The sequence below is a fragment of the Pandoraea cepalis genome, from assembly GCF_902459625.1.
Classification (GTDB): domain Bacteria; phylum Pseudomonadota; class Gammaproteobacteria; order Burkholderiales; family Burkholderiaceae; genus Pandoraea; species Pandoraea cepalis.
This window is the reverse complement of record NZ_CABPRY010000002.1, coordinates 172,595-285,274: the sequence shown is the minus strand read 5'-3', so window position 1 is coordinate 285,274 and position 112,680 is coordinate 172,595. Positions and strand designations below refer to the sequence as shown.

Sequence of the window (112,680 nt, the reverse complement as noted above, 5' to 3'; positions counted from 1 at the left end):
GGGGGGGTGCATTGCCTGAAGTACGGCCTGACGGTGCATAACGTCCTGCGTGTGCGCGCCGTGACGATGGACGGCGAAATCGTGGAATTCGGCTCTTACGCCCTCGACGCCCCGGGACTCGACCTGCTGTCCGTGTTCATCGGAAGCGAAGGGATGTTCTGCGTGGTCACGGAAATTACCGTGAAGCTCGTGCCGAAGCCGCAGGTGCAGCAAGTCATCATGGCCAGCTTCGATGATGTCGAGGCGGGCGGTAACGCCGTCGCCGCCATCATCGCGGCGGGCATCATCCCGGCGGGCCTGGAGATGATGGACAAGCCGGCCACCCAGGCCGTGGAGGCGTTCGTTCACGCAGGCTACGATCTGGACGCCGCCGCCATTCTGCTGTGCGAGTCGGACGGCACGCCGGAAGAAGTCGCGGAGGAAATCGCAAGGGTCTCGGCGGTGCTGCGGGCGTCGGGCGCTACGCGCATCCAGGTGTCCACATCGGAAGCCGAACGTCTGCGCTTCTGGTCCGGACGCAAGAACGCCTTCCCCGCCGCCGGACGCCTCTCGCCGGACTATTACTGCATGGACGGCACGATCCCGCGCCGGACCATCGGCACGCTGCTCAAGCGCATCGAAGCGATGGAAGCGCAATACGGCCTGCGCTGCATCAACGTCTTTCACGCCGGCGACGGCAACATGCACCCGCTGATTCTGTTCAACGGCAACGATCTCGACGAGTGGCACCGCGCCGAAGCATTCGGCAGCGACATTCTCGAAGCCTGTGTGGCGCTGGGGGGCACGGTGACCGGTGAGCATGGCGTCGGGATCGAGAAGATCAACGCGATGTGCGTGCAATTTTCGCCGGAAGAGCGCGATGCCTTCTTTGGCGTGAAGCGTGCCTTCGACCCCGCCGGTCTGCTCAACGCCGACAAGGGCATTCCCACGCGTGCGCGCTGCGCCGAGTACGGCAAGATGCACGTGCGCGGCGGCCTGTTGCCCCATCCCGAATTGCCGAGGTTCTGATGTCGTCAGCCCCTTCCATCGCGTTGCCCGACTTGGATACGCATGCAGCGGCACAAGTGCTCGCCGCGGTACGCGAGCGCGTGCTCGCGGCCACCGCCAGCGGCACACCGCTTGACATCCAGGGTGGCAGCACCAAGCACTGGTACGGCCAGACGCCCACGGGCGAGCCGCTCGACATGCGGACATATCGCGGCATCGTTTCGTACGATCCGGCCGAACTCGTGATCACCGCCCGAGCGGGCACGCCACTGACCGAGATCGAATCGGCGCTGGCCGCGCGCGGGCAGATCCTGCCGTTCGAGCCGCCGCATTTCGGGCCAGGGGCAACGCTCGGTGGCTGCATTGCGGCCGGCCTTGCCGGCCCTCGCCGGCCGCACGTCGGCGCACCGCGCGACTTTGTCCTCGGCGCCGTCGTCATGAACGGTCAGGGTCAAGTGCTGCATTTCGGCGGGCAGGTCATGAAGAACGTCGCGGGTTACGACATCTCCCGGGTGCTCGCCGGCGCGCTCGGCACGCTTGGCGTCTTGCTCGAACTCTCGATTAAAGTATTGCCCTGCCCGGTGGCCGAGGCCACGCTGCAGTTCGAACTGCCGCAGGCACAAGCCATCGAGCAACTCAACCGCTGGGCCGCTCAGCCGCTGCCCCTGATGGGTTCGGCGTGGCACGACGGCGTGCTGCGCGTGCGCCTTGGCGGTGCCGCAGCCGCCATCGCCGCAGCGCGCGCCGCGATGGGCGGCGAACCTGTCGAGGCCCTCGAAGCACATGCGTTCTGGCAGACTCTGCGCGAGCAGACGCACCGGTTCTTCGCGAGCGCGCCGGTCACGGGAGACGGCCAACCGCTTTGGCGCCTGTCGGTGCCCTCGACCACGCCGCCCCTCGCTCACGGCGACGAGCACCTGATCGAATGGGGGGGCGCGCAACGCTGGTGGATCACACCGCGCGCCGCCGCCGATGTGCGCGCGATTGCCGCAGCGGTGGGCGGGCATGCTACGCTGTTTCGCCACGGCGACAAGTCGGCTGGCGTATTTACCCCGCCATCGGCCGCGCTGCACGCTATCGGCAAGCGTTTGCAGCACACGTTCGACCCGAGCCGCATCTTCAACCGCCATCGGCTGTACCGCTAAAGACGACGATGCAAACGAACCTCGCAGACTTTCTCCGTCAAACGCCAGACGGCGACGAAGCCGAAGCCATTCTCCGCAAATGCGTGCATTGCGGCTTTTGCACCGCCACGTGCCCGACCTACCAATTACTGGGGGACGAACTCGACGGCCCGCGCGGGCGCATTTATCTTATCAAGCAGATGGTCGAGGGCCAGCCCGTGACGCGTGAAACGCAGCGCCATCTGGATCGGTGCCTGACTTGCCGCAGCTGTGAGTCGACGTGCCCGTCGGGGGTGCAATACGGCCGACTCGTGGACATCGGCCGCCGTCATGTCGACGCCAAGGTCTGTCGCCCCGCCAGCGAGCGCGCGCTGCGCTGGACGCTCGCCCGCGTGCTGCCCAATCGAACGCTCTTCTCACCCGCCCTTCGCCTGGGTCAGCAGTTCCGGTCGCTGCTGCCGCGCTCGCTGCGCGAGAAGGTGCCGCATCGTCAGCGTTCGGGCAGTTGGCCGCAGGGCACGCACACCCGTCGCATGCTGATGCTCGAAGGCTGCGTGCAGCCCGCCATGCTGCCGAACGTCAACAAGGCCACCGCCCGCGTGCTCGACGCACTCGAGATCGAAACGGTGCGTCCGGCGGCGGCCGGTTGCTGCGGCGCGATCCGCCTGCATCTGAACTATCAGGACGACGGCCTGGACGATGCGCGACGCAACATCGACGCCTGGTGGCCCGAGATCGAAGCGGGCGTGCAAGCCATCGTGATCAACGCGTCGGGCTGTGGCGCGACGGTCAAGGAGTACGGCCATCTGCTGCGTCACGATCCGCAGTACGCAGGCAAGGCGCAACGGGTCTCGGAGCTCGCGCGAGATTTGTCGGAAGTACTGCTCGATAACCTGGAAGCCCTGCAGCAACGGGTGCCGAGCCGCAAAACCGGCAAGATTGCCTACCATCCACCCTGCACGCTGCAACACGGCCAGCAACTCAAGGGCGTGGTGGAGAAGGTGCTCGCCGGGGTTGGCGTGAGCGTCATGCTGCCGCAGGACAGCCATATCTGCTGCGGCTCCGCGGGCACCTATTCGGTCACGCAGCCAACGTTGTCGCATCAACTGCGCGACGCGAAGTGGAAGGCTCTCGACGCCCTCGAGCCCGAACTGGTCGTCTCCGCGAACGTCGGCTGCATCTGTCATTTGCAAGCGACCGCCAAGGGCGAGCACGCGCGCGATCACGCGCCGGTTCAACACTGGATCGAACTGCTCGACCGGATGATTGCGTCGGCCTGAGCGCCGGCGCGACCATCCCGATTCACCTCCGCGGCAACGATTGATTGTCCCCATGCAAGGGACAATCAATCCCCAATATGCCCGTTTATTTAAACGATGGCGCTCCCTAAAATCGAAGCCAAGTCAGTCATCGCATTGATGGCTGAGCCGCCCCTTACTTCGATTCCTTTGCCGGAGCCTGTCATGATCGACAACAAAACCGCCCCCTACGCCGCACTGTTGCTGCGCGTATCGCTGGGTATCCTCTTCCTCGCCCATCTGTCGCTCAAGGTGTTCGTGTTTACCGTGCCCGGATTCGTCGGCTTCATGGGCTCGCTGGGCCTGCCGCCGTTCGTCGCTTATGTCACGATGGCGCTGGAACTGATCGGCGGCCTGATGCTGATCACGGGCTTTTATGCGCGCTGGGCAGCGCTGCCGCTGGCGGCGTTGATGCTCGGCACCATCGTATCGGTGCACGGCCACAACGGCTGGATGTTCACCAACAAGGGCGGCGGCTGGGAATTCCCCGCGTTCTGGCTGGTGGCGCTGCTGGTCCTGGCCCTGCTCGGCGATGGCGCCTGCTCCGTACGCCGCACGCGCACTGCGTGATTGCCTTGTCGGGTTCTCGTTAGCGTTCTTTTGCCGGAGTCATTGCCATGTCTGCCCTTCCTACCCTCTTCGTCTCCCACGGCTCGCCGTTGCTCGCGGTCGATCCGGGCCGCACCGGCCCCCTGTTGACGGCGTTGGGGCGTGCGGTGCCGCGTCCGCGGGAGATCCTCGTGATTTCGCCGCATTGGTCGACGCCGGCTCCGCGCGTGGGCAGTCTGGCGCGGCAACGCACGATCCACGATTTCGGCGGCTTCCCGCGCGAGCTGTACACGCTGGAGTACCCCGCCTCAGGCGCACCAGCGCTCGCCGAACGCACGGTGCAAATTCTGCGCGACGCGGGTCTGCCCGCGACCACCGACGACCAGTGGGGCCTCGATCACGGCGCCTGGGTGCCGCTGCGCTACCTCTACCCGGACGCGGATGTCCCGGTCACCCAGTTGTCGCTGCAACGGCATGAAGGTCCCGAGTGGCAATATCGGCTCGGGCAGCATCTGGCACCGCTCGCACGGGACGGCACGCTCATTCTCGCGTCGGGCAGCTTCACACACAACCTGCATGAAGTGTTCCGCGCCCCGTCGGAGGACCGTGCCGAAGCGCCCTACCTGGCCGAATTCGTCGCCTGGTTCACCGAGCATCTCGCGACGATGGACCTCGATGCCCTGTTCGACTATCGCGCCCGCGCACCGTACGCCGAGCGCGCTCATCCGACCGACGAGCATCTGCTGCCGCTCTACATTGCCCTGGGCGCAGCCGACAATGCCGCCCGTCAGACGCACTTCGACACCGGCGCCACCTACGGCGCGCTGCGCATGGACGCGTTCGCGTTCGGCAACGCCGCCCCATCGCTCGCCCAAGTGAGCGCACTGGCACAATAACGACATCGGCACCGGGAGTGTCGCGACAGGCCTGGCCGTCGCGGCATCGTCGGCGCCGTCGCCTGTCCGGCCACCGGCCTGATCGCGCATCGCGGTGCGCATTCCTGAGGAGCCCCATCCCGGCATGAACAAACTTCGCGAGATCGAGAGCTTCATTGCCGTGGTCGAGTCGGGCAGCTTCGTGAAGGCCGCCGCAACGTTGGGCATCTCCAAGACGGCCATCTCGCGTTACGTGGCCGATCTCGAGGCGCGTCTGGGCACGCGTTTGCTCCAACGCACCACGCGACGCCTGTCGCTCACCGAGCCAGGCCAGCGTTACGTCGAGCGCTGCCGTCAGATCCTCACCGAACTCGACGAGGCCGATGCCATGGCGGGCGAGCAGGACGGTCTGCCGGCCGGGCCGCTGCGCATCAACGCCCCGCACACCTTCGGTGTGCTGCATCTCGCGCCGCTCTGGCCCACGTTTCTCTCGCGACATTCGCAAGTCTCACTCGACATCACGCTGAGCGATCGTCTCGTCGATATCGTTGACGAAGGCTACGATCTGGCCATTCGGATCACGCGCCTGCCCGATTCGTCGCTGGTGCATCGGCGGCTCGCCGGCACCCGGCTGGTGCTGTGCGCCTCGCCCGGCTACCTCGCGCAGCATGGCACGCCATCGCATCCCAGCGAACTTGCCCATCATGAAACAGTCGGCTACAGCTACTTCTCGCATCGGCGCGAATGGCGCTTCGACGGCCCAGACGGCCCGGTTTCCGTGCGTACGCGCGCGCGGCTGATTGCCGACAACGGCGATACCTGCCTGGCCGCCGCGGTTGCCGGGGCGGGCATCATTCTGCAACCGGCGTTTCTCGTGCAAGACGCCTTGCGCGACGGCCGGCTCGTCGAATTCCTGCCCGAATACACGCAGGGCGAGATGGGTGTCTACGTCGTCTATCCTTCGCGCAAGTACCTGAGCGCCAAGGTCCGCGCCCTCATCGACTTTCTCGTCGACGCCTTTGCCATGCCCGGCTGGCGGGCTATCGACCGCCGTTGAGTCGCGCAGTGTTGCCGACATCCACCGCGAAAGCCCCCTGAATCCCACGCAATTGACAGACAACACACCGGAACGTCACGGCAATTGATTTCCGCAGGCGAATGTCACTTATACTGACGGGCCTGATGTCCCATTTCATATATTTTGGAAAACTTTTTACTGATCGTCGCCGCGATCCTGCTGGTGTTGCTCAACGGCTTCTTCGTGGCGGCGGAATTTGGCCTCGTCAAACTGCGCCAGACGCGCGTTCATGTCATCGCCCGCCAACGCGGTTGGCGCGGCCGTATCCTGGCCAAGGTTCACAGCCAGCTCGACACCTACCTTTCCGCGTGCCAGCTCGGCATCACCCTCGCCTCGCTCGGTCTGGGCTGGATCGGTGAGCCCGCGTTTGCGCGCATTCTCACGCCGCTATTCGCCGCGTTGGGAGTCAACTCGGCGGAGCTGATTCATGCGCTCGCCTTCTTCATCGCATTCTTCACGATTTCGTACCTGCACATTGTCGTGGGCGAACTCGCGCCGAAGTCGATGGCCCTGCGCATGCCGGAAATCGTCTCCGTCTGGACAGCCGCCCCGCTCTACGGCTTTTACTGGCTGATGTATCCGGCGATCTGGATTCTCAACCACAGCGCCAACCGCCTGCTGCGTTGGACAGGTCTCGATCCGTCGCACGGCACCGATGCCCATTACTCGGCCGACGAAATCAAGCTGATCATGCGCCGGGGGGCTTCGAGCGAGAAACTGTCGCGCGACGACTGGAATGTGGTCGCCTACGCCATCGACTTCAGCGATCTGACCGTCTCAGATCTCATGCATCCGATGAGCGAAGTGGCCAGCTTCCGGCGCAATGCAACGTTCGCGCAGAACATGGATACGGCCTATCGTCACCGCTACAGCCGCTACCCGTTCTTCGACAACGATGGCGAAACCGTGCTCGGCGTGGTGCACCTGAAAGATCTGTTCCTCGCAGAGCATCATGGTGAGTCGATCGAGGATCTGGGCAGTATGGCGCGGCCCGTGGAGCGCGTGAAACCCGACATGCCGGCGCGTGAGCTGTTCCGCCGATTTCGCCGGGGCGCACCTCACTTCGCGATCGTGGGATGGCCGGACCAAAAGCCCATCGGCTTCCTGACGCTCGACAACCTGCTCTCGGCACTTGTCGGCAAGATCCGCGACGAATTCCGCCAGACGGAAGACGACTGGACCCACATGGAGGATGGCACGCTCATCGGCCGCGGCAGCTTACCCATCCTGACGCTGGAACGCTCGCTGGGCATCGAGATCCCGAGCGAGCACGCAGAATCGGTGGGAGGCCTGATCATGGACGTGCTGGGCTACCTGCCGCACGAGGGGCAGAAGGTCGACTTCGAAGGCTTTTCCGTTGTCGTGAAGAAGATGCAGGGACCGCGTATCGTGCTGGTACGCATCTATCCCGACGGTGTACGAGAAGCCCGCGGCGAACCGCCCCACGCGGTCAGCCGGCAACGCGACGATTGATGCGTAAGCGCGTCGGGAAGCGCGCCCGCATCGGCGCTCGGCGAGCGGGTCCGGCGCCGCGGGTGCAAGCGCCGGGTGGATCGCATTGCACCTAACGCTTAGCCGCGCGCGAATGCCTTGCGATTGAGTTCGAGCTGCGTGATGAGCTTTTGCAGACGCGACTCGGCGGTACGCGAGAGAGCGATAAAGCGGCAGCCGATGTGATACTCGACGTCCTTCGCCAACGGCACCGTGCGAATGGCACAGACTTCCAGGTCTACCTGGACGGTGCCGTAGTCGCGCAATTCGATCTCGACGTGCATGAGCATCGAGCCCTTCGGAATTTCGGCCGCCGCGTCGGCCTTCGTGCGCAAGCCAACGCCACCGAGCGACAGGTCGAACACCGACAGGCGCATCGGCGTGTCGTCGGGGAATTTGACCGTGCACGGGTATGGATCAAGGATCGGCGTTTTCACGCGAAAGTAATCGCGGCGCTGCAAACGCACGAGCGTTTCCGGATACGAGGCGTAGAAGGCGGGATACCCTTCGAACTCGCGCTCCTCGACATCGCCAATGGGGAAATGCACCTGAATGCCTTCGGGCACGCCCACGAACAGCGCGCGCTTGTTGGCAAGCAGCGCCCGGTTCTCCGTCTCCACACCGCCCCAGTCGAAATAAAAGCCACGCACTTGCGGCTCGACCTTGAGCAGGCGCGTGACGAGCTGCCGCTGCCCGTTCGCGAAGTACACCGTCATGAAATCGCCACGGGTCGCCAGATGGCGCAGCACGCCGCCAATTTCCAGCGGATTGCTGATGCGATACGAATCATGCAGTTGCGTTTCGTTGTCCGTGGGCGCCGGTGTCACCTGCGGTTCTGTCATTTCCATACCTGATCTTCTAATTGTCCCCGTGACGGACCACGCCGGGCGGCGCAAGCCGTACGTAATAAAGTCTCGGCAACACGTGACGCCTCACGACGTCACTGTGCGAATGCGTGTCTGTCGGCGCTGATGCACCGTCTCATGAATCTGGTCAAAAACGTTAACGGTCACTGGCCCGGAATATTGAGGGCTCCGGCCCACAAACTTGCGGCGCCCCGTGTCGCGCGCCACACCCCGGACGCGCCCTCGGACCTTTGCCGCACGCGACCGTCGGATCAGCGATGTACCGCGGCCATCAACGCGCCGAAACCCATGAACACGCCGCCGCTGATGCGATTGAATGCCTTGAGCACACGCGCTTCGCGCAAGTACGGCGCGATGCGTAGCCCGCCGGTGGCGTAGACCAGGTACCAGCTCACCTCGATCACCGCGAACGTGCCGAGCAGGATCGAGAACTGCGGGAGTTTGGCGGCGGTCGGGTCGATGAACTGCGGCAGGAACGCCGCGGCGAAGAGAATGGCCTTCGGGTTGCTGCCCGCGACCAGGAAGCCCGACTTGAAGAGTTTGCCGAAGCTCGAATCCACGGCCGTGGCGGGCACGTCGGACGGCGCCGCCGCGTTCGCATCCACGGGCGAGCGCCAGCTCTTGTAGCCGAGATAGACGAGATACGCCGCACCGATATAGCGCAGCGTGTCAAACAACATCGGCCACGCGCGGAGCACCGCGCCCAGTCCGGCGGCGGAAATCGACATCATGGCGATGAGTGCCGTCATGCAGCCGGCCATCGTGCCGAGCGACGGACGCAGCCCGTGACGCGCACCATGCGTCATGACGAGCAACATGTTCGGTCCCGGCGTCGCCGAGACGAAAAAAACGGTGACGACATACAGCCACCATGTTTGCAAGCTCATGATTGCCTCGGAAAAGGGCTCACGCGCGGGCTCACGCGAATTCGATCAGGCATTGTAGCGTCGAACCGCGACAGTCGCATCGTCCGCGTGCACGTCCCATGCGAATCATAAAAGAAGCCAAAAAACAAACAGGCCCGATGACTTTCGTCATCGGGCCTGCTTATCTCGGGACGCCGCCTCGCCTAAGGCTGGCGCGGCATCACGGGAATGCGTTCAAGCCAATTAGATGGGCTTGATGTTCGCAGCTTGCTTGCCCTTCGGGCCAGTCTTGACTTCGAACGACACGCGTTGGTTTTCTTGCAGCGACTTGAAGCCGTCAACCTTCACTTCCGAGAAGTGAGCGAACAGGTCTTCACCGCCGGCGTCCGGGGTAATGAAGCCGAAGCCCTTTGCGTCGTTGAACCACTTAACAATACCGGTTTCCATATTTTTTCCTAATAAAACAATAGCTTGAGGTCGAAATGACCCCGTGAGCGCTGACAATCAAGGGAAAATGAAGGACTAGAAACCAGCGAGAAGCAGGAAAACTACGTCTGACAACAACTTCGCGGCTTGACAATCTGCAGTTGGTTTTATACGTGTAGACGCGTCGTTTGTCAACAGGGTAAGGCCTGCAAATCTCGTAACAATTTCTCGCCCTCGCGGGAGATTTGGGCGGGCTTCGGGTGTTCTTGCCGGGGTTGCTGCCCGTACAATGGGCGTTTTTTCCCGCGCCCGCGCCACTCAACCCCCATAACCACCTACGGATGGAGCCTACTCGCCTCATGCGCCCCTCGCCGTCGCCGTCTGACGCTCGTACGCCAAGCCAACCGGCTTGGGTGTCCCGTTGCCGCACGCACGCGCTCAGTCTGGCCGTTTGCCTGACGCTCGCCGCCTGCGCCGGGTCACCGATCTATGGCCCGGTGCCCGCCGGAAGCTATCGCGTACAGTCCGGCGACACGCTTTATGGCATCGCGCGCGCCAACAATACCAGTGCCGCCGATCTGGTGCGCTGGAACGGCCTGACCGATCCCGACAAGATCGAAGTCGGTCAGGTCCTGCGTGTCGTGCCGCCCGCCGGTGCCGCGGCCGCCGCGTCCGGCGCCGCCAGACCCGCACCGCAAGCCCGCCCGACCCCGAAGCCGGCTCCCGCGCCCGCCGCCCCACGCACGGCGACCAACCGGATTCCGATGGTCTGGCCCGCCAATGGCCCGGTGCTGGCAAACTTCAATGGCAGCAGCAACAAGGGCGTCGATATCGGCGGCAAAGCGGGCGACCCGATCTATGCGGCAGCCGCCGGCAAGGTGGTTTATGCAGGCAGCGGGTTGCGCGGATACGGCAACCTGGTGATGGTGCAGCACGAAAACGGGTACCTCACCGCCTACGCGCACAACCGCGCCATTCTGGTCAAGGAAGGGGCGTCGGTCAGCAAGGGCCAGAAGATCGCCGAGATGGGCGACACCGACTCGCATGGCACGGTCAAGTTGCACTTCGAGGTGCGCCAGAAGGGCACGCCGTTCAACCCCCGCGACTTCCTGCCCTCGCGATAATTCAGTGCTGCGGCCCGCTTCTTCCTGCGGGCGAATACCGCAAACGAAAAAAACGGCAAGGCGCGATGTCTTGCCGTTTTTTCCTTGCCTCCAGCCTCTGCCTATCTGCCGGTCAGGCCGACGCTAGAAAGCCCTGCGACATCCCATCGGTGCGCGCGTCGCGCCAATCGCGATGCGCACGCGGGTCCGTCCACACGAGCAAATGAAGCGCTGCGAGCGCGCGCGGGTCGTTGAGCAACTCCCACTTCTGCGTGTTCGTCAGCTTCGCCGGTCCCTTGAGCAACGCGGTCTCGACACGGCCGGCACGCCGGGCGTCGCGCTTCGCGTCGTCAAGGGTCGGCACCACGCTCGCGGCCACGAGGGCGTTGGCCATCGGGTCGACGACGGCGTCGACAAAGGTGACATGCTGGCGCGCGTCCGCCGTGTATTTTTCCGTCATGCGCAGCTCCTTGGGCGGCCATGACTCTTCCGGAATCAGGAACAGTCGCGCACGCTTGAGCGCGCGCCCCAGCGACACCCGGCTGGAGAACACCGACACGGGAATCGAGATCGCCATTGATCCGACAATGGGCATCAGCCACCAAATGAAGTCCGGATTGAGCCAGTAGACGACGCCCCCCCACCCCAGCCCGATCAGGGTATGCAGGCCGTGGCGGCGAATCGCCTCGCCCCAGTGCGTCTCGGCGTCTTCACGCGGCGGCGACTTCCATTGAATCGCAATGCCGGTGAGCGCCGCCAGCACGAACTGCGTATGGAACAGCATGCGCACCGGCGCGAGCACGGCCGAGAACACGAGTTCGATGAGCATGCTCACCGTCACCGCGAATGCCCCGCCGAAACGTTTCGCGCCCTTCGCCCAGATCAGCACGACGGCCAGGATCTTCGGCAGGAAGAGCAGCGTGGCCGTGGCCGAGAACAATGCGAGCGCGCGCTCGGGATGCCACTCCGGCCAGACCGGGAACAGTTGCCGCGGCGCAGTGAAATATTCGGGCACGACCAGCGTGTGCTTGGCGAGCAGACAGGTCGAGAGGATCAGGAAGATGAACCACAAGGGCGCCGACACGTAGGCCATCGCGCCGGTGACGAACACCGCGCGGTGCACCGGGTGCATGCCCTCGGCGAGGAACAGCCGGAAATTCATCAGGTTGCCCTGGCACCAGCGGCGGTCGCGCTTGAGTTCGTCGAGCAGGTTCGGCGGCATTTCCTCGTAGCTGCCGGGCAGATCGTAGGCAATCCAAACGCCCCAGCCGGCGCGTCGCATCAGGGCCGCCTCGACGAAGTCGTGCGAGAGAATCGCGCCCGACATGGCACCTTTGCCCGGCAGCGGGGCAAGCGCGCAATGCGCCATGAACGGCGCCATGCGAATGATCGCGTTGTGGCCCCAGTAGTGCGATTCGCCCAATTGCCAATAGTGCAGGCCGGCCGTGAACAGCGGGCCGTACACGCGACCGGCGAACTGCTGCAGGCGCGCGTAAAACGTTTCGCGTCCGGCGGCGAGCGGCGCGGTCTGAATCAGGCCGGCGCTCGGGTGCGCTTCCATCATGCGCACCAGCTTCGTCAGACATTCACCGCTCATCACGCTGTCGGCGTCGAGCACGAGCATGTAGCGATAGTCGCTGCCCCAGCGGCGGCAAAAGTCGTCGAGGTTGCCGCTCTTGCGCTTCACGCGACGCTGACGTCGACGATAGAAGATACGGCCGAAGCCGTCGACCTGGCGGCATAGCGCCTGCCACGCGTCGACTTCGGCCGTGCAATTGTCGGCCTCGTTCGAATCGGACAGGATGAAGAAATCGAAGCGTTCGAGCGAATCGGTCTTGGCCAGCGATTCGTAGGTCGCACGCAACCCGGCGAACACGCGGCCGACATCTTCGTTGCATATCGGCATCACGAGCGCGGTGCGCGCCTCCGGCGCGATCGGAGCGTCGCCGGCGGCCATCTTCGAGATCATGTGGCGTTCGCCGCCGAACAGCAGCACGAAGAAGCCGAAGATCGCCGTCCAGAACCCGGCCGAGACCCAGCCGAAGAGCAGCACGAACAGCACCAGCACGGAGAATTCGAGCGGATCGGCCCCGTGATACGGCAGCACCGACGCCATGAAATGTGTGGCCAGCGCCGTCTGCGCAATCATCAGCACGAGCAGCATCCAGCGGCGGCGCCGGCCCGCTTGCGACCATCGGCCTTTGGGATCCGGGGCGTCGCGCACGAGCGGATCGGGATCTTCGCGACCGGTCAGTTTGCGCCACAGTCGCGCGAGCGGATTGAGTGACCAGGCGCGCGGAATGAGTGACGTGCGGCGCACCGGCGGTGCGGTGCGCAAGGTTTGTACGCCACGCACTTCGTTCAATCCGGCAGCGGCGGCGAGCGATCCGCCGTCGGTGAGCGCGAGACGCACCGATTGCGAGGCAAGCACCGCGTCGCTGCCGGATTCGATCTCCTCGATATTGTGCGCATGCCACACGGCCGTCGCCACGCCGGCCGTGGCAACGGGTGCGTCGGCCTGCGCGGCGGTCTGCCCCGCGGCCACGGCGAGCGCCGCGCTGGCGGCATCGGCCGTGGCATCGTCGGCATCAGGCGGCACATCGCCCGCGCCGTTCACAGCGCGCGCGGCGAGAAAACGCTGCAAGCGTGTGAGGACGTCGAGCGAATCGCCGCCGTCACGCCTGGCTTGAGCCAACAGGGCGCGGCGCTTCTCGGCGGGCAGTGGCAGCCGGTCGACGTACAACTCGTCGACCGGAATGTCGGAACGGTCGCTCATTCGGGGGGTAACAGGTAGCTCCACGTTTCGGATAGGGTGTTACTGCCGTTGCGCAGGTAAGCGCGCATTTCGACGGGTTTCTCGGAATCGAGGCGGCGCATGCGGAGCATGACGCGATAGCCTCCCGTGACGTCATTGCGCTGCGTCTGCACTTCGAGGATCTTGCCATTGCCATCGATGGATACGTTCCCTTCGACCTTGGCATCTTCTGGCAGTTTCTTGAGCGCCGGACCTTCGAAATCGAGCGCGAACAGCTGACTGTCGTCTGGTTTTCCCCGGTAGCCGTGTCCCCGCCGGCTTTGCGACACCCACGCCATCGGCGGGCGCTTGTCGTTGTCCTTCTGCCACGACAGCCGGTATTCGATCGAATACGGTTGCCTGGGCTTGGGCGGCGCATCCGGCACCCAATACGCCACGATATTATCGTTGGTCTCGTCAGGGGTCGGGATCTGCACCAACTCCACCCGGCCCGGCCCCCACTTGCCCTTGGGCTCGACCCAGGCGCTCGGGCGCGATTCGTAGCGATCCTCCAGATCCTGGTAATCGCCGAAGTCGCGGTCGCGCTGCTGCAGCCCAAATCCGGCCGGGTTCGTCAACGCGAAGGATGAGACGAGCAGACGCTTCGGATTGACCAACGGACGCCAGATCCACTCGCCGGTGCCCGACTCGATGGACAGACCATCCGAGTCATGCACTTCGGGACGATAGTCGGGCACCGCCGCCGGCTGGTTCTCACCGAAGAAGAACATGCTCGTGAGCGGCGCAACGCCCAGCTTGGTGACGTTCTCACGCAGGAACAGTTCGGCCTTCACGTCCACCGTCGTATCGACACCCGGACGCAGCGTAAAGCGATACGCGCCTGTCGCACGCGGAGAATCGAGCAACGCGTAGATCGTCAACTCCTTGGCGCCGGGGGCCGGACGCTGGATCCAGAACTCGGTGAAGCGCGGAAACTCCTCGCCGGAATTGAGCGCCGTGTCGAGTGCCAGCCCGCGCGCGGACAAGCCGTAGGTCTGGTTCTTGCCCAGCGCGCGGAAATAGCTCGCACCGAGGAACACCATCACTTCGTCCTTGTATTTCGGGGTGTTCACGGGAAAGTGAATGCGGAACCCCGCGAAGCCGAGCCCGCGCAACTGCTTGGGATCGACCTTCAGCGCGCCGAAATCGAACATGTCGGGGCTGTAGCGCAGTTCGCGCACACTGTTGCCGGCCAATTCGTTGATCTTCACCGGACGGTCGTAGTACGAGCCCTCATGGAAGAACATCAGCTCGAACGGCAGCTTCTGCGCACGCCACAGCGCCTTTTCGGGCTTGAAGCGGATATTGCGATAGCGATCGTACGAGAGGTTCTGCAGCGCCTTCGGCAGATTCGGATCCTTCGGCTTGTAGCGACTGTTCGCAAGCGTGCGCGCCTGTTTGGCAACGTCGTCGAACGAGAAGGCATGCGCGGCGCCGCAGACCAGAGCGCACCCACTGAGTACGCCGGCGAGCGCCAGGCGCAAGGCACGGCGGGAAATCATGCGGGAAACGAAATTGAGCAGGAATTCCATCGGCATTGGAGATAGCGTGACACGCGCGTGCCGACCGTAGCCAGCTTGCGCCGAACGCGCAATTTTACCCGCTCATTTACCGATTGACGAAAGATGCATCCGCAAAAGCTTCGAAGCGGGCACTCACATTATCTCAATCGTCCGCTGGGACGCCGCTCCAGGCGCATCACAAATTTGTGACGATTTGTGACCGATAGGAAAAACGGAAGGCTTTCACCGCCTTTCCCGCCCATTCCCCGCCATTCCCCCTGCCCACACGGCCGATGCCGCACCGGTTCTTCGATTGACGGCCTCCGGTGGCGCCGCACCCCCGGCCGGGCCATGGCCCGCTTTACTTCGCCTCGAATTTCACACCGGTCGCCGGCGTGGGGACGGCACACCGCTGCGTGCGCACGTTGTCGAGAAACCGCTGGATCAGCGGCAGCACCTTGGCCTCGATGTCACCGTGACCATAGCCGAAACCGGCGAAATTGAAATGCGTGGCGCTGTCGACGACCGCGAGCCAGTGACAACCGGCAGGCAGATCCGCGTAGGGCTCGGTGCGCGTCTGCCACTTGCCATCGAGCGGTGCGTCACGTGTGCCGGTCACCAACAGGACGGGCTTGCGGATGTCATGCCAAGCGCCCGACGGAAAGATCGGGCCGGGCCCCTGCGGGGAGAGCGCGATGTAGCCATCGAAACGGTCGCGGCTGTCGAGCCCGAGCTTATTCTTCGCACCGGCCTCGATCATCACGGTGGCCGCCCCCATGGAGTGCCCCGCGAAGACGGCCGGTCCCGCGCTGCACTGCGTTCGCGCCCAGTGCAGCGCCGCCCCGGCGTCTTCGAAACGGTCGTCGTAAGCTTCGGGATCCGTAGTGAGTGCCAGCAAACCGTCGCGCAATCCACCGCTGCGGACCCGATCGCGCAAAGAGTCGCGCCCGCTTTCCTTGTGGGCCATGGTCACGGTTAACCACCCGTATTGCGAGAGTGCGCGGCCCAACCAGGAAAGCGCGTCGCGGTCATCGCCCGCTCCGGGACTCAGCACCGCCACGCCACGACAGGCCAAGGATGGCCGGAAGACATGAAGATTGGCATACGCCCCATCGCTGCGCGGCACGCGCTGGTCGATGCCGGTCGGCGGCGAGGAAGCATTCGGCGTGGGAACAGGGGCCGCGGTCGGTGCGGCGTCGAGGGTCGGATGCCGCGGCACGATCGTGTCGGCCGCCGCGGCCAGAGAGGGAAACGACGCGAGCAAGGCCACGCCGACACTGCAGGCACCGAGCGCGACGAGCATCGTCCCGAAAGATCGACCCACGGCCCCGCGCGACATTCCGAGCATCCGTTCTCCCTTGGTATCCAGCGGTGCACGCGCCCGGCCGAATCCCGCCGATCGGCCAGGCATCACGGTCTCGCGCCAACGTCCCGCTGCGACATCACACGACAAACCATCTTAGCGCGGATTGCGTAGGGACTCCGCAGGAATTTTGCCTAAGGGATACGTGTCTCGCGTGCGCAACGCGCGAGAGGTGCGGCGCGTACGCCGGGCGCGCGCTTCGAGTGTGCGTCGAGCGCGCATTCAGCGCGCCTCATGCGCGCTGAGGGCGACCGCCGGGCGTGTCGCGCGACAAGCGAAGCGCCGACGCATAGCCCGCAGGATCGAAGCGCCACGTCAGCGCGATCAACGCCACGTTGAGCATGATGAGTCCGATCCACGACGGCGTGAAGCTGCCCGTGCGATCGAGCACCGCGCCAGCGGCGAACGGCGCCAGCGCCGCGATGCAAAAACCCACGCCCTGCATGAACGCCGCGAGCGCCGCCGCATGTGGCGGGTGCGCGTGATGATCGAGCGCAAGCACGAGTCCAAGCGAGAAGGTGCCACCCAACCCGAAGCCGATGGCGCCGATCCACGCGCACGCGGCGGCGACCGGTGCGAGCGCCAGTCCAATGAGTCCGCCGAGTGTGGCCGCAAGCGCGAGCGTGAGCCAGCGACGGCGATCGGCGTGACGGCGCGCCAGCCAAGGCAGCGTCAGTGCGGCGACGACCTGACAGGCCGTCAGCCCAGCCAGCAACGCCCCGCTGCGTGTCGCACTCATGCCGTGTTGCTGATAGAACGGGGGCAGCCAAGCGACCATGGTCGTATAGGTGCAGTTGATGAGACCGAAGTACACGGCCAGTGTCCAGGCGCGACGCTTGCGTAGCAACGCAAACATCGATGGCGCACCGCCGGTTGCCGAGGCAACACGCTCGCCCGCCGCCCGACACGCCGCGCGCAAATCCGCCGCCGACGTCACGGCCCCCGGTGGTGCCGCCACTGCCTGAATCAGCGGCGCGCGCCACCAGGCCAACGCGGCCGTGCAGACAACCGCAAGCCACATCCCCAGCCCGACGCGCCAGTCGCCCGCCTCGGACGCCGCCCACGGACTGATCGCCGCGCCAAGTCCACCACCGCCCATGAGCGCCGCCGAGTACAAGCCCATCATCGCGGTCATGCGCGCGGCGCTGTAGTTCGCCTTCACCACGCCGGGCAGCAGCGCCTGAATGACGGCGATGCCGATGCCCGACGCGAGTGACGTGGCGATCATCGTGGCAGTATCGTCGGCCACGAAACGCATGCCGCAGGCGAGCGCAAGCGCCACCAGTCCGAGCAGCACCCCACGCCGCTCACCGCAGCGGCGCGTCAGCCCGCTCGCCGCAAAGGCGCCCGCGCCCATCGCGAGCACCGGCAGCGACGTGAGCAACGCCGCCACGGGATAGGTCATCCCCGTAGCCTCGCGGATTTGCGGCAGCAGCGGACTGATGGACGTGAGCGTCGGCCGCAGCGTCAGCCCGACCGCGACGATGGCGAGCCACAGTGTCATACCGCCACACCGTCGCTCACCACCACATGACCGTTCGCCACCACCCAGCGGCGCGGCGCACGCGTGACGATGGCCTGCGCAGCATTCACGGCATCGACGAGCACCAGGTCGGCGCGCGCGCCCACGCGCAGCCCGTAGGCATCGAACCCACATGCCCTCGCCCCCTGATCGGTGACGCAATCGAGCGCTATTTCCAGTTCATCGTCGCGACGCAGGTTGTAGCGCAGCCCGATCATCATGGCGCGCTCGAGCATGTCGGGCGAGCCATAGGGCGTCCACGTGTCGCGAATGCCGTCGTTGCCGCCCGCCAGCGGCACACCGGCACGCCGGCAGGCCATGAGCGGCGGCACGATACGCGAGGGCGGCGCGGTGGTGATCAGCGCCACGCCGGCATCGGCCAGGCGCGCGAGCATCGTCTCGGCGCGCGCGGCGTCCAACTCGCCCAGGCAAAACGCATGCGACACCACGACCTTGCCTTGCATGCCAAGCGCAGCGATGCGCTCAAGCATCAGTTCGAGCGAGAACACGCCCATCTCGCCCGGCTCGTGCAGATGGATGTCGACGGGGCAACCGTGTTTGTCGGCCAGCGCAAACATGGCGTCGAGCGAGGCCTTCGGGTCGCGATCGATGGCGCACGGATCGAGCCAGCCGAGCACATCCGCGCCCCGTGCGAGCGCGTCGTCGAGCAAGGCAACGGTGCCCTCGCGATCCAATACGCCCGACTGCGGAAACGCCACGATCTGCATGTCGAGGGTGTCCGCCAGCGCTTCACGCGTGGCGAGTACGCCGTCGAGATGACGCAGGCCCGCGTCGGTATCGATGTCGACGTGAGTGCGCAGCCGCGTGGTGCCCGCCGCGAGGAACGCTCGCGCGAGGGCGAGCGACGCGGCCCCCGCGTCATGCCCACTCTGCGCACGCCACTGACGTTCGTTGTCGATGCGCTCGATCAGCCGCGAGCCGCACGCGTTCTCGTACCACGGCATGCCCCAGACGGTCTTGTCCAGATGCGTGTGTGCCTCCACGAGACCGGGCAGCAGCAGCGCACCGCCCGCATCGATCAGACGGATGCCGCTACCCGGCGCGCTGGGCAGCGACGGCGCAAGTGCCGCAATCCGTCCGTTTTCGACGCGTACGTCGAGCGGCGCGCCATCGAGGCCGCGCGCGTTGCGAATGTCCAGTGTTGTCATGCCTTCCTCAATGCTTCCTGTCAGGTGCCCTGCGGGACGCCTGCCACCACGTTGCGCGAGCGCGTGAGCAGGCTCACGACCACGAACGTCAGCGCATTCACCGCCAGCGCCACCAGCCCCATGTTGATCGATCCGACGGTATCCGATGCGCCCGGCATCAACGTGCGCAGGGTGACGTCGAACCCGACCGCCGCCGCCAGCACGACAGCGCCGGCGCCGATCCCCGCGAAGGCACCGTACTTGTTGCCGAATGGACGCGGCAACAAGCTCGACACGAACGACGGGAACAGTTGTGTGAGCAGGCTCGACGCGAAGAGCGCGAGCGCCACGAACGTCGCCCCGCCACGCAACACGAAGCCCACCGCCACCAGCCCGAAGACCGGCAGCACACGCTTGGCGAGCTTGCCCACGAAGGCATCGCTCGCATGCGGCGCAAAGCCGTCGCGGTAGATGTTCTTCGCAATCAGCGTCGACGCATTGAGCAGGATCATCGAACCGGGCACGAGCGCGGTCAATACCCCGACGCCGCCGATCACGCCCACGAACCACGGTGAAAACGTCTGCTTGACGATGCGCAGCAGCGCCAGATCCGAATCCGCGCCGGTCAGGCCCGGCACTTGCAGAATGGCGGCGAAGCCCACGAAGAACATGAACGCGATCACCATCTGATACAGCGGCATCAAAATCGTGTTCTTGCGCACGGCGCTCTCGGTCTTGGCCGCGTACACCGACGTGAACACGTACGGATACAGGTAGTAACCCAGCGACGTGAGCAGAATCGTGGAGTTGTACCAGGACAGCGTCAGGCCGCTTGTGGGCATCTGCAAAAAGCCTGGCCGCGCCGCTTCGATGCGGTCGAACATCTCGCCGAATCCGCCGAAGTAATGCAGCGGCAGATAGACGCCGAGGAACACGGCAATGACGAGAATCAGAATGTCCTTGTAGATCGCAATGCTCGCGGAACCGTGAATGCCCGACACCGTGATGTACGCCACCATCGCGATCGCGCCGCACCAGATTGCGACCACCGGCGGAACCGTGCCGTACGATGCCTCCGACACGATGATGCCCAGGCCGCGCAACTGAATGATCAGCAGCGCGCTCATGCCGAGCACGGCGACTACCGAGACGACGACACCCAGCGCGCGCGAGCGGTAGGCCGTCGCGAAGAAGTCGGAGAACGACACACAGCCATGTCGCGTTGCGTGACGCCACGCCGCCGGCAGCATCCAGTAGCCGAGCAGATAGGCGAGCGCGCCGTAAGCGAGGATGTAGAAGGCGGGAGGCCCCTTGCTGTACGCCCATCCGCTCGCGCCGAGGAACGTGAAGGTCGAGAACGCCTCGCCTGCCATCAGCAGGAAGACAAGCAGCGTGCCGAAGCCGCGGCCACCCACGGCCCACTGCTCCAGACTCATCGTGCGACCGCGCCGCGCGCGCAGTCCGATGAAGAGCGCAAAAGCGAGGAACGCCGCAATGACGGTCAGGGCGGCGTTCATGATGTCGCTCCGTCGTGTTCGCGCGCATCCTGCGCAGACTCGCGCGAACCGTCAAAGCGGAACATCACGACCATGACCGCCGACGTGAGCAGCAGCCAGACGATATTCCACGCCATCAGGAAAGGCAGCCCCGCCAAACGGGTGCCTACGTGTTCGGCCAGCCAACCGCCGCTGTAAAACGCCGCGATGGGAAGCGCGGCCAGGCAATGCACAGGTTTCATGACGTCTCCAGACCCTAGAGGATTCAATGGTCGGCCGCACACACGTCGCCGTGGGCAGCCCGCTGGCTTGGCCAATTCGGTGGTGTCCGGTGTCATGGCGCACTACATCGATTCGCCATATTATCAACCATACACAAACAAATGGTTAACCATTTTTGTTGACCATTATCGGCAACGATTTGCCGAAATGCAAGGTTGCAATCGCGGCACAGCCGAAACCGAGGGTTTTCCGGGAGGCAGCGCCGACAGGCGAAGGGGGCCGGGTACAATGCGCCCCACACCCACGCGAACCGCGTCTATCCAGGAGATGAGGCTTGAGCCGCACCGCAGCACCGGCGTCGCCGCGCGACGCGTCACGCCCCAAAGCCGCCACCGAGACCGCCGCGGGCCTGGCGGCCGGCGACGATGGCACGTCGGGCAGCGCGGGACAGCAGATCGAGGCGCGCGTCTACATGGCCATCTCGCAGGCGCTGCTCTCCGGAAAGCTGCGGCCGGGCATGCCGCTGCGCGAGCGCAATCTGGCGCAAGCGCTCGACTGCACCCGGGGCGCCGTGCGCAAGGTGCTCGCCCGGCTCGGCTTCGAAGGCAAGCTGGTGCTCGAACCCAACCGGGGCGCGTTCGTCCCGCAACCGTCGCTCGACGACATCCGGCAGACCTACCGCGCCCGCCGCGTGCTGGAGAGCGGTGTGATTGCGAGCATTTGCGGGCAATTGAGTGCGTCGCAGCTTGCGGCGCTCGACGCGCACGTCGCGTTGGAAGCGCTTTCGCATGCGCAGGGCACGCACGAGCGATCGATTCGCCTGGCGGGCGAGTTTCATCTGATCTTGATCGGCATGGCGCAGAGTGTCGAACTCGATACGTTCGCGCGTCAGCTCGTGGCCAAGACGGAGCTTTACAAGGCGCTGTACGATCCGGCGGAATTCATGCATTGCGCGCCCACGGAGCACGCCCAACTCGTCGGCCAGTTGCGTGACGGCAAGACGCAGGCGGCGATTGCGCTCGCCACGGCGCACCTCGACGAACTCGAAGCACGCGTGCTCACCCGCGCCGCCGCCGCGGAGACGCCTGACTTCCGCGCCATTTTTGCCGAGGCGTTCGCGGGCACGGGGTCATAGGCTTTCTCCGGCCCCGCCATCCCCCCCGCGACACGTTGCGCCGTCGCCCGTCAAGCGGCGCGGCAATCCCACCACGGGCGTGGGGGTCGCGTGGCACACGACCCTGAATCGGGGGTATATTGCGCCTGTTCGCGACGGGCCTGCGCCCGCCTGCCACTTTCGCCCCCGCCTGACACGCTCAAGCAAGAAGCCCGAAGGAAGCCCATGTCCCATCTGGTAGTCCACGGCGGCCAGCCACTGCGTGGCCGCATCACCCCCTCCGCCAACAAGAATGCCGTTCTCCCGGTGCTGTGCGCCACGCTGCTCACCGATCAGCCGGTGCGCCTCATCGGCGTGCCCGAGATCACCGACGTTCGCAAGATCCTCGACATCTTCCGTCAGCTCGGCAGCGAGGTGAACGTCGATTTCGACGCCGGCACGCTCGACATCCACCATCGCGATACCCACTTCGATCCGCGCACGGACCATCTGCCGGAAGAGATGCGCTCGTCGATCATGCTCGTGCCGCCGCTGCTCGCGCGCTTTGGCGTCGCCCGCATCGAAGACAACGTCAAGGGCTGTACGCTCGGCGTGCGCGAGATCGATCCGCACATCGAAGTGCTGCGGCATTTTGGCGGACGTGTCGAGCGCACCGAAGGCTCGCTGCTCATCCATGCGGACGAGGCGCACCCCGCGATCCATCACTGGCTCGATTACGCGTCGGTGACCACCACGGAAAACTTCGTGCTGTGCGCGGCAACGGCCAGGGGCCGCTCGCAATTGAATAACGCGGCGTCGGAGCCGCACGTGCAGGAGTTCTGCCGCTTCATGCAGATGCTGGGCGTGCCCATTGAAGGTGTCGGCACGTCGCAGCTCGCGATCGAAGGCGTGGAGCGCTTCGGCGGCGGCGAATTCCGCTTCGCCGAAGACTTCCATGAAATCACCACGTTCCTCGCGCTCGGTGCCATCACCGGCGGGGAAATCACGGTCAAGAACACGGCGCCGGACCAGTTCCCGCTCATCGACCGCACGTTCGCGAAGTTCGGGGTGAAAGTCGAGCATCGCGACGGCTGGTCGACCGCCACCGCGCAGGGCAAGCTCAAGGTGCAAGCGCCGTTCACGCAGAACATCCTCACGAAAGTCGAAGCCGCGCCTTGGCCGTATTTCCCGGTCGACCTGCTGCCGATCTTTATCGCGCTGGGGGTGAAGGCCGAAGGCAGCGCCATGTTCTGGAACAAGGTCTACGACGGGGCGATGGGCTGGTCGACCGAGTTGTCGAAGTTCGGCGCGCATGTGTTCCAGTCCGATCCGCACCGCCTGATCACGTTCGGTGGCGTGCCGCTCTCGCCCGCCGTCGTGGAGAGTCCGTACATCATCCGCGTGGCGATTGCCTTGCTGATGGTGGCGGCCAGCATCGACGGGCAATCGACGATCAAGAACGCCGATCCGATCCGGCGCGCGCATCCGCGCTTCGTCGAGAACCTGTGCTCGGTGGGCGCGAACGTCGTCTGGACACCGCAGGAGTAAGCCCGCGCTTTCGTGTGCGCACATGTCGTTTGCCGCCCCCCCCCAGGGGGGCCGGGCTCGCCCTACGGGACACGCCGGCGGTAGACGCCCCCCCGATCGCCCCACACCGGTCTTCGCCCCGACGAACCCGACGAATGACCTTACCTGAGCCGCTCGCGCCCGCGATCATCGCAGCTTTGCCCGACGGCACATGACGTTTGCATGCTTAATCCGGGTTACAGCCGCTCGGCGTTCTGGCTCACGGGCAGCGTCGAGAATCGCGGCACGGCATCGCTCACGCGTTGGTTGAGCGTCGGCATCGTGCGGCTCGAAGACGCCGACCGTGGACGCATCATCCGCCGCAGCGCGCATCACATGCTCGCCATGAGCAACGACCTGATCGAGTATGCGAGCGGGGGCGCGGCCGACCCGCTGCATGTCGCGCCGGTCTACACCCATGCGTTCGTCGACGGCGTGGCGCACGAGGGCATGAGTCTCGCCGGCAAGCACGGTAACGCCTTCCTGCTCGACGTGCGTGCGCCGCTGCCGCCCCTGCTCGCGTTCGACGCCAAGCGCGTGCGTCAGGTGCTCGGGAATCTGTTGGACAACGCAGCGAAGTACACCGCCAACGGAACGATCACCCTCTCGCTTTCAGCAACGCCGGACGCGACACGCGCCGATCTCATGCAGGTCTGTTTCGGCGTCGAGGATTCCGGCTGCGGCATCGCCAAGGACGACCTGCCGCGCGGCAGGTTCACCATCTCGCGCAGCGTGGCGATCTGGCCGGACTGACCGCGCTGTGCCAGGCCCCTGCGGCATCGACGTTCCACTAGGCGCCCATCAAACGAAAACGGCACGCCCGAGGGCATGCCGCGGTACTGCTTCGGGAAGCCGGTCCCCTCAGTCTTTGAGCGGCAGGTGGGCCGTCTCGCGCGCGGCCAGGAGCGCGATGGCCGTGGCGGCGAGCGCCACCGTGACATACAGCGACACCGAGACCGTCGTGCCGTATGTCTTGTACAGCGTCACGATGATGAGCGGTGCGAAGCCGCCCCCGAGAATGCCCGCGAGCGTATAGGCCAGCGACGAACCGGCGTAGCGCACCCGCGTCGGGAATTGCTCGGTGACGAAGGCCGCCTGCGGCCCGTACATGATCGCGTGAATCACCAATCCGATAACGACGGCCAGCACGATCAGTGCCGGGTGGGACGTATCGAGCAGTACGAAGAAGCCGTATGCCCAGATCACCGCGCACAGCACACCGAAGCCATACACCGGGCGGCGACCCAGCTTATCGGACAGTGCGCCGAACAGGGGCACCGTCAGCGCATTACATGCCGTGCCGGCCAGCACGGCCGTGAGTGCAAGCGGACGCGACAGGTGCAGCGTCCCCGTCACATACGTCAGCGTGAAGACGACCATCAGCGCGTAGAGCACGTCCGAGCCGATGCGCGAGCCGCCGGCCACCAGCAGGTTACGCCAGTGCGAACGGAAGACTTCGGCAATCGGCATGTCCGCCTGACGCGCCGAGTGCTGCATCGCTTCGAACATCGGCGTTTCCTCCACACCGCGACGCACCCACAGACCGAAGCCGACCAGCACGAGGCTCAGCAGGAACGGCAGGCGCCAACCCCACGCGAGGAAGTCGTCGGGGGAAATCGACAGCGTGATGAGCGCGATGAGGCCCGTCGCGATCAGGGTGCCGAACGATGGGCCGACTTGCGTCCAGGACGCATTCAACCCGCGCTTGCGCTGATCGCCATGCTCGACTGACAGCAGCACCGCACCCGCCCATTCGCCGCCAAGCGCGACGCCTTGCACGAAGCGCAGGGCGACGAGCAACACGGGGCTCCAGATACCGATCGACGCGTACGTGGGCAGCACGCCCATCAGGCCGGTCGTCAGTCCCATCACCACGAGCGTGAGCACCAGCACGGCGCGCCGTCCGATCTTGTCGCCAAGATTGCCGAACACGAAGCCGCCAAGCGGCCGCGACACGTAGCCCACGGCATAGGTCGACAGGGCGAGAATGGTGCCGACCAACGGGTCGACCGACGGGAAGAACAGATGGTTGAACACGAGCGCCGCGAGCGTGTTGTAGACGGTGAAGTCGTACCACTCGAGCGTAGTGCCCACCATGCTGGCGGTCGCGAGCCGCCCTTTTTTCGGGTTCGCATGACCGGTGGCGGCCGCGGTGGAGGGGGTGGCGGCGTCGGTTTGCCGAGCGTCGTGGGTATCGGAATACGTTGTCATGGATGTCTCCAGGGTGTCTGCGGGATGCACCGGACGGCCGGATCCCGCGAGAAGGTGGCGGGACGTCAGTCGTCGTTGGCGCCGAGACGCCACAACATGGCAAAGCGGGTGACTTCTCCGGCCGGCACCCCGTAGGCGGCGGCGAGCGATTGCGCGGCGGCGCGCACCGTGTCCTGATCCGTGCCTTCGATCAGTACGACGGCATCGGCAGGCGGCAGCGGCGCGTCCTTGGCGGTGAGCGAGACGGACAGCGTCGGCACGGTGACCTGGAGCGTGGCGCGGACAATACCGTCGCCCTGTGCGAGTTCGGCGAGCTGCGCGCCCAGCCGCGCATGAGCTTGGGTGACGACCGCCTCGCTCAGCACGAACATGGCCAGCATGCCGCCCTCGCCTTCGCCCGCCTCGATATCGAGCGTGCCGACACGGCGCTGTGTGCCCTGCATGCGCGCGAAGTTGCGCAGCGACCATTCGGTCTGATGCTGGAAAGCCCGGGCGTAAGGTTCGCTCGTGAAGACGGCGGCGTCTTGCGTGCAGTAAAGCGCCAGATAGGGGCGCGCGCAGTCGTGCAGGGCCTTGAAGCGACGAGCGAACTTGAAGCCCGGGATGGCCACACGCTCCTGCATGTGTTCGCGGTCGTACCAGCGGTTGAAGTCAGCGTCGAAGGCCGGATCGATATTCGTCCAGATGCAGAGTTGGGCGCGGGGAGCAGTCGCAGTCATGAGGCATTCCATCGGTTTCAACAATCGGGAGGCCGGCCAACACGCGATGCTCGCGGGTCGACCGTCTCGCCGAGTGTGCAAAACGGGGGAAAACGCGTCCAACAAGAAATCAAATTCGCCGCGACAGAAAATTCTTATGACCGGTGTCGGGCGGTGGCGGCGCGGGGCGTGTGCGCGCGAGGCATGGCGAGGATCACGGCCGAGCGCCGAAGGCTCAGGATTCGGCGGCGCCCCAGGCCGGGGCGGTCATGGCGGCGGCGGGTGGGATGGCGATGTCCGGCCCCATGTTCAGGGCGAATTCGCTGGCCGTGCGTTGCGCGAGGCGCGCCACGTTTTCGGCGAGCAGTGCGCCCTGGCGGAACGACCCGACGAACGACAGGTTGGGGAAATGGGCGTTCACGCGCAGCAAATGCAGGCTGTGCTCGCCCAGTTCGCGCTGAATGATGGCCGGCGGCAGCATCGCCACGCCGAAGCCGTCCACGACCAGCCGGATGATCGCCGCGACCGAGGTCATGCAGTTCACGCGCACCGGCCGCTCGGCCGCCACCGAGAACATGCGTTCAAGGGTCTTGTGCGGGCCGGAGTTGCGCGAAAAGCTCACCAGCGGGTACGCCGCCAGATCGGCCACATCGAGCGTTTCGCCTTCGAGATTGAGCTTCGGGCTCGCCACCCAGCGCATCGGAAATTCGGCCAACGGCAAATTCTCGATGCCGGCGCCGTGCAGAACGTCGGTTTGCAGCGCGAGATCGAGCGTACCGGCTTCGAGTTGCTTGCAAAGTCGGATGGTCGTCTCGCTGGTGACTTCAATCTCGAGTTGCGGATAGTCGTGGCGAATTCGCGCGGCCAGATCCGGAAACCAGCTATGCACGATCGACTCGACCACACCGATCTTGAGCACCCCCGGCGGCATGTCGGGATCGGTCAACTCGCGTTTCATCTCCTGCCCGAGCATGACGATGCGCTCCGCATACGCCAGCGCCTTCTGCCCGGCCGCCGTGAGCGTGACCTCCCGGGCGCTGCGGTCGAACAGACGCACCCCGAAGCTCTGCTCCAGCGACGCGATCCGGCTCGACACACCCGCCTGCGTGGTGTGCAGACGTGCGGCCGTCAGACGGAAGTTACGCAGCTTGGCGAGCCAGACGAAGGTTTCGAGGAATCGCAGGTTCATGCGGTGTGACGGGCGGTGGTGAGTGCCGGAAGTCTCTGATTCTAGCGGGAACAGAAAACCGGCACCCGAAATGGCCTGGCATGCGACATCCGGGAAAGGTTGTTACGGCCGGGCGTTCCCGCCGTGTTTCGTTTCCGTAACGTTTTATGTCGGGCGTCGGTGGCAAGCGCTGCCCCGCCCCTTACAAATCATGCACTTAACCGTCTCGAGAGGCTTGGCACGAGATTTGCTGGATGTCTTGCAACGGCCCGTCGAGGCCGGAGGGCCGAATATCTGGAGACTGTCATGGCAACCCCCCATTTCCACCGACCGCATCCGACCGTGGAACTTGCTCGGTGCGTGTTCCGGCAGCATTACATACGCATCATGCAGGCCGATCAGCCCGGCAATTATGCGGTGCTGGTCGACGTTTGGCCCATGGACGGCCGCACCTTCACCAGCATCGATCAGGCGAAGCATGCCGCCATGCTGTTTATCCGAGAGATGGAAAGCGACTGAGTCCGCGCAAGCGATTCCGCGCCAGCGGCCTTGGCGCGGTCACCGAGACGAGATCATCATTGATGAAACATCACGCCACACGCCACAGCGCCGCCGAGCGCCACGTCCTGTCCGCGATCCCGCGCTCGGTCCCCCGCCAGCCGGTCGTGCTGGATCCCGCGGGCGACCCTTATGCCCGCGTCGCGGTCGAGGCATACGCCGAGGCCTGTGCCCATGAGCAGCCATGGCTGGCGGAGGCCCTGCAACGCCAGTATCAGTTGGCCGGCGGCACCCCGTCGAGCGCCGCCGCCCTCTGGCGCGCGTTTCACGAGGCACAGCGGCTGGCCCGCGAAGGCCAGTCGTACGATGAAGCCGCCTGGACTCACGTGGCGCTGCATCTGTGCGGCGTGCTGGGGGCGATGAACTTGTAGTGGTCGGGACAAGCGTCGCGCGCGACGCTATTTCACGCGGAGGACGCAAAACCCGACTGTTGGGGACTGTTTCTGGCATACTTCTCGCTAATTTTTAGCGGATTCGCCCTCAGTACCCCATGCCCCTCACTTCGACGTTGCCGTCCTGCATTCGACGGCGAGCGGTTACATCGATTCTAGGTGCATTGCTTCTTCTCTTTCCCGCTGCGACGCTAGTCGTTCCTCGCGGGGGAAACGTCGTGATGTTCCTTCTGCTCGCGTGCAGTCTTTTCGTGCTTGTCGTCGACGCGAAAACGCCGGTGCCCACGCCATCGGCCTCGGTCATGCCGCGTCACGCCCTGACTGTTTTCACCATCGCGCTCTGCCTGCCGTTCGCTGCCGTAATGCTGAGCGAGTTGATTCACGGGCATGTCGCCGGCAACACGCTTGACTCGCCCTCCCGGTTTCTGATCGCGATCGTGGTCATGTTCGCGTTGCGACGGCTCAGCGAGAACCTGCCCGCCTGGGTGTCGTTCGGTTTGCCCATGGGGGCGTTTGCGGCCGCCGTGATGGCGTCTTATTCGCTCATCGAATTAGCGACTCGAGCAGAGAGCACATTCCTTAATCCAATTCATTTCGGTGACATTGCCTTGCTCCTGGGCGTGCTGTCAGCGCTCTCGATCAATTGGCTCAAACGTGACCACGTTTTGGGGGTCATCTTCAAACTGGCTGGCGCCCTGGCCGGCGGTTATGCGTCGTGGGCCAGTCAGTCGCGGGGCGGCTGGATTGCACTGCCGGTGATGGTCCTCTTGTGCGTCTGGATCGGCGGAAAAGCGCTGAATCGTAGTGCACGCTGGGCGGCAATCGTCGTGTTATGTGCCGCCATTGTGTTGCCCGTAAGCATTTCGCAAACCGTTCGCACACGCATGTTCACCGATATATCGCTCGATTTGTCGAACATGGCAAAGGGGCAGCCCGATTCATCGGTCGGCATTCGGTTGGAGTTGTACAAAGCAGCTCTTATCCTGATTGGCCAAAACCCTGTCACGGGATTGGGCGCGCACGGCTTCCACGATGCCATGGCACCGATGGCAGAAAAAGGCATCATCACGCCAACCGCCGCCGAGTTGGGCCGTGGAGAGGTCCACAATCAGATTCTTGCCTACACCGCCGACTATGGCTTCGGCGGCTTAATCGCCATGCTTGCCGTGTACTTCGTACCGGCCTGGTTCTTCATCCTCTGTATTCGCCGCGGAGACAAGCGAGCACGCCGCACCGGCCTGCTCGGTCTGCTCACCGCCGTGGCGTTCTTCATCTTTGGGCTGACCGTGGAGACATTCAATCTCAAGGTCACGACCGCGTTTTACGCGACGATGCTGGCGGCATTCGCTGCCATTGCGTGCCCGGTGAGATCGGAAAGCGGAGAAACTACGGCCCGCTCACCGGAGCGCAAATAACCGCTCTATCCCCCCATGCTAAGCATCCTGATCCCCACCTGGAACAACCTGCCGTTTCTCAAGCTGTGCATCGATAGCGTTCGCCGTCATTCCGGCGAGGCGCACGAGATCCTCGTGCACGTCAACGACGGGAGCGACGGTACGCTGGCATGGGTTCGGGAACAGGGGTTGCGTTACACGCACAGCATCGGCAACGTGGGGGTCTGCCTCGCGCTGAATCAGCTCGCGCCGCTGGCATCGCACGATCAGTTGCTCTTCCTGAACGACGACATGTTCGTCACCCCGGGCTGGGACACCGCGCTCATCGATGCCGCCCGTGCGCTCGATACGCCGATCTATTACCTCTCGTCGGTGATGATCGAACCGAACGCCGGCGTCAGCAAACAAGTGATATCGCACGACTTCGGCACGACCCCGCAGACATTTGACGAAACCGCCCTGCTGGCCTTCGCCGCCTCGCTGAACCGTAGCGACGTGAACGGCGTGCCGACGCAGCCCACGCTGGTGAGCCGCGGACTATGGCATCTGGTCGGCGGCTACAGCATCGAATTCGGGCCGGGCATGAGTAGCGACGACGACTTTCTGATGAAGTTGTGGCTCGTCGGCTGCCGCACGTTCCGCATCGTGGGCAAGAGCGTGGTCTATCACTTCGGATGCCGCTCGACAGGGCGTGTGGTGAAGAATCGCGGCAGTCGCGAGTTTTTGATGAAGTGGGGAATGACACAGGCTGAGTTCAAGCGCGACTACCTCGATCTGGCCGGCACGCCGGCGGGTGCCGCGCTGCCTAACGTCCCCCGCCCCAGCGGCAAGAGCCGCTTCAAGCGCGCGCTGCATGGCAGCAAGCCTTATCCGCTCGAAGATCTTGAACGCTGGGACCCCAACGTACCGCGGCATTTGAAGCTGGACTGAACGGCGCAGCCAACGCCCTTGCGTCGGCCGACACACGTCAGCCGCACGGCGTGAAGCCCCCGCGACCGATCCGAAACGCCGGATGTCCGGCCATCAATGCCGAGGGTGACGAATTCTCGCCCACGCGTGCCCGACTCGCTGCACCGCGCGATGATCGGGGTGTCGCGTCCACCACAGACCCAGCTCCCACACCATCCCGGCCAGCAGCACGATCACGGCCAGGGCACCGATCGTGTACCACATCTCACCAAAAGACGTTGTCATGACGGCCTCCTGAAAAGGCATCACGGACGACCCGCGGTCGTCCGTGATTCCATTCTAGGCGACGCAACCCGGCTTGCCCGCCGGATTTGTGCTACTTGCACACGACGTCGACCGCCCGGCGCGTCAGAGTTGGCCCATGGCCAGTTGCACCGCGAGGCTACTCACCGAGACCGCAGCCCATACGCCCAGCCCCAGCAGGATGGGACGTACGCCGGTCGATGCCATGCGACGCAGGTTCGATGACAGGCCGATGGCCGTGAGAGCGACGATGATGAGGAATTCTGCCGCGTCATGAATCCAGGGTTGCAGCTCGGCCGGCACAAACCCCGCCGTGCGCGCTCCCGAGGCGATCAGGAAACCGAGGATGAACCACGGGAAAATGCGGGCGAGGCTGAAGTTGGCGGCCCCGGCACGCTTGGCGCGGTATGCCACAATCGCTGCCAGCGCCAGGCAGATGGGGATGATCAGCGTGGCACGCGTGAGCTTGACGATGGTCGCGTAATCACCTGCGGTCTTGCTGTAGCTGTAACCGGCAGCGACCACCGACGACGTATCGTTGATCGCCGTACCCGCCCACATGCCAAATCCCAGATCGGAAAGATGCAGCAGGTGACCGAGCATCGGGAACAGCACCACGGCCGCGATATTGAACAGGAAGATGGTCGAGATCGCGAATGCCGTTTCGTGGTCGTCCGGCTTGATGATGGGGGTGACGGCCGCAATCGCCGATCCGCCGCAAATCGCCGTGCCAATGCCGATGAGCAGCTTGAGCTTGCCGCCGACACCCAGTGCGCGGCCCAGCGCCCAGGCCGACAGACCGGCGGCGGTCACCGTCACGGCTGTGACTGCCAAGGACTCCAGGCCCGTATGCGCCACCTGCGACAGGCTCAGGCCGAAGCCGAGGGCAATGATCGACCACTGGAGCACGTACTTCGAGGCGAACCGGATGCCCGCTTCATACCGTGCACCGGGCGCGAACACATTGCGAACGACGATACCGAGCAGAATGCCGAACACAGGGCCGCCGACCAGCGGCATCTGACGCCCCAACAACAGCGCGGCAAACGCGATGACGGTCGAGAGAATCAGGCCTGCCCACGGATTCTGACGGTCCGGCACCAACGCGTTAGGGCGGCTGGCCGTGGGAGGGGGAGTCGTATCGGTTTTTGTTGTCATCACAGCCTCGCTTCTGGAATGACTACAAGTTTACGAACGTCGATTAAATAATAAAAATCGTTATATCAAATACGAATTATCCATAAATACGATAATTCATCGATTCGCACGTCATACCCGAATCGAAGGGCCTATCGGCCTGCGTTTGCGCCTGCATTTGCGCATAACATCCCAAGCCAACCCCTGCCGTGGGTCGCTACACTCTCCGAAACCCCCTGGAAGCGTCGATCCGCCCCCTCCCCCGGAGACCGAACCCATGTCGCAAGCTGTCAACACGCCCACGCGCCGCGCGCAGTGGTATTTCGATTTCGCGTCCCCTTTCGCGTACCTGCAATTTGAACGATTCGACACGCTGCCGCGCTGGCTCGACATAGACCTCAAGCCGATCGTGCTCGGCGCGATCCTGGCGCATCTGCAAACGCAGGGCCCTGCAGAGACACCGCACAAACGCCTCTTCACGTATCGCATGGCGCAGTTCCGCGCCGAGCAAGACGGCATTACCTACCGAATGCCGCCCGTCCACCCATTTCATCCGATTCGCGTGCTGCGCCTGGCGATAGCGCTCGGCGCGACCCATGACGTGGTGCGTACGATTTACCGTTTCATCTGGGCCGAAGGGCGCGATGTCACCGACCCGCAGGGCTGGCAGGATTTGTGCGCACGGCTCGGGCTGCGCGCCGACGAGGCCGTCGCGCTGGCGGAAACGCCGGCGGTCAAGGCCACCTTGCGCGAAAACACCGAGGCCGCGATTGCCGCCGGGGTGTTTGGCGTGCCGACGTTCGCGTTCGACGGGGTGCTGTACTGGGGAGACGACGCGACCGCGCTGTTCCGCCACTGCCTCGCTGATCCGGCGTGGTTGCATTCGCCCGATGTCGAGCGCTTGCAACACGTTACGATCGGTGTAAAGCGCGAGGGCTGAGAACGCGCTGTCTTGCGCTCACTTCGCCCCGCCGAGGACCAGCGGCAGCGGCACGGCGTCGGCCATGGCGGCGTAGCCTGCATCGCTCGGGTGGGTGCCGTCGCCGCTATCGAGACGTGGGAGCAAGCGCGTCGGCTGGGCAGGATCGCGCAGCGCGGCGTCGAAATCGATGACGCCATCGAAGGCCCCGCTCGTTCGCACCCATTGGTTGACGGCGTCACGCACCGCCTCGCGCTCGGGCGGCAGTTTGCCCGGCGGGATGGTCGTGCCGAGGATGCGAACGTGGTGCGAACGCGCGGCGGCGATCAGCGACTGATACCCCGCGATCATCTCCGGCGCGCTCACGATCACATGCGGCACATCGCAGTCGAGTCCCGCATGGGGCGGCACGTAACCGAAATTGATATCGTTGATGCCGATTTGCACGATGACCGTTCGCACACCGGGCTGTTCCAGCGCGTCGCGCCGGAAGCGAGCGACGAGCCGCTCGCCGTAGCAGGCCGAATCGTGCAGCAGGCGATTGCCGCTGATGCCGAGATTGAGCACGGCAATATCGCGTCGTCCGGCATTCTCCAGCCGCCGCGCCAGCCCATCCGGCCAGCGCCGGTTGGCATTCAACGAGCTGCGCATGCCGTCCGTGATCGAGTCGCCGATGGCGACGATCGCTTGTGCGGGAAGCGCCGGCACCACGCTGACGCCGGCCAGCCAAAGTGTATTCGTGAAGCGCTTCGGATAAGCCGATGCCTGTGCGGCATCGACAAAGTCACCGGCGCCACTCAGAAACGCCGTCTCTTGCGCAATCTTGTGCCAAGTCGTCGGGGGGGTGGCTTCGCGCGTGAAGAGGCTCACCGCCAGTGGCGTTCCGGCGCGAACTGCGAACGGCAACGGGTCGCTCTCGAGCGAGGCCCCCGGTGCGATCCGTGCCGTCGGCTGAGCGCCGAACGTCATCTCGCGCAGACTACCGGCATCGACAGCCGCGCCGCGTAGTGCCACGGCGAGGCTCGCCCGCTCGATCACCAGCGGCTGCGTGCCGTAAGCGTTCGAGAAACGCACGCGGACTTCACTTCCCGAGAGTGTTGGATAGACAATTTGACGCACGGTGCGCCCGCCCACGGCCGGCGCTCGGTTGAAAGACGGCGCCGCCGGATGTTGCGCCACCGCTTGCGGCGCCGTCGCCCACACGCCGACGCGCGCGTTCTGCGCGACGGCCGTCGTCACCGTGGCCGTCGCCACGACGGCGAGCACCCCACGGATCAGGACAACGGGCAGCGCACGGAGCGTGCGCATGGGCCTGCCGTCGGCAGAGGAAGACCGGGGAATCAGAAACGTCGGGAGCATCGGGACAACGTAGGCAGTTCAGCCGGAATCGCCCGGCGGCAGCCGTCATTGTGCCTGATTGTGGTCGTTGGCAACGGTTGACGTCACCGCCGAGGGTACCGCGGCACCCTCGGGTTTGGCAGAACGAAACGGGATGTGTCGTCGCTCAGCGCGTAGAGATGACGATGGCAACGCGCCGGTTCTGCGCGCGGCCTGTCGCCGTGCTGTTATCCGCAACGGGATTGCGCTTGCCTGCCCCGATCGTCTGAATGGCCGCGCGCTGCATGCCCGCCTCGACCAGCACGTCGGCCACCGCGTCGGCGCGGCGTGCCGAAAGCTGCTCGTTGTAGGCGTCGCTGCCCATTGAATCCGTATAGCCATAGACGCTCACACTGTTCAGGCCAACCTTCAGGAGCGTGCGGCCGATGCGAGCCACTGTCTGGCGCGCCGCATCGTGTATCACAAACTCGTCGGTATCGAACAACACCTTGTCGGACAAGCCGAACTCCCAACCGTCTTCGGTTTGCGTAAAGCCCTCAGATTTCAGCGCCGCGATCTGCTCGGCCGTCAGGCCGTGCACGGGCGTGGTCTGGCAGCCCGTCAGGGCGGCAAATCCCACCAGGCACACCAGCCCCATCAGCTTGCGAGCCAACGCCTTCCATCGAGCGAGGACGCGAGCGCCATGGGCCACCATTGCGCGGTGCGAAAGGTCAGAATGCGAGTCGTGCGTGTCGTGCGTGTCGTGCGTGTCAACAGCGAAGTCCAAAGCAGATCCCCATGGCAGTGTGTCATCCGGTCGTCAATTATGGTTATGGTGTTAATTCAGCATGGCGCAATTCACGTTGGTTCACCCTTTGGGACTACCCGCCACAAACCAGGTGCCGACGCCAGCACGCTTGGCCTGATACATGGCCGCGTCCGCCGTGCGCAGCAGCGCGGCGGCGTCCTCGGCGTGGGTCGGGTACAACGCGACACCGATACTCATCGATGTGACGATTTCGCCGCCATCCGGCAGCACAATCGGTTTTTCCATCGCCACGAGCAGGCTCTGCGCGAGACGCACGGCATTCGACGTCTGTCGCACGCCCACGAGCATGACGGCGAACTCGTCGCCGCCCAGACGCGCCACCAGATCGCCCTCGCGCAGCGGCTGGCGCAGACGCTCGGCAATGGTCATCAACACCACGTCACCCACACCGTGCCCTAGTTGGTCGTTGATTTCCTTGAAACGGTCGCTGTCGAGATAGAGCAGCGCGACGTGCGTGCCCATTTCGCGCGCGTCGGCAAGCGCCTGCACCAGGCGCGATTCGAAATACGCCCGGTTCGGCAGCCCCGTCAGCCGATCGTGATTGGCTTGGTGCGCGAGCGTGGCATTCTGCGCGCGCAAGTGATTCTGCCACCCCTCGAATTCGTCGAGCAGTGCGTTGAAGTCATCGCCGAGTTCCTTCAGTTCGGCCAGTGGCGTCGCCGCCGCGCGCTGATGAAACGCTCGCTCGCGGCGCACCGCGTGAGCCACTTCCGCCAGTGCCCGCAACGGTTTGACGATATCGCGGTGCATCCTTTTGGCCAGGACGTTCGCCACGGCAAACGTCACCAGCAGGCAGGCGAGCACGCCGCCCACCCCGCTCAGCAGGAAAAGGAAGAACTGATGCCCCTGCCCCTGCACATCGATCGTGCCGACGACTTTTCCGTCATGACGAATCGGCATTGTCACGGGTCCGGGCAGCGCGAAGTTCGCGATCACGCGCTCGACTTGTGTCAGGGCCCCGCCGTCGGGACGACGCCACTGCGCGAACGGCGCATTGTTCGCATCGAACACCCGCACCTGAACAAGGTCCTCGTCGCTCGCGATGAGCGCAATCGCTTCCTGAGCCGCCACGCGGTCGCCAAACACGACGGCGGCCTCCGTGGTGTAGGCAAGCGAGCGCCCGATCAGCAGAAGATTGTTCTCGGCATACGCGCGCAAGGCGATCCATGCCACCAGCGACAGCGAGACCGCTGCGAGCACGACGGCGGACACGGCCAGGCGCAAGTGGGTACGGCGCAGCATGCCCTGCAACGACGGCCGGCGACCGCGCATCGGGTCGGGAGCCGCGACATGCGATGTCGCCAACGGCGGCTCACGTTCGCCTTCGGCCGATGCGTCGGCAGGCAGCAGGCCGGCGACCGACGAAGCGCCGGGCGGCATGGGCGGGGATGAGGGACGATGCGTCGTCATGGTGTGCCCGGCTTTCGTGCCAGCTTGAGCACGTTGGGGTGGACACGAACGCCACTACGCGCAACGGTGTCGAGGTTGATGTCGAACGTCACTCGCTCCGAATCGACGTTCAGGCAGAACATGACCCCGAGCGTGCACGAGTCGTTCCGCTCGCTGATCGTCAGAATGGGGTGACCGGCGAGGTTCGCCAGCAATTGGCGACGCTCGGTGTCGCTCACGGCACCGAGATACAACGCGTCGCACAACGAACCAATGGCAGGCTCCGTCACCGCAACACGCTTCGCCTCGACCGGCAAGCCCAAGGTGGGCAACGGCCCGGCGAGCAGCTCGCGCGCGTAGTCGGTATTGCCGACCACGCACAGTCGCACCTTGGCGGGGTCCGTCGGCCAGCGGGTGAAACTGATGATGCCGAGCACCACCTGTCGCACGTTGGCGTCCCGCACGTTGGGTGCAGTGGCGGCCTCCGGCGTCTGTGCAAATGCGTTGCCAAACGTGGCCCAACACACAAACCACAGAAAACACGCCAGGGGCGCGCGCAGACGACGAGGCGTCCGACGTTCTCGCCAGAGGCCCCGGGTCATACCGCTCGTCGATGTCCACGCGTTATGCAACGCTATCTTCCTTTTGCCGAATGTCGGTGGTGGCGGGCACGTCACGCGAGGCTTGACCGGCGTGCTGCGCAAACCCGCGTGAATCAGGCCGCATCATACCGAAGGGATCGCGCTCGGGCCATAGGAATGCCCCGGTCACCCCTCGCCGCGACCGGCGTTTTGCCGTCGCTGGCCGCCTCGATTCAAGACGCGCCCGCGGCGGATCGCAGTCCACAGCATGCGCGTGCCCACGCATTTTCGGAACCCCCATCGCCCCCGCGTTTTCCCTTGCCCGCGCGCGCATTCCTCATGGCAGAATGGTACGCACAACCATTTGAAAAACAAAAGAAATTCGGCGATCCGATCTCTCGATTTTCGAGATAAAAATCACGACGCCAGGGAGGTATTGCATGACGTTCCTGAAGTCCGGCTTGGCCGGCTTTCGGGGGGACCGGGCATGAACGATCCCGTGCCTCGTCGGGTGCCCGACGTACAAGCCGAGTTGAGCCGCGCCGCGCTCGACAGTGCGCCCTATGCCATGTTCGTTTGCACGGACGACGGCATGCTCGAGCGAATGAACGGCGCGTTCACGCGGCTGACGGGCCATCGCCCGGATGACCTGCTGGGCAAGCGCAGCTTCCTGTCGTTGCTCGATCCGTCCGAGCTGACGCGTCGTCGCCTGCCAGCGCTGGCCAGTCTGTCGGCCACCGAAGCGGTACCGTACGACGACGAATGGCATCTGCTCACGCATGTGCGCAGTTGGCTGCCCGTACGGCTGGCGCTTTCCTGCGTCGAACATGCCCCCGGCGAACGACGCTGGGTGGGCATCGTGCTCGACCTCTCGCAACAGGTGCAGGTGGCGTCCCGGCTCTGGTACGTCACGCATCACGACCCGGTCACCCAGTTGCCCAACCAGACGCTGCTCAACGAACGGCTCGAACTGGCGATTCATCGTTGCGCGCGCCAGCAGGTCGGGCTGACGGTTTTGCTGGTCGAACTCGATCACTTGCGCCAATTGCGCAGCACCTTCGGTCCACCGACCGCAGAGCTGGCGCTGCGCATCGCCGCCGAACGCCTGCGCGAAGCCAGCGGCCCCGAAGACGCCCTCGCGTGCCTCGGCGGCAGCCGGTTCGTCATCGTCACCAACGAAACGGGCGACGGCGCGCGTCTGTTCGCCGCTCGAATTCAGGCACGGCTCGCCCAATGGGCCGACGTCGACCAAAATGCCGTCGCGCTCGACGCGAGCATCGGCGCGGTCAGCTATCCCGAACACGGCCATACCCCCGACACGCTGCTGCGCCGCGCCCACATTGCGCTGGGGATCGCCAGCGCCGCCGGTGGCGGACTGCGCGTCTTCAGCAGCGAGATGGACGCGCAGACGCGGCGGCGCAACGAACTCGAGAGTCTGTTGCGCGTCGCGGTGCATGAGCAGACGCACGCGCAACTGCATCTCGTGTACCAGCCGCAAGTCAGTCTGTCCGACGGCGAGATCCGCCACGCGGAAACACTTCTGCGCTGGCGTCACCCGGCGCTGGGGGCCATCGGGCCGGCGGAATTCATCCCGATCGCGGAAACCTCGGGACTGATCCTGCCGCTGGGCGAATGGGTGATGCAAACCGCCTGCCGCGAGGCGAGCCGTCTGCTGCGGCGGTGCGGCCATCTGCCGCGCATCTCCGTCAACGTGTCGGCGCAGCAGTTCGCACGGCAGGACGTCGTGGGCATGGTCGAGCGTGCCCTGAGCGCGCATGCGCTGGAACCTCGTCACCTGGAGATCGAGATCACGGAAACCGTGCTGCTCGGGGACTCGAGCGCCGCGGTCGGTTGTCTGCGCTCACTGCACGACATGGGTGTAGAGATCGCCGTCGACGACTTCGGCACGGGGTATGCCAGCCTCGCCTACCTGACCCGTTTCCCCGTCAATCGCCTCAAGATCGACCAGACTTTCGTGCGCGACATGCTCACGCATGCCCACAGCCATGCCATCGTGAGCGCGATTGTTGCGATGGCCCACTCGCTGGGCCTGCGCGTGACGGCCGAGGGCGTGGAGACCCAGGCGCAGGCCCAGCGGCTCACCGAGCTGGGATGCGACGAAGCGCAGGGATTCTGGTTCGCCCGGCCCGTCGACATGCGCAGCTTTTATCACATCGTGGCACCGCTGGGCAGCGGCGCCCGACGCTGACCTCGCGCCGCCGTCACGCAATCCGTGCCCCCGGCCCCGCTATTTCCGCAGACATGGCATGTCAAGACTCGCGCGCGTCTTGAGAACGCGGTATGTTACGTCGCGAAGGGACTCCCCCGAACGACGTTGCAACGAGGATTATCGCCATGAAGACCAAAGCCGCCATTGCCTGGGAAGCCGGCAAACCCCTGACCATCGAGGAAGTCGATCTGGAAGGGCCGCGCGCCGGCGAGGTGTTGATCGAGATCAAGGCCACCGGCATCTGCCATACGGACTACTACACACTCTCCGGCGCCGATCCGGAAGGCATCTTCCCCGCCATTCTCGGCCACGAGGGCGCGGGCGTCGTCGTCGACGTTGGTCCGGGCGTCACCACCCTGAAGAAAGACGATCACGTCATTCCGCTGTACACGCCCGAATGCCGCCAGTGCAAGTTCTGCCTGTCGCGCAAGACCAACCTGTGCCAGGCGATCCGCAGTACGCAAGGCCGCGGCCTGATGCCGGACGCCACGTCGCGCTTCTCGCTCGACGGCAAGCCCATCTTCCATTACATGGGCACGTCCACGTTCTCGAACTACATCGTCGTGCCGGAAATCGCCGTCGCCAAGGTGCGCTCGGACGCGCCGTTCGACAAAGTCTGCTACATCGGTTGCGGCGTGACGACCGGCGTGGGCGCCGTGGTCTATTCGGCGAAGGTCGAGGCAGGGGCGAACGTCGTGGTGTTTGGCCTCGGCGGCATTGGCCTGAACGTGATCCAGGGCGCAAAGATGGTCGGTGCCGACAAGATCATTGGCGTCGATATCAACCCGGGGCGCGTGGCGCTCGCCAAGAAGTTCGGCATGACGCACTTCATCAATCCGAATGACGTCGAAAACGTCGTCGACACGATCGTGCAATTGACCGACGGCGGCGCCGATTACTCGTTCGAGTGCATCGGCAACGTGACGACCATGCGTCAGGCGCTCGAATGCTGCCACAAGGGGTGGGGCCAGTCGTTCATCATTGGCGTGGCCGCCGCGGGTCAGGAGATCAGCACGCGTCCGTTCCAGTTGGTGACGGGCCGCGAGTGGAAAGGGTCGGCGTTCGGCGGGGCGCGCGGTCGCACCGACGTGCCGAAGATCGTCGACTGGTATATGGAGGGTAAGATCAACATCGACGACCTGATCACGCACACGCTGCGTCTGGACCAGATCAACGAAGGCTTCGATCTGATGAAGCGCGGCGAGTCGATCCGCTCGGTCGTGCTGTACTGATCGACACGTTTCGAAGGCGCTGTTCCGCCCGCGCGTCACGGGTGCCGGACGCACCGCCGTCACGACAAGGAGACGGACATGAAAACATGGACTTTGCCGCTCGTGCTCGCGGGCGCCATGATGCTGGTCGCGCTGCCGGAGGCGGCGTCGGCGCAGTCCGGGCAGGCGGTGATCAACGCGCCGGCCAACGTGCGCGCCGGCCCGGCCGTCGATTACCCGGTTGTCGCCCAGACCGGCGCGGGCATGCCGGTGACGGTTTACGGCTGTCTGTCCGATTACTCGTGGTGCGACATCGGCCTGCCCGGCACGCGCGGCTGGATCTACGCGGCGCTGCTCAGCTATCCGTATCAGGGCAACCCGGTGCCCGTGCTCAACTACGGCCCGATGATCGGGCTGCCCATCGTGACGTTCTCGATCGGCGCGTACTGGGGCAACTATTATCGTGGCCGGCCGTGGTATCACGATCAGCGCTACTGGCAACGCCCGCCTCCGCGACCGCGGCCGCCGGGGCACTACTCTCCAGGCGCCGGACCACGTCCGCCCGGGGGCCACTATCCCGGCGCAGGGCCTCGCCCGCCGGGACCGGGGGCCGGACCGGGGCACCGCCCGCCCGGTCACGGTGCGGGCCCGGGGCCCGGGCCGCGTCCCCCGGGGCACAACGCCAATCCGGGGCCACGTCCACAGGGAGGCGGCGGTAGTGCGGGTCCGCGTCCGCCGGGTGGGGGGAATCGCGCAGACTATGATCGGGGGCGAGGCGGGGGACGCGCAGGCGGACAAGGCGGTGGACACGGTGGACGCCCGCCCGGCGGCGGTCCGGGGGGCGGTGGCTCCGGTGGTTCCAACCACTGACCCCGCCAACCGCGCGCGTTGCCCTGTTCGCGACGCGGTGGCCCTCGCGCCGCGGCTCCCCCATCGATGTGCCCCCAATTCAGCAGACGTTGTACGCACCTTGGGAAAAATCGCTTAAAATATGAGCAATTCCGGCCAGGCGGAGGCGCCGATCAGGCACCGACGGCCGGACCGCAGGACAGCGAGCCTTCCCCCGAACGACGCCACGGCGCCGAACGGGCACCCACCTTGCAGACCCACCCTTCTCCGATGTGCCGCGGCGACAGTCGTCACGCACGCGGCAGTCCGGCAGGATCCTCCGTAAGTCTCGATCGTGTTCGTCCCGCCCCGGTGCGCACTGCGCGCGCCGTGGTTGTCTATCGTCTTGCCGCATCCGGCGCGCGCCCCCCGCGCATGCCACCGACGGCCGACAGGCCGGTGCCACGCGCACCGCGCGACGCTAGCGCAACGAGGAGGTTCGACCCACCCTGTGGTGTTCCGCCAGGCATGGGAACGCGCGGCCACAAGCCCGGGGTGCCCTTGCAGCCAGGTCGCGGGAGGCCTCTCCCGTGGATTCCCCGATGGCGCGCCACGCAAACGCCAGGGGCATACGTTGCAGGAACCTTTTGCAGGTCATGAGTCTTTTTCGAACCAAAAACATCGAGCACATGCTGGTCGCGAGCCGTACCGGCAGTCTCAAAAAGGTGCTGGGCCCGGTCGATCTGGTCCTGATGGGCATCGGCGCCATCATCGGCACCGGCATTTTCGTGCTCACAGGCACCGGCGCCCTCACCGCCGGCCCCGCGCTCACGCTCTCGTTCATCATCGCGGCAACCGCTTGCGGCTTCGCGGCCCTGTGCTACGCGGAATTCGCGTCGACGATTCCCGTCTCCGGATCGATCTACACCTACAGCTACGCCACGCTCGGCGAGATCGTCGCGTGGATCATCGGCTGGGATCTGATGCTCGAGTATGGGCTGGCCTCGTCGGCCGTCTCGGTCGGGTGGTCGGGCTACTTCCAGTCGCTCGCGGCAGGGTTCGGTCTACATTTGCCCGCCGCCATCACGGCAGCACCAGGCAGCGTGCCCGGCATCACGACCTTAATCAACCTGCCGGCCGTCGTCATCATGCTGCTCATCACGTGGGTCCTGTCGTACGGCGTGCGTGAGTCCGCCCGCATCAACAATCTGATGGTGGCGATCAAGATCGGCGTCGTGCTGCTGTTCATCGCGGTGGGCGTGTGGCATGTGAAGCCGGCCAACTGGACACCGTTCATGCCGTTCGGCACCCGCGGCATGTTCAACGCCGCCGCGCTCGTGTTCTTCGCGTTCATCGGCTTCGATGCCGTGACGTCGGCAGCGGAGGAAGTCCGCAATCCGGGCCGCGATCTGCCCATCGGCATTATCGGCTCGCTCATCGTCTGCACGCTGCTGTATGTGGCGGTCGCCGCGATCATGACCGGCATCGTGCCGTTCGCGAAGTTCGCGGGCGTGGACCACCCGGTGTCGTTGGCGCTGCAATACGCCGGTCAGAACTGGATCGCGGGCTTCGTCGATCTGGGCGCGATTCTCGGCATGACGACCGTGATCCTGGTGATGACCTACGGCCAGACCCGCATTACGTATGCCATGTCGCGCGACGGTCTGCTGCCGCCGCTGCTCTCGCGCATTCATCCGACGCACAAGACGCCATTCGCCGGCACGTGGATCATTGGTGTGGTGTTCGCCGTCATCGCGGGCTTCGTGCCGCTGGGCGTGCTCGCCGAGCTGATCAACATCGGCACGCTGTCGGCGTTCGCGCTGGTGTCGGTAGCCGTGCTGGTGCTGCGTCGCACGCACCCGGACCTGCCGCGCGCGTTCCGCGTGCCCGGCGCCCCGGTTGTGCCGCTTATCTCCGCCGGTCTGTGCCTGTTCCTGATGGCGCACCTGCAAGCGACCACATGGGTCGCCTTCGTGGTGTGGCTCGTCATCGGCTTGGGGATCTATTTCACGTATGCACGCCGCAACGCGCTGCTGCACAAGTCGCGCGACGCGCTTGCGGCGCAGTCGTAATCGCGCCGCTTGCTGTCCCGCCTCGCGCCCAGGCGCGAGTGCGCGGGCAGGCCCCGCTCAGCCGAAATTGCGATTGATCCACACGGCGCCGTAGCCGAGCGCGAACATGGTGAGCAGCAACGGCACCGAGATGCGCAGTACCTGGATGACCAGCGAACGCGGCGGCAGATCGTCCTCCTCCGGCATCCGCGCCGCTTCGCGCAACGCACCGGTGCAAAGCGCCGCCGCAGCAACGCTCACGACGATCCAGAACGTCTGGTTGTACATCAGCGCGACGAGCAAAAGCGCCAGCGCGACGTTGCGGCCGTGATAGATCAGATTGACGGTAGTACGAAAGGATTGCGGCGACATGTCGGTGTTGCGCCGGCGTGAGCACGGATGCTCCACCGGCGCCAGGGTTCTGGTTATTCGTCGTGTGACGTGCGGTATGCCGTTCGGCCTGCCGCCGCCTGCAGAATCTGCGCAGCGCTTATCCTGGCTTAACGGCTTTCGCGACCGCAGTCTTTAGCCTGACATCGCGTCTGTGTTCGCCACGCGGCGGTATCGGACGCGATATCGAAGGGACTGACGCAGCCCCCCCCGGCGATGCCCGACGTGATGTCGGGCGCCAGACGAATGCGGTATGCTCCCCCGCATGACTGCCCCCGCGCCTTCCCCTCTCCCCACCGCCGTCCCGGACGTCGATGGCGCCTCCCGTCACGATGCGCCGACGCGAGCCGTCTATGTCATCGTGGCGCACCCGCGCTGGCGGGACTCACGCGTCAATCACCGCTTGCTCGACGCCGCTCGCAGCATCGCAGGTGTCGACGTCAACGACCTGTACTCGACGTATCCCGACTTCAGCATCGACATTGCCGCCGAACAACGGCGCGTTGCGCGCGCCGATCTGGTCGTGCTCGTCCACCCGATCTACTGGTACAGCATGCCGCCGTTGCAGAAGCTCTGGCTCGACGAAGTGCTGTCGTGGGGCTGGGCTTACGGCCACGACGGACATGCGCTCGCGAACAAGGACTTCTGGCTCGTGGCGAGTGCCGGCGGGCCACAGGCGAGCTATCGCCCCGAAGGCTACAACGAGCACGAGTTCTCGGCGTTCCTGCCGCCCTACGAGCAGATGGCGCGCCTGTGCAACATGCGTTTCCTGCCCCCGCACGTGTTCTTTGGCGCGCGACGCAGCGACGATGCCGCACTCGACGCCCACGTGAGCGCGTTTGCCGGCAAGCTCGCCACGTACCCGCAATGGCCCGAGCTGATTTCCATGGCAGACGCGCCCGAATGTCAGGACATTCCGGTCGCGGATCGTCCGCGCTGCGCAACCGGCGTCGCCGACGTGGAGGACACCCGCGCCATGAATGCAAGCCCAGGGAGGGTCGCCTGATGGAACACGTACCCGCCTGGTTGCTCGCCAGCCTGATTTACCTCGCCGCGGCGGTCATTGTGGTGCCGCTGTCGCGTGCGCTGGGACTCGGCGCGATCATCGGCTATCTCGCCGCCGGGATTGCCATCGGTCCCTGGGGACTTGGTCTTGTCGCGCGCGTGGAAGACGTGCTGCATTTCGCCGAATTCGGCGTGGTGCTGATGCTTTTTCTTGTCGGCCTCGAACTGGAACCACGACGCCTGTGGAATCTGCGACGGCCGATCTTCGGATGGGGCTCGGCGCAGGTCGTCGGGTGCGCGGTGCTGCTCTTCGCGGCGGGCGTCGCACTCGGCGCGCCGTGGCGCATCGCCCTCGTCGCGGCCCTGGGCCTCGCGCTCTCGTCGACCGCGATCGCCTTGCAGGTGATGGCCGAGCGCAATCTGCTCGGCACCCCGAGCGGCCAGGCGGGCTTTTCGATCCTGCTGTTCCAGGACGTTGCCGCGATCCCGATCCTCGCGCTGCTGCCGTTGCTGGCCAATTCGTTCGACAGCCACGTGATGACCGGGACGGCGCGCGCGCTCGAAGCCCTGAAAATCGTCGGCGTGATTGCGGCGATCATCCTTGGCGGGCGGCTGGCGTTGCGCCCGCTGCTGCGCTGGATCGCCAACAGCCGCACGCCGGAGATTTTCACGGCGGCGTCGCTGTTGCTCGTCGTCGCCATCGCGGCACTGATGCAATGGGTCGGCCTGTCGATGGCGCTCGGCGCGTTCCTCGCCGGCGTGCTGCTCGCCGAGAGCGAATACCGACGGGAGCTGGAAACCGACATCGAACCGTTCAAGGGGCTTCTGCTCGGGCTGTTCTTCATTGCCGTCGGCATGAGCATCGACTTCGGGGTACTGCTCGCGCAACCGCTGCGCATGATCGCCGTCGTCATCGGCTTCATGGCGCTCAAAGGACTGGCCATCTACGGGGTGTCGCGGTGGATGCAATTGCCCTATCAAGAACGGCCGATCTTCACGCTGCTGCTCGCACAGGGCGGTGAATTCGCCTTCGTGGTGTTCCAGTCGGCCGGACCGCAAGTGCTGCCGCCCGAGGTGTCGTCGTTCCTCATCGGCGCCGTCGCGCTCTCGATGCTGGTCTCGCCGCTGCTGCTCGTGGCCATCGACAAGTGGCTGCTGCCGCGCTACAGCGTGACGGGATCGCCCCGCATGGCAGAGATCGACGAGCCGCAGTCGGCCAGCGTCGTGATCTGCGGCTTTGGACGCTACGGGCAAATCGTCGGCCGCACGCTGGTACCGCAGGGCGTTTCGGTGACCGTGCTCGATCACGACCCCGACACCATCGAGAGCCTGCGCCAGTTTGGCTTCCGGGTGTTCTACGGCGACGCGACACGACTCGATCTGCTGCGTATCGCGGGCGTGGCGCATGCGCGCGCGGTGGTCGTCGCCGTGGATGATGTCGATCAGTCCCTGGAAATCGTCGACCTGCTTCGCGAACACTTCCCCGACGTGCCCATCGTGGCGCGGGCGCGCAACGTCGGCCATCTGTTCCAGCTTCGCGATCGTGGTGTCGAACACATTGAACGGGAAGTCTTCGAGTCGTCGTTGCGCAGTGCGCGCTCGGTGCTTGAAACCCTGGGCTGGCCGGCGGCCGAGGCGAGAGAGGCGGCGATGGCCTTCCGGCGCGCCAATCAGCAACTGACCGACGAGATGTATCCCGCTTACCAGGATCGCAAGGCAATGGTCGCCGCGGCCAAGGAAGGCCGCCGCCAGTTCGAAGAGCAGATGGCACGCGAGCGCGCGCAGCGTCATGCGCGGCGACACGTCACGTTCGGTTGGGACGGCGAGCACGCGACCGACGCGGCCCCTGCCCCGGCGCCCACCGACGCACTGGCGTCACGAACCCAGGACAAGCCCGCGGCCGAAGACCAGCGCGCCTGAGCGACGAATCACGATTCGTCGGACGAACAAAAAGCCGTCCCGAGGATTTTCCCTCGGGACGGCTTTTGACGTTACGGCGACCGCCGGCCGGCGATCAGCTGCCTTGGCTGACGTTCAGCTCACCTGCGGCGCGGGCACGCGCCAGTTCCTGCTTCACGCCAGCGCGCGTTGCGCTCGGGCCTTGCGAGGCGACGATCGGGTAGTCGACGTCGTTCTGCGGCACGAGGCCTTGCGCGCGTGCCTGGGCCAGCTCGGCCTTCACGTCGGCGCGGCTCTTGGTCGAGGCCGAAGCGACATAGACCGGATAATCGGCGTCACCGTTCGGGATCAGCCCTTGAGCGCGGGCTTGTGCCAGATCAGCGAGCACGGCGGCACGCGTGAGCGGCTGACCTTGCGAGGCGATCTCGGGGTAGTTGTTGCCGTTCTCGGCAGCGTTGCTGGCCACAGCACCGAACGAAGCCACGGCGGCGATAAGGGCGATTGCGATGTTCTTGCGGTTCATTTTCTTAACTCCTGTCTAGTTTGCGACGACTTTGTTTTCAATTGCGCCGTCGATGGAAGGAAGTCTAGAACTCGCCGCCGAGATGAAAAACGCGATATTTGTCGAGGAACTATTGCGGCTTTCGATGAGAATCGACGCACCACAATGGGGCAATCGCGCTGCGACGAACGCCGCTGCCCCCGAGAGACGGGGCGCAACGGCGTCGCAAGCGTTGGGGAAACGTGCGGGGGCTCAGTCGGCGAGCGAGGCGCCGAGGGCATCGAGCAACTGCTGGGTGCCGCGTTCGCGCGAGCCCGCGTCGTCGTAGCCGTCCAGAAAGGCGCCCTGCTCGGTCATGACGAGTTGCGTGCCGCCATCGTGCGCACGAAGATCGATCGTCGCGAGCGACACGGAGATCTTGCGCGTATCCAGATGCATCTCGTAGGTGTAGACAAGCCGCGCATCGGGCACGACATCGAAGTACAGCGCGTCGAACGTGGACACCATGCCGCTAGCCCACCGCCCTTTCGCCACCTCGCGGCCGCCGGGACGCACATCCATGGAGCGCTCGAGCAACGTCAGGCCATCGCTTCTGGCGAACCAGCGATCCTTGGCGTCGCGCTCGGTCAGCGCACGGTACACGCGTGCAGGCGACGCGGCGTACTGACGCTCGATGCGAAAGGTCGCATGCACCACACTGCGCTGCGTTGGCGCCTCCGCGTCGCGCATGACCTCGCGGCCAAGCTTGTCGAGTGTCTGTGCCCAGCCCTGACCGGCCCCCGCGGGCATCGAGGCGAATGCGGGATCGTGAATGGTGTAGCGCTGCTCGACATCCAACCGCGTGCCTTGCCCCACTTCCGTGAATTGCGCCGTCGTGCGCGCGCCGAACAGAGCCTGACCCTTCGCGTCGGTCACTTCCATGTCGATCACCAGACGTGCCGGAGCGTCGATCTCGATGAAACGCCCGCGAATCCAATGCGACTCCCCTTCGGGCGATTGCATGCGCAGGTCGAAAACGCCGCCCACGCGGGCATCGATCTTCGCTTCGGGCACGGTGTAGCCGGTCGGGCAAAACCAGCGCTTCACGGCATCGGTGCGGGTCCAGGCAAGAAATACGGTTTCGCGGGTGGTTGCGTAAGTCCGACCGACGCTCAACGGACGCGGCTGCGTTTCGGGTGTGGCTTCACTGGCTGTCCTCATGAACTCCTCCTTCGGGCGGCAGGCTGGCCAGATACTCGCCCAATCGGTCGAGATGGCCCTCCCACTCGTGACGGCGCTGATGAATCCATCGCTCGGCAAGGCTCAGCGCCTGGGGTTCGATCCGGCACGTTCGCACGCGTCCGGCCTTTTCCGTTCGCACCAGCCCCGCACTCTCAAGTACGGCCAGGTGCTGCATGACCGCCTGCAACGACATCGCCAGCGGCTGCGCGAGCGCGCTCACCGACGCCGGCCCCTGCGCCAGCCGCGCAAGCATCGCGCGGCGTGACGCGTCGGCCAGCGCCTGAAAGGTCAGATCGAGGGTGATGTCATGGTCAAGCATGTACTTGAGTATAGGCGCTCAGAAAAGTAAAGCAAGCACTTTAGTATCAATATCGTCAGGTAATGATGTGATGCGCGTTGCGTGGGCGCAGGTGGGCCGTGTGCTGGCGATGGAGGATTTCCCGCAGCGATTGCTCGATGGTCTCCGACATGGCGTTGAGCGCGAGGTCGTTCGGCTCCAGTCCGAACGGCTCCTCGATTTCGGCGCTGACCGCTTCGAGCGCGAAGAAGGTGTACGAGAGGAAGGCCACGACCACCGGCGTCATCGGACCGATCGAATCGACCAGACCGAAGGGCAGCAGCAGACTGTAGAGATAGGTCACGCGGTGCAGGATCACACCATAAGTGAACGGAATCGGCGTGGTGGCGATCCGCTCACAGCCGCCGATGGCTTCGCCGAGCCGATCCAGATGCATCTCCATGACCTGTGCAAGCGGCGCTTCGATCTGCCCGCGCGAGCGGCGTTCCCGGAGCCATTCGCCCGCCATGAGCAGGATCGCGATGGGCTTGAACTGCTTGCGGGCAAGGCAGGCCACGTCCGCTTTGCCGAGCAGCCGTTCGAAGTCGGCCTGTGGGTCCGTTCCGCGCAACTGATGACGCATGCCATGCACGAAGGCGATGAGATAGGCGACGAAGCGCGACGAATCCGAGGTATCGGACACCAGTGTCATCGACTGGCGGGCCAGCGCGCGCGTCTCGTTGAGCACGCTGCCCCAGAGCATCCGGGCTTCCCAATAGCGGGCGTAGCTCGTGGTATTGCGAAAGCCGAGGAAAATCGCGAGCGTGATGCCGATCAGCGAGAACGGCACGAACGTGAGCGGAATCTTCCATTCGAAGACGCGTCCGTGGGCCAGCGTGACGGCGATCGAGATGAGGGTGGTGAAAATGAGCTGCGGGGCAATCTTGGGAACGATCGAGCCGCGCACGACGAAGAGCATGCGCAGCCAGTTCAGATTGGGTCGGACGATCATGGGGGAATGGAGGCGCTCGCAAGCGCGGAAGGACTGGCTGTGGGGGAAGCCGTTGCGCCGGGATGATACGCCCATATCGGCCGGTTTGAAATGGTTGCAACCGATTGCAACATCGCTGTGCGCCGCCCGGACGGCTGGCGAAAATCGCATTACGCCGCCTTGGCGTACACCAGGACTCAATAACGATCATGAACGTCCCATACCTCACGCCTCACACCGCCGGGGGGACCGGCAAGATGCGCGGACTGGCGGCCATCGCGCTGCTGACCGGACTCGCCGGCGCGCTCGGCAGTCTGTCGGGCTGCGTGGTCGAACCGCCGCGTCAAGCGCCTGCGGCGCGCGTCATCGTGGAGCCGGACCCGCATACCGTGGCCGTGCAACGCCGCGAGCAAATCGACCGCCGTATCGGCAATGAATCGCGCGACATCGACAATCACGTCAACCACGGCTATTACCCGCCGCCGCGCGGCAATGAGTTGCACCGCCGCCTTGGCGCCATTGCGCAGGAAACCCGCGACATGGCCGCGCAACACGGCGGTGGCCTGTCGGGCGACGAGCAACGTGCCCTCAATCAGGAACTCGACCAACTGCATCGCATGATCGCCGGCTGACGTCGACACGGCTGCCGCGATCCGCAAAGACAACGCCCGTCGGCCGCTAGCCGACGGGCGTTTCAATGGCCTTGCCGGACAACCGTTACTTCACGGCCAATGCCTGCGCCAGCGTGACCGGATCCTGGAAAATGCTCGAGAAGTCGAGCGCGCCGTGCCCGTTGGCCCGATGCACCTCGAAGATGCGCCGCGCCAAATCGCCGAGCGGGGTCGCCACGTCGCCGGCCACCGCCGCCCCGTGGGCGAGACGCAAGTCTTTCGCCATCAGATCGGTGGCAAAACCGCCGGTGTAACCGCGCGACGACGCCGCATTCTCCATCACGCCCGGACACGGGTTGTAGACCTCCAGCGTCCAATTGCGCCCGGAGCTCTGCTGCATAACCGCCGAGAGCACCTTCGGGTCGAGTCCGTTGGCGATCCCCAGACGCAGCGCCTCGCTCGTGCCCGCCATCAGAATACCCAGCAGCATGTTGTTGCACAGCTTGAGCGTCTGTCCCGCGCCCAGCGGCCCACCGTGATGAATCGCTCGTCCCATGTTGCCGAGCAGCGGCCGCATGCGCTCGACGAGCGCTGCATCGCCGCCCACCATGAACGTGAGCGTGCCCGCGGCCGCCCCCGCCGTGCCGCCGGAGACCGGCGCGTCGAGCAACGGCGTGCCCGGACGCGCGAGCGTCGCCAACTGGCGCGGAATTTCCGGCGGCACCGTGCTGCTGTCGATCAGCACCGCGTCCGGCGCGGCGTGCGCGAGCACACCGTCCGGACCATCGTACGCCGCGAGCACGTGCTCGCCGGCGGGCAGCATCGTGATGACCACCTGAGCGTTTCGCACGGCGTCGGCAATCGAAGTGGCCGCCGTGCCACCGGCCGCCGTGAGTCGCGCGAGCGCCGCGTCCGACAAGTCGAAGCCGCGCACCGCGTGCCCCGCCTTCACCAGATTGGCCGCCATCGGCCCGCCCATGTTGCCGAGCCCGATGAAGGCGACACGCCAGGCGTCTTGTTGCGTTTCCGTAGCCATCGTCTGTCTCCGAATCTTCGAAAGAGTGGTGCGCGTTACTTCAACGTGATCGTCGTGTTCACGCCCGCCGGGCCCGTGCCGCGCGCTTGCCAGCGTGCCGTCACGGTCTTGGTCTGCGTCCAGAACAGAATCGCTTGTTTGCCGTTCGGCCCCAGATCGCCCAACTTCGACGCACGCGACCCGGTGAAGCTGAACCAGGCGACCGGCACCGGAATCGGCAGGTTGATCCCGACCTGCCCAACGTCGATCTCGTTCTGGAACTGACGCGCCGCCCCGCCATCCTGCGTGAACAGCGCCACGCCATTGCCGTTGGGATTGGCGTTGACGAAGGCGATCGCTTCATCGAGCGTATCGACGCCCGTCATGCACAGCACCGGTCCGAAAATCTCGTCGCGGTAGATCGACATGTCAGCCGTGACATCGTCGAAAATCGTGGGGCCGACGAAGTTGCCGTCGGGCGCTTCCTTGACCGTGTGGCCGCGGCCGTCGAGCAGCAGTTTCGCGCCCTCCTCCACGCCCGCGCCAATGAGCTTCTCGACGCGCGCACGCGCCTGCTTCGACACCACAGGGCCGAGATCCGCCGTGCGGTCGGAGCCCGGACCGACCTTGAGTGCGCGCGCACGGGCCACCAGCTCAGGCACCCACGCGCGCGCCTCGCCCACGAGCACCGCCACGGACGTGGCCATGCAACGCTGCCCCGCCGCGCCGAACGCCGCGCCCAGCAGATGGTTGATGGCCTGCTCGCGATCCGCGTCGGGCAGGATCACGCAGTGGTTCTTCGCGCCCATCATTGCCTGGCAGCGCTTGCCCGCCTCCGAGGCGCGACGATAGATATGCGTGCCAACGTGCGTCGAGCCGATGAACGACACGGCCTTGATGTCCGGGTGATCGCAAATGCCGTTGGCGATGTCCGGCCCGCCGTGCACGACATTGAGCACGCCCGGCGGCAGGCCGGCTTCGAGTGCGAGTTCGGCCAGGCGCAGCGACGCGCTCGGATCCTGCTCCGACGGCTTGAGCACGAACGTGTTGCCGGTGGCCACCGCCAGCGGGAACATGAAGCACGGCAGCATCACCGGGAAGTTGAACGCGGTGATCCCGGCGCACACGCCCAGCGGCTCGATCAGCGTGTAGACGTCAACGCCGCCCGCGGCGTTCTGCGCGTACTCGCCCAACTGTAGCGAGGCAATCGAGCATGCGTGCTCGACGACTTCGAGGCCGCGCCCGACTTCGCCTTCGGCGTCGGGCAACGTCTTGCCGTGCTCGCGCGTGATCAACTCGGCGAGTTCGCCGGTATGCTCTCGCAGCAGTTGCTGAAAGCGCAGCATCACGCGCATGCGGTTGGCTTGCGACGTATTGCGCCAGCCCTTGTAGGCCGCCTTGGCCGACGCCACGGCGGTATCGAGTTCCTCCGTCGTGGCAAACGGCACGCGTGCGACGACTTCCTGCGTGGCCGGGTTCACAACGTCGCGCCACTGCGAGGACTTCGACTCGACGCGCTTGCCGTCGATCAGCAGCGGAATGGTGGGTAGGGACATGACATGCTCTCCTGATGGAAACGAATGCGAGGATTCGGGGGCGAAAAGACTGCGAATGACTTCAGAGTTCGGTGGAAGGCGGGCCGCGGTGAGTGAGCGCGCAGCGCCGCCGGCAATTACAAGATAGGCAATCGCAGCGAGGCCTGCGCCGCGACGATCCCGTGACGATCAAGCGTCACTCACTTCGCCGCCGTGCTCGTCTTCACGAGCGAGCACGTCGATTTCGACAACGGCTGGAAGGCTTGCGTCGCGGGCACCGTGGCGACCTTGGTGTAGTAGTCCCACGGGCCTTTCGACTCGGCCGGCGACTTTACGCGGAACAGGTACATGTCGTGGATCACCCGCCCGTCCGGACGAATCGAGGCGTTGTGCATGATCGGATCGCGAATCGGCATTTCCCGCATTTTTTGCGCGACCACCTTGGCATCCACGCTCTGAGACGCCGCTACCGCACGCAAGTAATGCAGCACACTCGAATACACGCCCGCCTGCACCATCGTCGGCTTCAGATCCTTGTACTTTTTCTGGAAGCGGGCCGACCAGACACGCGAGGCGTCATCCTGATCCCAGTAAAAGCCATCGGTAAACAACAAGCCCTGCGCCGTGTTCAGGCCGAGCGCATGAACATCCGACAAGAAGACCAGCAGCGCCGCCAACTTCTGCCCGCGTTGCACAATGCCGAATTCGCGTGCCTGCTTGAGCGCGTTGACGGTGTCCTGCCCGCCGTTGGCGAGCGCCACGACCTGCGCCTTCGAGCTTTGCGCCTGCAACAGGAACGACGCATAGTCGGACGCATTGAGCGGATGTCGCGACTGTCCCAGGACCGTGCCGCCGAGCGTCTTCACGATATCGGCGGCGTCTTTCTCCAGGGAGTGCCCGAAGGCATAGTCGACGGTGATGAAGTACCACGATTTGCCACCGTCGCCGACCACGGCGCGCGCGGTTGCCGCCGACTGCGAGTAGGTGTCGAACATCCAGTGAAAGCCCGTGGGCGAACAGTCTTCGTTCGTCAGTCGCGTGGTCGCCGGCCCCGAGAACAACGTCACGCGTTGCTTGTCCATGGCGATCTTCTGCACCGCCAGGGCGGCCGCCGAGTTCGTGAGATCGGCAATCGCATCGACATTGTCGCGATCAAACCATTCCCGGGCCTTGTTGGCGGCGACATCGGCCTTGTTCTGGTTGTCGGCCGACACCAGGGCAATCTTCATGCCCTTGCACTCGGCCGCCAGACAATCATCGATCGCCATTTGCGCGGCCGCGACCGAGCCGGCACCGCCCATCGCCGAATACGGTCCCGACATGTCGGTGAGTACGCCCACCTTCACCGGGCGATCCGGCAACTGCGCCATACCCGCCACCGACATCAACCCCAAGCCCGCACCGAATCCCAGCGCGAGCAGCCACGGCTTGATCTTCATCGCTTCGTCTCCTTCAGGTCTTTTATGCGTTCGTCGTCGCCGTCTATGCGCGGCGCTCATGAATTGTATTTGTGCGAATTTGCTTTACATAGCGAATATATGCATCTACTTTGTGCATAAATACACATAGGAGGTTGCGCAATGGTTCGCACCGCCGCGGCACGACCGTCGGGCATCGCTGGCGCTTCGGGGGCGGAGCCGCGTCCCGACTGGGACGACTTGCGCTACTTCCTGGAGGTCGCGCGCACACAGCGCGTAAGCGCGGCGGCGCAGCGCCTGGGGGTCGATCACACGACGGTCTCGCGACGGGTGCGCGCGCTGGAGCAGTCGCTCGGCACGCTGTTGTTCGACAAATCGCGCAACGCGGGCTTTGCCCTGACGCCCGAGGGGCAGCAGCTCCTCGTCTACGCGGAGCAAATGGAGACCACGCTGCAATCGGCGTGCGAGCAGGTGGCGGGGCTCGGGCAAACGCTCTCGGGCCACGTTCGTATCGGCTCGACGGAAGCGTTCGGCACGTACTTCGTCACACCGGTCCTCTCACGCTTTCAGCGCGAATACCCGGCCATCGCCTTCGACGTGCTGCCGGTGCCGCGCTTCGTGAGCCTGTCGAAGCGAGAGGCCGACCTGGCGATCACCATCGAACGCCCCCAGCGCGGGCCGTATGTGTGCAGCAAGCTGTGCGACTACCGTCTGCAGTTGTATGCGACGCCCGGTTATCTCGCGCAATACGGCGATGTCGCGACGTTCGCGGATCTGTCCGGACGCCGGTTCATCAGCTATGTCGACGAACTCACGTTCAGCAAGGAGCTGCGTTATCTGGAGGACATCGTGCCCGGGGGCAACGTCGTGCTGCGCAGCACGAGCGTCATCGCCCAGTATCAGGCGGCGTTGCAGGGCGAGGCGCTGGCGATCCTGCCGTGCTTCATGGCCGCGCAGGATGCCCGGCTGGTGCCGCTGCTCGTCGACGATGTGGTCGTCACGCGCAGCTTCTGGATCTATTGCCACGAGGAATTGCGCTCGCTCAAGCGCATTACGGTGCTGTGGGATTATTTACGCGACGCCGCCCAGCGTAATGACGCCCTGTTGCAAGGCCAATCGGGGCAATTGCGGCTGGTCTGATGCCGATCAGCGAATCTTGCGTTGCTCGGCGTCGATCACGGCGGGAATGGCCGCGCGCATCGCTTCGATGAAGCGGCGCAGCCGGGCCGGATAGTACTTCGCATACGGGTAGAGGAGGTACATCGGCAAGGCCGTCGAGCGCCATGGCGGCATGAGTTGGATCAGGCGCCCCTGCGCCACGTCTTCGGCCATCAGCCATGCCGAACAGACCGCCACACCCAACCCGCGCAATGCGGCACTGCGCAATGCATAGAGGTTGTCCGTGCTCATGCGCGGATCGAATGTGACGCGGGCCGTCTCGTGCGTTAGTTCGTGCGTGAGCGTGATGTCGTTGCGGTAGAACGTGGTGAGCGAGAGCCACGGCAACGAGGCGAGATCCGAGGGATGCGAGGGCAGTGGATGTCCGCGCAGCACATCGGGCGACGCCACGACGATGCGCGGCACGTCGGTCAGCGAAATCGCCACGTTCGACGGGTCGCGCAGTTCGCCCACGTGAATCGCGCAGTCGATGCCTTCCGCAATGAAATCGGGCTCGCGGTCCTGCAAGAACCAATGCACCTTCATCCCGGCGTAGCGCTCTAGAAAGTCAGCGAGCGGGCCGATCATCATTTCCTGACCGAACGCGTGGGGCACGAGCACGCGCAAGGTGCCCTCCGGGTCGTCGCCGGTGCCGCGCAGATCGGCTTCGAACGCCTCCCAACTCGTCACCAGTTCCTTCGCCCGAACGAAGCAACGCTCACCGTCCTCGGTGAGCTTCATGCGATGCGTCGAGCGTTGCAGCAAGCGAAGTCCCAGCGAGCGTTCGAGCATCTGCAAACGCCGGCTGACGGTCGGCTGCGTGGTGCCGAGCAGCGTTGCGGCGGCCGACAGACTGCCAGCCTCGACGATGCGCACGAACGTCTGCATCAGCTCGACGCGGTCGGCGCCGCCGCCTCGGCCGGCGGGCCCATCAGTACCAAAGGCAGGGGGATGAAGGGGCTCTGTCATACGTGGCACGTATAAAGGTTGTACGGATTATAGGCCTACCACCGCACTGCACCAAGCGCGACACTACGGCCCGTACCTTGCTACTGGAGCCTCACCCCATGCGTTCTGCCCAGATTTCCAACGCCGCCGGCGCGACTCAAGCCGCCACGCGAGCACAGCCCGAGTTGTCTGCCCGGCTTATCCTGCTGCTGGCAACGGGCACCGGCCTGACGGTCGCCTCGCTGTACTACGCCCAGCCGATGCTGGGCATCATGACCGACGACATCCACGCCGCCAACACGACGGTCGGCTGGGTCCCGACGCTCACGCAGCTCGGCTACGCGCTGGGCATTCTGCTGCTGGTGCCGCTCGGCGACATTATCGACCGGCGTCGTATCGTGCTCGTCAAGGGCGCGATTCTCACGCTCGCGCTGCTGCTGGCCGCCTTTGCGCCGGGCATTGGCACGCTGCTCGTCGCGAGTCTGGCCATTGGGCTGACCGCGACGATGGCACAGGACATCGTGCCCGCCGCGGCCGCGATCGCGCCCGAATCGATCCGGGGCCGAGTCGTCGGCACCGTGATGACCGGACTGTTGTTGGGCATTCTGCTCTCGCGCGTGGTGTCCGGCTTCGTGGCCCAGAACTTCGGTTGGCGGGCGATGTATGTCGTCGCCGCCATCAGCGTGGCCGGTTTCGGCGTGGTGGCATGGCGCGGCCTGCCGTCGTTTCATCCGACGACGCAGATGACCTATCGCCAATTGCTCGGTTCGGTGGCCGGCCTGTGGCGTCGTCATCCGGCGCTGCGCCGGGCGGCATTGGCGCAGGGCCTGCTGTCGGTCGGCTTCAGCGCCTTCTGGTCGACGCTCGCCGTCATGCTGCACGACGCTCCGTTCCATCTGGGCGCGGCGGCGGCGGGGGCGTTCGGTCTGGCAGGCGCGGCCGGGGCGCTCGGCGCACCGCTGGCCGGTCGCATCGCGGATCGCAAGGGGCCGCAGATCGTCACCCGTCTTGGGGCGAGCCTGGTGGCCGTATCCTTCGCCGCGATGCTGTTAGCGCCCATGCTCGGCGCCCATGCCCAACTGTGGCTGATCGGTCTGGCCGCCATCGGCTTCGACCTGGGTGTGCAGGTCGCGCTGGTCTCGCATCAAACCATCGTGTACGGCATCGAGCCCGCCGCCCGCAGCCGCCTGAACGCTGTGCTTTTCGTCGGTGTCTTCATCGGCATGTCGATCGGCGCGGCACTCGGTGCGCAGGCATTGGCCCACTGGGGCTGGACGGGCGTCGCATCGCTCGCCACGCTGGCGGCCCTCGCCGCGCTCGCCGTGCGACTGTGGCCCGGCACGACATCGGCGCACTGACGCATAGCCCGCCGCTGACGACGACGGGACAAAGATACCCAGGCCGCTTCCCTCGGGAGGCGGCCTTGTCGTTTGGCGCGTTGGGTAATTAGGGAGCCCCGGGCGAGTGCATGGCGCCGACAACGCTCAGCCGGCGGCCTTTGCGGCACAGGCGCGCACCTGGTCGTACAAAGCGTCGGTATCGATGCCGTCCAGCCTCAGTCCGAAGCGTTCCCGCAGCACTAGCGCGAGTTGCGCCGCCGACGCGATGTCGGTTTGCGCCACGACGTCGCCTTGCGCCGAGCGCTCCGTCAGCGTGGTGTTGAGCAGCGCAATGCGTCCCAGCGGCAGCACACGGCAGACAATGAGCTGATTCCGGAAGATGGAATCGGGCGCGCTCGACGTATACCAATTGCCCAGCTTGTAGTCGATCCACTCGGCGGGCTTCGGCGCAAAGCGATAGACAGGCAACCACTTGTCGGCGGAGCGCACGCTCAGGCGGTACTCGCTGGGTGGCCCGCCGTCCTCCGTGCGAACCGTCTCCAGTCGGAACGTTTCCAGCAGGGTCGACTGGGGTTGCGCCGAATGCAGACGCAGCGGTGCCGTGAGCGTGACGGAGCCGAAACCTACATCGGCCAGCCAGGCCTCGCCGTCGAGATCGACGCGCAGCAGCATGTGCGTGAGCGGCGCTTCCCCATCAAACGCGCGCCCCCACACGACGCGGCCGATCAAGGGCGTGACCGCGAATCCGAGATGGGTCAGCGCGTTGGCGAACAGCGCGTTCTGCTCGAAGCAGTAGCCGCCGCGTCCGCCATCGAGCAACTTGGCAACGACCGACGGCAGATCGACGTCGACCGGCTGGCCACGAATCGGATCGAGATTCTCGAACGGAATGGCCAGCGGATGCAGCGAGTGGATGGCGCGCAGAACATCGAGCGTTGCTTCACGCGGGCCGGTGTAGCCGATGCGCTGAAAATAGCGTTCCGGATCGAAGGGATGAGACATGCCTGACGTCCTCTTGAGGGATGCGGACCTACGCAGAGCCCATACGTTAGCGCATCCGCCGCGTCTTTGCGCAATGCCGTCACGGCGACGAGGTGAGCGGGCGATCAGGCGATGCCGAAATTCGCGGATTTCGCACCGCAGTCCAAATTAGCCCGAACCGCGCAGCGTCGGTATAGTGGCCCCCATTGGCCGGCCGGGTATGCCGGCTGCTGCTATCCGGAGTCTGCTTTACATGATCGACATTGCGCGCGTGACGCGGGCGCTGGCTGAGCGCCACGTCCGTCCCGACCTTCGCCAACGCGACGCCCTCGCCGCGCTCACCGCGCTGCTGGGGACCGCCAGGCCGGCCTTCGACGGCGTGTACTGCTACGGACGCCCCGGGCGCGGCAAGAGCCTCGTCGTGGACGCCGCCTTCGCCGTCGCCGAGTGCGAGAAGCGGCGCGTGCACTTTCACGAATTCCTGCGCGACATCCATCGGCAACTCGTGCGCGAACCGGCATGCGACGACCGACTCTTGGCGGTGGCGAATCGCTGGCTCCACGGCGTCGCGTTACTGTGTTTCGATGAGTTTCACGTCCACGACATTGCCGATGCTTTCCTGATCGGGCGATTTCTCGACATCGCGCTGGCGCGGGGTGTGCGGCTGGTGCTGACGTCGAACTATGCGCCGCAGCAGTTGTTGCCGGACCCCGAGTTTCACGAGCGTTTCGAGCCGACCATCGCCGTGATTCTGCAACGCTTCGCGGTCGTGCATTTCGACGGCGCCACCGACTACCGCATGGGCGGCGAAGCGGCACGGCTACCGCGCTGGATCGCACCCCCCGACGAAGCCCGCGACCTCTTGCCGCTACGTTATGCCGAATTGGAGGGGCGACCCGCGTCAAATCCGTCGACGGTGACGATCGCCGGCCGTGCACTGCCGGCACAAAGCGCAGGCGCGCGCGTGCTGTGGGCCAATTTCGACGACCTTTGCGTCGCACATCGCTCGCATCTGGATTACCTTGCGCTTGCCGAGCGCTGGCCATCCTTGATCGTGGGCGATCTGCGCGTCGAACGGCTCCAGCGCCCCGACACGCTGCAACGATTCCTGTGGCTGATCGACATTTGTTATGACCGCCAACGCACGTTGCTGATCGCGTCCGACATGCCGCTCATTCCCGCGCTCGATGCGCTGCGCGACTGGCGCGATCTGTCGCGCACGATCAGCCGTCTGGCCGAGATGGGATCGCGCGATTACGAGCGCCGTACGCTCGTTCGCCCGAGCTGAGGGTCACACGACGCTCGCGATGCATTCCCGCAGCCATTGATGCGACGAATCGCGATGCACACGCTCGTGCCAGTACATCGAGATCTCGAAGCCCGGCAGGTCGACGGGCGGCGGCGTCACCTGCAACGCCGTATCGTCGCGAACGAGGCGTTCGGGGGCCATCGCCACCAGATCCGTGCTGGCGAGCGCGGATCGCAGGAAGAGAAAATGCGGCACGGACAGAACGACGCGCCGCGATGCCCCTAGCCTCGCGAGGGCATCGTCAGTGCTCGCATGGAAGCCGCCGCCGTCCTGCGACACAATGACGTGCTCCAGCTCGCAGAACTGCTTGAGCGTGGGCCGTCGTTTGAGCTTCGGATGCCCACGCCGTCCGACCAGAACATAGCGCTCCGCGAACAGGGCCTTGCGACGCAAGCCCTGTGGTGCGCCATCCGTTGTGTGAAACGCGATATCGACGATACCCTGCTCCGCCTGCCGGGCAACGCGCGACGGCGACAGATCGAAGACCGCCAGGCGCGTGCGTGGCGCCGCCGCTCGCAGGCGCTGAAGCACCGGCAGTACCAGGGTCGACTCCGTGTAATCGGTGGCGGCAATACGCCAGGTCAATTCAGCGTTGGCCGGATCGAAAGCCGCAGCGGGTGAGACGGCACGTGAGAGCGATTCAAGCGCATCGCGCAACGGCTCGCGCAGCGCCTCTGCGCGCGCGGTAGGGCGCATGCCACGCGGCCCCGGCAGCAACAGTGGATCGCCGAGCAAATCGCGCAACTTCGCCAGATGCACACTGACCGCCGGCTGAGACATGTACAGCCGCTCGGCGGCACGTGTCACGTTCTGTTCGGCAAGCAGAACATCGAGCGTGACCAGCAGATTCAGATCGATACGTCGCAAATTATTCATCGTTATACCTGGCATATCAGGAATTCATTTCCAATATACCTCCCGTGCGCCTAACCTGCATGTGTTCACTGAAACGAATGAACCCAATCGCAACGGAGTTTGAAAAATGAATGTACTGATTGTTTATGCCCACCCGCAACCGCGCTCGCTCAACGGCGCATTACGCGACTTTGCAGTGCAGCGACTCGAAGCGGCCGGGCACCACGTGCAAGTCTCGGATCTGTATGCAATGCAGTGGAAGAGCACCATTGACGAGGATGACGCGCCGCAACGCAATGCGAGCGAGCCGTTCCATGCGTCGCTCGACTCGAAGCATGCGTTTGCGAACGGCACGCAGCGCGCCGACATCGCCCGCGAGCAGGCAAAGCTGCGCTGGGCGGACACGGTGATCCTGCAATTCCCGCTGTGGTGGTTCTCGATGCCGGCGATCATGAAGGGATGGTTTGATCGCGTGTATGCCTACGGCTTCGCGTATGGCGTTGGCGAGCACTCGAATACGCATTGGGGCGACCGCTACGGCGAAGGGTCGATGGCGGGCAAGCGCGCAATGCTCGTGGTGACGACCGGCGGCTGGGACTCGCACTACAGCCATCGCGGCATCAACGGTCCCATTGACGATGTGCTGTTCCCGATTCAGCACGGGATGTTGTTCTACCCAGGGTTCGACGTGTTGCCGCCCTACGTCGCCTTCCGGACGGGACGCATCGACGCCGAGCGCTTTGCGCAGATTCAGCGCGAGTTGGGCGAGCGTCTCGATACACTCGCCACGACGGCGCCGATTCCCTATCGGCGGCAGAACCACGGCGAATACGACATTCCGGCGCTCACGCTCAAGGACAACGTCGCCAACGGACAGACGGGGTTTGCCGCGCATATCGGCTGACAGGGGGCGTGTCGTCGGATGCCACGGTCGGCGGGCGTTCGGCGGCACAAAGCATTGCGCGATGCGCGGAACACGCGTATAAGTGACAAAGAGAATCTCAAGTCTGACGCTTGTCCACACCGCGTCAATCTCCTCGATCCTTGCGAGATTCAATCAGTCGGTCGAAGCGAATTCGATCACTTCGCGAGAACCGACCTACGTCGTTTGATGAGGTGCACGGTCCAAAAGCGTTGCAGGCATCGACAAACCCACCCAACTCAATAGCCCATCGCTACGCGACCGATCTTGTTCGTGAGCCATGTGCGGGTATCTCAGGCCCGACGCGAAATGTGCGTCGGTCAACGCGGCTCGCAGTTATCTCATCCATGTCAGGAGCACGAATGCTCACGCTGTCGAAGCAGGCCATAGTCGCTGCCATTTATCGCGTCATTCGCAATGACGACCCCCCTTCGGATGCCATCATTAACGCGCTGCTGGCGCGTGAACTGGTCTGCCGAGTGGGCGAGCGCCTCGAATTGACGCCGTATGGCAGATCGTACTGCCGGTCCGCCTACGTCCCCGCCTGGTGCTGATCGCAACGCGGTAACGCGTTAGCGCCTTACCGCGACAATGCGGCCCCCATGGCCGCGGCCGGCCTCCAGGACATGCCGCACGTCAGCGTGTCGGCGTGTCAAGGTGTCTGCGCGCTCTGTCGGCACCCTCTGCCGGCCCCCTCTCTTTGCGGCCATCGGTGCTCCATGCACGATGCGCTCTCGCCAATCCATCTCCGCGCGCCATCTATTTTCCACGATCCCCGCTGGGATCGTCAGGTGAAACCACGGTAGCATGGCGGCCGGCCGTGCAGTATGCTCGTCGCTGGACGCGGCCTGCGGATTTCCAACTGCCGGTCGTTAATTCCTTCAAGGCAAACCACAGATCCGCCGACGTTCATGGTCACGCAAGACGACGAGATGCAATCTCCCGGTGTTTCAGCGAACGTCGAGAAGTTCTGGCACCCGCTTCAGGATCCCGCGTCCGTGAGCGAGGGACGAGAGATGTACGGCATGGCAGGGACGCCACAACTCACGGCGCTCTTCGCAGAGGTGCAACGCCACGCCGCAGCTATCGTCAGCCAGTTCCACGATGGACTTGCATGCCTGCCGGCGTCCCAGCGCATCCTGGATCACCTGACGCCAGCGGAAATGCGGTATGCCAAATCGCGTCAGACCCGCCGACTATGTGCACTTTCGGCCCCTGCGCTAACGGCTGCCGATCATCGTGCGCAAGCCATCAGGGCAGGGCGTACGCATGCCATTGTCGGTCTCAACTGGGAAGATCTGGTTCGCGCCCGAGGGGTCCTTGGCGAAGCCATCGTCAAGTACATCGATACAGCGGCGCATGGCGAGGCGCTATGCCTGCTGAGCCGGCGCATGAACCAGGATCTCGCCTGGCAGGCCGAGGCCTATCAGCGTCTGCAGATCTCCCGTCATGAGGTATTGCAGCGCGTCACGTTGCTGGCGTGGAGAACGGAAAGTTATACCGACCTGATCAGCCAGGTGGTCCAGATTCTGGGCGAACATGACGAGATCGCCGGCTGTGCGGTGGGCCGGCCAGATCGTCAGGGGGTGTTTCGCTTCGAATTGGCGGCTGGCGGCACCATTGAGCGCTATCTCGCCGGGATCGAAAAGACGGCGCCCATCACGGTGGGCAATTCGTCCGGCAGTCAGGGGCCCACGGGGCGTGCCTGGCGCAGCGGCCATGTGGTGCGCTCGCTCAATATTGCGAACGATCCGAAGATGGTGCCGTGGCGGGCCGCGGCCTTGCCGGTCGGTTTTCATTCCTGCATTGCGATTCCCCTGCACCAGCCGGGCGAACCCACGGCCGCCATCCTGAACCTGTACAGCCCCTTACCCGGCGCACTCACCGGGGCCGATCAGATTGCCTTCGTTTCCCTGTTGCAGACGATTCTGGGCTTCGCCATTGCCGGCACCGAGCGCCTGGCCGGCAATACCCGCACCGTGCCTTATACCGTTCGGCAGCGTTGGTCCAAGCTTCTCGGGACTGACGCGCTGAAGATCCACTATCAACCGCTGCTCGATCTCAAAACAGGGCAAGTGACCAAGGTGGAGGCATTGGCCCGCTTGCAGGATGGCGATCGCCTTCTGGCACCTGGCGAATTCTTCCCGGCCCTGTCGTCCGAGGACTTCCTCACGCTATACAAGCGCGGGCTCGAGCAGGCACTGTCGCAGCGCCGCCTCTGGCTGCGGGCGGGTTTCCCGCTGAGCGTCTCCGTGAACTTGCCATCGAGTGCACTCGGCGACATCCGCTATTTCAAAGTCACGGAGCGGGCGCTCAAAAAGAGCGGTGCCGCGCCAAACCAGTTGACGCTGGAAGTGCTGGAAACCGATGCCTTCCCGCTCGGCGTGGACGTATCGCACGAGCTGGCGAAATTCAAAGCCCTGGGGATCCAGTTGGCAGAGGACGATCTTGGTTCGGGATATAGCAGTCTGACGCGTCTGCGCGAAGTGCCGTTCGACCTGGTCAAGATCGACCGGGACATTGTGAGCGCTGTCGGTCGGGATCCCCTGGAGACCCTGCGCTTCACCTATCAGTTGATCCAGCTGGGACACTCGTTGAACAAGGCCGTCGTGGTGGAGGGCATCGAAGACGAGGGCATGCTCGAGGCGGTTGTGATTCTCGGCGCCGATATCGCCCAAGGGTATGCGATTGCGCGCCCGATGCCGGCCGAAGCGTTGACCGAATGGATGGCGTGCGTGCCGAGCGTGCCCGATACTCACGCGCCAAGTACCGTGCTGGGGAAGTTGGCGGTGCAGTTGCTGCTCGAAGCGCGCAATCGGTTGATGTAATGGCGGCTTCGTCCGACATGGCCGACATCGTCACTCGGCTTGCCCGGCACGTCAGCCGTTCATGCCATGCGCTGAGCCGCCCCGACACGCCCTAAAGTTGCGGCGCCGCGAAACGACGATTTTCGTTGCAAGGCAGTAAGCGGCGCGCTTCGGCGATGCGGGCCGGATCGAGGTCGACAAGCAGGAAGGCGGGCGCTTCCGCGGCACGCGCGACAATCACACCCAACGGGTCAACGACCATGCTTGCGCCGATATTGCGGGGCCCGCATTCCCCCGACGCCACCAGGTAACACGTGTTCTCCAGCGCACGCGCGGTGCACAGGGTTTCCCAATGCGCCTCCTTGAGCGGTCCCCTCACCCACGCGGCCGGCAACACCAACACGTCGGCGCCATCGAGCGTGAGGCGTCGCGCCAGTTCGGGGAAGCGCACGTCGTAGCACGTCATCAGCCCAACCTTGAGTCCGCAGACGTCGACCAGCGGCGGTACCTCGTTACCCGGGACCACGTTCGTCGACTCCTTCACCGAGAACGCATCGTAAAGGTGGATCTTCTTGTACTCGGCGATGATTTCACCGTCGCGCAGTGCGATCAGGACATTCCACACTTTGCCGTCGGCGGTCGCGGGCACGTGCACCGTCATCATCGTCGTGAGGTTGTTGCCTCGACTTGCTTCGCGCAAGGTGGTCACGAACTCGCCGTCCAATGGTTGCGCGGCGCGGCGCACCAGGTCGGGGTCGGCGATGTCGCGCGCCAGCACGCCCTCGGGGAGTACCAGCAGGTCGGCACCGGCGGCGCGTGCCTTGGCCATCCATTGCAGGCAGGTCTGCGCGTTGATCGACGCGTCAGCGGCAACGGCGAATTGTCCAATAGCTGCTTTCATGACTTTCTCTCTCAAGACGGATGCGACTCAGGCCCAAGCGGAGGATGGGGCGCGGCTCGGCTGAATTCCAGAACATGGAAACGGGGAAAGTGGCTCAACTTTGCTTAAGTATGCCAGTTCGGCAATCAGGCCACCCCACGCGAAAGGGGCACCCGCTCGGCATCGCCTGCGGCACGGCCTCCACGATTCACGGCGTGGTTCAGGGGCCGTAAATCTCTAGACGCCAGCGGTACGAAAAAACCAGTCAGGTCAGCCCTCACCCCAGAATCGTACCCACCGGTAAAACGCGTGGATTGCCAAACGCCACAATCCCCGCGTAGAATGGCACCCTTCGCGGGCGTCGTATAATGGTAATACCCTAGCTTCCCAAGCTAGAGCCGTGGGTTCGATTCCCATCGCCCGCTCCACAGCATTCTTCAGCAACGCTCGTAGCACTCATCGATCAGCCGTCTTGCAGACGGCTTTTTTGCGTCCATCGCATCCATGACGACTCACGCCCGGCAGGTCGATCTACAAGGGTTTCCACAGCGTGCGCGAGCCCCGATGTCATGGCTGCGCTGCGTTCTGTGCGTTCTCCTCGCTCTCACGGCCCTGGTGTCGTCCGCGCAAACGCCCACACAGCCCCGGGCAGCCGTCGCCGCACCGACCGGGCGTGATATCGGTATCGGTGCCCCATGGGTCAGCTACTACGGCAACGTCGCCCATCTCGACCTCGCCCGTATGGCGAGCACCTTCCGCCTCATCGATATCGACGCAGACCCTGATCAAGGCAACGTCACGCCCGCTCAAATCGCCACACTCAAGGCCGACGGCACGAACCGCGTCATCAGTTATCTCAATCTCGGCGCCTGCGAGCGCTTTCGTTCGTACTGGCAGCACGCCCCCGCCGGCTTCCTCCCCTGCGGCCGCAATCGCCGCGCGCATCTGGGCCGCTACGACGGCTACCGCGATGAGACCTGGATGAACCCGTCCGACCCGGCGTACCGCAAGCTCATCGTCTCGTACGTAGCGCCACGGCTGATTGCGCAGGGCGTCGACGGCTTCTATCTCGACAATCTCGAACTGATCGAGCATGGCGTGCGAACCCACAACGGCCCCTGTGACGCCGCCTGCCAGCAAGGCGCGCTCGACCTCGTGCGCGAACTGCGTGAAGCCTTTCCCGACAAGATCCTCGTCATGCAAAACGCCACCGGCCCGGCAACGCGCCACGGCCTCACCGGCGGTGTCGCCTTCGCGTCTCTGCTCGACGGCATCGCGCATGAGGAGGTCTACGCGCCAACGTACGACGCCGCCGTCGAGCGCGAATTGCTGACGTGGTCACGGGAGCACCCAGGCATGCAAGGTCGCAAGCTCTGGATCGGCACGCTCGACTACGTCGGCGGATGCGGCAACGCGCGCCAGGCGAAAATCGTCTTCTCCCGCAGCCGGGCGCGCGGCTTCAGCCCGTCAGTGAGCGACGCCAGCGCAGGCCAGAACGTGGTGTGCTACTGGGGCTTCTGAGGCGACGGGCGGGCGCGAAGAAGGCGAAGAACGAGCTGACAACGAGCGAAGGGGAAACGAAGGACGGGGAAAGGCCGCGCGCAGTGTAAACTGCTGGGTTTTCGACCCCCCAGTGAAATGGTGCAAGTGCCCCGGCGTCCCGTTATCAGCGCCCCGACACTCATACGCTCGCTGGCCCGTTTGAGCTCGTTCGCGCCACCTGAGGCCGCGCCGTCGCTCTCGGACCGCATGAGCCAGTGGCTGGGCTGGACCGACGCCATCGCCCTGTCGTCGGCCCTCAAATCCGCCCCGCCGGCCGCAACGCCCGGCGCGCACGCGGCTGCGCACGATCCGGCGAGCGAACTCGCACGCGTGCGTGCAGAACTCGCCGCCGCCATCGCCCGCGATTGCGGCCTGGCCGCCGCGCCCGGCGGGCAGATCCGCGCCCTGAGCGCCGCCGAGCGTCAACGAGCCGCGTCCTTCGCGGAATTTCCCGCCTATCGTCAACGCTACGCGACCTCGCAACAGACGATGGATACGGCAATCAGCGCCCTGCGCACCCGCCTGCGCGGCCAGTTGGCACGCCGCGCGCCGCACGCCGCACGGCTCGCCAGCGTCGACGCCGTCATGGAACGCGTGATGGCCGGCCGTGAGCGCACACTTCTCGCCGGCGTACCAAATCTGCTCGAAGGGCACTTCGTGCGACTGCGCGATACGGAACAAGCCGCCATGGCCGCCCCGCGCGTGCCCGGCGCGCCGCCACTCGCGCCCGCCGGCACATGGCTCGACACCTTTCACCGGGACATGCAGAGCATCCTGCTCGCGGAACTGGATATACGCCTCGAACCGATCGAAGGGCTGATCGCCGCCCTCGCCTCGGCGCCCCCCGGCGAAAACGTTAGTGAACCCGGACAACATGACCCGTTACCTCGTTGATCTCGTCGCCTTTGTCGCAGGCCTGGCCGTCGTCGGCTGGATCGCCATCGGCTATGCAGGCACCAACCCGCTCGCGCTGGCCGTCGCCCTGCTCATCGCCGCCGTCTATCTCTTCGGCGCCCTCGAACTCAAACGCTTCCATCAAGCCACGGATGCTCTCGCCAACGCCGTCTCCGGCCTGAATTCGCCCCCCGCGTCGCTGCCGTCGTGGCTCGACACGCTGCCGGCCGGCCTGCGCACCGCCGTGCGTCTGCGCGTCGAAGGGGAACGCGTCGGCCTGCCCGGCCCCGCCCTCACGCCCTATCTGGTCGGCTTGCTCGTGCTGCTCGGCATGCTCGGCACCTTCCTCGGCATGGCCGCCACCTTGCGCGGCACCGGTCTCGCGCTCGAAGGCGCCACCGATCTCGAAGCCATCCGCGCCTCGCTCGCGTCACCCGTCCGAGGCCTCGGCTTTGCGTTCGGCACGTCGGTGGCCGGGGTCGCCACGTCCGCGATGCTCGGCCTGCTCGCCGCGCTCGCCCGCAAGCAACGCGCCCAGGTCGTGCAATCGCTCGACGCGCGCATCGTCACGACGCTGCGCGGCTTCTCGCGACAGCATCAGCGCGACACCACGCTGCAATTGCTTCAACAGCAGGCGACGGTCATGCCCGCCCTCGTCGACCGTCTGCAGGACATGATGGCCGCCATGGAGCGCCAGAGTCAGTCGCTTGGCGAACGGCTCGTCGCGAATCAAGACGCCCTGCACGCCAAGACCGACGCCTCGTACGCGCAACTCACGGGCGCCATGCAGCAGTACCTGAAGGACAGCGTGGCAACGACGGCCAACGCGGCCAGTGCCGCCATCCGCCCCGAGGTCGAGGCGACGATGGCCAGCCTCGCGCGCGAGTCGGCCGCGTGGCACCAGACCGTGTCCACCGCCATGCAGGATCGAATGGACGGCCTGTCGGATCGCTTCGAGGCCACCACCGCCCGCGTGGCAAACGTCTGGACGGATTCGCTCGACGCCCAGTTGCGCACCAACGCATCGCTCGCCACTGATCTGCGCGCCGCGCTGGGCGAATTCACGCAAACGTTCGAGACGCGCTCATCCCGACTGGTCGACGACGTCGCCGCCCGGCTCGAAACCGTGACCGGACACGTCAGCGCCGCGCATGCGGGTATCGCGCAAACCTGGGAGACGTCGCTCAGCGCGCAGCAGCGCACCAACGATGCCCTCGCCAAGGAACTCGGCGGCGCATTGGCCCAGTTCGCCCAAACCTTCGAGGCCCGCTCGGCCAAACTCGTCGACGAGGTCGCCGCGCGTCTCGAAACCACAGCCGGACAAGTGAGCGCCTCGCACGCCGGCGTTGCACAAACGTGGGAAACCTCGCTCGCGGCACAGCAACAGACCAACGATGCGCTCGCCAGGGATCTCGGCGCCACGCTTGCGCAATTCGCCCAGACCTTCGAGACCCGCTCCACCGACCTGCTGGCCAACGTCGCCTCGCGTCTCGACAATGCGACCGGCAGCATCGCCACGGCGCAGACAACCGTCGCCCAAGCATGGGAGCAAGCCCTCGCCCAGCAGCAGCGCTCGCACAACGCCCTGACGCAAGACCTCGGCACCGCGCTGGAACGCTTCGCCCAGACGTTCGAAGCCCGCTCCACGGCATTGCTCGGCGACGTGGCCGCCAAGCTCGACGCCGCCAGCGGGAACGTCAGCGGCGCGCATGAGCGCGTCGCCCAGGCGTGGGATCAATCGATCGCCCTGCAACAGCAAGCCAACGCCGCGCTGAATACCGAACTCGGCGCCGCACTCGCGCGCTTCACCGAGACCTTCGAGCAACGCTCGGCGCATCTGATCGATGGCGTGAGCCTGCGCACGGAAGGCGCGATGCACAGCGTGTCGGAGACGGCCAGCGTCGTGTCCGGCGAGTGGAAGCAAGCCCTCACCGCGCAGCAGTCCGCCAATGACGCACTCGCCCGCGATCTGGCGAGCGCGCTTGCCCGCTTTGCGGACACCTTCGAGGCACGCGCTTCGCAATTGCTGCAAAGCGTCTCGGCGCAGATGGATGCAACGTCGACCCACGTCGCGCAAACGTGGCGCGACGCGATCGCGGAGCACGCGCGCACGAGCGAACGGCTGGCCGACGGCAACCAGCAACTCGTGGCCGCGACGACCAGCGTCTTCACGGACCACAGCGCGTCATTGCTGCAAGCGCTTCAGGAAGCCAACGCGGCCCATCACGACGCCACGGCCGAGCGCGAAACGCAACGCCTGTCCGCGTGGACGCAAACGCTCGAAGGCACGCTCGCCACGCTGCGCTCGGAATGGCAGCAGGTCGGTGAGCACAGCGCCAGCCAGCAACAGGCCATCTGCGACACGCTCGCGCGCACCGCGCTGGAGATGTCCGAACAGACGCGCGCCCACGCCAGCGACACGCTCGCCGAAATTTCGCGTCTGGTGCAGACCGCGTCCGAGGCGCCGAAGGCCGCCGCCGAGATCATCGGCGAGCTGCGCCAGAAACTCTCGGACAGCATGGTGCGCGACAATGCCATGCTCGAAGAGCGCTCACGTCTGCTCGACACGCTGGGCACGCTGCTCGACACCGTCAAGCTCGCGGGCAACGAGCAACGCGCCGCGGTCGACGACCTCGTGACGACGTCCGCACACCTGCTCGAACGTGCCGGTACGCATCTGGGCGACGCCATCGCCGCGCAAACGGAGAAGCTCACCGCTGCCTCGGCGCAAGTCACCGGCAGCGCGGTGGAAATCGCGAGCCTGGGCGACGCCTTCGGGGCCGCCGTGCAATCGTTCGGCGAATCTAACTCGCAACTGCTCGACCATCTGCAACGCATCGAAGCCGCGCTCGACAAGTCGATGGCGCGCAGCGACGAACAACTCGGCTATTACGTTGCGCAGGCACGCGAGGTCGTGGAGCTGAGCGTGATGTCGCAGAAGCAGATCCTCGAAAACCTTCAGGAACTGGCGCAGATGCGCTCGCAACCGGGTAGCGCGGCAGCATGAGAGACGATTTCGACGCGGACATCGGGGACAGCGGCGAGGTCGGTGCGGCAGCGCCGACATGGGCCGTCTTCGGCGACCTGATGTCGGTGATGCTCGGCGCGTTCGTGCTCATCATGCTCGGCGTGATCGGCGTGCAGATCGAACTGTCCGCCAAGCTCGATCGTGAGGTCAAGGAGCGCCGAGCCGAAACGCAACGCCGCGAGACGCTCGAGAAAGCGCTGGCCGGCCCCCTCGCGGGCGGACGCGTCACACTGGTGAACGGCCGTATCGGCATCAGCGGCAATGTGCTTTTCGCGCTGAACTCGGACCAGTTGCAACCGCAGGGGCGTGAAGTGCTGCGCAGCCTGGCGACCCCGCTGGCCGCCTATCTGCGCGCGAGCGACGAGATTCTCATGGTCAGCGGCTTCACCGACGATCAACAGGTGCGAGAAACGAACCGGCGATTTGCCGATAACTGGGAGTTGTCGGCCCAGCGTGCGCTCACCGTTACGCGCGAATTGATCGCCGCGGGCGTGCCGCCGTCGTCGGTCTTCTCCGCGGCGTTTGGCTCGGAACAACCCGTCACGTCGAACAGCGACGAGGCCGGTCGCGCGAAGAACCGCCGCGTGGAAATCGCGCCGATGCCACGCAGCAGCGCCAGCAACGCGGGCAAGCCCCATGCGTGACGCGATGCACGCCAAGGTTGGCGACGCGCAGGCGCACGAGGCAACGGACACGTTGTCCGCGCAACTCGCCGCATGGCGGGCGCACGGGGCCGACAAACGAGACCCGGTGCGCTTTCATCGCATCGAGGCGTTGGCGCTGCGCAGCCGTGCCTTTCGTGGCGACGTGCGACGGGTGCTCGACGAACGTTTGACGGCACTCGTCGACGAGTTTGCGCAGGCGCATGGCGCAGCCGGCGCCGAATCTGTCGAATCCGCCGAATCCGCCGAATCTCACGCATCGCCCGCGTCCGCCGATGATGCTGCCCCGACGACACAACGTCTCGCCTCACCGCTTGCGGAATTGACGGCGAGCATTGCGCAACGCGTGGCCCCCCCCCGTGAACGGTCCGCGCCGCCGCCGACGACGTCTCACGCCGGTAAGGCCGCAACACCGCCGAGCCAGACGCTGCGCGATGGCTCCAGCACCCGCACCACCGATGCCGTTCAGCCGGTCAGCGGAACCACGGCACCGCCGAAACGCCCCGTCGCGCCGCCCGCCCCCGTGGCGCTTACACCGACGGTCATCACCACCGACGATGCCTTCGACGACCTCGACGTCCTCGAATATTTCCGCGAGACGTGGTCGAAAGTGAGCACCGACGGCAATCTGCGTCAGTCGCTTGCCCAGGTGCCGGAGAACGCCGGACCGCTCAACTCCAGCCATCTGGTACACCGCGCACTGTCGCTGATGCACGACATCTCGCCCGACTACCTGCGGCACTTTCTGCGCCACGCCGACGCGCTCTCCTGGCTCGAAGATATGGAGACCACCGGCGTGCTTGGCAACAAGCCGGCGGCGCGCGTGGCGGCCAAGCCGTCGCGCACGAAGACGCGCTAACGCCTGCGCGGACATCGCCCGCGTCGGTTGACGTCGCAGGCACAGATTCCAGGCCCTCGTGCCATGCGTCTACGCTTATTGCGGGCCGCCTGCCTGGCCTGTGCACGACGTCAACTTGCCAGTGGAGGACGTTCCGGGAGATAATCGGGCCCGTTCCCGCCGCCATGGCACGGGAAAAACTTTCGAAAAATCATCGTGTTGGGTGCCGAATCAGGCCGCAATGCCGGATGTGCCGCCCGCCGCAGCATTCCTCGACAAGCCGTCGCCCAGACGGCTTTTTGTTTCCATGACGAACCACGGACATCCGCCGGCTGACGACGCGCACCCGGCCCACGACGACGACGCCGACCTGGGCGCGCCGCAATCCAACGCCACGGGCGACCACGATACACACGTCGACCCGAACGACGTGGCGCACCCGCGCCGCATTCGCAGTTTCGTGCGTCGCGCCGGCCGCAGCTCGGAGGCGCAAAAGCGCGCGTTCGATGTCCTCGGCCCGCAGTTCCTGCTGCCCTACGCGCCTGAGCCGCTCGACTGGCCCGCCGCCTTCGCGCGCGCCGATGCGCCTCGCATTCTCGAGATCGGCTTCGGCATGGGTGACGGCACGGCGTACATTGCGAAGCTGCGTCCGGAAGACGATTTCCTTGGCGTCGAGGTGCACGAGCCGGGGGTGGGCGCATTGCTCAAGCGCATCGGCGAAACGCCGTTGTCGAACGTTCGCATCATTGCGCACGATGCCGTGGAAGTCGTCCAGCACATGCTGCCCGAAGGCTCGCTGGACGGCGTGCACGTCTTCTTCCCCGATCCGTGGCACAAGAAGCGCCACCACAAGCGCCGCCTCCTTCAGCCTCCCTTTGTCGCGCTGCTCGCGTCGCGCCTGAAGCCGGGCGGTTATCTGCACTGCGCAACGGACTGGCAGGAATATGCCGAGCAGATGCTCGAAGTGCTCGGCGGCGAACCCACGCTCGAAAACACGGCGGACGGCTATGCACCGCGTCCCGACTATCGTCCAGTGACGAAGTTCGAGAATCGCGGCCTGCGCCTCGGTCACGGCGTGTGGGACCTCGTGTTCCGCAAACGCGGCTGAGACGCGTCGCAAGAGGCAACAAGGGGCACCACACGGTGCCCCTTTTTCTTAGTCGGCCCAGACCACCCATCCGCTGTAGCCCGTCGCCAGCACCACTAGACCGAACACGATGCGATACCAGGCGAACGCCGTGAAGTCGTGCGACGCGATGTAGCGCAACAGCCAGCGCACACAAATGAAGGCGCTGATGAAGGCGGCAATGAAGCCAATGCCGAACAGGCTGAGGTCGTCGACCGACAGCGTTGCGCGCGCCTTGTAGAGCTCGTACACGGTCGCGCCGAACAGGATCGGGATGGCGAGGAAGAACGAGAACTCGGTCGCCACCTTGCGCTCGAGCCCGAACATCATGCCGCCGATAATCGTCGCCCCTGAGCGCGACGTGCCCGGCACGAGGGCGAGACACTGCGCGAGGCCGACTTTCAACGCGTCAGCGACCGACAGGTCGTCCATCGAATTGACGCGCGGGCGCTTGCCCGCTTCGGTGTTGCGACGGTTATGCCGCTCCACCAGCAGGATGACCACGCCACCGACGATAAACGCCGTGGCGACGACGGTGGGGTTGAACAGCGCGGCCTTGATGTGCTTGCCGAGCCACAGGCCGAGCACGATGGCGGGCAGGCACGCGACGATCACGTTCACCGCGAAGCGACGCGCCTTGGCATCGCTGCCGAGGCCGGCCACGACCTGCACGATCTTCTCGCGATACTCCCAGCACACCGCAAGAATGGCGCCGAATTGAATCACGATCTCGAAGACCTTGCCTTTCTCGTCGTTGAAGTCGAGCAGGCTGCCCGCCAAAATCAGGTGTCCGGTCGACGAGATCGGCAAAAACTCGGTCAGACCTTCCACGACACCGAGAATGAGCGCTTTGAACGCCAGCAACAAGTCCATGCAATGAGTTCCTGAGAAATTGCGAATCGCGAATAGGGGAATACGGGTAGCGAGCGCGATGAGGCAGTCCGCGTCGGACGACCCCGTCAGCGGTCATCGAATTTGACGTTCACGCCATGTGAGCGCACGGTGATCGCGCCCGGCTGTCGCGCCACGCCGCCGATGCTCAATTGCTCGGGCTTGAACTTGTAGAGGGGCGCGTCCTGCAGCAATTGCGTCGCAATCAATGCCCCGGCGGCGTTCAATTGGCGCGACCAGCGCTCGGGTAATCCGTCGATGGTGAACGTCTCGACTTCCGGATCGCGCAACACGATCGACATCGTCGCCGGGTCGTACGCAAGCGCACTGTCGATGGCGAGCGTGCCGGTGAGCGGCGCGCCACCGAACGGATGCGTCACCGTCGCGTCGACGGACACCGCCAGACGATTGCGCTCCGGCAGCAAGGTCAGACGCGGATGCGAGAGGTTCACGTCGAGCACCGCCAGCACGCGACGGTCGAACGGAAACTTGCGTTCGAGCGCGCGCTGCAACTGGCTTTCGGAGAAGGTGTAGTCGTTGCCGAACGGCAACCCCGCACAGGCAGCCAGCCCGGCGGCAAGCGCCGTCGCGCCGGTAAGCGCCAGCCAACGGCGGCGCGTGAGGCGGCACGGGAAGCACGAGATGTCCTGCGACGCAAGCCCATCGCACTGCTGACGAATTCGCTGATCTGGATGAGCACTACCCGGCATGACAAAGTCCGCGACTGGGCGCCCGGCGCCCGACACGCGCGACTATAGCATTCGCATGCGGCGCGCCACTACGGCGTCGCCGGCGCGGTCATCGTTTCGAGCTGCGTTAGCCAGGCAATGGCCCGCGCACGATCGTTCCCGCACATCTCGGCCGAGGGCTGCAACGATCCGCAGACCGCCGGACGCAGCGGGCTGCCGAAAATCCGGCAACGGTCCTCGTCGTCCAGTTGCACGCAACGGGTGTTCGCCGGCTTGCCGTTCGGCATGCCGGGAATGGGCGTCGAGATGGAAGGCGCGATGCAGCAGGCCGCGCAGTGAGGACGACACTGCATGACGCTCACCACGGCAAGCGGCCCGCGCCGTCGAAGAAGCCGCCCGTCACCGGCCCGCGCTCGCCGAGCGCCAGCGTCAGCACACTGCGCGCGCCTTGGGCCACCCCCTGCCGCGCACGCTTGCCGGCCGCATCGACCGTCAGATCCGCGGGCGCGCCCGGATCGACCGAATTCACCGTAATCGATGTCTCACGCAAGGTTTGCGCGAGCTGCACCGTCAGCATGTTCAAGGCCGCCTTCGATGCGTTGAACCCGATCTGCCGGAACGCCGCATGCTCCCACGCCGGATCGTTGTTGTGCGCCAGCGAGCCCAGGCCGCTCGACACATTGACGATATGTGCCCGCGCGGAGCGCGCGAGCCACGGCAGCATGGCTTGCGTGACGCGCAAGGTGCCGAAGAAATTGGTCGCGAACACCCGCTCGACGGCTTCGATGGAGGCTTTCTCAGGCGCGTCGTCGCGCGGATCGGTCACGCCCGCGTTGTTTATCAGCAGGTCAAGTCGACCGTAGTAGCGGCCAATCCGATAGGCCGCCGCATGCAACGTCTCGGGCTGCAGCAGGTCGATCACGAGCGTCTCTGCCTGAAAACCCGCCTTGCGCAACGGCTCGACCACCTCGTCGCCCTTCGCGAGTTCGCGGGCGCCCACCAGCACCGTCATGCCCACCTCGGCCAGCCCCCGCGCGACTTCCTGCCCAATACCCCGGGTCGCGCCCGTGACCAGCGCCACACGTCCCAGATGGCGTTCGGCATCCGCGCGCACCGTATTCTCGATGGCGTCCCGTTTCATCCCTGCTCCCGTCGATTGACCTGTCGTGTTGCGCCCGGCCGCACGCAAATTTGTTAGCATCGAGTTTATGAAGAATCCTTCAGTTTTTCCATTCGCATATGAAACCTGACAGCCGAGGCCCCGCAACGCCCCGTAAGACGCCGCAGCAGGCGCGTTCGCGGGTCACCATCGACGCCATTTTCGAAGCGGCGCTTCAGGTTTTGCTGCTCGATGGCGGGCGTCAATTGACCACGACGCGTGTGGCCGAACGGGCGGGCGTGTCGGTGGGCACGCTGTACCAGTATTTCCAGAACAAACAGGTGCTGCTCTATGCGGTGCTCGGGCGGCACATCGACCGGATCGTCGAGACGGTGGAGGCGACCTGTCTGGCCTCGCACGCCCAGCCGCTGGAAACGATGGCGCAGACGCTCGCCAAGGCGTATGTCGGCGCGAAGATGACGGACATCGAAGAAGCCCAGGCGCTGTACCGGCTCTCGGAAGATCTCGATGGGCGGGAAGTGTTTGCGGGGGCGTCCACGCGCATGCACGTGGCTGTCGTCGCTATGCTGAAAACGGCGCAAAACGCGCATTTCGACGATCCCGAGACCGTCGCGTTCGTGTTCCTGAACTCGATGACCGGGCCCATCAAGGCGATTCTGGAGAATCGCGCGCCCGCAGGCACCTGTTATGCGACGCTCGCCAGCCAGATCGCCGATCAGATGGCGACGATGTGCGGCGCCTATCTGCATCGCGTGGCCAGGGCGGCCGACGACGTCGCGGCGACAAAAGTTCACGCAGTAACATGACTACCGCCCGGAACTGGTAAAATGCCGGGTTGTGTTTGCCTACTACCCACGGTAATCGAAATGAATTACGAACAGGCCCGCTTTAACATGATCGAGCAGCAGATCCGTCCTTGGGATGTGCTCGACCAAGAAGTGCTCAATCTGCTCAAGCTCGTCAAGCGCGAGGAATTCGTGCCGACGGCCCAGCGCGCACTCGCGTTCACCGACGTCGAACTGCCGCTGCCGGGCGCAGCGATTGCCGACAAGAGCCAGCACATGATGTTTCCGCGTGTGGAAGCGCGCATTCTGCAAGCGCTCGCGCCGAAGAAGCATGAGAACGTGCTTGAAATCGGCACGGGGTCGGGCTATATGGCCGCGCTGCTGGCCTACAATGCGCACCACGTGACGAGCATCGAGTTCGACGCCAATCTCGCCCAGACGGCCCAGCAGACGCTGCGCGCCAATGGCGTGACCAACGTGGAAGTCGTCAACGCCGACGGCGCGCAAGGCTGGAGCGCCGCCGCGCCCTACGACGTGATCGCCATTTCGGGCGCGCTGGTCGAACTGCCGCAGGCGTTCCTCGATCAACTCAAGGTTGGCGGCCGTCTGGCAGCGTTCATCGGGGGTAGCCCGGTCATGGAAGCCGTGCTCATCACGCGCGTGTCCGAGACCGAATACCGCCGCGAAAACCTGTTCGAGACGCAAGTGGCCTATCTGGTCGCGACGAAGCCGTCCAGCTTCAAGTTCTGAGCTGGGCCGCGACCCAAACGACACACGACCATCATGCAAAACATTACACCGGCGCAATTGGCCCAGTGGCTCGCGGACGGGGAGCGCGGCCAACCCACGCTTCTCGACGTGCGTGAAGATTGGGAGGTGCAGACGTGCCGCATCGCCGAGAGCCGGAACGTACCGCTTGGCGACGTGCCCGCCCGTCTGACGGAACTCGACGCCGAAGCGCCGATCGTGTGCATCTGCCATCACGGCATGCGCAGCGCTCGCGCCGCGATGTTCCTGGAACAACAAGGCTTTACCCAACTGTTCAATCTGGACGGCGGAATCGATGCCTGGGCTCGCCAGGTCGACCCGTCGATGCCGACCTACTGAACCTGCGCGGCGTCAGTCCTGCGGGACGGCAAGGCCCGCGTCGAGCCAACGCCCCAGCGCGGTAACGGTACGCGCGGTCGCGCCCTGATGCTGTTTCGCGAACAGCATGGCGGCCGTGCGCATCGCGAGCCGCCGGTCGTCATCGACCAGCAATTCGGCCAGTACCGTCGCGAGGTCACCGGCGTCGCTTACCCGTCGCGCGGCGCCCGCCGTCAATGCGTTCTCGCTGGCCTGCGTGAAATTGAACATGTGCGGACCGAAGACGACGGGCGTGCCCGCCGCACAGGCTTCGATCAGGTTCTGACCGCCCAGCGGCAGCAGGCTGCCGCCAATGAACGCGACGTCCGCCGCCGAGAAATACGCGGCCATCTCACCCATCGAATCGCCGAGAACAACATCGACGTCCGCGGGCAGCGGCGTGTCGTCGTCAGCCCATGTGCTGCGACGAACGTAGTGAATTCGCACTCGATCCAGCATCTCGGCCACCTCGTCGAAGCGCTGTGGATGTCGCGGCACGAGCACCAGCAACGAACGCCGCCCCACCTCCGAGGACGCCGCCAACATGGCGCGCGCGTGAAGCACCAGCGACTCCTCGCCGTCGCGCGTACTCGCGGCCAGCCAGACCTTGCGCTCGCCGAAACGTTCGCGCCAACGTGCCCCCAGCGCAAGCTGCGCGGGCGGTGGCGTCATGTCGAACTTGAGGTTGCCCATCACGTCGACGTCGTTCGCGCCCAGCATGCGCAAACGTTCGGCATCCGCATCGCTCTGCGCGAACACGCGGCTGAACCCGCCGAAGACGGGCTTGGCCGCATCGCCGAAGCGCGCGGCACGCCGGAAGGACCGCGCCGACATCCGCGCGTTGGTCAGCACCAGCGGCACGCCGCGCTCACGGCAGGTGAAGATCAGATTCGGCCAGACTTCCGTCTCCATGACCACGCCAACGCTCGGCCGCCATTGCTTCAGGAAGCGCTGGATCGGTCCGACCATGTCGTACGGCAGATAGCAGCGCAGCACGCGATCACCGAACAGGGTCTCCCCGGTCGCACGCCCAGTGGGCGTCATGTGCGTGAGCAGGATGCCGTGCGACGGGTAACGTTCGAGCAGTGCGTCGATGAGCGGCTGCGCGGCGCGCGTCTCGCCGACGGAGACGGCGTGCACCCAGATCAGCGGCCGACCGGTGTAGGGCGGCGCGTCGTAAAACCCGAAGCGTTCGCCGATGTGACGACGGTATCCGGGCTCGAAGCGGCCGCGCCACCATAGCCGCACCACTGCCAGCGGCGCGACGATCCACCAGAGCGCGCGATAGACGAGACGCAGCAACATTCAGATGAGCGCCCGATGCGTGAGACGTTGCAAAATCGCCAGCGGCGAGCACTCGGGGTGCACCATCGCTTCGGCGGGAAGGAAGAAGGTCTGCTCCATCATGAACTGGCCCGACATCACCGCATGCGACGTCTGGTCCGAGAAGCAGATCCACACACTGCCCGGCGGGAACGGCATGGTCTGCTGTTCGGCGTCGCGCTGGTAGTCCATGTCGGCCTTCATGCCATCGTGCAGATGCAGCATGATGTGATCATAGCCGCTGCGTTTGCGCTTGGTGATGCCCACCGCGTTCTGCAGCCACGCGGAGCCTGGCCATTGGGTCGGCACTTTCGGCAGGAAGCGTTTGGCCACCGTTTCGAACGGCTCGCCCACACGCCAGACCCGCGGCTGCCCTGCCGGGTTGACGTTGGTGAACACGCGCAGAATGCGCTCGCCGTAGTTCGGGCGCGACGGAAAGGCGTCGACGTGCAGTCGGCTGTCGTCCTTGCGCCACGACGTCTGGCGCGTTTCAACCCGATGCAGACGCAGGCTCGTGGGCGCCGCGCGCAACTTGCCGCGATACTCGGGCAACAGACCGTCGATCAGGCTGCACGCCTGCGTGTAGTAACGCTTGACCAGCGCATGGACGGCGCGCTGCGTGCTGTCGTCGGCGGCCACGCCGACCAGCACGTCGGACTTGGGATCGAGGCTGATGTTCTTGCGCTTCGGATCGGCAATGGCCGGATCGAGCAGGCGCTGCTCCGCGGCATCGATCGCGAAAGCCAGGTGCGGGAAATACAGCACCTTGCCGGCCTCGACATCGGCCACCAGCGTCTCGCGCGGCACCGACAGTTGCCCTGCCTGCCAGTCGCCGGAATCCACGGTAACGATCTGGCCGCTTTTATTCATTTGGCTCATGCGCTTCGGTCCTCCCGGGGCGCGCCGTCGCCGCTCGGCACAGGCCGCAGCGACGGTGCGAGCTGGCGCACGGCGTCGCGGACTTGCGCGAGCGTTGGCTTGTGCGCGGCGTCGCCAAGATTGACAATGCGCGGCGACCAGAATCCGCCGGTGCGCCACGCGGTGCTGAAATTGTATAACTCGATGGTGGGACGGTTCAGCGCTGCGGCAATATGCACCAGCCCCGTATCCACGCCAACGGTGATCGCGCCGCGATCGATGAGGCCAACGACCTGCGACAGATTCATCTTCGGCGGCACCCAGGCGTCGTCACCCAGCGCGGTGGCCAATCGCAGCGAGACCTCGCGCTCCGCCGCACTGCCCCACGGCAATACGATCCGCAACCCTTGCGACGCCAGATCGCGACCCAGCGCAATCCAGTCGTCTTCCGGCCAGGTTTTGTCGTCGCGCGACGTGGCGTGCACGAACACCGCATACGGATAGTCCGGACACTGGCTGTGGTCGGCGCGCTCGGTGGCAATGCCGAAGTCGATCTCGTCCGAGACCTTGAACCCCATCGCTTCAGCCACCAGCAGCCGCGAGCGCGTAACCACATGCGTGTGCGGCTCGATGCGCACGGTATGCCGGTAGAGGTAACGCACCGGCCATTCGTAACTGGCCCCCTCGGTCCGGTTGCCCAACCCCCACACGGTGCCGCGCGCCGTTCGCGCGATCCAGCCGGTCTTGATCAGGCCTTGCGTGTCGATCACGTAGTCGTAAGGGGTTTCGCGCAAGGCGCGACGGAATGCGCCGATTTCCTGCCAGATGCGCGCCGCGAGCGGCTGCTTGCGCCAGCGGCGCAGCGCGAAAGGAATGACCCGGCACACACCGCGCACGAGTTTCACGAGGTCGACGAAGCCCTCTTCCACCACCCAGTCGATCTGGGCGTCGGGATGGTGGCGCAGAATATCCTGCACGACGGGCATGTTATGGACGACGTCGCCGAGCGACGAGACTTTGACGATCAGAACCTGCAACCGCACGCCCCGGCGGTTCGGCCGGGCCTCGTGAGCAAAACCGCGATTTTACCCCGACCCGGCCCGCCGAACAGCGTTGATTGCGCCGTTCTTGCAGCGGTCCCCTTACGGCGTATCTTATGGCGTCCACTCGACGCCCATCAGGCATCCCTTAAGACGCCCCGCGCCGGTTGCCCGGCGCTGGGACTCCCAGGCCTCGCCTCAGAACGGCAGCTTCGCGTCGGGCTTGACGGCCAGGATGGCGCGGCGGAAGTCGTCTTGAATGCGCGCGATGGCCGCATCGCTATCGGCCTCGAAACGCAGCACGACGACCGGCGTGGTGTTCGACGAACGGGCCAGACCGAAGCCATCCGCATATTCGACACGCACGCCGTCGATCTTGACGATGTCCCGCGCCCCGTCGAACTTGGCGGTCTCGCGCAGCTTGTCGATCAACGCGAAGTTCTCGCCTTCGGCCAGCGGGATCTGCAGCTCAGGCGTCGAAATCGAGTTGGGCAGCGCATTGAGCACCGCGCTCGGATCGGCCGCCTTCGACAGGATTTCAAGCAGACGCGCGCCCGTGTACAGGCCGTCGTCGAAACCGTACCAGCGGTCCTTGAAGAACACGTGGCCGCTCATCTCGCCCGCGAGCGGTGCGCCCGTCTCCTTGAGCTTGGCCTTGACCAGCGAGTGCCCCGTCTTCCACATCAGCGGCTCGCCGCCGTGCTTTTGCACCCAATCCGCGAGGTTGCGGGTGCACTTCACGTCGTAGATGATCTTCTCGCCCGGATGGCGGCTCAGCACCTCGGCGGCGAAGAGCATCAATTGGCGATCCGGATAGATGATCTGACCGTCCTTGGTGACTACGCCGAGACGGTCGCCGTCGCCGTCGAACGCAAGGCCGATCTCGGCATCGGTCGTCTGCAGCGTGCGGATCAGATCCTGGAGGTTTTCCGGATGGGCGGGATCCGGGTGATGGTTCGGGAACGTGCCGTCGACCTCGCAGAACAGCTCGATGACATCGCAGCCGAGCATCTGGAACAGCGCCGGGGCGTACGCGCCCGCCACACCGTTGCCGCAGTCCACGGCGATCTTCATCGGCCGCGCCAGATGCACGTCGCCCGCGATGCGCGCGCGATACGATTCACCGATCTCGTCGGCCGTGTACGTGCCCTGCCCCGTCTCGAAGTCCTGCTGGTCGATCAGCGTCGCGAGGCCCTGAATCGCATCGCCGTAAATCGCCCGGCCGCGCAAGACCATCTTGAAACCGTTGTAGTCGGGCGGGTTGTGGCTACCCGTGACCATGATGCCGGAGTCGACGATGCGGCCGTGCAGTGTGACATTCGTCGCGAAATACACCATCGGCGTGACGACGACGCCAATATCGACCACATCGACGCCGGCGGCGCGCAGGCCGTCAGAGAGCGCGCCGACCAGTTCGGGTCCGGACAGGCGGCCGTCGCGACCGACCACGACCGCGTTGCCGCCTTCGCGACGCACCGCCGTGCCGAACGCGCGTCCGATCAGGTGCGCGACGTTGGCATCCAGGGTCTTGCCGACGATGCCGCGGATGTCGTATGCCTTGAAAATCGCAGGTGAAACTTGCGTGGTTTGCGTCATGGGGGAGGATCTCTCGGAAACGAGGGAAAAAGTCGTCATCCGACGCGAGGGGCCGGGCGTGTCGCCTGAGCGAACCCCGTGCGTACCGGAAGTGGCGAAGCGCGTCGGCCGGAAAGCCAGCATCGGCCGCGCAGCAAACGTGAAATCCCGGCAGGAAGCCCGGCCGGGATCGGCTGCATTACGCTAAAATTATACGGGACATCGCCGCACTGCGGCATTTCCCCCCAAACCCTTGTCAATGATCGCCTACAATCGGTGTCCGCGCATCGTGACAAGCGTGTGACGTCCCCCAGCACCGGCCTCGCGAGGCCGGTTTTGCTTATCTTGACTTGAGAACGAGTGAGCCGCGCGAGCGCCACATGCCCTATCGCACCATCATTCGCAACATCCTCTGGATGCTGACCGAGCGCGGCGCGCAGATCGCCGGTGGCATTGCCGTTTCCGGGCTTCTGGCACGCAGTCTCGGCGCCGCGCAGTTCGGCCTGTTTCAGTACGCGCAATCGCTCGTGTTCCTCGCCGCGTCCCTCACGCTGTTGTGCGGCAGCGAGGTCGTGGTGCCGCGACTGGTCGGCAAGACCGAGGCAGAGCAACGCACGGTCATCGCCCATGCTTTCGTGCTGCGCCTGGCCGCGGCGGCCGTCGCCTACGCGGCGTTGGCCATCTACGTCATCGGGTTTGCCGAGTCCGAGCTGGTCGCCGTTGCCCTCTGGCTCGGCGTGGCGCTCTGGTTCCGCGAGCCTGCCGGCATTGTCATCGCATGGTTGCAGGCGCGCACGTTCAACCGGCCGAGCGTCGCGGCCAACCTCTGCGGTCTCGGCGTCAAACTCGCCCTCGTGGCGCTCCTGTTCGTGACGCACGCGGGCGTTGCCGCGTTCGCGCTCGTCTACGCCGTCGAGGCCGTCGTGGCCGCCGCGCTGCTGGTTCGGTATTACTTCAGGCATTCGCCGAAGACGCCTGTGATCTGGCGGCGCACGCTGCTGGTCGACCTGCTCTCGAGCGGCATGACGTTCTGGGGTGGCCTGATGCTCATGATCCTCTTCAAGCGTATCGACCAGCTTGTGCTCAAGCCGCTCATCCCGCTCGCGGAACTCGGCGCGTATGCCGCCGCCATGCAGATCACGGAAAACTTCGTGCTCGTGGCGCCGATCATCGCGAATTCGCTCGCGCCGCAACTGATCTTTCAGACGTTTGACAATGCGACCGCGAGACGCAATACCGTGCGGGCGGTGTGGCTGATGGTCGCCGCAGGCGCTTGCCTGGCGATGCCGATTGCGCTGCTGGCGCCCTGGATCGTGCACCTGATCTATGGCGCCGGGTTCGCGGAGTCGGCGCAAATTCTTCGCGTCTCGGCGCTCATGGGGATTCTGGTGTTCGCCGACGCCGCCCTGAACCTCACGCTGATTCGTCGCGGCGCCGGACGCTGGGTCATCGCGAAGTGGCTGTGTGCGGCCGTGGTGGCCTTTACGGTCGTGCGCGGCCTGGCCCCGCACTTCGGGGCACTCGCCGGCGCATTTGGCTACGGCGCGGGGTATGCGGCCGCGCTGGTGCTCGGCGTCTGGTTGCTCCGGCGAGACTGATGCGATGACGCTGTCTCATTCTCCGAACAACCTCGTCGGCCGTACCCTCTGCCTGTTCACGGGTACGCTCGCGGCCTTCGCCGGCGCCGAACGCGCGACGGCCACGCTCGCGAACGCGCTTGCGGCGCGCGGGCATCGCGTGCACGTGCTGTCGTTGTGGGGCCATACGCCCGTCTTCCCGTTGGCGCCCGGTGTCGCGCATCACGCGATGTTCGCCGAGCGTTTGGCGTTCAAGCATCACTACGTTTCCATCGTCCGGCAGGTGCGGCGCTATGTGCGCGAGCACGCCATCGATGTGCTGATCGACGTCGATCCGATGCTCGCGCTCTACACCGTGCCCGCCACGATCGGACTACCGCTGCAACGCATCGCCTGGGAGCACAGCACCTACGCCAGCGACCTCGGCCGACGCGCCCGCCGATGGGCGCGTGCGCTGGCGGCACGTCGGTACGACGCCGTGGTCGTGCTCACCGACGCCGACCGCGACGCGTGGCGAACGCATCATCCCCACGCTCGAGCGCAGTTCGTCACGCTACCCAATCCGCTGGGCCTTGCGATCCCTGACGAGCCTCCCGAGCCCAGCAGCGAAGGCGGCATTCTCGCCGTCGGGCGCCTGGTTCCGGAGAAGGGCTTCGACCGCCTGATCGACGCTTGGGCGCGTATTGCCCGCGACGCCCCTGGCTGGCAGGTGCGTATCGTGGGCGATGGCCCGCTGCGCGACGCGCTGCTCGCGAACGCGCGCGACACCGGGGTCGGCGACAGCGTGCAGGTGCTGCCCGCCGTGGCCGACATCGCGCAGCACTATGCGCGGGCGGCGATCTACTGTCTCCCGTCGCGACGTGAAAGTTTCGGACTCGTGTTAATTGAAGCCAAGGCGTATGCGGTGCCCATCGTGGCCTACGCTGCCGATGCGGGGCCCCGTGCGCTGTTGCATGACGAGGTCGACAGTCTGATCATCGACGACGGTGATATCGAGGGGTTGGCTGGCGGGCTCAAACGACTGATCGGCGACGCCTCCCTGCGACGCAGACTTGGCCTGGCGGGCTACGCCCATGCGCGGGACTTCGGCGCGGATGCCATCGCGGCGCGTTGGGAAGCGCTATGGGCCGAGGGGGTTTCGACACCGGGGAGCGCGCGATGAAGATTCTCCTGTTCGTCACCGGTCTGCAATTGGGGGGAGCGGAGACGCAGGTGGCCGATCTCGCCCGGGGTTTCCTCGCGCGCGGGCATGATGTCGCACTCATCTCGCTCACGGGCACCTGTGCGATCGCCTTGCCGGAATCGCCGCGGCTCACGCTCATTGAATTGAAGGCGGGCAAGATGCCGTGGTCCCTCGCGTGTGCGTTGCGAAGCCTCGTCACGCACGTGCGCGCGTGGCGGCCCGACGTCGTGCACGCCCACATGGTGCATGCCAATCTGCTGGCTCGCGTGGCGCGGTGGTTTGCCCCGGTGCCGGTGCTGGTGACAAGCGCGCACAGCCGCAATGAAGGCGGACGTCTGCGGATGCTGGCCTATCGGCTGACGGATCGGTGGACGGATTTGACGACGAACGTCAGCGATGACGCGGTGGCCGCCTTCGTTGCGCAACGCGCCGCGCCGGCGGAACGTATCGTGAGCGTGCCCAACGGCATCGACACGGATCGCTACCGTCCCGACGAGCAAGTTCGGTCGCAGTGGCGCGCGGCCATGCCCACGTTGCCCTCGACGGCGACGCCCATCGTCTTCGCGGCGGGCCGGATGGTTGAAGCGAAGGACTATCCGACGCTGATCGACGCGTTCTCGCACGTGCTCCTGGCGGTGCCCGAAGCACGCCTCGCGATCGCCGGAGACGGGCCGTTGCGCGGTGCCATGCAGGCGCTCGTGGACGCACGCGGGCTGGCCCATGCGATTACGCTGCTCGGGCGTAGCAACGACATCGCGCAATGGATGTGTGCTGTGGACGTCTATGCAATGTCGTCCGCCTGGGAAGGATTGCCGCTCGTGATTGGCGAGGCGATGGCCAGCGGCTTGCCCGTGGTGTCGACTGACTGCGGAGGGGTGCGTGAACTGCTGGGCACCGTCTCGGGCAACACGCTCGTGCCGGTGGGCAATGCGCAGGCGCTCGGCGACGCCCTGATTCGCCATCTGCGCGCCGACGCGAGCGCGCGTCACGCGACCGGCGTCGCCAATCGCGAGCGCATCATCACCCATTACTCTCTCGATGCAGTCGTGACGCGCTGGATCGCGGTCTATTCGCGTCTGCGCGAAACGCGTCGCAACCGCTCCTGATTACACCACGACCCTGTCAATGACATCGCCTGTCCTGCTCTGCTCCAACACCTTCTGGTCGATCTACAACTTCCGGCGTGGCCCGATAGCCGCGCTGTTGGCGGCGGGCCATTCGGTGCACGTCGCGGCGCCAGACGATGCGTTCGCCACGCAGCTTGCCGAAATGGGCTGCGTCGTCCATCGCGTCCCGATGGCCGCCAAGGGACAAAATCCGCTGCAGGATCTCGGACTGATGTGGCGACTCTTTCGTCTTTACCGACAAGTTCGTCCGGCGGTGATCTTCCACTACACGATCAAACCAAACATCTACGGATCCATCGCCGCACGCCTTGCCCGCATTCCGTGCGTGTCGATGACCACGGGGCTTGGATACGTCTTCATTCGCGAATCGCTGACCACGAGGCTGGCGCGACAGCTCTACCGCGTCGCGTTTCGCCATACGCTCGAGAATTGGTTTCTCAACGCCGAAGACCATCGCGCGTTTGTCGAAGGCGGGCTTGTTGCGATCGACAAGACCCGGTTGCTGCCGGGAGAGGGTGTCGATCTCGCCCACTTCGCCAAGGCGCCGTGGCCGACATCGAACGCGCCCGCCGACGCTCCGCCCGAACCAATGCGCTTTCTCCTCATCGCCCGTCTGCTTCGCGACAAGGGCGTGTTGGAGTATGTGGAGGCCGCGCGCGCTCTACGCGCCGAGATGCCGCACCTGACCTTTCAAATGCTCGGCGCGACCGATGTCGAGAATCCCACGGCCGTCACACGCAGCGAGGTCGACGCTTGGCAGCGCGAAGGCGTCGTCGAGTATCTCGGCACGACCCGCGACGTCCGGCCCATTATTGCGAATGCGCATTGCGTGGTACTGCCGTCGTACCGCGAGGGCCTCTCGCGCACCTTACTCGAAGCCAGCGCGATGGGGCGACCACTCATCGCGAGCGACGTGCCGGGTTGCCGCGACGTGATCGACGATGGAGCGACCGGCCGGCTCGTGCGCGCACGCGACGCCGCCGCACTGACCGCCTGCCTGCGCGACATGGCCCAATTACCCGCGAGCCAGCTCGTCCGGATGGGCGATGCCGGGCGTGCTAAAGTAGCGCGCGAATTCGACGAACATGTCGTCATTGCAGAGTATTTTCGGATTCTCGGATCCCTCCCCGCATCATGCTGAGTCTCGCCATCGCCCTGCTCGTGTCGTTCATCGCGACGCTCTTGATCGTCCGCTATGCGCACGTTCACGCCCGTTTCTCCGGCGATAGCGATGTTGCCGGCGTGCAGAAGTTTCACGTGCGTCCGGTGCCGCGCATCGGTGGCGTCGGCATTCTGGCGGGCCTGATCGTGGCCGCCACGGCGCTCGGTTTCTCGTATCCCGTCGTCTCGCGCAATATCCTCCTGCTCGTCGCCTGCGGCCTGCCCGCATTCTTCTCCGGCTTCGTCGAAGACCTGACCAAGAAAGTGACGCCGACGGTGCGTCTCATCTGCACGATGTTCGCCGCGCTGCTGGCGTGGCTTCTGCTCGACATTCATATCACGCGCATCGACATCGGCTTGGCCGACCACGCGCTGATGCTCGCCGCCGTGTCGGTGCCACTCACCGTGCTCTGCGTGGCCGGCATGGCCAATGCCGTCAACATCATCGACGGGTTCAACGGGCTCGCCGCGATGGTCGCGATGATCATGTTCGCCTCGCTCGGCTATGTCGGGTTTCAGGTACAAGACCCCGTTGTGCTCACTACTTCAATGATCATGGTGGGCGCGATCCTCGGATTCTTCATCTTCAATTTTCCCGGCGGACTGATCTTTCTCGGCGATGGCGGCGCGTATTTCATCGGCTTCATGCTGGCCGAAATTGCCGTGTTGCTGGTCATGCGCAACCCGCAGGTGTCGCCGTGGTACCCGGCACTGATGGTGATTTACCCCGCCTTCGAGGTCTGTTTCTCAATCTATCGCAAACGCTTCGTACGCGGCATGTCGCCCGGCATTCCCGATGGCGTGCACCTGCACATGCTCGTCTACAAGCGGCTGATGCGTTGGGCCGTCGGCGCCCGCACGGCAAGCGCGCTGACGCAACGCAACTCCTTGACGTCACCGTACCTCTGGCTGCTATGCTTGCTGGCAGTGATCCCGGCGACGGTGTTCTGGCGACACAGTCTGGTGCTCGCGCTGTGCTGCGTCGCCTTCATGGTGACGTATGTCTGGCTGTATCTGCGCATCGTTCGCTTCAAAGCACCCCGCTGGCTCATTTTCAAAAAATGAACGTCCCAAGGGCAACGCATCGCAGGCGCGAAGCCGCGGCACCCGCCATCCCCATGATCGGGACAACTAGACAGACGAGACAGCGCCACCTCCGCCATGCGTGACATCTATGCTATCGGCGACCTGCAGGGTTGCCAGACGTCGTTTGAACAACTGCTCGCGCACCTGCCTCAGGACGCGGATCTCTGGCTGGCAGGCGACCTCGTCAATCGCGGGCCGCGCTCGCTCGATACGTTACGCCAGGTCATCGCGCTGGGCGATCGCGTCACGGCCGTGCTCGGCAATCACGATCTTCATCTGCTGGCCGTGGCGGCCGGTGTGCGCCAGACCCACGGCAGCGACACCCTCGATGACATTCTCAAGGCCCCCGACCGCGATGCCCTCATCGACTGGGTACGCCATCGACCGCTCGCGCATTTCGCACAGGGCCATCTGATGGTGCATGCCGGCGTCCTCCCCCAATGGGACGCCGCGCAGGTCATCACGCTCGCTTGCGACGTGGAGCGGCAGTTGCGTGGCCCGGACTGGAGAACGTTCCTGTCGCGCATGTTCGGCAATCAGCCCGATCGGTGGCACGACGATCTGAGCGACGAAGACCGTCAACGTCTCACGATCAACGCCCTCACGCGCATGCGCTTTTGCACAGCGGACGGGCGCATCGACTTCAAGATCAAGGAAGGGGCCAACGCGGCCACGGATGAGTTGAAGCCCTGGTTCGACGCGCCGAACCGTCGCACGGCCAACGTCACGGTGGCGTTCGGTCACTGGTCCGCGCTCGGACTGCTCATGCGCGACAATCTGCTTGGACTCGATACCGGCTGTGTCTGGGGCGGGCAATTGACGGCGGTGAAGCTGGCTGGCTCGCCCGCCGCGCGCGAGCTGATACAGGTCGACTGCCCGCAGATTCGAGATCCGCTGGCATTTGCGGATGACAAGGCGCGCGACAAGATAAACAAGACCGGCAAGTCGGAAGCTGCGCCCAAGGCCGCGAAAGCCGAGAAGCCCAGTCGGCCCGCCGCAAGCAAGGTCGGAAAGGTCGAGAAGACCGGGAAATCAGAGAAAGCGGAAAAAATCGAGAAGCGCGCACGCGCCGAAAAAAGAGCGAAGCGCAAAGGCAATTGATCGCGCGCAGGCTTGGACTCGTGGTCTGTCTCGTGACCGGTCCCTTTGGCTTGCCTCTTTGGAGTGCCTCCGCGATCCGCACCTGTGGCCTACCTCCGACATCTGCACGTATGGCCTGCCTCTGTGACGTATGCGGCGCAAAGGCCATCACCCCAAGCAACAAAAACGGCGCCCGATGGGCGCCGTTTTCGTCTGCGCTACTGCACTATCGCGACACGCGTCAGACCTGAACGGCTCGCACCGTATCGTCGTCTTCATCACCCAATGCCGAGTCACGCGAGCCGACCGAGCCGCTCTGCGGCAACACTGCCTCGGGCAGAAACCCCTGCAAGGCATCGCCAACCGCCCGCTGCGCGCCGAGCGCAAACTCGCGACGGTGCTGACCGTCTTGCGGATGCTGCGGTTCGCCCACCGACAAGCGCACCGTCATGGGCGGCGCGCGCAGAATCATGTCGATGGACTCGATCAGACTCGTTTCGCCGATATACGCCGGCGCCATCGTATGGCGCCCGCTCTCGGCATCGGAATAGAACAGACACAGCGGCTGCACCGGCCTGGACGTAGCCACCGGAGCCTGCAGCAGATTGGCGTGGAACGGCAACAAGCTTCGACCGTCCGTGGTCGTGCCTTCGGGGAAAACCGTGATGATGTCCCCATCGCGCAGGCAATCGGACAGGTAATGCATGATGCGGCGCGCGTCGGCACGGCGCTCACGTTGCAGGAAGATGGTGCGCGTCTGCACGCACAGCCAGCCGACCAACGGCCAGTGGCGAATCTCGGCCTTGGCGACAAACCGCACCGGCTGCCACGCATTGATCGCGAAGATGTCGATCCACGACACGTGGTTGCACAGCAGCATCACGCCGCTGTCGGGCAACGGCGCACGCTGCTCGACTTCGAGACGCATGCCGCACAGCTTCAGCAGCTTTTGCGACCATGCGCGAATGCGACGATGCTTCGCCGCTTCCGACAGGAACGGGAAAAACAGCAGCGCGGTCAGCAGACCGCGTGTGAGGTGCAAGCCAAGACGAATTTTTTTGATTAGCAGCACGACAATCGCATCCTAGACGGCGAGGGTTTCGTGCGCCACGTGGCCACCCACCAGCGTGAGACCTACACGCCCCGGCACTTCGTAACCCAGAAACGGGGTGTTGTGGCCGGCACTGCGCATCTGCTGCGCGGCCACCGTCCAGTGTGTCGACGGCGCAAAGACACATAGATCTGCCGGTTGTCCCGGCGCAAGCCGGCCCGCGCCCGGGGCCACCGTCGCGAGCCGCTGTCCCGGCCCGTACGTCACCCGCGCCAGCGCATCGACCAGCGGCACGCGCGACTCGTCGGCCCACTTCAACACCAGCGACAGCAGCAACTCCACGCCGCTCGCGCCCGGCTCAGCTTCGGCAAACGGGACGAGACGTGCGTCGGCCGCCAGCGGCGTGTGGTCCGAGCAGATGGCATCGACCGTGCCGTCGCGCGCGGCGTCGCGGATGGCCTCTCGGTCACGTTGCCCTCGCAGTGGCGGATCGAGTCGGTACTGGGCATCAAAATAGCCGATGTCCATATCGCTCAGGTGGAGATGATGCGCGGCGACGTCGCACGTCACCGGCAACCCTTCGGCCTTGGCCGAGCGCACGAGCGCCAGCCCCGCCGCAGACGACAGACGGCACAGATGCACACGCGTGCCGGTCACGCGTACAAGTTCCAAAATGGTGTGCAGCGCGATGGTCTCGGCCGCCACCGGAATGCCCGCCAGTCCGAGACGGGAGGCAACGGCACCGCTGGCCGCCACGCCCCCGGCCGCCAGCGCGGCGTCCTGCGGGCGCAACCAGACAGTCAGCCCAAACGTGCCCGCGTACTGCATCGCGCGCAACAAGGTGCGGTTGTCAGTGATCGACGCGTTGGCCTGCGACAGTCCGATGCAGCCCGCTCGCGCCAACTGCGCCATTTCCGTGAGTTCTCGGCCGGCAAGTCCCACCGTCAAGGCGCCCAGCGGATGCACCTGCGCATGGTGCGCGGCACGGGCGCGCAACTGCAGCATTTCGACGAGATCCGGCGCGTCGAGCACAGGGTCGGTATCGGGCGGGCAAACGACGCGCGTGACCCCACCCGCAAGCGCCGCCGCAGCTTCGCTGGCCGCCGTCATGCGACGTGCCGCCAAGTCGACCAGCCCGGGCATGACCGCCAGCCCCGTCACGTCGACGGTTCGGTCAGCGACGAAGTCGGCCGGCGGCGCGCCCAGCGCGGCAATGCTGCCCGCCGCGATGAAGACGTCCTGGACACGATCCGTTCGGGTCGAGGGATCGATGACGCGGCCGCCCTTCAGATGCAGTTTCATGGCGCCCTCACCCGTGAGTCGCGGCAACGATACTCATCGCCGCCATGCGCACGGCAATGCCGAACGACACTTGTTCGAGAATGACCGACTGCGGACCGTCCGCAACCGCCGAATCGATTTCCACACCCCGGTTCATCGGTCCGGGGTGCATGACGATGGCATCGGATTTGGCCAAAGCGAGACGCGCTGGCGTCAGGCCGTAATATTTGAAATACTCGGCCGCCGACGGCAGCAACGCGCCGCTCATTCGCTCGTTTTGCAACCGCAGCATGATGATGACGTCGACGTCGCGCAGCCCTTCATCCATGTCGTGGAATACGCGCACGCCGAGTTGTTCGAGGCCCTCGGGCAACAGCGTGCGCGGCCCGATGGCGCGCACTTCCGGCACGCCCAGCGTGGTGAGCGCGTGAATGTCGGAGCGCGCCACGCGCGAGTGCAAAATGTCACCGACGATCGCTACCGTCAGATTCTGAAATTCACCCTTGTGATGACGAATCGTGTACATGTCGAGCAAGCCTTGCGTCGGGTGCGCGTGACGCCCGTCGCCGGCGTTGATGACATGCACGTGCGGCGCACAATGCTCCGCGATCAGATAGGGTGCGCCCGATTGGGCGTGACGCACGACGAACAGATCCGCGTGCATGGCCGACAGGTTGCCGATGGTGTCGAGCAGCGTTTCGCCCTTGCTCGTCGACGACGCGTTGATATTCAGATTCAGCACATCGGCCGACAAACGCGCAGCGGCAATCTCAAACGTCGTGCGCGTACGTGTCGAATTCTCGAAGAAGAGGTTGAAGACCGACTTGCCGCGTAGCAGCGGCACCTTCTTCACGTCGGCATCGTTCACGCCGACGAATTGCGTGGCGGTGTCGAGAATGTGCATCAATACGGCGCGCGGCAGCCCTTCCACCGTCAGCAAATGCTTCAGCTCGCCGTTGCGGTTGAGCTGCGGGTGGCCGCGCCGGCCCAGGATTCCGTTAGCCATGCAGGGGCTCCGCGGCGAGATGGCGTTGCGCGGCGTCGCATTGGCGGCGCGCGGGCGGAATGCCGCTCGGGATATCAGACAGGACCATGCTCGTCGAAATATTGCTGAAGGATGATGCGAGCGGCCTCGGCGTCGAGCGATGTCTTTTGCGAAACCTTGACGCCCGCCTCGGCCAGCGCCGCGGCGGCAGCGACCGATGAGTAACGCTCGTCGACCCACACGACCGGCACGTTGAATCGTCCGTTGAGTTGGTTGCCGAAGCGCTTGGCTTGCTGGGTCATCTCGTGCGGCGTGCCGTCTGGATGGCACGGCAGCCCGACGACGATGAGTTCGGGTTCCCATTCGGCGATGAGCTTACCGGTCTCGGCGAACCGGACTTCACGATTGAGATTGGCCACGACGGTCAATGCGCTGGCCTCGCGCAACATCAGATTGCCGATTGCGACCCCGATTCGGCGCTCGCCGTAATCGAAGGCGAGGACCGTGGCACTGCCAGCCGTCATGCGTGACCCGCGTCGGCGGACAGCATCGACGAGGTAACGCCCAGCAACGCCAACGCAGCATCGAAGCGCTCGGCCGGCGGCACGTCGAACACGATGCCCGGATCCGCTGCGACCGTCAGCCAGCCGTTGCGGCCGATCTCGTCTTCCAGCTGCCCGGCGCCCCAACCCGAATGTCCCAGCGTCAGCAGGAAACGACGCGGTCCCTGACCATTCGCGACGGCTTCGAGCACGTCTTTCGAGGTCGTCATTTCGAGACCGCCCGGCACCGACAGCGAGGAGCTATAGGGCGCGCCGGTCGACTCATGCAGCACGAAGCCGCGCTCGGTCTGCACCGGTCCGCCGAAGAACACCGGCTGATGCGCGAGGGGATCGATTTCCAGCTTGAGATCGAGCCGCTCGAAGAGCGACTGCAGATCGATGTCGGTGGGACGATTGATGACCAGCCCGATCGCCCCTTTTTCGCTGTGCTCACACAGGTACACGACGGTACCGGAAAATGTCGGATCGGCCATGCCCGGCATGGCGATGAGGAATTGATTCGTGAGGTTGATACGGTCGTTCGGCATAGGGCCAAAGTTTATCGGAAGCTGTTTGACGGTCTGCTGCCCGGGTGTTGCCTTGCGCAGCGGGTGCTGCGGGTCAGCAGACGAACTTTTTCCGCATCGTGATACGGCCATCGGCTGCCAACGGCAGCCTTTGCGCCGACTTTATCACGGAACGTCGCGCCCGGTGACGAGCCTCTGTCCGAATACGCTGGCGTCCAGCGCACGCTCGCGCCACATCGCCATTTCCGCGATCAGGTCGGGCCGCGACTCCGGATAAGTATCGGCGGCAAACTGATGCAGCATGCCGCGCAACGCCTTGACCGTCATCGCCAGCGCCGCCGGTCCCCCTGGCTCCGCCGGCGGCGAGGCGGCAAGCCGCTCGCCGGTGGCCGCCACCGCCGCCGCGAGCCGCGCGACCGGTGCCAGCCCGATCCCTGCCGAGTATTGCGCCACCTTCGCGGCCACCGCCGGATCGTTCAGATTGGGCAGCGCCTCGTCCGCCAGGCTCAGGAACGTCTGGCAGACGTCCTGCCGTACCGCCAGCGGCCCAATGCGCAGCCAATCGCGCGAACTGCTTCCCGTGCCTTGCTTCTGACCGATCTGTGCGGCATCGACCAGCGGCTCGGGCAGATGGCCAGGATGTCGCAGTACGCCGAAATCGCTCAGCAACGCGCCCAGCCAGCGATCCGGGGCTTGCGCATGCCACGTGGCGAGCGCCTCGAGCAAATCGTGGCCGGGAATGGCCTCGTTCACGCCCTTTGCGCCGATACCCACCGTGGCGGACGAAGGCGTTGTGGCGGGGGCCCCGACGTCCGGGACAACCGCACGCGTCAGTTGCTTGCGTAACGCCATATTCATCCGGCCAATCTGGCGCTTGTCGGCCAGACTCAACGGCGCACGGGCCAATCGCAGCCATGCGGCCGCCAGACGCCAGTAGTCGAGCGGCGCCGTACCCCCCGCACGGTGGAGATCGGCCGCCAGATCAGCCAGTTCACCGAGGGCCGCCGTGGTGTCGGTGGCCTGCGCGTCGGGACGCAGCAGTCGCAACAGCACGCGCTCGACGTCCGCTCGCAACGGTGCCGTGCCCGCTGGCAGACCGTCCAGGCGTGGGTGCGCGGCCGGCCAGCCTGCCATACGAAGCTCACCCAGCGACGGCGCGCCTGGCCAGCTCTCGGAAGCGCGAAGTGCATCATCGGCCGCCGCAGGAGATGAACCTGGTGCCGTCCCCGCCTGCCAGATGTCGCGCTCGAACTGACGCAGGGCATTACGCTGGGTGTCCTGGCTGGCCGGCTGCCCATAGGCCGCTTCGGCGATTGCCTGCACAAGGCGCTCGCCGTGCAGCGCCCAATCGGCGTGGCCGCTCGACTGGAGCAGCCGGTTGGCCCGTCGCAGCGGGCCGAGCGAGGCCGCCGGACCGTTCGACCAGGCGTCGGACGCCTCGGTCAGCGCGTCTGCCACTTCGGGCAAACGCCACAAGGGCGTGTCGCGAGTTTCGCGCGCGGACGTTTCGGGCGTGTTGATGGTGGTGTCGGAAGGCGTTTGCGGCGTCACCATAGGCCATCTCCTGGCCATGCGGCCGGTCTTCGTGAATTCGGGCGGGAAGTCCGCGGCGTGATCGTCCCGGCCGAAGGCCGGGCAGATCGTCGAGCGCCATGCCGTAACGACGGCGAAACGGCGATCGGGTACATCAGAGGCATCGAAGGCACCCGATGCTTCGGAGCGCGCGACAAACGCGACAAACGCGACAAACGCGGCGGACGCGCAAGGACCTTGAGGAACAGGCGGCGGCTGGGCCGCCCGTCCTCAGATCTGCACCATCTCGAAATCTTCCTTGCGCGCGCCGCACTCGGGGCAGGTCCAATTGATGGGCACGTCTTCCCAGCGCGTGCCGGGCGCAATGCCCTCATCGGGCAAACCTGCCTCTTCGTCGTAAATCCAACCGCAAATGAGGCACATCCAGCTCTTGTATTCCATGCTTTCTTCAGCGACGAGCGTTCCGTTACAATGGCTTTGTCAACCGCTTCGGGCCCCGCAGACAAAAATGTCGTACGGTGGAGTGGGAACCAGCCGGTGCATTCGTTCGCCGGCGGGCGATGCCCACGACGCTTTCCAGCGCTCCGAAACGGGCATTTAAGGCGTGATGGTACCAACGAACCCAAGGCGTGACCAGATCGCCGTCTATCCTGCCTCCATGCACACTGAATCCCCTCCCATTCTCCTGACCTTCGGACTCTCCGACCCGACTTCGGCAACTGGCGTCCAGGCTGACCTGCTCACGTTCGCGAGCATGGGCGGCTACGGCGTGTCGGTACTCACCGGCTATTCCTCCCAGGACTCGCGCACATGCAACGACGTACAGCCGGTCGACCCGGACTGGGTCGTCGATCAGGCCCGCATGCTGCTCGAAGACATGCCGGTCGCCGCCTTCAAGGTCGGAAGCGCTGTCAATGCGGAGAACGTCGCGGCCATTGCCGAGATCGTGGCCGATTACGACGAGACGCCGCTTGTGGTGGCGCCCGACTTCGGTCTGGCCGGCGAGCATCTGCTCTCGGCCGACGAGTTGCGCGAGGCCACGGCCAGTCTGCTCGTGCCGCAGGCCAGCGTGCTCGTGGTGAGCCCGGCCAATGCCATCGCGCTGGCACAGACCGTCACGGAGAACGAAAACCTTTCTCTCGACGACGCGGTTGCCATCCTGCTGGAAAACGGCTGCGAGTTTATCCTGGTGAGCGACAACAACGCACCGCAGTTCACGCATACGCTCTACACCGAGGGTGGCGTCGTGCGCGAGGACGCCTGGGACCGGCCGCCGCACAACGTCGCCGGCGCCATCGACACGTTGGCGGCCGCCGTCACCGCGATGCTCGCCAACGGCCTCGCCGTGCCAGAAGCCGTCAGTGAAGCGCAAGAATATCTGCAGCAGGTCCTGGAGAACGCATTCCGCCCGGGCATGGGGCGCCATTTCCCCGACCGTTTCTTCTGGGCGCGCAGCGAAGAGACCGATCAAGACGACGAAGGCGATACCCCCAAGGCTTGAGCCGTTGTTGGACGGCGCCGCAAAACACAACGCCCGTGAAATTCACGGGCGTTGTGCTTCATGGCAGGGTCGCCACTGACCTTATGACATCGATGACGTCTTCTCTCGCGGCGCGGCGCTCGCGCCCTCGTCGGCCTCGCCCTTCGGCCGCCCCCACGCCTCGATGACCCGTTTGACGAACGGCTTCAGCGTATCGCCCTGCTCACGCAACATCCGGACGAGCGCAGCGTACTGCCCATCGAAAATCGCCGAGTTGTAATTCTTCAGGCGCTGAATGTCTTCGAGCGCTTCGTCGTCACGCCCTGCGAGGGCGAGCAGCACGATATAACGCTTGATCATGGTCGGCCCGGCACCCAGCGCCAGCGCTTCACGATGCGCCGCCAGCTTTTCGTCGAGCTGATCGCGATTCAGGAACAACGCCCCCGTGACCGCGTAGTCGCCATACGGGGTAAAGAAGAGCGCCGGATCCGTGCGATAGGCCTCGATCTTGCCGGCGCGATAGGCCACTTCGACGCGTTGGTAGTCGTGGTAAAGCCAAGGAATCGCCACGCATGCAAACAGCACGATCACGCCATTGATGGCGCCGACGGCGGTGGGTGACACGCTATCGATCGCCTTTGTCTCGCACAAACCGAGCAGGAACAGCGCGGGCAAGAGGAAGAATGCGTAGTGCTGCGGATACTCCAGCATGGCGTGCACCGCCAGCATGCCCAGCAGAACGAAGGCGAGCGCGACAGACGCCGCCTTGATGCCGCGCACCGCGCGCGCGAACCAGAACGCCAGCGGCGCCAATACCGCCAACGCACCGACGATACCGGTCTTCGCGAGCAGATCAAGCAGCACGTTATGGGCGTTGTCGGCCATCTCAACGGGGCCGAGCTTGTCGACCAACGCAAACTGCGCGTCGATGTAGTTCGACCAGCCCGCGCCGAACCACCAATGCTCGCGGAAGATCGCCAGACCGTACTCCCACAGGTTCAATCGTCCCGTCACTTGACCGGCCTGCTGCATGCGAGCCACGGCGCTGCCGTCGAGCTGCAACCCCCAGGCAACATTCGCCCATCCGACGAACATCGTCATCAGCGCGAGCAACGGAAGGATGGCAACGGGCACGAACCAGCGCGTCGACCGGCGCATGTTGCGCGCCGTCTCGGCGCGCGCCACCCATACGAGCCACACCCCGAATGCCGACAACAGCGCCAGTTGCAGCCACGGGGTGCGCGAGCCGGTCAGGCAGATACCGATGTCGAATGCCGCACACACCACAAGCCACAGCCAGGCGGGCAGCTTGCGCTGATACCAGAGATAGAACGCCCCCGCGCTGGCGAGCGACAAATATGTTGCCAGGTGATTCGGCTGATACATATTGCCGAACAGTCGACGCGCGACCTTCACGGAGTACTTGGCCACCAGCCAGGGTACGTCGGCGTCCAGATGAAACGCTTGCAAGACCTGCGCGCCCACGGCATACAGCCCCCCCAGCGTGAGCGCCATCGCACTCCATCGCATGAGCACGTCGCGCCACCCGAGTTGTGCCAGCCAGAACCCGGCATTCGCGGCCACGATCATCGCCACGCCATAGAGCAGCGCAGTCATCATCAGTTGCGGCAGCTCGGTCGGCATCGTGGCACGCTGCACAAGGATGACCGCCACAAAAGCGAGCGGCATCCAGGTGACGCGAGGCATCCGTAGCGCGCGTGCGTCGCGTTGCCACACGGCGATCATCGAGAGCGCACCGAGCAACGCGAACAGCGAGAATGTCAGCGCTTCCGCATAGAAGGTGGAAATCGGATACGTGTGCTTGACGAGGTTATAGGGCAAGGCCCAGATCAGGGCCAGCGTGAGCCCGATCATTGAGAGAAGCAGAGGAGGAAACAAGATCGCCGCCGTGCAATGCACCCGTTGGAAGATGCGCAAGCATAACGAAAAATGGCTGCCCCTGGGGCAGCCATTTCACAGCGGACGTATATGAATTTGCCGTCGACAAATCCGCCATCTCGGCAGGCCACGCGGGGGGCACGTCAAGGTTGCGCCGCCGGTGCGTCAACGCCAGGTCGTCACTAAATCAACGCAAGCGCGACGTTACGCACGCGCCGGGCCCGCGTCGGCCGACGTCGTGCCGATGCTGCATGGATGTCGCGCCGATACGGATCAACGCAATCCGGCCGTCCGAGCGCCGGCCTCAGCCCGACTTGCCGGTGACCGCCGCCGCACGGCACTCGGGCGGCGCCAGCTTGCCCGGCAGCGTCGCGCCATTCGGGGCCCCTTCGCGGCCTTGGGCGTAACACGTCCAGACGATCTGGCCTTCGGGCGCCTTGCCGACCGTCAGCGCCTTCGGCGAGCCATCGGCAGCGGCGCTCGTCGGCACCAGCACAAGGGCGCCGTCGCCTGCACGTTGCGTATAGGCGACCGTCACGTTGCCGGTCACGGCATCGATACTCACCGCATTCACGTTGTCGGTGGCGCTCGGCGCTTGCCAGCCGCTGTTGAACGGCGCGCCGTGCATGGCGTTCTCGCTCACGAGTGCCTTGGCGGACGCCGCAGCCCCCAGCCCTTCGACAACACGTGCACGTACCAGATAACTCTGCAGATACGGAACCCCTGCCATGACCAGCACACCGATGATCGCCAACACGATCATCAACTCGATCAGGGTGAAACCCCGAGACTTGGCAATACCGGAGGTCCGGTGGCCGAAACGACGCATTGTGTAACTCCCTGCGAAAGCAATGAAAACAAAAGGGACATCGGGGGGAAGTGGGCGGAGTATGCCATACCCCCTTCGGCCAGCGCCCTGCCATAGATCAAAATCGGGCGGGGCCGTATGGGTGAGGAGAATCGTCCTATTCAGAGGCGGGACAATTCAGCCGAACAGCACAGTGGCTCCTGGAAAAACCACCGCGGACCGACGATGTCGGTCCCGGGGATGGACCCGATCATTCCGAAGAGGTTGCACGCATTTGACGTGCATCGGCCCGACGCTTGAGCACGCGCCCCACCACCACGACGAGCACTGCGCCGATCGCAGCCGCCACGTAATGCGTATATTCGGCCGCGGCGCCCGGCAGATGCAACCAGTCGCCGATGCCCGGATCCGACGCGATCAGCCCGCCCGCAATCCAGCCGAGCAACGCCGCCCCGGCCATCACGATGAATGGGAACCGGTCCAGCGCCTTGAGCACCAGTTGCGAGCCCCAGACGATCAGCGGAATGCTCACGAGCAGACCGAAGATGACGAGCGGCAACTGATGGTCTTTGGCCGCCCCTTCCGCGGCGCCGGCAATGGCGATGACATTGTCGATACTCATCACCAGGTCCGCAATGATGATGGTCTTGACCGCCGTCCAGAGCTTGTCGGCCGGCTGTACGCTATCGTGAGCCTCATGGTCGGGCACCAGCAGCTTGATCCCGATCCAGAGCAACAACGCGCCGCCCACCGCCTTGAGATAGGGCACTGCGAGCAGCGTCACGGCGAACGCGATCAGGATCACGCGCAGTACGATGGCGCCGATCGTGCCCCATACGACGCCCTGCAAACGTTGTTTGGCCGGCAAGTTGCGGCAGGCGAGTGCGATCACCACGGCATTATCGCCACCCAGCAGGATGTCGATCATGATGATCTGCAGAACCGCAGCCCAGTTCAGCTCGGCAAAAAACGCAAGCATGGCGAGAATATCCTCAGGAACGAATGCAACGATGGACGCGAATGGCTTGTGAAGCGCCATAGCAAAAAAGGGAGCCCGATGTCCCGGGCTCCCTTTTCATGACCTCGCTCGCGCGCGCCAGTTCCGGCGCGCACGAGCCGGTCGTCCGACGGGAATTACAGCACCGACTTGAGCAGACGGCCCATTTCCGACGGGTTCTTGGTCACCTTGATACCGCAGGCGTCCATGATTTCCAGCTTGGCTTCGGCCGTATCGGCACCGCCCGAGATCAGCGCGCCGGCGTGGCCCATGCGCTTGCCCGGGGGCGCCGTCACGCCCGCGATGAAACCGACGACCGGCTTCTTCATGTTGCCCTTGATCCACTCGGCCGCCATGGCTTCGTCCGGGCCACCGATTTCACCGATCATGATCACGGCGTCCGTATCCGGATCGTCGTTGAACATTTGCATGACGTCGATGTGCTTCAGACCATTGATCGGATCGCCACCGATACCGACGGCGGTCGATTGGCCCAGGCCCAGGGCGGTCAGTTGACCCACGGCTTCATACGTCAGGGTACCCGAGCGCGACACCACGCCAATGCGACCCTTCTTGTGGATGTGACCCGGCATGATGCCGATCTTCAGTTCGTCCGGCGTGATCACGCCCGGGCAGTTCGGGCCGAGCAGCAGGGTCTTGCGACCTTCGCGACGCATACGGTCCTTCACTTCGATCATGTCACGAACGGGGATCCCTTCCGTGATACAGATCGCCAGGTCCAGATCGGCTTCGACGGCTTCCCAGATCGCGGCGGCCGCGCCTGCGGGCGGCACGTAGATCACCGACACGGTCGCGCCGGTCTGTGCCTTCGCGTCCTTGACCGAACCGAAAATGGGAATGCCCTCGAAGTCTTCGCCAGCCTTCTTCGGGTTCACGCCGGCGACGAACGCGTTCTTGCCATTCGCGTATTCGCGGCACATGCGGGTATGGAACTGGCCGGTTTTGCCAGTGATACCTTGGGTGATGACCTTTGTATCTTTGTTGATCAGAATCGACATTGCTTGATTTCCTTCATCCGGTTGCCGGGCAGCGTTCGCACACCCCTTTGGGGTCGCGCCGCTGCGGCTTCGACTGTTCTGGTTACTTGCCTGCGGCAGCCGCGACAACCTTCTGGGCAGCTTCTTCCATGCTGTCCGCCGAGATGATCGGCAGACCCGATTCGGCGAGCATCTTCTTGCCCAGGTCTTCGTTCGTGCCCTTCATGCGCACGACCAGCGGCACCTTCAGCGAGACGGCCTTCGAGGCTGCGATCACGCCTTCGGCGATCACGTCGCAACGCATGATGCCACCGAAGATGTTGACCAGAATGGCGGTCAGGTTCGGGTTCTTCAGCATGATCTTGAACGCTTCGGTGACCTTCTCGGTCGTGGCGCCACCGCCCACGTCCAGGAAGTTCGCCGGCTCGCCGCCGAACAGCTTGATGGTGTCCATCGTAGCCATGGCCAGACCGGCACCGTTCACCAGGCAGCCGATGTTACCGTCGAGCGAGATGTAGGCCAGATCGAACTTCGAGGCTTCGACTTCTGCCGGATCTTCTTCGTCCAGATCGCGGTAAGCCACGATTTCCGGGTGACGGAACAGCGCGTTCGAATCGAAGTTGAACTTGGCGTCCAGCGCGGTGACCGTGCCGTTGCTGCTCACGTTCAGCGGGTTGATTTCGGCCAGCGACGCATCGGTTTCCCAGAACGCCTTGTACAGACCTTGCAGGATCGTGCGGGCTTGGGCGATCGAAGCGTCGGGCACGCCGATCTTCTTGGCCAGGTCGTCGGCTTGCGCGTCGGTCAGACCGACGGACGGCTCAACGATGACCTTGTGGATCAGTTCCGGATGCGTTTCGGCGACTTCTTCGATGTCCATGCCGCCTTCGCTCGAACCCATCAGCACAATCTTCTGCGTGATGCGGTCGACCACGAGGCTGACGTAGAGTTCGTTCTTGATGTCGGCGCCGTCTTCGATCAGCAGGCGATTGACCTTTTGACCTTCCGGGCCCGTCTGGTGCGTGATCAATTGCATGCCGAGGATCTGGCCGGCGTATTCGCGCACTTGCTCGATCGACTTGGCAACCTTCACGCCGCCGCCCTTACCGCGACCGCCTGCGTGAATCTGGGCCTTGACCACCCAAACCGGACCGCCGAGTTCTTCGGCTGCCTTCACGGCCTCGTCCACGGAAAACGCCGGAATGCCGCGGGGCACCGCGACTCCGAATTTTCGGAGGATTTCCTTGCCTTGATACTCATGAATCTTCATGCGTGATTCCCTTCTTGCTGAGTTGGAAGTTTGGGTTCGAGCTGGCGAGTCGAGGCACCATCGCGCACCGCTTCGGTTGTGGCGGGCGTCGTGGGCTCGTTCGCTCGATCGTTTGCGCGGCCGTTGAACCAGCGCGGGTAAAACCGGCGCACCGCCTCGCCATCAAACCGCAGGGCGTGACAATGTCCGAGTTGGAAAGGAGGCGCCGAAACATCGGCCTCATGGGCGGCCTTGAGCGCCGTGTCGGGGGTGTGGATCACCTCGCCGGCGAAGGCCTGAATCGCTGCCGTGGGCAGGACACTGCAAAGTTCGGTCAGATGGGTACAGCCCGCCGCGCCGCCGAGGCGCTCGCGCACCGCATGGCGGAACCCGCGTCGCAGGTTAAGTCCGATCAATTGACGATAGTCTGGGCCAATCTGGTCACAAATGCCGGGATAAGGCACCCAGTCGGAGACGGCCTCGGCGTCACGCACCTCGAAACTCTCGTCGATCGTCAGACGCAACCACAGCGAGTGAATCGGCGTGCCCTCCTTTCGAAGGCCCGTTGCCAATGCAAAATCGCGATCCTTGTGATCGGTTAGACAGGCTTCGATGTCCCATAGGCCATCGTCGCGCGAAAACGCTTCGACAGCGATCGCGCGGCGGTGACGCAGGGTACGAGAGGCGGGCTCAGAGAGCGGCATGCGAGAGTGTGCAATGCATGAACGCGGAAAGATCTGAATTCTAGCATAGGCAGCGAGGGCGATTGCCGCAGCGCAACAGAAGCCCGCCGCATAAGGTCGAATTACCCGACCAATGGGTCGGATTATCAAAATTCCGCGGGTGATGGGCGTATGGTGCAACGCCATATCGCGATAACTGTGGCATGACGCGACACGCGAGATACCGCGTCATGTCACGCCAGTATTCATGCGGCTTGCGAGCCCACGGGCGTCACCCGCACTTCCCCGATGAATGATGCGACATCCATCAGGAAAGTGATGGATGTCGCGTCAAAAGTCGTCCGAGAATTCGTCGGCACCCCACACGATTTTGCTGATAACGGTACGCGAGAAACCGCGCGAGGCGAGAAAACGCATCTGTTTGGCGCGCGCCTCGGGTGTCGTGGCAATCTCGCCGAACTTCTTCTGCCATACGGCGCGGGCCCGGACGAGTTCCGTTTCGCGCAGTTGTGTCGCGAGGGCCGTCACAGTATCGGCGTCGACCTGATGCTGCTTGAGTTCGTTGACGATACGCGTCGTCCCCATGCGCGTCGCACGCCGATGCACGACGCTTTGCGCAAATCGCTCATTGGACAGCCAGCGCTCCTGCTCAAGACCGTCGAGCACGCGATCGAGCGCCTCGGGATCGTCGGCATCGGCGAATGGCGCAAGCTTGCGACGCAGCTCAGCTCGGCTGTGTTCGCGACGCGCGAGATAGGACAGCGCGCGCGCCTTGAGGCTCAGCACGGGTTTGCGCGACGGCTTGGCCGCAACGGCGGCGTCGCCCGGCGGAGGTGGCGGCGCGTTCGGATCTCGGGGAGGACGGCGAGTGATCATGACGTCATCGTGATGCCATCAAAGCGGGGGCCGGAAAAGCAAAACGGCAACGCGGCGCCGACTGGCTTCGCGTTGCCGCTCCGGAACAGGCGGGAAGTCCTCAGACCTCGTCGTCTGCTTCGATCTCGCCGGTCTCGTTGATTGCCGTGACGCCGAGCGATGCGCGTACCTTATTTTCGATCTCGTGGGCGATATCCGGATTTTCGCGCAGGAATTCACGCGCGTTGTCCTTGCCCTGACCGATCTTCTCGCCGTTGTAGCTGTACCAGGCGCCAGCCTTCTCGACGATCTTCGCGTTCACGCCCAGATCGATGATTTCACCTTCGCGCGAAATCCCCTGGCCGTAAAGGATGTCGAAAATCGCTTCGCGGAACGGCGGCGACACCTTGTTTTTGACAACCTTGACGCGGGTTTCGTTGCCGACGACCTCGTCACCCTTCTTGATCGAGCCGATCCGGCGAATGTCCAGACGCACCGACGAGTAGAACTTCAGTGCATTACCGCCCGTCGTGGTTTCCGGGTTACCGAACATCACACCGATCTTCATCCGAATCTGGTTGATGAAGATCACCGTGCAGTTCGTGCGCTTGATGGTACCGGTCAGCTTGCGCAGGGCCTGGGACATCAGACGGGCCTGCAGACCCGGCAGCGAATCGCCCATTTCCCCTTCGATTTCGGCCTTCGGCACCAGCGCCGCCACCGAGTCGATGACGATGAGGTCGATCGAGCCCGAGCGCACCAGCGCGTCGGCGATTTCGAGGGCTTGTTCGCCCGTGTCCGGCTGCGAGATCAGCAGTTCCGGCACCGACACGCCCAGCTTGTTGGCGTACCCGACATCGAGGGCGTGCTCGGCGTCGATAAACGCGCAAGTGCCACCGACCTTCTGCATTTCCGCCACGACTTGCAGCGTGAGCGTAGTCTTACCCGACGATTCCGGACCGTAGATTTCGATCACGCGCCCACGCGGCAGGCCGCCCACGCCCAGCGCGATGTCCAGGCCCAGCGAGCCGGTCGAGACGACCTGGATGTCCGCTTCGACCTCGCTGTCGCCCAGACGCATGATCGAGCCCTTGCCGAATTGCTTTTCGATCTGCGCGAGGGCGGCGGCCAGCGCCTTGCCTTTCTCGGCCGACAGATTGGCAGACCCTTTCTTGCTTTCTTCCATGAATCGTCCTTTGATATGATGAGCGAGACGGCTCGGGTGAGGCGTGAATGCCAGTACTGTATAAAAAACCAGTGCTGTTTGCAAGTGCCTGTTGTCCGAAAGCGCCGAAACGACAAAAAAAGCCGCGAACCACGCGCCGCAACATCACAGGAGACACACCGCAGCCGTCAGGCGACGGTGCCAATACGAGCCTATCACGCCCATGCGAATTCTCATCGCAGAGGATGACAGCATTCTGGCCGACGCCCTGACCCGCTCGCTGCGCCAGGGGGGCTATGCCGTCGATCACGTCAAGACGGGGCTCGAAGCCGATTCCGCGCTCTGCGCCCAGACGTTCGACCTGCTGATTCTCGACCTCGGCCTGCCTCGCCTGCCCGGTCACGAGGTCCTGCGCCGCTTGCGCGCGCGCAATTCCCATCTGCCCGTACTGATCCTGACCGCATCAGACAGTGTCGACGCCCGCGTCAAGGGGCTCGATCTCGGTGCCGACGACTACATGGCCAAGCCGTTCGCGCTGGCCGAACTCGAAGCGCGCGTGCGGGCGCTGACGCGGCGCGGCGCGGGCGGCGGCTCGACGGTCATCCGTCACGGCCCGCTCAGCTTCGACCAGGTCGGACGCACCGCCTATATTCATGAGCAGATGCTCGACCTGTCCGCCCGCGAACTGGAATTGCTCGAAGTCCTGCTGCTGCGTACCGGCCGGCTCGTTTCCAAGGAGCAGCTCGTAGACCACTTGTGCGGCTGGGGCGAAGAGGTGAGCAACAACGCCATCGAGGTGTACATGCACCGGCTGCGCAAGAAGATCGAGCCGAGTGGCGTGCGCATCGCCACGATCCGCGGGTTGGGGTATTGTCTGGAGAAGCCTGCCGCCGCGCCTGCCAATGCGGCATAGTTCGCCGAATGCGGCCGCGGCCGCCCCAGCCTCTTTAGCCTTTCCGTCCGATGCGTCTGAGCTTTCGCCACCATCATCGCGCCACGCCTGCGGACCCGGACGCGTCGTCGCATTCGCCTCCATCATCAGAGCGCGTGTCCCCACGACCTAACACCGCCTCGCCACCCGGCGCCGACGATCCGTTCGACCGGCTCGACCCTTACACCGATCCGTTCGTACGGCCCGGCTTTGGCGCGCCGCTCGAGCACGAGGCGGAGCCGCCCCCGCGCTCGCTCTTCGGCGAAATCCTCGACTGGATGCTCGCGCCGCTGCTGCTGCTTTGGCCGATGAGCATTGCCGTGACGTACCTCGTCGCGAAATCCATTGCCAACGGCCCCTTCGACCGGGCGCTCGAGACCAACGCTTACGTTCTCGCCCAGCAAGTCCATTCGGACCGCGGCCAAGTCACCCTGACGCTGCCCATGCCCGCACGCGATCTGCTGCGCGCCGACGCCACCGACAACGTCTACTTCCAGGTGCTGGGGGCGAAGGGCGAACTCGTCGGCGGCACGCCCGACCTGCCGCTACCGCACGAAGACGACCGTCCGCAACCCGGCGTCGTACAGTTTCGCGACGAAACCGTGGGCGGCAACGACATCCGCGTGGCATTCACCTACGTCGACTTGCCGCGTGTGACGCCCGCAGGCAGCATGGCGCTCGTGCAGGTCGCGGAGACGCTCGACAAGCGCAGCCAACTGGCGAACGAAATCATCAAGGGCGTGATTCTGCCGCAGTTCGTGATCCTGCCGCTGGCCATCGTGCTCGTGTGGTTCGGCCTGTCGCGCGGCCTTGCGCCGCTGCATGCGTTGCAGGAACACATCCGCGCCCGGCGTCCCGACGATCTGTCGCCCCTCGAAGCGCGCCAGGCCCCGCCGGAGATTGCACCGCTCGTGGGTTCGCTGAACGATCTGCTCGGTCGGCTGGAGCAGAACATGAAACTTCAACAGCGTTTCATCGCCGATGCCGCGCACCAGTTGAAAACGCCGCTCGCGGGGCTGCGCATGCAGGCCGAACTGGCCTTGCGCCAGACGTCTCCCGACGAATTACGCCGTTCGCTGTCGCAGATCGCCGTAAGTTCCGAGCAGGCGGCGCGCCTCGTCAACCAGTTGCTGGCGCTGGCCCGCGCGGAGAACAGCGCGAACGACGCCGCCGCCTTCACGCCGGTCAATCTCAGCGTGCTTGCCCGAAGCGCCATGCAGGACTGGTTCCAGGCCGCCTTCGCCAAGCGGATCGATCTGGGCTTCGAGGAGCCGCCGTTTTCGGTGCATCTGTCGGGTCAACCGGTGATGCTTCGCGAATTGCTCAACAACCTGATCGATAACGCGATCCGTTATACGCCGACGGGTGGGAAGGTGACGGTACGTCTGCGGCATGAGGCGTCCGACGGCTTCGTTCATCTCGAAGTCGAAGATACCGGGCCAGGCATTCCGGCGTCGGAGCGTCCAAGGGTGTTCGAGCGCTTTTATCGCATTCTCGGCAGCGACAGCGACGGCAGCGGCCTGGGTCTGGCCATCGTGCGCGAGATCGTGCAGATCCATCGGGGCGACGTGAGCGTGCTCGACCATGTTGACGCGCAGCACCCCGAAGCAACCGGCACGCTCATTCGTGTCACGTTCCCCCTCGCCGATGCGCCTATCGAAAACCCGCATGCGTGACGAATTCACGCGAAATACGTTCAATATCGGGCCAAAGTCGAGGGTAAGTCCCTAGCAACGTAAGCTTCGAGTCAGTTTGGCGTCAGACGTCGGTAAGGTTGTCCTCCAATAATCAGTTGCAGCGGCCCGGGCACGACCCAGGGGCGTGCTTACATTACAGGAGACAACCGCATGGCTACTACAACGACAGCCACCTCCCATGCGCCGATGACCGCCGAAGAAAGAAAGGTCATCTTCGCGTCGTCGCTGGGCACGGTGTTCGAATGGTACGACTTCTATCTGGCCGGGTCGTTGGCCGTTTTCATCAGCCGGCAGTTCTTCTCGGGGATCAACCCGACGGCCGCTTTCATCTTCACGTTGTTGTCGTTCGCGGCGGGTTTCGCGGTGCGTCCGTTCGGCGCCATCGTGTTCGGCCGCATCGGTGACCTGGTCGGTCGCAAGTACACGTTCCTGGTGACCATCACGCTGATGGGGCTGTCGACGCTGGTTGTCGGTTTGCTGCCGGGCTACGCGTCGTGGGGGATTGCCGCCCCGGTGATCTTCATCGCCATGCGTTTGTTGCAAGGTCTGGCGCTCGGTGGCGAATACGGCGGTGCCGCCACGTACGTTGCCGAACACGCGCCGCATGGCCGCCGCGGGTTCTACACGTCGTGGATTCAGACGACTGCCACGCTGGGTCTCTTCCTCTCGCTGCTGGTGATTCTTGGCACCCGCACGGTGATTGGCGAAGAAGCGTTTGCCAACTGGGGCTGGCGCGTGCCGTTCGTTCTGTCGCTCCTGCTGTTGCTGGTGTCGCTGTGGATCCGCATGCAATTGAGCGAATCGCCGGCGTTCCAGCGCATGAAGGCCGAGGGCAAGGCCTCGAAGGCGCCGCTCAGGGAGTCGTTTGGCGAGTGGAAGAACCTGAAGATCGTGATCCTGGCGCTCGTCGGCCTGACGGCCGGTCAGGCGGTCGTGTGGTACACGGGCCAGTTCTACGCGCTGTTCTTTATGACGCAGGTGCTGAAGGTCGATGGCAATACCGCGAACATCATGATCGCGTTGGCCTTGCTTATCGGCAGTCCGTTCTTCGTGTTTTTCGGCGCGCTCTCGGACAAGATCGGGCGCAAGCCGATCATCATGGGGGGCTGTCTGATCGCCGCGCTGCTGTACTTCCCGATCTTCAAGGCACTCACGCACTACGCCAACCCGGCCCTGGAAGCGGCAACCGCTCGCTCGCCGATCACGGTGATCGCCGATCCGAACGAGTGCTCGTTCCAGTTCAACCCGGTGGGCACGTCGAAGTTCACGAGTTCGTGCGACATCGCGAAGAGCTACCTGTCGCGTTCTGGCCTGAACTATGAGAACCAAGCAGCGCCGGCGGGCACGATGACCACGGTGAAGATCGGCGACAAGGTGATTTCGTCGGTCGATGGCAAAGCGGCGGATGCGAAGGAAAAGACTGCGGCGTTCGAGACCGACATGTCCGGTACGCTCAAGGCCGACGGATATCCGCCGAAGGCTGACCCGGCGCAGATGAACAAGCCGATGGTCGTGGTGCTGCTCACGATTCTGGTGATCTTCGTGACGATGGTGTACGGGCCGATTGCCGCGATGCTGGTGGAAATGTTCCCGACGCGCATTCGCTACACATCGATGTCGCTGCCGTATCACATCGGTAACGGCTGGTTCGGCGGCTTCCTGCCGGCCACGGCGTTCGCGATCGTGGCCGCCAAGGGCGACATTTACTCCGGCCTGTGGTACCCGATCATCATCGCCCTGGCGACCTTCGTGATCGGCATGCTCTTCATCAAGGAAACCAAGGACGTCGATATCTACGCCAACGATTGATGGGGTGACCTGCCCGACAGGTTGAAACGGATCGACAACGCCGGGGCCTTCGGGTCTCGGCGTTGTCGTTTCTGGCATCCGGATAGCGGGGCAGGATGAGCGGCGGCGATTATTTGCGCTGCCCCGCAAAAATATGTTGACAGCCCATGGGGGCTTACCTATACTCTTTCTTCTACGGCGAATTAGCTCAGTTGGTTAGAGCGACGGAATCATAATCCGCAGGTCCGGGGTTCGAGTCCCTGATTCGCCACCAAATTTGAAACGGCTCCCAGCGATGGGAGCCGTTTTTTTTGGTCCCGCAAAAACGGTGCTGTTCCGCAAACCGATCGCTTAGTTGCCATGACCCGCGTCCCTTTGCGGTGCCGGGCATACCGCCGCGTCATCTGTTCGTCAGCGTGGCCTAGCTTGTCTTTTACCGCAGCCATCCTCGCGAGCGCCGCACGCCCTTGACACGCGAGGGGGGGCACGGGTATCTCGTCAGAACGCCGGCTTGTCGCTACGTGCCTTGATGTTGGCGCGCAGCGGCTCGCTCATTGGCATATTCAGATTCACGCCGGCCGGCGGAATCGGCGATTCAAACCACTTCTTATAGAGCCGCGTAAATTCCCCTGATTTCATCAGTCTCGTCAGCGTTCCGTCCACCAATTTCTTGAATTCGGCATCGTCCTTGCGGACCATGCAAGCGTACGGCTCCACCTGGAGCGTTTCGCCCACGACCTCAAGCGACGAAGGGTTCCGTGAATTGGCACGCAAGCCGAAAAGCAGAACGTCATCCAGGGCAAGCGCCGACGCGCGATCGCTTTCCACCAGTTGCAGGGCATCGGCATAGTCCTTGCCGGAAACGACCTGTACGTCGATGTTGTGATCAGCGCTGTACTTTTTCAGCACCTTCTCGTTCGTGCTGCCGGCCGTGCTGGCTACCGTCTTGTTCGCCAGATCCGCGTAGCCCTTGATGCCAGAATCACGTTTGGTCAGTAGACGCGTTCCCGCATAAAAGAAATTGATCGAGAACGCCACCTCCTTGCCACGCGCGCTGGTATTCGTGGTCGAGCCGCACTCCAAATCGTAGGTACCGTTGACCAGCATCGGAATACGATTCTGTCCGGTTACCGGGATGTATTCGACTTTGAGACCAGGCCGCTTGAGCCGGCTTCGCACATCGTCAAGAATGGCTTCCGTCAGGTCGGCTGAAAATCCAACGGCTTTGTGCGGGCCGAGCAAATAACTGAAGGGAACCGCCGACTCACGATAGGCGACCGTGATTTTGTCCGCCGCAGCCACCTTTTCCAAGGTCTGAGCATGGACATTCGCCGCCGCGACCGACAGTCCGCCCGCGAGGAAGACATAAGCCATCTTGAACGATGTTTTCATTGCTGTTCTCCGTGGAGGCGAGGAACGTTCGCGCGCGGCGCCCGCCACCGGTGGCGGGCGCCGCGAAAGGAATCTATGACCTCTTTGGTCTCAATCTAGGCGCCAATCCGATAGCGCCGTTGATCCAGGTCAACGCCGCAGTCTGCTGGCGCTCAGGCCCCGCCTCGCCGCCCAATCACCGCCTCCCGCCCCCCCGTCCCACCCGATCACCGCCACGCGGCTTAATGCAATACGCGCTCCGCGTCCGCCTTACGGCGCGCCTTGGCGCGACGCGTCAACATGTTCAGCCCCTCCACGAACGCCGAAAATGCCATCGCCGCGTAGATGTAACCCTTCGGGATATGTGACCCAAAGCCTTCCGCGATCAGCGTCATGCCGATCACGAGCAGAAAGCCCAGCGCCAGCATCACGACCGTCGGATTCGCCTCGATGAATCGCGAGAGCGGCCCCGCCATGAACAACATTGCCGTCACGGCGGCAATCACCGCAATGAACATGATCGGGATGTGCTCGGTCATGCCCACGGCCGTCACGATGCTGTCGATCGAGAA

General features: G+C 64.8%; 103 protein-coding genes, 2 tRNA genes and 1 pseudogene (2 of these 106 only partly in view). 50 read left to right on the top strand and 56 right to left on the bottom strand.

All coding sequences use genetic code 11. The annotated features are described in order from the left end of the window. The 7 genes from PCE31107_RS06175 to PCE31107_RS06145 form a co-directional block, all read left to right on the top strand. Nucleotides 1-1,008 carry the 3' portion of an FAD-linked oxidase C-terminal domain-containing protein gene (locus PCE31107_RS06175; RefSeq protein ID WP_150607210.1) on the top strand. 489 nt of this gene lie to the left of the window's left edge, so only the last 1,008 of its 1,497 coding nucleotides appear in the window; its start codon lies off the left edge, out of view; it ends in the stop codon at nucleotides 1,006-1,008. Next, a complete protein-coding gene (gene glcE / locus PCE31107_RS06170; protein ID WP_150607208.1) occupies nucleotides 1,008-2,132 on the top strand; it encodes a glycolate oxidase subunit GlcE in 1,125 nt (374 codons plus the stop codon). The genes PCE31107_RS06175 and glcE overlap by 1 nt, the downstream gene beginning before the upstream one ends. A gap of 8 nt (nucleotides 2,133-2,140) precedes the next feature. After that, the gene (glcF, locus tag PCE31107_RS06165; RefSeq protein WP_150607206.1) at nucleotides 2,141-3,391 is read left to right on the top strand and encodes a glycolate oxidase subunit GlcF; all 1,251 of its coding nucleotides are present in this window, start codon (nucleotides 2,141-2,143) and stop codon (nucleotides 3,389-3,391) included. 183 nt (nucleotides 3,392-3,574) lie between these two features. Next, nucleotides 3,575-3,979: a DoxX family protein gene (locus tag PCE31107_RS06160; protein WP_150607204.1), complete on the top strand. Its 405-nt coding sequence runs from the start codon at nucleotides 3,575-3,577 to the stop codon at nucleotides 3,977-3,979. A gap of 47 nt (nucleotides 3,980-4,026) precedes the next feature. Next, nucleotides 4,027-4,854 (top strand): dioxygenase family protein, encoded by an 828-nt coding sequence (locus PCE31107_RS06155; protein WP_130026971.1) that lies wholly within the window; start codon nucleotides 4,027-4,029, stop codon nucleotides 4,852-4,854. A 124-nt stretch (nucleotides 4,855-4,978) separates the two neighbouring features. Then, nucleotides 4,979-5,890, top strand: coding sequence for a LysR family transcriptional regulator (locus PCE31107_RS06150; RefSeq protein WP_130026972.1), 912 nt, complete (start codon nucleotides 4,979-4,981; stop codon nucleotides 5,888-5,890). 144 nt (nucleotides 5,891-6,034) lie between these two features. Next, entirely contained in the window at nucleotides 6,035-7,384 is a 1,350-nt protein-coding gene (locus PCE31107_RS06145) for a hemolysin family protein (RefSeq protein WP_150607202.1), read from the top strand. A gap of 98 nt (nucleotides 7,385-7,482) precedes the next feature. Here the strand turns inward: PCE31107_RS06145 and PCE31107_RS06140 are convergent, their stop codons facing one another. From PCE31107_RS06140 to PCE31107_RS06130, 3 genes are all read right to left on the bottom strand, one after another. Then, nucleotides 7,483-8,250 carry a flagellar brake protein gene (locus PCE31107_RS06140; RefSeq protein ID WP_150607200.1) on the bottom strand — a complete coding sequence of 256 codons (768 nt, stop codon included), beginning with the start codon at nucleotides 8,248-8,250 and terminating at the stop codon, nucleotides 7,483-7,485. A 269-nt stretch (nucleotides 8,251-8,519) separates the two neighbouring features. Further along, nucleotides 8,520-9,155 carry a LysE family translocator gene (locus tag PCE31107_RS06135; protein ID WP_130026973.1) on the bottom strand — a complete coding sequence of 212 codons (636 nt, stop codon included), beginning with the start codon at nucleotides 9,153-9,155 and terminating at the stop codon, nucleotides 8,520-8,522. Nucleotides 9,156-9,377: 222 nt separating this feature from the next. After that, the gene (locus tag PCE31107_RS06130; RefSeq protein ID WP_010805153.1) at nucleotides 9,378-9,581 is read right to left on the bottom strand and encodes a cold-shock protein; all 204 of its coding nucleotides are present in this window, start codon (nucleotides 9,579-9,581) and stop codon (nucleotides 9,378-9,380) included. 338 nt (nucleotides 9,582-9,919) lie between these two features. Between PCE31107_RS06130 and PCE31107_RS06125 the strand changes: the two genes are divergently transcribed. Next, a complete protein-coding gene (locus PCE31107_RS06125) occupies nucleotides 9,920-10,684 on the top strand; it encodes a peptidoglycan DD-metalloendopeptidase family protein (RefSeq protein ID WP_150607198.1) in 765 nt (254 codons plus the stop codon). 112 nt (nucleotides 10,685-10,796) lie between these two features. Here PCE31107_RS06125 and mdoH read toward each other — a convergent pair whose 3' ends face one another. The 7 genes from mdoH to PCE31107_RS06090 form a co-directional block, all read right to left on the bottom strand. Beyond that, nucleotides 10,797-13,439 carry a glucans biosynthesis glucosyltransferase MdoH gene (gene mdoH, locus PCE31107_RS06120; protein ID WP_150607196.1) on the bottom strand — a complete coding sequence of 881 codons (2,643 nt, stop codon included), beginning with the start codon at nucleotides 13,437-13,439 and terminating at the stop codon, nucleotides 10,797-10,799. Then, nucleotides 13,436-14,995, bottom strand: a complete 1,560-nt coding sequence (locus PCE31107_RS06115) for a glucan biosynthesis protein G (RefSeq protein ID WP_370363111.1) — start codon at nucleotides 14,993-14,995, stop codon at nucleotides 13,436-13,438. Before PCE31107_RS06115 ends, mdoH begins: the two co-directional genes overlap by 4 nt. A gap of 325 nt (nucleotides 14,996-15,320) precedes the next feature. Continuing rightward, nucleotides 15,321-16,262 (bottom strand): alpha/beta hydrolase family protein, encoded by a 942-nt coding sequence (locus PCE31107_RS06110; RefSeq protein ID WP_150607194.1) that lies wholly within the window; start codon nucleotides 16,260-16,262, stop codon nucleotides 15,321-15,323. Nucleotides 16,263-16,554: 292 nt separating this feature from the next. Further along, complete coding sequence (locus tag PCE31107_RS06105) at nucleotides 16,555-17,826, bottom strand: MFS transporter (RefSeq protein WP_150607192.1); 1,272 nt, start codon at nucleotides 17,824-17,826, stop codon at nucleotides 16,555-16,557. Further along, complete coding sequence (locus PCE31107_RS06100; RefSeq protein WP_150607190.1) at nucleotides 17,823-19,013, bottom strand: amidohydrolase family protein; 1,191 nt, start codon at nucleotides 19,011-19,013, stop codon at nucleotides 17,823-17,825. Before PCE31107_RS06100 ends, PCE31107_RS06105 begins: the two co-directional genes overlap by 4 nt. 20 nt (nucleotides 19,014-19,033) lie before the next feature. After that, nucleotides 19,034-20,509 carry a sodium:solute symporter family protein gene (locus PCE31107_RS06095; protein ID WP_150607188.1) on the bottom strand — a complete coding sequence of 492 codons (1,476 nt, stop codon included), beginning with the start codon at nucleotides 20,507-20,509 and terminating at the stop codon, nucleotides 19,034-19,036. Then, nucleotides 20,506-20,730: a DUF3311 domain-containing protein gene (locus PCE31107_RS06090; RefSeq protein WP_150607187.1), complete on the bottom strand. Its 225-nt coding sequence runs from the start codon at nucleotides 20,728-20,730 to the stop codon at nucleotides 20,506-20,508. The genes PCE31107_RS06095 and PCE31107_RS06090 overlap by 4 nt, the downstream gene beginning before the upstream one ends. 314 nt (nucleotides 20,731-21,044) lie before the next feature. On the opposite strand from PCE31107_RS06090, the gene PCE31107_RS06085 reads away from it, so the two are divergent. The 3 genes from PCE31107_RS06085 to PCE31107_RS23780 all read left to right on the top strand — a co-directional run bounded on the left by PCE31107_RS06085 (nucleotide 21,045) and on the right by PCE31107_RS23780 (nucleotide 24,122). Then, the gene (locus PCE31107_RS06085; RefSeq protein ID WP_246181738.1) at nucleotides 21,045-21,845 is read left to right on the top strand and encodes a GntR family transcriptional regulator; all 801 of its coding nucleotides are present in this window, start codon (nucleotides 21,045-21,047) and stop codon (nucleotides 21,843-21,845) included. A 204-nt stretch (nucleotides 21,846-22,049) separates the two neighbouring features. Next, nucleotides 22,050-23,351 (top strand): UDP-N-acetylglucosamine 1-carboxyvinyltransferase, encoded by a 1,302-nt coding sequence (locus PCE31107_RS06080; protein WP_150607185.1) that lies wholly within the window; start codon nucleotides 22,050-22,052, stop codon nucleotides 23,349-23,351. 201 nt (nucleotides 23,352-23,552) lie between these two features. Continuing rightward, nucleotides 23,553-24,122, top strand: a complete 570-nt coding sequence (locus tag PCE31107_RS23780; RefSeq protein ID WP_150607183.1) for an ATP-binding protein — start codon at nucleotides 23,553-23,555, stop codon at nucleotides 24,120-24,122. A gap of 108 nt (nucleotides 24,123-24,230) precedes the next feature. Here PCE31107_RS23780 and PCE31107_RS06070 read toward each other — a convergent pair whose 3' ends face one another. From PCE31107_RS06070 to PCE31107_RS06060, 3 genes are all read right to left on the bottom strand, one after another. Continuing rightward, complete coding sequence (locus PCE31107_RS06070) at nucleotides 24,231-25,580, bottom strand: MFS transporter (protein WP_150607181.1); 1,350 nt, start codon at nucleotides 25,578-25,580, stop codon at nucleotides 24,231-24,233. A 65-nt stretch (nucleotides 25,581-25,645) separates the two neighbouring features. Continuing rightward, nucleotides 25,646-26,299 carry a DUF4286 family protein gene (locus PCE31107_RS06065; protein WP_150607179.1) on the bottom strand — a complete coding sequence of 218 codons (654 nt, stop codon included), beginning with the start codon at nucleotides 26,297-26,299 and terminating at the stop codon, nucleotides 25,646-25,648. Between the two features lie 214 nt (nucleotides 26,300-26,513). Beyond that, a complete protein-coding gene (locus PCE31107_RS06060) occupies nucleotides 26,514-27,467 on the bottom strand; it encodes a LysR family transcriptional regulator (RefSeq protein ID WP_150607177.1) in 954 nt (317 codons plus the stop codon). Between the two features lie 285 nt (nucleotides 27,468-27,752). On the opposite strand from PCE31107_RS06060, the gene PCE31107_RS06055 reads away from it, so the two are divergent. The 4 genes from PCE31107_RS06055 to PCE31107_RS06040 all read left to right on the top strand — a co-directional run bounded on the left by PCE31107_RS06055 (nucleotide 27,753) and on the right by PCE31107_RS06040 (nucleotide 30,720). Continuing rightward, a complete protein-coding gene (locus PCE31107_RS06055) occupies nucleotides 27,753-27,965 on the top strand; it encodes a hypothetical protein (protein WP_130026983.1) in 213 nt (70 codons plus the stop codon). A 62-nt stretch (nucleotides 27,966-28,027) separates the two neighbouring features. Further along, complete coding sequence (locus PCE31107_RS06050; RefSeq protein WP_130026984.1) at nucleotides 28,028-28,375, top strand: hypothetical protein; 348 nt, start codon at nucleotides 28,028-28,030, stop codon at nucleotides 28,373-28,375. A 323-nt stretch (nucleotides 28,376-28,698) separates the two neighbouring features. Continuing rightward, a complete protein-coding gene (locus tag PCE31107_RS06045; protein ID WP_174966565.1) occupies nucleotides 28,699-29,811 on the top strand; it encodes an O-antigen ligase family protein in 1,113 nt (370 codons plus the stop codon). 15 nt (nucleotides 29,812-29,826) lie between these two features. Continuing rightward, nucleotides 29,827-30,720: a glycosyltransferase family 2 protein gene (locus PCE31107_RS06040; RefSeq protein ID WP_150607173.1), complete on the top strand. Its 894-nt coding sequence runs from the start codon at nucleotides 29,827-29,829 to the stop codon at nucleotides 30,718-30,720. Nucleotides 30,721-30,813: 93 nt separating this feature from the next. Here the strand turns inward: PCE31107_RS06040 and PCE31107_RS23300 are convergent, their stop codons facing one another. Both PCE31107_RS23300 and PCE31107_RS06035 read right to left on the bottom strand, forming a co-directional pair. After that, nucleotides 30,814-30,984, bottom strand: coding sequence for a hypothetical protein (locus PCE31107_RS23300; RefSeq protein ID WP_165385362.1), 171 nt, complete (start codon nucleotides 30,982-30,984; stop codon nucleotides 30,814-30,816). Between the two features lie 123 nt (nucleotides 30,985-31,107). Next, a complete protein-coding gene (locus tag PCE31107_RS06035; RefSeq protein ID WP_130026987.1) occupies nucleotides 31,108-32,160 on the bottom strand; it encodes a YeiH family protein in 1,053 nt (350 codons plus the stop codon). Nucleotides 32,161-32,416: 256 nt separating this feature from the next. On the opposite strand from PCE31107_RS06035, the gene PCE31107_RS06030 reads away from it, so the two are divergent. Next, nucleotides 32,417-33,079: a 2-hydroxychromene-2-carboxylate isomerase gene (locus PCE31107_RS06030; protein WP_130026988.1), complete on the top strand. Its 663-nt coding sequence runs from the start codon at nucleotides 32,417-32,419 to the stop codon at nucleotides 33,077-33,079. A gap of 18 nt (nucleotides 33,080-33,097) precedes the next feature. On the opposite strand, the gene PCE31107_RS06025 is transcribed toward PCE31107_RS06030, so the two are convergent. The 4 genes from PCE31107_RS06025 to yfiR form a co-directional block, all read right to left on the bottom strand. Beyond that, nucleotides 33,098-34,366 carry an SGNH/GDSL hydrolase family protein gene (locus tag PCE31107_RS06025; RefSeq protein WP_150607171.1) on the bottom strand — a complete coding sequence of 423 codons (1,269 nt, stop codon included), beginning with the start codon at nucleotides 34,364-34,366 and terminating at the stop codon, nucleotides 33,098-33,100. A gap of 196 nt (nucleotides 34,367-34,562) precedes the next feature. Then, nucleotides 34,563-35,162: an outer membrane lipoprotein YfiB gene (gene yfiB / locus PCE31107_RS06020; RefSeq protein ID WP_281352554.1), complete on the bottom strand. Its 600-nt coding sequence runs from the start codon at nucleotides 35,160-35,162 to the stop codon at nucleotides 34,563-34,565. A gap of 81 nt (nucleotides 35,163-35,243) precedes the next feature. Then, entirely contained in the window at nucleotides 35,244-36,476 is a 1,233-nt protein-coding gene (gene dgcN / locus PCE31107_RS06015; protein ID WP_150607618.1) for a diguanylate cyclase DgcN/YfiN, read from the bottom strand. 134 nt (nucleotides 36,477-36,610) lie between these two features. Next, nucleotides 36,611-37,057, bottom strand: coding sequence for a regulatory sequestration protein YfiR (yfiR, locus tag PCE31107_RS06010; RefSeq protein WP_246181737.1), 447 nt, complete (start codon nucleotides 37,055-37,057; stop codon nucleotides 36,611-36,613). Between the two features lie 604 nt (nucleotides 37,058-37,661). On the opposite strand from yfiR, the gene PCE31107_RS06005 reads away from it, so the two are divergent. The 4 genes from PCE31107_RS06005 to bcaP all read left to right on the top strand — a co-directional run bounded on the left by PCE31107_RS06005 (nucleotide 37,662) and on the right by bcaP (nucleotide 43,515). After that, nucleotides 37,662-39,383 (top strand): putative bifunctional diguanylate cyclase/phosphodiesterase, encoded by a 1,722-nt coding sequence (locus PCE31107_RS06005; RefSeq protein ID WP_150607167.1) that lies wholly within the window; start codon nucleotides 37,662-37,664, stop codon nucleotides 39,381-39,383. Between the two features lie 146 nt (nucleotides 39,384-39,529). After that, entirely contained in the window at nucleotides 39,530-40,636 is a 1,107-nt protein-coding gene (locus tag PCE31107_RS06000) for an S-(hydroxymethyl)glutathione dehydrogenase/class III alcohol dehydrogenase (RefSeq protein WP_130026990.1), read from the top strand. Nucleotides 40,637-40,714: 78 nt separating this feature from the next. Then, nucleotides 40,715-41,485, top strand: a complete 771-nt coding sequence (locus PCE31107_RS05995) for an SH3 domain-containing protein (protein ID WP_150607165.1) — start codon at nucleotides 40,715-40,717, stop codon at nucleotides 41,483-41,485. Between the two features lie 614 nt (nucleotides 41,486-42,099). After that, complete coding sequence (gene bcaP / locus PCE31107_RS05990) at nucleotides 42,100-43,515, top strand: branched-chain amino acid transporter BcaP (protein WP_150607163.1); 1,416 nt, start codon at nucleotides 42,100-42,102, stop codon at nucleotides 43,513-43,515. Between the two features lie 57 nt (nucleotides 43,516-43,572). Here the strand turns inward: bcaP and PCE31107_RS05985 are convergent, their stop codons facing one another. Beyond that, complete coding sequence (locus PCE31107_RS05985; protein WP_130026993.1) at nucleotides 43,573-43,866, bottom strand: hypothetical protein; 294 nt, start codon at nucleotides 43,864-43,866, stop codon at nucleotides 43,573-43,575. A gap of 283 nt (nucleotides 43,867-44,149) precedes the next feature. Here PCE31107_RS05985 and kefF point away from each other — a divergent pair, with 283 nt between their 5' ends. Then, nucleotides 44,150-44,890, top strand: a complete 741-nt coding sequence (gene kefF / locus PCE31107_RS05980) for a glutathione-regulated potassium-efflux system oxidoreductase KefF (RefSeq protein WP_246181736.1) — start codon at nucleotides 44,150-44,152, stop codon at nucleotides 44,888-44,890. Further along, on the top strand, nucleotides 44,890-46,809 hold the full coding sequence (gene kefC / locus PCE31107_RS05975; RefSeq protein ID WP_150607159.1) for a glutathione-regulated potassium-efflux system protein KefC: 1,920 nt from the start codon (nucleotides 44,890-44,892) through the stop codon (nucleotides 46,807-46,809). Before kefF ends, kefC begins: the two co-directional genes overlap by 1 nt. A gap of 94 nt (nucleotides 46,810-46,903) precedes the next feature. On the opposite strand, the gene PCE31107_RS05970 is transcribed toward kefC, so the two are convergent. The 4 genes from PCE31107_RS05970 to PCE31107_RS05955 all read right to left on the bottom strand — a co-directional run bounded on the left by PCE31107_RS05970 (nucleotide 46,904) and on the right by PCE31107_RS05955 (nucleotide 49,800). Beyond that, a complete protein-coding gene (locus PCE31107_RS05970; protein WP_017234835.1) occupies nucleotides 46,904-47,311 on the bottom strand; it encodes a DUF4148 domain-containing protein in 408 nt (135 codons plus the stop codon). A 231-nt stretch (nucleotides 47,312-47,542) separates the two neighbouring features. Next, nucleotides 47,543-48,490, bottom strand: coding sequence for an SRPBCC family protein (locus PCE31107_RS05965; RefSeq protein WP_150607157.1), 948 nt, complete (start codon nucleotides 48,488-48,490; stop codon nucleotides 47,543-47,545). Beyond that, nucleotides 48,474-48,830 carry an ArsR/SmtB family transcription factor gene (locus PCE31107_RS05960; RefSeq protein WP_017234833.1) on the bottom strand — a complete coding sequence of 119 codons (357 nt, stop codon included), beginning with the start codon at nucleotides 48,828-48,830 and terminating at the stop codon, nucleotides 48,474-48,476. The genes PCE31107_RS05965 and PCE31107_RS05960 overlap by 17 nt, the downstream gene beginning before the upstream one ends. Nucleotides 48,831-48,885: 55 nt before the next feature. Further along, nucleotides 48,886-49,800, bottom strand: a complete 915-nt coding sequence (locus PCE31107_RS05955) for a bestrophin family protein (RefSeq protein WP_150607155.1) — start codon at nucleotides 49,798-49,800, stop codon at nucleotides 48,886-48,888. 236 nt (nucleotides 49,801-50,036) lie between these two features. On the opposite strand from PCE31107_RS05955, the gene PCE31107_RS05950 reads away from it, so the two are divergent. Then, nucleotides 50,037-50,411, top strand: a complete 375-nt coding sequence (locus PCE31107_RS05950) for a hypothetical protein (RefSeq protein WP_130026997.1) — start codon at nucleotides 50,037-50,039, stop codon at nucleotides 50,409-50,411. Nucleotides 50,412-50,496: 85 nt separating this feature from the next. Here PCE31107_RS05950 and mmsB read toward each other — a convergent pair whose 3' ends face one another. The 3 genes from mmsB to PCE31107_RS05935 form a co-directional block, all read right to left on the bottom strand. Then, nucleotides 50,497-51,426 (bottom strand): 3-hydroxyisobutyrate dehydrogenase, encoded by a 930-nt coding sequence (gene mmsB / locus PCE31107_RS05945; protein WP_130026998.1) that lies wholly within the window; start codon nucleotides 51,424-51,426, stop codon nucleotides 50,497-50,499. A gap of 35 nt (nucleotides 51,427-51,461) precedes the next feature. Then, nucleotides 51,462-52,961 (bottom strand): CoA-acylating methylmalonate-semialdehyde dehydrogenase, encoded by a 1,500-nt coding sequence (locus PCE31107_RS05940; RefSeq protein WP_130026999.1) that lies wholly within the window; start codon nucleotides 52,959-52,961, stop codon nucleotides 51,462-51,464. 179 nt (nucleotides 52,962-53,140) lie between these two features. Continuing rightward, complete coding sequence (locus tag PCE31107_RS05935; protein WP_150607154.1) at nucleotides 53,141-54,379, bottom strand: ABC transporter substrate-binding protein; 1,239 nt, start codon at nucleotides 54,377-54,379, stop codon at nucleotides 53,141-53,143. 141 nt (nucleotides 54,380-54,520) lie between these two features. Here PCE31107_RS05935 and PCE31107_RS05930 point away from each other — a divergent pair, with 141 nt between their 5' ends. Then, nucleotides 54,521-55,498 (top strand): LysR family transcriptional regulator, encoded by a 978-nt coding sequence (locus PCE31107_RS05930; protein ID WP_150607152.1) that lies wholly within the window; start codon nucleotides 54,521-54,523, stop codon nucleotides 55,496-55,498. 6 nt (nucleotides 55,499-55,504) lie between these two features. Here PCE31107_RS05930 and PCE31107_RS05925 read toward each other — a convergent pair whose 3' ends face one another. Continuing rightward, entirely contained in the window at nucleotides 55,505-56,485 is a 981-nt protein-coding gene (locus PCE31107_RS05925) for a LysR family transcriptional regulator (protein ID WP_246181735.1), read from the bottom strand. Between the two features lie 98 nt (nucleotides 56,486-56,583). Here PCE31107_RS05925 and PCE31107_RS05920 point away from each other — a divergent pair, with 98 nt between their 5' ends. Further along, entirely contained in the window at nucleotides 56,584-57,822 is a 1,239-nt protein-coding gene (locus PCE31107_RS05920) for an MFS transporter (protein ID WP_150607149.1), read from the top strand. A gap of 126 nt (nucleotides 57,823-57,948) precedes the next feature. Here the strand turns inward: PCE31107_RS05920 and PCE31107_RS05915 are convergent, their stop codons facing one another. After that, entirely contained in the window at nucleotides 57,949-58,806 is an 858-nt protein-coding gene (locus tag PCE31107_RS05915; protein ID WP_150607145.1) for an arylamine N-acetyltransferase family protein, read from the bottom strand. Between the two features lie 232 nt (nucleotides 58,807-59,038). Between PCE31107_RS05915 and zapE the strand changes: the two genes are divergently transcribed. After that, complete coding sequence (gene zapE, locus PCE31107_RS05910) at nucleotides 59,039-60,073, top strand: cell division protein ZapE (RefSeq protein ID WP_150607143.1); 1,035 nt, start codon at nucleotides 59,039-59,041, stop codon at nucleotides 60,071-60,073. 3 nt (nucleotides 60,074-60,076) lie between these two features. On the opposite strand, the gene PCE31107_RS05905 is transcribed toward zapE, so the two are convergent. Further along, a complete protein-coding gene (locus PCE31107_RS05905) occupies nucleotides 60,077-60,970 on the bottom strand; it encodes a LysR family transcriptional regulator (RefSeq protein ID WP_217425188.1) in 894 nt (297 codons plus the stop codon). Nucleotides 60,971-61,076: 106 nt separating this feature from the next. On the opposite strand from PCE31107_RS05905, the gene PCE31107_RS05900 reads away from it, so the two are divergent. From PCE31107_RS05900 to PCE31107_RS05890, 3 genes are all read left to right on the top strand, one after another. Beyond that, a complete protein-coding gene (locus PCE31107_RS05900) occupies nucleotides 61,077-61,853 on the top strand; it encodes an NAD(P)H-dependent oxidoreductase (RefSeq protein ID WP_150607139.1) in 777 nt (258 codons plus the stop codon). A gap of 380 nt (nucleotides 61,854-62,233) precedes the next feature. Next, a complete protein-coding gene (locus PCE31107_RS05895) occupies nucleotides 62,234-62,425 on the top strand; it encodes a hypothetical protein (protein ID WP_017234820.1) in 192 nt (63 codons plus the stop codon). A 357-nt stretch (nucleotides 62,426-62,782) separates the two neighbouring features. Next, nucleotides 62,783-64,699, top strand: a complete 1,917-nt coding sequence (locus PCE31107_RS05890) for an EAL domain-containing protein (RefSeq protein ID WP_150607137.1) — start codon at nucleotides 62,783-62,785, stop codon at nucleotides 64,697-64,699. Between the two features lie 91 nt (nucleotides 64,700-64,790). Here the strand turns inward: PCE31107_RS05890 and PCE31107_RS05885 are convergent, their stop codons facing one another. Then, nucleotides 64,791-65,579: a deaminated glutathione amidase gene (locus PCE31107_RS05885; RefSeq protein WP_150607136.1), complete on the bottom strand. Its 789-nt coding sequence runs from the start codon at nucleotides 65,577-65,579 to the stop codon at nucleotides 64,791-64,793. A 333-nt stretch (nucleotides 65,580-65,912) separates the two neighbouring features. Here PCE31107_RS05885 and PCE31107_RS05880 point away from each other — a divergent pair. The 7 genes from PCE31107_RS05880 (at nucleotide 65,913) to trmB (ending at nucleotide 73,630) form a co-directional block, all read left to right on the top strand. Continuing rightward, nucleotides 65,913-65,986 (top strand) — tRNA-Gly (locus tag PCE31107_RS05880). Nucleotides 65,987-66,062: 76 nt separating this feature from the next. Further along, complete coding sequence (locus tag PCE31107_RS05875) at nucleotides 66,063-67,079, top strand: glycoside hydrolase family 191 protein (RefSeq protein ID WP_246181734.1); 1,017 nt, start codon at nucleotides 66,063-66,065, stop codon at nucleotides 67,077-67,079. A 117-nt stretch (nucleotides 67,080-67,196) separates the two neighbouring features. Further along, nucleotides 67,197-67,994, top strand: a complete 798-nt coding sequence (locus PCE31107_RS05870) for a DUF3348 domain-containing protein (RefSeq protein ID WP_150607134.1) — start codon at nucleotides 67,197-67,199, stop codon at nucleotides 67,992-67,994. Further along, nucleotides 67,975-71,001: a DUF802 domain-containing protein gene (locus PCE31107_RS05865; protein WP_150607132.1), complete on the top strand. Its 3,027-nt coding sequence runs from the start codon at nucleotides 67,975-67,977 to the stop codon at nucleotides 70,999-71,001. The genes PCE31107_RS05870 and PCE31107_RS05865 overlap by 20 nt, the downstream gene beginning before the upstream one ends. Next, nucleotides 70,998-71,666 (top strand): OmpA family protein, encoded by a 669-nt coding sequence (locus PCE31107_RS05860; RefSeq protein ID WP_130027011.1) that lies wholly within the window; start codon nucleotides 70,998-71,000, stop codon nucleotides 71,664-71,666. Before PCE31107_RS05865 ends, PCE31107_RS05860 begins: the two co-directional genes overlap by 4 nt. Beyond that, nucleotides 71,659-72,543 carry a DUF2894 domain-containing protein gene (locus tag PCE31107_RS05855; RefSeq protein WP_150607130.1) on the top strand — a complete coding sequence of 295 codons (885 nt, stop codon included), beginning with the start codon at nucleotides 71,659-71,661 and terminating at the stop codon, nucleotides 72,541-72,543. Before PCE31107_RS05860 ends, PCE31107_RS05855 begins: the two co-directional genes overlap by 8 nt. 286 nt (nucleotides 72,544-72,829) lie before the next feature. After that, nucleotides 72,830-73,630, top strand: coding sequence for a tRNA (guanosine(46)-N7)-methyltransferase TrmB (gene trmB, locus PCE31107_RS05850; RefSeq protein ID WP_246181733.1), 801 nt, complete (start codon nucleotides 72,830-72,832; stop codon nucleotides 73,628-73,630). A 48-nt stretch (nucleotides 73,631-73,678) separates the two neighbouring features. On the opposite strand, the gene PCE31107_RS05845 is transcribed toward trmB, so the two are convergent. The 4 genes from PCE31107_RS05845 to PCE31107_RS05830 all read right to left on the bottom strand — a co-directional run bounded on the left by PCE31107_RS05845 (nucleotide 73,679) and on the right by PCE31107_RS05830 (nucleotide 76,369). After that, nucleotides 73,679-74,521 carry an undecaprenyl-diphosphate phosphatase gene (locus PCE31107_RS05845; protein ID WP_130027014.1) on the bottom strand — a complete coding sequence of 281 codons (843 nt, stop codon included), beginning with the start codon at nucleotides 74,519-74,521 and terminating at the stop codon, nucleotides 73,679-73,681. Between the two features lie 86 nt (nucleotides 74,522-74,607). Next, nucleotides 74,608-75,249 carry a DUF1439 domain-containing protein gene (locus tag PCE31107_RS05840; RefSeq protein WP_150607126.1) on the bottom strand — a complete coding sequence of 214 codons (642 nt, stop codon included), beginning with the start codon at nucleotides 75,247-75,249 and terminating at the stop codon, nucleotides 74,608-74,610. 68 nt (nucleotides 75,250-75,317) lie between these two features. Beyond that, nucleotides 75,318-75,581, bottom strand: a complete 264-nt coding sequence (locus tag PCE31107_RS05835) for a YkgJ family cysteine cluster protein (protein ID WP_130027016.1) — start codon at nucleotides 75,579-75,581, stop codon at nucleotides 75,318-75,320. A 5-nt stretch (nucleotides 75,582-75,586) separates the two neighbouring features. Continuing rightward, nucleotides 75,587-76,369 (bottom strand): SDR family NAD(P)-dependent oxidoreductase, encoded by a 783-nt coding sequence (locus tag PCE31107_RS05830; RefSeq protein ID WP_174966564.1) that lies wholly within the window; start codon nucleotides 76,367-76,369, stop codon nucleotides 75,587-75,589. Between the two features lie 98 nt (nucleotides 76,370-76,467). Here PCE31107_RS05830 and PCE31107_RS05825 point away from each other — a divergent pair, with 98 nt between their 5' ends. Genes PCE31107_RS05825 through PCE31107_RS05815 form a run of 3 tightly spaced genes read left to right on the top strand, consistent with a single transcriptional unit; the run spans nucleotide 76,468 to nucleotide 78,240 of the window. Continuing rightward, nucleotides 76,468-77,154, top strand: coding sequence for a TetR/AcrR family transcriptional regulator (locus tag PCE31107_RS05825; RefSeq protein ID WP_150550595.1), 687 nt, complete (start codon nucleotides 76,468-76,470; stop codon nucleotides 77,152-77,154). A gap of 60 nt (nucleotides 77,155-77,214) precedes the next feature. Next, entirely contained in the window at nucleotides 77,215-77,883 is a 669-nt protein-coding gene (locus PCE31107_RS05820; RefSeq protein WP_130027019.1) for a protein-L-isoaspartate O-methyltransferase family protein, read from the top strand. A 33-nt stretch (nucleotides 77,884-77,916) separates the two neighbouring features. Then, nucleotides 77,917-78,240: a rhodanese-like domain-containing protein gene (locus tag PCE31107_RS05815; protein WP_017232120.1), complete on the top strand. Its 324-nt coding sequence runs from the start codon at nucleotides 77,917-77,919 to the stop codon at nucleotides 78,238-78,240. Nucleotides 78,241-78,252: 12 nt separating this feature from the next. Here PCE31107_RS05815 and waaA read toward each other — a convergent pair whose 3' ends face one another. From waaA to PCE31107_RS05795, 4 genes are all read right to left on the bottom strand, one after another. Then, a complete protein-coding gene (waaA, locus tag PCE31107_RS05810) occupies nucleotides 78,253-79,560 on the bottom strand; it encodes a lipid IV(A) 3-deoxy-D-manno-octulosonic acid transferase (protein WP_165385454.1) in 1,308 nt (435 codons plus the stop codon). Nucleotides 79,561-79,563: 3 nt separating this feature from the next. Continuing rightward, nucleotides 79,564-80,451 carry a Kdo hydroxylase KdoO gene (gene kdoO, locus PCE31107_RS05805; protein ID WP_150607612.1) on the bottom strand — a complete coding sequence of 296 codons (888 nt, stop codon included), beginning with the start codon at nucleotides 80,449-80,451 and terminating at the stop codon, nucleotides 79,564-79,566. Between the two features lie 5 nt (nucleotides 80,452-80,456). Continuing rightward, nucleotides 80,457-81,425, bottom strand: a complete 969-nt coding sequence (gene waaC / locus PCE31107_RS05800; RefSeq protein ID WP_240756337.1) for a lipopolysaccharide heptosyltransferase I — start codon at nucleotides 81,423-81,425, stop codon at nucleotides 80,457-80,459. A gap of 252 nt (nucleotides 81,426-81,677) precedes the next feature. Then, nucleotides 81,678-83,075, bottom strand: a complete 1,398-nt coding sequence (locus PCE31107_RS05795) for a phosphomannomutase/phosphoglucomutase (protein ID WP_130027021.1) — start codon at nucleotides 83,073-83,075, stop codon at nucleotides 81,678-81,680. 359 nt (nucleotides 83,076-83,434) lie between these two features. Between PCE31107_RS05795 and PCE31107_RS05790 the strand changes: the two genes are divergently transcribed. The 6 genes from PCE31107_RS05790 to PCE31107_RS05765 all read left to right on the top strand — a co-directional run bounded on the left by PCE31107_RS05790 (nucleotide 83,435) and on the right by PCE31107_RS05765 (nucleotide 90,289). Further along, nucleotides 83,435-84,652, top strand: coding sequence for an oligosaccharide flippase family protein (locus PCE31107_RS05790; protein ID WP_130027022.1), 1,218 nt, complete (start codon nucleotides 83,435-83,437; stop codon nucleotides 84,650-84,652). Nucleotides 84,653-84,656: 4 nt separating this feature from the next. Beyond that, the gene (locus tag PCE31107_RS05785) at nucleotides 84,657-85,793 is read left to right on the top strand and encodes a glycosyltransferase family 4 protein (protein WP_174966563.1); all 1,137 of its coding nucleotides are present in this window, start codon (nucleotides 84,657-84,659) and stop codon (nucleotides 85,791-85,793) included. After that, entirely contained in the window at nucleotides 85,790-86,920 is a 1,131-nt protein-coding gene (locus PCE31107_RS05780; RefSeq protein ID WP_174966562.1) for a glycosyltransferase, read from the top strand. The genes PCE31107_RS05785 and PCE31107_RS05780 overlap by 4 nt, the downstream gene beginning before the upstream one ends. Nucleotides 86,921-86,939: 19 nt before the next feature. Further along, nucleotides 86,940-88,082, top strand: a complete 1,143-nt coding sequence (locus PCE31107_RS05775; protein ID WP_150607117.1) for a glycosyltransferase family 4 protein — start codon at nucleotides 86,940-86,942, stop codon at nucleotides 88,080-88,082. Next, entirely contained in the window at nucleotides 88,076-89,167 is a 1,092-nt protein-coding gene (locus PCE31107_RS05770) for an MraY family glycosyltransferase (RefSeq protein ID WP_150550587.1), read from the top strand. The genes PCE31107_RS05775 and PCE31107_RS05770 overlap by 7 nt, the downstream gene beginning before the upstream one ends. Nucleotides 89,168-89,263: 96 nt before the next feature. Further along, the gene (locus tag PCE31107_RS05765) at nucleotides 89,264-90,289 is read left to right on the top strand and encodes a symmetrical bis(5'-nucleosyl)-tetraphosphatase (RefSeq protein WP_150607115.1); all 1,026 of its coding nucleotides are present in this window, start codon (nucleotides 89,264-89,266) and stop codon (nucleotides 90,287-90,289) included. Between the two features lie 220 nt (nucleotides 90,290-90,509). Here PCE31107_RS05765 and PCE31107_RS05760 read toward each other — a convergent pair whose 3' ends face one another. The 7 genes and pseudogenes from PCE31107_RS05760 to PCE31107_RS05730 form a co-directional block, all read right to left on the bottom strand. Next, nucleotides 90,510-91,340 carry a lysophospholipid acyltransferase family protein gene (locus tag PCE31107_RS05760; protein WP_130027029.1) on the bottom strand — a complete coding sequence of 277 codons (831 nt, stop codon included), beginning with the start codon at nucleotides 91,338-91,340 and terminating at the stop codon, nucleotides 90,510-90,512. 12 nt (nucleotides 91,341-91,352) lie between these two features. Continuing rightward, entirely contained in the window at nucleotides 91,353-92,621 is a 1,269-nt protein-coding gene (locus PCE31107_RS05755) for a dihydroorotase (protein ID WP_150607114.1), read from the bottom strand. Nucleotides 92,622-92,628: 7 nt separating this feature from the next. Further along, nucleotides 92,629-93,582 (bottom strand): annotated as a pseudogene (locus PCE31107_RS05750) (aspartate carbamoyltransferase catalytic subunit); the annotation flags it as partial. Nucleotides 93,583-93,680: 98 nt separating this feature from the next. Further along, the gene (gene ruvX / locus PCE31107_RS05745) at nucleotides 93,681-94,109 is read right to left on the bottom strand and encodes a Holliday junction resolvase RuvX (RefSeq protein WP_130027032.1); all 429 of its coding nucleotides are present in this window, start codon (nucleotides 94,107-94,109) and stop codon (nucleotides 93,681-93,683) included. Beyond that, nucleotides 94,106-94,675 (bottom strand): YqgE/AlgH family protein, encoded by a 570-nt coding sequence (locus PCE31107_RS05740; protein WP_150607112.1) that lies wholly within the window; start codon nucleotides 94,673-94,675, stop codon nucleotides 94,106-94,108. The genes ruvX and PCE31107_RS05740 overlap by 4 nt, the downstream gene beginning before the upstream one ends. 144 nt (nucleotides 94,676-94,819) lie before the next feature. Further along, a complete protein-coding gene (locus PCE31107_RS05735) occupies nucleotides 94,820-96,208 on the bottom strand; it encodes a hypothetical protein (RefSeq protein ID WP_150607110.1) in 1,389 nt (462 codons plus the stop codon). A gap of 249 nt (nucleotides 96,209-96,457) precedes the next feature. Next, the gene (locus tag PCE31107_RS05730) at nucleotides 96,458-96,628 is read right to left on the bottom strand and encodes a rubredoxin (RefSeq protein WP_006400971.1); all 171 of its coding nucleotides are present in this window, start codon (nucleotides 96,626-96,628) and stop codon (nucleotides 96,458-96,460) included. A 217-nt stretch (nucleotides 96,629-96,845) separates the two neighbouring features. Between PCE31107_RS05730 and thiD the strand changes: the two genes are divergently transcribed. Beyond that, nucleotides 96,846-97,688, top strand: a complete 843-nt coding sequence (gene thiD / locus PCE31107_RS05725; protein ID WP_150607108.1) for a bifunctional hydroxymethylpyrimidine kinase/phosphomethylpyrimidine kinase — start codon at nucleotides 96,846-96,848, stop codon at nucleotides 97,686-97,688. 81 nt (nucleotides 97,689-97,769) lie between these two features. On the opposite strand, the gene PCE31107_RS05720 is transcribed toward thiD, so the two are convergent. From PCE31107_RS05720 to recA, 8 genes are all read right to left on the bottom strand, one after another. Next, on the bottom strand, nucleotides 97,770-99,566 hold the full coding sequence (locus tag PCE31107_RS05720; protein ID WP_150607106.1) for a PglL family O-oligosaccharyltransferase: 1,797 nt from the start codon (nucleotides 99,564-99,566) through the stop codon (nucleotides 97,770-97,772). Nucleotides 99,567-99,870: 304 nt separating this feature from the next. Continuing rightward, nucleotides 99,871-100,395 carry a pilin gene (locus PCE31107_RS05715; RefSeq protein ID WP_130027038.1) on the bottom strand — a complete coding sequence of 175 codons (525 nt, stop codon included), beginning with the start codon at nucleotides 100,393-100,395 and terminating at the stop codon, nucleotides 99,871-99,873. Between the two features lie 229 nt (nucleotides 100,396-100,624). Continuing rightward, nucleotides 100,625-101,353 (bottom strand): TerC family protein, encoded by a 729-nt coding sequence (locus tag PCE31107_RS05710; protein WP_150607104.1) that lies wholly within the window; start codon nucleotides 101,351-101,353, stop codon nucleotides 100,625-100,627. A gap of 155 nt (nucleotides 101,354-101,508) precedes the next feature. Beyond that, nucleotides 101,509-102,390: a succinate--CoA ligase subunit alpha gene (sucD, locus tag PCE31107_RS05705; protein ID WP_017232938.1), complete on the bottom strand. Its 882-nt coding sequence runs from the start codon at nucleotides 102,388-102,390 to the stop codon at nucleotides 101,509-101,511. An 82-nt stretch (nucleotides 102,391-102,472) separates the two neighbouring features. Continuing rightward, entirely contained in the window at nucleotides 102,473-103,639 is a 1,167-nt protein-coding gene (gene sucC, locus PCE31107_RS05700) for an ADP-forming succinate--CoA ligase subunit beta (RefSeq protein WP_150550576.1), read from the bottom strand. Beyond that, a complete protein-coding gene (locus PCE31107_RS05695) occupies nucleotides 103,636-104,322 on the bottom strand; it encodes a DUF2889 domain-containing protein (protein WP_017232936.1) in 687 nt (228 codons plus the stop codon). The genes sucC and PCE31107_RS05695 overlap by 4 nt, the downstream gene beginning before the upstream one ends. 309 nt (nucleotides 104,323-104,631) lie before the next feature. Then, on the bottom strand, nucleotides 104,632-105,177 hold the full coding sequence (gene recX, locus PCE31107_RS05690) for a recombination regulator RecX (RefSeq protein ID WP_150607102.1): 546 nt from the start codon (nucleotides 105,175-105,177) through the stop codon (nucleotides 104,632-104,634). A 100-nt stretch (nucleotides 105,178-105,277) separates the two neighbouring features. Continuing rightward, entirely contained in the window at nucleotides 105,278-106,342 is a 1,065-nt protein-coding gene (recA, locus tag PCE31107_RS05685) for a recombinase RecA (protein WP_017232934.1), read from the bottom strand. Between the two features lie 202 nt (nucleotides 106,343-106,544). On the opposite strand from recA, the gene PCE31107_RS05680 reads away from it, so the two are divergent. The 4 genes from PCE31107_RS05680 (at nucleotide 106,545) to PCE31107_RS05665 (ending at nucleotide 111,011) form a co-directional block, all read left to right on the top strand. Further along, nucleotides 106,545-107,234: a response regulator transcription factor gene (locus PCE31107_RS05680; RefSeq protein ID WP_150550573.1), complete on the top strand. Its 690-nt coding sequence runs from the start codon at nucleotides 106,545-106,547 to the stop codon at nucleotides 107,232-107,234. Between the two features lie 134 nt (nucleotides 107,235-107,368). Beyond that, nucleotides 107,369-108,928 carry a sensor histidine kinase gene (locus PCE31107_RS05675; RefSeq protein WP_425494712.1) on the top strand — a complete coding sequence of 520 codons (1,560 nt, stop codon included), beginning with the start codon at nucleotides 107,369-107,371 and terminating at the stop codon, nucleotides 108,926-108,928. Nucleotides 108,929-109,099: 171 nt separating this feature from the next. Further along, on the top strand, nucleotides 109,100-110,758 hold the full coding sequence (locus tag PCE31107_RS05670) for an MFS transporter (protein WP_150607098.1): 1,659 nt from the start codon (nucleotides 109,100-109,102) through the stop codon (nucleotides 110,756-110,758). A gap of 176 nt (nucleotides 110,759-110,934) precedes the next feature. Beyond that, a tRNA-Met gene (locus tag PCE31107_RS05665) sits at nucleotides 110,935-111,011 on the top strand. Nucleotides 111,012-111,235: 224 nt separating this feature from the next. Here PCE31107_RS05665 and PCE31107_RS05660 read toward each other — a convergent pair. After that, nucleotides 111,236-112,129: a transporter substrate-binding domain-containing protein gene (locus PCE31107_RS05660; RefSeq protein ID WP_150607096.1), complete on the bottom strand. Its 894-nt coding sequence runs from the start codon at nucleotides 112,127-112,129 to the stop codon at nucleotides 111,236-111,238. 221 nt (nucleotides 112,130-112,350) lie between these two features. After that, nucleotides 112,351-112,680 carry the final stretch of a TerC family protein gene (locus PCE31107_RS05655; RefSeq protein WP_150607094.1) on the bottom strand. 450 nt of this gene lie beyond the right edge of the window, so 330 of the gene's 780 nt are visible here — the last part of the coding sequence; its start codon lies beyond the right edge, outside the window; the stop codon is at nucleotides 112,351-112,353.

What these genes read in the sequence shown, in the direction of transcription:
- glcE (WP_150607208.1), top strand. Translation starts at nt 1,008, where the DNA reads ATGTCGTCAGCCCCTTCCATCGCGTTGCCCGACTTGGATACGCATGCA.
- glcF (WP_150607206.1), top strand. Translation starts at nt 2,141, where the DNA reads ATGCAAACGAACCTCGCAGACTTTCTCCGTCAAACGCCAGACGGCGAC.
- PCE31107_RS06160 (WP_150607204.1), top strand. Translation starts at nt 3,575, where the DNA reads ATGATCGACAACAAAACCGCCCCCTACGCCGCACTGTTGCTGCGCGTA.
- PCE31107_RS06155 (WP_130026971.1), top strand. Translation starts at nt 4,027, where the DNA reads ATGTCTGCCCTTCCTACCCTCTTCGTCTCCCACGGCTCGCCGTTGCTC.
- PCE31107_RS06150 (WP_130026972.1), top strand. Translation starts at nt 4,979, where the DNA reads ATGAACAAACTTCGCGAGATCGAGAGCTTCATTGCCGTGGTCGAGTCG.
- PCE31107_RS06140 (WP_150607200.1), bottom strand. Translation starts at nt 8,250, where the DNA reads ATGGAAATGACAGAACCGCAGGTGACACCGGCGCCCACGGACAACGAA.
- PCE31107_RS06135 (WP_130026973.1), bottom strand. Translation starts at nt 9,155, where the DNA reads ATGAGCTTGCAAACATGGTGGCTGTATGTCGTCACCGTTTTTTTCGTC.
- PCE31107_RS06130 (WP_010805153.1), bottom strand. Translation starts at nt 9,581, where the DNA reads ATGGAAACCGGTATTGTTAAGTGGTTCAACGACGCAAAGGGCTTCGGC.
- PCE31107_RS06125 (WP_150607198.1), top strand. Translation starts at nt 9,920, where the DNA reads ATGCGCCCCTCGCCGTCGCCGTCTGACGCTCGTACGCCAAGCCAACCG.
- mdoH (WP_150607196.1), bottom strand. Translation starts at nt 13,439, where the DNA reads ATGAGCGACCGTTCCGACATTCCGGTCGACGAGTTGTACGTCGACCGG.
- PCE31107_RS06115 (WP_370363111.1), bottom strand. Translation starts at nt 14,995, where the DNA reads ATGCCGATGGAATTCCTGCTCAATTTCGTTTCCCGCATGATTTCCCGC.
- PCE31107_RS06110 (WP_150607194.1), bottom strand. Translation starts at nt 16,262, where the DNA reads ATGCTCGTCGCGCTCGGTGCCTGCAGTGTCGGCGTGGCCTTGCTCGCG.
- PCE31107_RS06105 (WP_150607192.1), bottom strand. Translation starts at nt 17,826, where the DNA reads ATGACACTGTGGCTCGCCATCGTCGCGGTCGGGCTGACGCTGCGGCCG.
- PCE31107_RS06100 (WP_150607190.1), bottom strand. Translation starts at nt 19,013, where the DNA reads ATGACAACACTGGACATTCGCAACGCGCGCGGCCTCGATGGCGCGCCG.
- PCE31107_RS06095 (WP_150607188.1), bottom strand. Translation starts at nt 20,509, where the DNA reads ATGAACGCCGCCCTGACCGTCATTGCGGCGTTCCTCGCTTTTGCGCTC.
- PCE31107_RS06090 (WP_150607187.1), bottom strand. Translation starts at nt 20,730, where the DNA reads ATGAAACCTGTGCATTGCCTGGCCGCGCTTCCCATCGCGGCGTTTTAC.
- PCE31107_RS06080 (WP_150607185.1), top strand. Translation starts at nt 22,050, where the DNA reads ATGTCCCATCTGGTAGTCCACGGCGGCCAGCCACTGCGTGGCCGCATC.
- PCE31107_RS23780 (WP_150607183.1), top strand. Translation starts at nt 23,553, where the DNA reads ATGCTTAATCCGGGTTACAGCCGCTCGGCGTTCTGGCTCACGGGCAGC.
- PCE31107_RS06070 (WP_150607181.1), bottom strand. Translation starts at nt 25,580, where the DNA reads ATGACAACGTATTCCGATACCCACGACGCTCGGCAAACCGACGCCGCC.
- PCE31107_RS06065 (WP_150607179.1), bottom strand. Translation starts at nt 26,299, where the DNA reads ATGACTGCGACTGCTCCCCGCGCCCAACTCTGCATCTGGACGAATATC.
- PCE31107_RS06060 (WP_150607177.1), bottom strand. Translation starts at nt 27,467, where the DNA reads ATGAACCTGCGATTCCTCGAAACCTTCGTCTGGCTCGCCAAGCTGCGT.
- PCE31107_RS06055 (WP_130026983.1), top strand. Translation starts at nt 27,753, where the DNA reads ATGGCAACCCCCCATTTCCACCGACCGCATCCGACCGTGGAACTTGCT.
- PCE31107_RS06050 (WP_130026984.1), top strand. Translation starts at nt 28,028, where the DNA reads ATGAAACATCACGCCACACGCCACAGCGCCGCCGAGCGCCACGTCCTG.
- PCE31107_RS06045 (WP_174966565.1), top strand. Translation starts at nt 28,699, where the DNA reads ATGCCGCGTCACGCCCTGACTGTTTTCACCATCGCGCTCTGCCTGCCG.
- PCE31107_RS06040 (WP_150607173.1), top strand. Translation starts at nt 29,827, where the DNA reads ATGCTAAGCATCCTGATCCCCACCTGGAACAACCTGCCGTTTCTCAAG.
- PCE31107_RS23300 (WP_165385362.1), bottom strand. Translation starts at nt 30,984, where the DNA reads ATGACAACGTCTTTTGGTGAGATGTGGTACACGATCGGTGCCCTGGCC.
- PCE31107_RS06035 (WP_130026987.1), bottom strand. Translation starts at nt 32,160, where the DNA reads ATGACAACAAAAACCGATACGACTCCCCCTCCCACGGCCAGCCGCCCT.
- PCE31107_RS06030 (WP_130026988.1), top strand. Translation starts at nt 32,417, where the DNA reads ATGTCGCAAGCTGTCAACACGCCCACGCGCCGCGCGCAGTGGTATTTC.
- PCE31107_RS06025 (WP_150607171.1), bottom strand. Translation starts at nt 34,366, where the DNA reads ATGCGCACGCTCCGTGCGCTGCCCGTTGTCCTGATCCGTGGGGTGCTC.
- dgcN (WP_150607618.1), bottom strand. Translation starts at nt 36,476, where the DNA reads ATGCGCGGTCGCCGGCCGTCGTTGCAGGGCATGCTGCGCCGTACCCAC.
- PCE31107_RS06005 (WP_150607167.1), top strand. Translation starts at nt 37,662, where the DNA reads ATGAACGATCCCGTGCCTCGTCGGGTGCCCGACGTACAAGCCGAGTTG.
- PCE31107_RS06000 (WP_130026990.1), top strand. Translation starts at nt 39,530, where the DNA reads ATGAAGACCAAAGCCGCCATTGCCTGGGAAGCCGGCAAACCCCTGACC.
- PCE31107_RS05995 (WP_150607165.1), top strand. Translation starts at nt 40,715, where the DNA reads ATGAAAACATGGACTTTGCCGCTCGTGCTCGCGGGCGCCATGATGCTG.
- bcaP (WP_150607163.1), top strand. Translation starts at nt 42,100, where the DNA reads ATGAGTCTTTTTCGAACCAAAAACATCGAGCACATGCTGGTCGCGAGC.
- PCE31107_RS05985 (WP_130026993.1), bottom strand. Translation starts at nt 43,866, where the DNA reads ATGTCGCCGCAATCCTTTCGTACTACCGTCAATCTGATCTATCACGGC.
- kefF (WP_246181736.1), top strand. Translation starts at nt 44,150, where the DNA reads ATGACTGCCCCCGCGCCTTCCCCTCTCCCCACCGCCGTCCCGGACGTC.
- kefC (WP_150607159.1), top strand. Translation starts at nt 44,890, where the DNA reads ATGGAACACGTACCCGCCTGGTTGCTCGCCAGCCTGATTTACCTCGCC.
- PCE31107_RS05970 (WP_017234835.1), bottom strand. Translation starts at nt 47,311, where the DNA reads ATGAACCGCAAGAACATCGCAATCGCCCTTATCGCCGCCGTGGCTTCG.
- PCE31107_RS05965 (WP_150607157.1), bottom strand. Translation starts at nt 48,490, where the DNA reads ATGAGGACAGCCAGTGAAGCCACACCCGAAACGCAGCCGCGTCCGTTG.
- PCE31107_RS05960 (WP_017234833.1), bottom strand. Translation starts at nt 48,830, where the DNA reads ATGCTTGACCATGACATCACCCTCGATCTGACCTTTCAGGCGCTGGCC.
- PCE31107_RS05955 (WP_150607155.1), bottom strand. Translation starts at nt 49,800, where the DNA reads ATGATCGTCCGACCCAATCTGAACTGGCTGCGCATGCTCTTCGTCGTG.
- PCE31107_RS05950 (WP_130026997.1), top strand. Translation starts at nt 50,037, where the DNA reads ATGCGCGGACTGGCGGCCATCGCGCTGCTGACCGGACTCGCCGGCGCG.
- mmsB (WP_130026998.1), bottom strand. Translation starts at nt 51,426, where the DNA reads ATGGCTACGGAAACGCAACAAGACGCCTGGCGTGTCGCCTTCATCGGG.
- PCE31107_RS05940 (WP_130026999.1), bottom strand. Translation starts at nt 52,961, where the DNA reads ATGTCCCTACCCACCATTCCGCTGCTGATCGACGGCAAGCGCGTCGAG.
- PCE31107_RS05935 (WP_150607154.1), bottom strand. Translation starts at nt 54,379, where the DNA reads ATGAAGATCAAGCCGTGGCTGCTCGCGCTGGGATTCGGTGCGGGCTTG.
- PCE31107_RS05930 (WP_150607152.1), top strand. Translation starts at nt 54,521, where the DNA reads ATGGTTCGCACCGCCGCGGCACGACCGTCGGGCATCGCTGGCGCTTCG.
- PCE31107_RS05925 (WP_246181735.1), bottom strand. Translation starts at nt 56,485, where the DNA reads ATGACAGAGCCCCTTCATCCCCCTGCCTTTGGTACTGATGGGCCCGCC.
- PCE31107_RS05920 (WP_150607149.1), top strand. Translation starts at nt 56,584, where the DNA reads ATGCGTTCTGCCCAGATTTCCAACGCCGCCGGCGCGACTCAAGCCGCC.
- PCE31107_RS05915 (WP_150607145.1), bottom strand. Translation starts at nt 58,806, where the DNA reads ATGTCTCATCCCTTCGATCCGGAACGCTATTTTCAGCGCATCGGCTAC.
- zapE (WP_150607143.1), top strand. Translation starts at nt 59,039, where the DNA reads ATGATCGACATTGCGCGCGTGACGCGGGCGCTGGCTGAGCGCCACGTC.
- PCE31107_RS05905 (WP_217425188.1), bottom strand. Translation starts at nt 60,970, where the DNA reads ATGAATAATTTGCGACGTATCGATCTGAATCTGCTGGTCACGCTCGAT.
- PCE31107_RS05900 (WP_150607139.1), top strand. Translation starts at nt 61,077, where the DNA reads ATGAATGTACTGATTGTTTATGCCCACCCGCAACCGCGCTCGCTCAAC.
- PCE31107_RS05895 (WP_017234820.1), top strand. Translation starts at nt 62,234, where the DNA reads ATGCTCACGCTGTCGAAGCAGGCCATAGTCGCTGCCATTTATCGCGTC.
- PCE31107_RS05890 (WP_150607137.1), top strand. Translation starts at nt 62,783, where the DNA reads ATGGTCACGCAAGACGACGAGATGCAATCTCCCGGTGTTTCAGCGAAC.
- PCE31107_RS05885 (WP_150607136.1), bottom strand. Translation starts at nt 65,579, where the DNA reads ATGAAAGCAGCTATTGGACAATTCGCCGTTGCCGCTGACGCGTCGATC.
- PCE31107_RS05875 (WP_246181734.1), top strand. Translation starts at nt 66,063, where the DNA reads ATGACGACTCACGCCCGGCAGGTCGATCTACAAGGGTTTCCACAGCGT.
- PCE31107_RS05870 (WP_150607134.1), top strand. Translation starts at nt 67,197, where the DNA reads ATGGTGCAAGTGCCCCGGCGTCCCGTTATCAGCGCCCCGACACTCATA.
- PCE31107_RS05865 (WP_150607132.1), top strand. Translation starts at nt 67,975, where the DNA reads ATGACCCGTTACCTCGTTGATCTCGTCGCCTTTGTCGCAGGCCTGGCC.
- PCE31107_RS05860 (WP_130027011.1), top strand. Translation starts at nt 70,998, where the DNA reads ATGAGAGACGATTTCGACGCGGACATCGGGGACAGCGGCGAGGTCGGT.
- PCE31107_RS05855 (WP_150607130.1), top strand. Translation starts at nt 71,659, where the DNA reads ATGCGTGACGCGATGCACGCCAAGGTTGGCGACGCGCAGGCGCACGAG.
- trmB (WP_246181733.1), top strand. Translation starts at nt 72,830, where the DNA reads ATGACGAACCACGGACATCCGCCGGCTGACGACGCGCACCCGGCCCAC.
- PCE31107_RS05845 (WP_130027014.1), bottom strand. Translation starts at nt 74,521, where the DNA reads ATGGACTTGTTGCTGGCGTTCAAAGCGCTCATTCTCGGTGTCGTGGAA.
- PCE31107_RS05840 (WP_150607126.1), bottom strand. Translation starts at nt 75,249, where the DNA reads ATGCCGGGTAGTGCTCATCCAGATCAGCGAATTCGTCAGCAGTGCGAT.
- PCE31107_RS05835 (WP_130027016.1), bottom strand. Translation starts at nt 75,581, where the DNA reads ATGCAGTGTCGTCCTCACTGCGCGGCCTGCTGCATCGCGCCTTCCATC.
- PCE31107_RS05830 (WP_174966564.1), bottom strand. Translation starts at nt 76,369, where the DNA reads ATGAAACGGGACGCCATCGAGAATACGGTGCGCGCGGATGCCGAACGC.
- PCE31107_RS05825 (WP_150550595.1), top strand. Translation starts at nt 76,468, where the DNA reads ATGAAACCTGACAGCCGAGGCCCCGCAACGCCCCGTAAGACGCCGCAG.
- PCE31107_RS05820 (WP_130027019.1), top strand. Translation starts at nt 77,215, where the DNA reads ATGAATTACGAACAGGCCCGCTTTAACATGATCGAGCAGCAGATCCGT.
- PCE31107_RS05815 (WP_017232120.1), top strand. Translation starts at nt 77,917, where the DNA reads ATGCAAAACATTACACCGGCGCAATTGGCCCAGTGGCTCGCGGACGGG.
- kdoO (WP_150607612.1), bottom strand. Translation starts at nt 80,451, where the DNA reads ATGAATAAAAGCGGCCAGATCGTTACCGTGGATTCCGGCGACTGGCAG.
- waaC (WP_240756337.1), bottom strand. Translation starts at nt 81,425, where the DNA reads ATGCCCGTCGTGCAGGATATTCTGCGCCACCATCCCGACGCCCAGATC.
- PCE31107_RS05795 (WP_130027021.1), bottom strand. Translation starts at nt 83,075, where the DNA reads ATGACGCAAACCACGCAAGTTTCACCTGCGATTTTCAAGGCATACGAC.
- PCE31107_RS05790 (WP_130027022.1), top strand. Translation starts at nt 83,435, where the DNA reads ATGCCCTATCGCACCATCATTCGCAACATCCTCTGGATGCTGACCGAG.
- PCE31107_RS05785 (WP_174966563.1), top strand. Translation starts at nt 84,657, where the DNA reads ATGACGCTGTCTCATTCTCCGAACAACCTCGTCGGCCGTACCCTCTGC.
- PCE31107_RS05780 (WP_174966562.1), top strand. Translation starts at nt 85,790, where the DNA reads ATGAAGATTCTCCTGTTCGTCACCGGTCTGCAATTGGGGGGAGCGGAG.
- PCE31107_RS05775 (WP_150607117.1), top strand. Translation starts at nt 86,940, where the DNA reads ATGACATCGCCTGTCCTGCTCTGCTCCAACACCTTCTGGTCGATCTAC.
- PCE31107_RS05770 (WP_150550587.1), top strand. Translation starts at nt 88,076, where the DNA reads ATGCTGAGTCTCGCCATCGCCCTGCTCGTGTCGTTCATCGCGACGCTC.
- PCE31107_RS05765 (WP_150607115.1), top strand. Translation starts at nt 89,264, where the DNA reads ATGCGTGACATCTATGCTATCGGCGACCTGCAGGGTTGCCAGACGTCG.
- PCE31107_RS05755 (WP_150607114.1), bottom strand. Translation starts at nt 92,621, where the DNA reads ATGAAACTGCATCTGAAGGGCGGCCGCGTCATCGATCCCTCGACCCGA.
- ruvX (WP_130027032.1), bottom strand. Translation starts at nt 94,109, where the DNA reads ATGACGGCTGGCAGTGCCACGGTCCTCGCCTTCGATTACGGCGAGCGC.
- PCE31107_RS05740 (WP_150607112.1), bottom strand. Translation starts at nt 94,675, where the DNA reads ATGCCGAACGACCGTATCAACCTCACGAATCAATTCCTCATCGCCATG.
- PCE31107_RS05735 (WP_150607110.1), bottom strand. Translation starts at nt 96,208, where the DNA reads ATGGTGACGCCGCAAACGCCTTCCGACACCACCATCAACACGCCCGAA.
- PCE31107_RS05730 (WP_006400971.1), bottom strand. Translation starts at nt 96,628, where the DNA reads ATGGAATACAAGAGCTGGATGTGCCTCATTTGCGGTTGGATTTACGAC.
- thiD (WP_150607108.1), top strand. Translation starts at nt 96,846, where the DNA reads ATGCACACTGAATCCCCTCCCATTCTCCTGACCTTCGGACTCTCCGAC.
- PCE31107_RS05715 (WP_130027038.1), bottom strand. Translation starts at nt 100,395, where the DNA reads ATGCGTCGTTTCGGCCACCGGACCTCCGGTATTGCCAAGTCTCGGGGT.
- PCE31107_RS05710 (WP_150607104.1), bottom strand. Translation starts at nt 101,353, where the DNA reads ATGCTTGCGTTTTTTGCCGAGCTGAACTGGGCTGCGGTTCTGCAGATC.
- sucD (WP_017232938.1), bottom strand. Translation starts at nt 102,390, where the DNA reads ATGTCGATTCTGATCAACAAAGATACAAAGGTCATCACCCAAGGTATC.
- sucC (WP_150550576.1), bottom strand. Translation starts at nt 103,639, where the DNA reads ATGAAGATTCATGAGTATCAAGGCAAGGAAATCCTCCGAAAATTCGGA.
- PCE31107_RS05695 (WP_017232936.1), bottom strand. Translation starts at nt 104,322, where the DNA reads ATGCCGCTCTCTGAGCCCGCCTCTCGTACCCTGCGTCACCGCCGCGCG.
- recX (WP_150607102.1), bottom strand. Translation starts at nt 105,177, where the DNA reads ATGATCACTCGCCGTCCTCCCCGAGATCCGAACGCGCCGCCACCTCCG.
- recA (WP_017232934.1), bottom strand. Translation starts at nt 106,342, where the DNA reads ATGGAAGAAAGCAAGAAAGGGTCTGCCAATCTGTCGGCCGAGAAAGGC.
- PCE31107_RS05680 (WP_150550573.1), top strand. Translation starts at nt 106,545, where the DNA reads ATGCGAATTCTCATCGCAGAGGATGACAGCATTCTGGCCGACGCCCTG.
- PCE31107_RS05670 (WP_150607098.1), top strand. Translation starts at nt 109,100, where the DNA reads ATGGCTACTACAACGACAGCCACCTCCCATGCGCCGATGACCGCCGAA.
- PCE31107_RS05660 (WP_150607096.1), bottom strand. Translation starts at nt 112,129, where the DNA reads ATGAAAACATCGTTCAAGATGGCTTATGTCTTCCTCGCGGGCGGACTG.